Source organism: Rhizobium brockwellii (genome assembly GCF_000769405.2).
Lineage (GTDB): Bacteria > Pseudomonadota > Alphaproteobacteria > Rhizobiales > Rhizobiaceae > Rhizobium > Rhizobium brockwellii.
This window is the reverse complement of record NZ_CP053440.1, coordinates 568,990-681,269: the sequence shown is the minus strand read 5'-3', so window position 1 is coordinate 681,269 and position 112,280 is coordinate 568,990. Positions and strand designations below refer to the sequence as shown.

Here is a 112,280-nt window from a genome sequence, read left to right as displayed (position 1 = left end):
TCCATCGAGGAGCTCGTCATAATGGTGGTCAACGAGAATTGGATCCCATTCGAGAGTATGCAAGAGCAACATCTCCTGGAACGGCTTTCAAGGCTGAAGCGAAAGAGCGTGAAAGGCCTGCGTTTCAATCTCGCGCGCGGGCAACCGGTCGTCTCGGTCACCTTACCGGAACAACGCCCGGCTCCCATCGCCATGTTCATCGTGGCTCCGGGTGCCGGCGAAGATTTCGAGAAGGCGTTGGCTGAGATGATCGAGACGAGACCGGAGATTATACCGTGGATCTGGCGGGTCGCCGAAGGGGAAATGCCGCAGCTTCCATGATCGGACAAGCGAAATGTCTTGCTTCGGCCAAGCCGACGAGCGAATCACGGTGCGACGAATACATTGAGCGTGCTCTGGATCTCTCGCTTCGAGGCGTCGAAAGCCTGGATGAGTTCGTGCGGATCCAACGACGTAGTTTCTTGCGAAAGAGCGACACCTTTGGTCAGGGAGCGCAATCTTGAGATCGTTATGATGCGCCGCTTGTGGCAATGAACGCGCGCAATGCTGCCGCCATAGGTGTGCCGGCGACAGCGAGATCGCGTACCGTGCTCATGTGATTGCCGTCTGCGACCTGCGATGCCCGCACGTCAAGCCCTTGGGCGGCAAGAATGTCCCTGAACGCATTCGCCTGGATTTTGAAAGGATCAGTTTCCTGTTCGCCGGTCATGACAGCGACACGCGTTGCAGGATCGTGCTCGTGACGCATGGGCGTAAACCGTCGCACCTCCTCGTCGCTCAAGGCAATCTCGTCCTGCAGGAAGGACGTCTGCAGGGGTTCGAGATCGTATATCCCGCCAAGCAGGAAAGCGGCGACTACCCCCGAAGGCGCTGGCGAGCGATGGAAGAGAAAGGTTGCAAGATGTGCACCGGCGGAGTGGCCGCTGACGGAGAGCCGCCTTGACGTGGCGCCAAAACGATCGGCATTCGCCAGTAGGAAAGCCTTGGCTTTCAGGACCTGACCAACCAGGGCGTCCATTCTCGCGATGGGCATCAACGAATAATCGACGATGGCTGCGACCGCGCCGGCGCCGGTGATGGTCTCAGCGACGCAGGAATAGTCCGCCTTGGAAAACATCCGCCAATAACCACCATGGATGAACATGTGGATCGGCATGTCCGAGCCGGCACTGTCTGGCAGGAAGATATCGAGCGTCTCGCCAGGCCTATCCCCGTAGGCGATGTTGGCCTCCATGGCGACAGTGCGCCGCGTTGCAAGGCTGCGAGCTCGGATATCGCCAACGATCGCGTCGAAATCTGCGACATGGTCACGAATGCGGAACGGATCGGCGGCCACAGGTTTCTCCCTCAGAAACTTGTCGCAATGTACTTGGCTTCCATGAACTCGGCGATACCGTGATGCTGCCCTCCTTCACGTCCAAGGCCGCTCTGTTTCACACCGCCAAAGGGGGCAGCGGGATCGGAGACCAGTCCACGATTAAGCGCAATCATGCCGGCCTCGACCTTGGAGGCGACGCGCATGCCACGGCCAATGTCGCGGGTATAGATGTAGGCGGCGAGGCCATATTCCGTATCGTTGGCGGCAGCGATGACTTCTGCCTCGCTCTCGAAACGGTAGAGCGGCGCGACGGGACCGAAAATCTCCTCGCACCCCATGTCGGAGGCCGGGGAAACATCGATAAGCACCGTCGGCGGATAAAAAAAGCCGCGTCCTGCCAATGTTCGTCCGCCGCAGAGCGCGCGCGCGCCGCGCGAAATGGCGTCCGTAACAAGGCGCTCGATCTTCTCCACCGCCTTGCGCGTGATCATCGGACCGCATTCCGTATCCAGATCCACACCCGGGCCGACCTTGAGGGCGGACATGCGTCGGGTAAATTTCTCCACGAAGGCATCGTGGATACCGGACTGGACATAAATGCGGTTTGCCGCCGTGCAGGCCTCACCTGCATTGCGCATTTTCGCGACCATCAGACCCTCGATCGCCGCGTCGATGTCCGCATCGTCGAAAACGATGAACGGCGCGTTGCCGCCAAGTTCCATGGAGCAGGAGATGACATTTTTCGCCGCTTCCGCCAGAAGCGTGCGGCCGACGCCCGTCGAGCCTGTGAAGGAGAGTTTTCGCACCCGCGGGTCGGCCAGCATGGCGGTGATGACGGGCCCCGGCGTCGATGTTGTCATCACGTTCACGACGCCCGGCGGCACACCGGCCTCCTCGTAGAGAGCCGCAAGCGCATAGGCCGTCAGCGGCGTCTCGCTCGCCGGCTTCAGGATGACGGTGCAGCCTGCGGCAAGGGCAGGCGCGATCTTGCGGGTCGCCATCGCAGCCGGGAAATTCCACGGTGTGATGAGAACGCAGATGCCGATAGGTTGGTAATCGACGACGATGCGGTTTCCGCCGGCCGGGGCAAGGCCAAACTCACCAGAGATCCGCACCGCCTCCTCGGCGTTCCAACGAAAGAACTCCGCCGCATAGGCCACCTCGCCGCGCGCGTCACGCAACGCCTTCCCGTTCTCGAGCGAAATGAGCCTGGCAAGCGTTTCGGAGCGCTCCACCATAAGTTCAAAGCAGCGGTGCAGGATCTCGGAACGCTTTCTCGGCGCCATCTCGCGCCAGCTTTCCGCGGCGCTTGCCGCAGCCTCCACGGCCGCTGCCGCATCCGCAAGGGTCGCATCCGGCACGGCGGCAATGACCGCCTCGGTCGAGGGGTCGATCACCTCGATCCGACCCTTGCCCACCGCAGGCTGCCAGGCGCCGCCAATATAGAGGCCGCGGGAGAACGCGCTGAGCCCGAAGGGATCGTGGTCTGGATGCGCAGAATGCTGGTTGACGTTCATGATGGTTTCCAAGTCAGAGGGCGGAAGCGGCCAGGTCGCCGTCATAGGCGGCCCGCACCAGGCCGCGCATGGCAGCCGTATCGAAGGAGCGTGGATTGTTCTTGATCAGCCGGCCGATGCCGAGCGCCTGCTCTGCGGCCCAGTCGATCCTGTCTTCCGGCAGGCCGAGCCCGGCAAGCGTCGGCGCGATGCCGATCGCGGCGAAGAGGCGGCTCACCTCGCCGATCGCGGCATCGGCAACAGTCTCGTCGTCCTCCACTCCGGTCGGATCAAGGCCGAGCGCCCTACCGACAATGGCGATGTCCGCGCCCGCGACGCGGCGATTATATGTCATCACATAGGGCAGCATGGTCGCAACCCCGAGGCCGTGCGGCGTATGGGTCAAGGCACCGACCGGATATTGCACGGCATGGGCCGCAGCGGTACCCGCCGTTCCGAAGGCGCAGCCGGCTGCGAGCGCACCCATCATCACATCGGCGCGCGCATCGATGTCGGCGCCGTCGACGAAGGCCTTTTCCAAGCTCCGGCTGAGGAGCCGGATGGCATGCAGCGCGAACTGGTCAGAGAGATCGCTCTTGCCGATGAAGACATGCTGCTGCGCGAGTTCAGGATCGCCGGGGCGGCGCATGGCCGTGAAGGCTTCGATGGCATGCGTCAAAGCATCCGCACCGGCAATCGCGGTGAGCCCAGGTGGGCAGGATAAGGTCAGGTCCGGGTCGCAGATCGCCGCTGCGGCGATGAGATATGGGCTGGAAATGCCAACCTTCAGGATACGGTCAGAATCAGAAACAACCGCGACCGGCGTCACCTCGGAGCCCGTGCCTGCCGTCGTCGGCACGGCGATCACCGGCAGGACGGGCGCCGGCACCTTGAACTCACCGTAATAATCGGCGAGGGCGCCGCCGTGAGCGAGCATAAGCGAAGCGCATTTCGCCATGTCGAGACAGCTGCCGCCGCCGATGCCGATCACCATATCGGGCTCAAAACCGCGTGCGGCCTCAACGCAAACCGCGACCGTATCTTGCGGCACGTCCGGCAGCGTGCGGTCATGCACCAGCACGACAATGCCGGCTGCTTCAAGCGCGGCGATCATTTCCGCGAAGACCGGTGTTGCGGCAAAACGCGCATCCGTGCAGACGAGTGCGCGCCGGCCGGTTCTGCTGGCGACGCTCGCGAGCGCATGGCGCTGGCCGACGCCAAACAGGATTTCCCGCGGCAGCCTCAAGGCGGCAAACAGGCTCATGATCTTTGTCCCTCGAAGGCCAGAATGCGAGGGCGCGAAAGCGCGTTGAGGTCTTCCCAGAGGCGCTGGTCGATCTCGAACCCGTTGCGGCTTGCTGCCGCCCGCCTCCGGCGGGCACGATCGCCCGGGACGAGAACCGGTTCGCCAGCGCTGGCGGGTGGTGAACCGCGCACGGCATCGAGGTAGGTCGACAGTCGCGCCGGCAGTCCCGGCGCCAGACTGGGTTCGATCAAGATGAAGACGTCACCCTTGTTGCACGGCGGCTGGCTGTCGAGCGTGCCGCGCACATCCGGCGCGAGCGCCGAGCCGGCAAGAGCTGCCACCAGCAGCTCCAAAGCGATGCCGAGGCCGTAGCCCTTCGCGTCGCCGAAGGGCGCAATCGCGCCGGCCTTCGCATGCCCCGGATCGGTCGTCGGGTTGCCGGCCGCATCGCGCGCCCATCCCTCGGGAATGGGCCTGCCGGTCGCCGCGTGATGATGGATCCTGCCCATCGGCACGAGGCTGGTGGCAAGGTCGAGCACGAGCGGTTCTTCGGCCGTCGGCACGGCGATGGCGATGGGGTTGGTGCCGAGCATGGCCCGGGTACCGCCGAAAGGATGGACCAGCGCCTCGCTCGACGAGAGCGCGATGCCGACGAAACCGATTGCGGCGATGGCCTCCACATAATGCGCGAGCATGCCGAGATGGTTGGCATTGCGCACGGCGACAAGGCCGATACCAAGATCGGGAATGTGAGGCGCCAGCCGCTCGATCGCGGCCATGGCAACGACGGGGCCAAATCCCGACGAACCCTCCACTTCCAGCACCGCATCCGCGCGCCAGCGCTGCGTGCCCTTCGTCTGTGGGTCAATGACCCCGCGTTCGATCCGTTCGACCAGCCGCGGAAGCCGGTACAGGCCATGCGAGGGGTGCCCCTTCATCTCCGCTGCTACCAGGACGCGAGCCTGCAGGGCCGCATGGTCACGCGGTGCGCCATGCTCTTCCAGCAGGCGGGTGGCAAGCGCGAGGGCTGCTGCTTCGGATAGGCGCATGATTTTTCCTCCCTATATTAAATCGTATAGGATATAGGATTGTCTTGGCCGCAGCATCGTGCTAGCGATTGAACCTGTCAAGAGGCAAGGCAGCAGATGATTTCGACGAGACCGAAGGAACCCTCAACGGGCACAACCCAGATACCGCGCGCCAACAGCCTGGCGGGCGACGTCTACGAGGCAATCTTCAACCAGCTCATGTCGTTGAAGATTGCGCCGGGGACGCGCATCACGGTCGACAACCTGGTCAAGGAGTTCAACGTCTCCCATACGCCGATCCGCGAAGCCCTCGGCCGGCTTGAAGGCGAAGGCCTCGTCGTCAAGCAGCATCTCGTTGGCTATCGTGCCGCGCCGCAGATCACGCGCCACCGCTTCGACGAGCTCTATGAACTGCGTCTGCTGTTGGAACCTGCCGGCGCTGCGAAGGCAGCCGAGGCGATGAACGACGGAAAGCTCGCCATTCTCACCGAGGCCGCGGGCGTGATGACACGCAGCGACGACAGGGACGAACGAGCGAACTATTCGGCTTTCGCGCGCCAGGATGCCATCTTTCACGACCGGATCATGGAATTTGCCGGCAACGAGTTGATCCGCGAGATGCTGACATTCCAGCACACGCATTTCCATATCTTCCGCCTGATGTTCCATCGCCGCGTCACCGAGGAGGCGCTCGCCGAGCATCAGACGCTGCTCGATGCCTTTGCGGCGCGCGACCCGGGCGCGGCTGCGAACGCAATGCGCATTCATATCGAACATTCGCGCGACCGGCTGTTGCCGGCATTCGACGAAATCTGAGCAACCGCGCCGGGCAAGGACGAGCCTGCCCGACCTGACAACGAGGAGGAGAACCCATGCCAGGCAAGAAAATCCTGATGCTCACCGGCGATTTCACCGAGGAGTACGAAATCTTCGTCTATCAGCAGGCGATGGAGGCGGTCGGCCACACTGTGCACGTTGTGTGCCCGGACAAGAAGGCCGGCGACATCCTCAGGACGTCGCTGCACGATTTCGAGGGAGACCAGACCTACACCGAAAAACTCGGGCACAATGTCACCATCAACAAGACGTTTTCCGAGGCCGAGAACCAGCTCGACCAGTATCATGCCGTCTACTGCGCCGGCGGGCGTGGACCGGAATATATCCGCACCGACAAGCGGGTGCAGGCAATGGTGCGTCATTTCCACGAGCAGAAGAAGCCGATCTTCACCATCTGCCACGGGGTCCAGATCCTGATCGCGGTCGACGGTGTCGTTCGCGGCAAGAAGGTGGGTGCACTTGGGGCCTGCGAACCCGAAGTCACCCTGGCGGGCGGAACCTATATCGACCTCTCGCCAACCGAAGCCTATGTCGATGGCACGATGGTTTCGGCCAAGGGCTGGACGGCGCTCGCCGCCTTTATCCGCGAATGCCTGAAGGTGCTGGGAACGGAGATCCACCACACCTGAGACGACGGTACCAAATAGCAGAAGGCCTAGCAGGTGACATCTGCCAGGCCTTCTTTGCGGTTTGGCCTGCAATCACGCTCCACCGCGGTTCCAGCCGCGGCCACGGTCGCCGAACATTTCATAGCCGCCATCGGTGATCGCGAGCGTATCCTCCAACTTGATGAATCCGCGCTTTGGGTGAAGCATCGTCGTCTCGACCGAGATCACGCTCCCGGCTTCCATCGGCTTGTCGGCATCGATGCCATCATATGTGACGGGGTGGTTCGTCATCAGGAATGGCGCTTCGTGGGTGATGAGGCCCATGCCATGGCAGAAAAAGTCGGTGAAGGCCGCCGATGGCGAGGCCTCGAGCTCGGCTTCCGCTGCTACGATTATCTCCCTGCCCGCAACCCCTGCCCTGACCTTGGCGAAGGCCGCTTGCTGGATGCATTCGACTTCGGCCAGAAGGTCCTCCAGCTCCGCATCCGGCTCGCCGAGCACACCCATGCGGCAGAGGTCACCGATATATCCGTGATAGTTGCCGCCGGAATCGATCGACAGGATCTCGCCCTCGACCCAGGCTTGCGGCGAGCCCGCGCGGTTGTGGCTGGAGCCAAGCGTCAGCAGGCAGTATTCGAAGTGCAGGCCGCGGTTCGTTTCCTCCCGGCGCAGCTGCTCGATGATCTCCATCTTCGTCGAGCCGGCGCGGGCCGCCGCGATCGTCGCCAGCATAGAGTCGGTAATCAGTTCGGAGGCGCGTCTCAGCTTTGCCAGTTCGTCCGGCGTCTTGACGGCCCTTAGCCGCTCCAACACATGCGTGGCATCGACAAATCGAGCGCCCTCCAGCCGAGAGGCAAGCAGGTCGCGGGCGTCGGATGGCAGGAAGGCTGGCTCGATGCCGATGCGCCCACCGGTCTTGCCGATTTTCTTTAGGTGCTCGACGGCGAGCCCGGCGGCATCCTGCGTGCCCCAGGTCGCCGTATGCACGGAGGGCGTCCAGAATGGATTGTTCTGGTGCTCTGCGCCCTCCATGCGGTTGCCCACATAGGCGGAGTGATCGGGCGCGCCTTTCTCATAAATCACCATCGGCAGATATCGGCTATGCCCGATCGCATCCATGGCGGCGAAGAAGATGAACTTATAGCCGCCCATGAGGTATTGCGTGTTGTGTTTGGAGGTGGCGACGATGACGTCGATACCGGCTTCCTCCATGAGACGGTCGAGCTTGGCCGTATCGAACGGCGTCACGGCGGCCTGCTTTGTTTGCCCTGTATTGTCGTTCATTGTCTTCCTCCCAGAAAATGGATGCGACGCTTCAGAAGCCCGGCGGCAGCAGGCGGAAGTCCGGCAAATCGCGAAGCGCAAGCTCCGGCCCCGCCGGTGAGTAGACCACGAAGAGGAGCATTGGCCCGCCGCCAGTGTTCTTCGTCGAATGGAAGCGACTTTCGGGAACATAGATCGTGCAGCCGCTGGCGACCTTCCGCGTGATCGGATTACCCGTCTCGTCCTCGACCATCTGCTCGCCCTTGCCGGAAATCACAAAAATGATTTCCTCCGCGCCAGGATGATTGTGGCGGGAATGCCCCTCGCCGCTTGGCAGTTCGACGACACCGCCGGAAAACCGGCTGGCGCCGTTGACCTCGGGCGCCACAGTCAGCGACAGCTTGCCCCAGTCGAAACCGAAGGCGCTCACATCCTTAGGATAAATGAAGTACTTGTCCTTTACCATGAAACGGCTCCTCCACGTCCTTCCTCAGACGACCGCGCCGATGGCGAGCGCCTTGAAATCTTCCGTCTGCTTGCGAATTGCCGCCTCTGCCGGCAGGCGCTCCATCGAGCTTGCGCCATAAAAGCCGTGGCAGCCAGGGCAACGCTCGAGAACGTAGCGCGCATCCTCCGGCATGGAGATCGGGCCGCCGTGGCAGAGCACGATGATGTCGTCGCGCACGGAACGTGCCGCCTTGGAAATTGCAGCGATCTCATCGACGCAGTCATCGAGGGACTTGCCGGAGGTGGCCCCGATCGTGCCGCCGGTCGTCACGCCCATATGCGCCACGACGATGTCGGCCCCGGCCGCCGTCATGGAGATAGCCTCGCTCTCGTTGAAGACATAGGGGGTCGTCAGCAGGTCGAGCCCGTGGGCGGTGGCGATCATCTCGACCTCCAGATTGTAGCTCATGCCTGTCTCCTCGAAACTCTGCCGCATCCGGCCATCGAAGAGGCCGATGGTGGGGAAGTTCTGTACGCCGGAAAAGCCCATTGCCTTGAGGTCGGCGAGGAAGCGCGGCATCAGCACGAAGGGGTCCGTGCCGTTGACGCCGGCGAGAACCGGCGTCTTTTTCACGACCGGCAACACTTCAAGTGCCATGTCCTTGACGATCTCGTTGGCATTGCCATAGGCCAGCAGTCCGGCCGCCGAACCGCGCCCCGCCATCCGGTAGCGCCCGGAATTGTAGATAATGATGAGGTCGATGCCGCCTGCCTCCTCGGCCTTGGCGGAGATGCCCGTGCCGGCGCCGCCGCCGACGATCGGCACGCCGGCTGCGATCATGCCGTGAAATTTTTCGAGGATGGTGTTGCGCGGTATGACTGGCATCGATTTGTCTCTCAGGGGTTGGCGATGTCACGATAGGCTGCGACGGCGGCCTCGGCGAAATCTGGGTCGTTGATATGGAACGGCAGGCGAATAATACGTCGCGACGCCGTCGGCTTCACCGTCGCCTCGAGCGCGGCAAAAAGCGCGGCGTTGGCTTGCGGATCGAAGAACGCACCGCCTTCGATGTCGAGGGCCGAAACGCCCTTTTCGGGAATGAGGAAGCGTAGGGGGCCGTGGCAGAGATTGAGCTTGTCGCCGATCCAGCGGCCAATCTGCGCACATTCGGCCGACGTTGTGCGCATCAAGGTGACGTTCGGGTTGTGCCGGTAAAACAGCCGGCCGGCATAGCGCTCAGGAACGGTCTCCGGCGCCCAGAAATTCACCATGTCGAGCGCACCAACCGAACCGACATAGGGCAAGCCTTTGCGAGCAATGGCGCCGAAACGGTCCGAGGTGGCGGGCAAGACGCCGCCGAAAAGCAGGTCGCAGACCTCGGTCGTCGTGATGTCGAGCACGCCAGAGATGAGCTCGCTGTCGGCAAGCTTCTCCATCGCCCGCCCGCCCGTGCCTGTGGCGTGGAAGACCAGGCAATCATAGTCCGCCCGAAGGCGCTCGGCCATGGCGGATACGGCAGGTGTGGTAACGCCGAACATGGTAAGCCCGAGGGCCGGTTTGGATGCAGTCACCTCAGCCGGGCGGCGGGCCATGGCGGTGATCGCCTGGGCGGCGTTGTGAAGGATGACGCGGCTCAGCCGGTTCAGGCCCGCCATGTCCGTGACCGAGGGCATCATCACGATGTCGGAAACATCGACATAGGGAGCAACGTCGCCGGATGCGAGCGTCGAGACCATGATCTTTGGCAGACCGAGCGGCAATTGGCGCATGCCTGCGGTAATGATCGAAGTGCCCCCGCCTCCACCGATACCGATGACGCCGGCGATATCCTGGCGCTCCACGAGGAAACGCGCGAAGGCAATGCCCATCGCCTCGACCGCCCTTCCGCGGTCCCCGCTGGCAAGAACGGCTTCCGCCCCGTCAGGATGGCACGCCGCCACTGCGTCGGCCTTCACATCGACGGCGGTCGCAGGCTCGCCTATGCCGACGTCGACGCGGACAACACCCCCGCCCGCCGCTTCGATGCAAGCGGCCAGATACTCAAGCTCCTCGCCCTTCGTGTCGGCCGTGCCGACCACGTAGATCTGCTTCATTTCCCCTCCGCGACCGGGTGGATTTCCTCCCGGCATATCTCACGTTCGGGGCAAAGCGACGGGCCCTTGCAAAATTGTGAGACGTGCGTATCATAAAGACATGGATGTCTCACGTCAACAGAACGAAACAACCAGGACCGAGCGAGGCCCGCGTGCCCGAACGCGAAAACTGATGCTCGAAACGGCAACACGGCTCATGCAGTCCGGCATCACTCCGTCGGTAAGTGAAGTCGCCGAAGCGGCCGAAGTCTCGCGCGCGACGGCCTACCGTTACTTTCCGAGCCAGGCCGTGCTCGTGCATGCCGTGGTGGATGAGGCTCTGGGGCCGATACTCAGTTGGTCATCGGACAGCCCGGACGCACGCACCCGCGTTGCCGACCTCTTGGCGACCGCAATGCCGCGCATCGACGAGTTCGAGGCCACCTTCAAGGCGGCGCTGAAACTTTCGCTGGACCAGTGGGCGCAGCGCCAGGCGGGCACGCTCGGCAACGAGCCGCTGTTCAAGCGCGGCCACCGGGTCGACCTGCTGAAGAGCGTCACTGCCCCCCTGCAGGGCACCGTGCCGCCCGAATCCCGGGAACGCCTTGCGCAGGCTCTTTCGCTTGTCTTCGGCGTCGAGGTGCTGATCGTATTGAAGGATATCTGGGGCCTGACCTCGGAAGGCGCGCAGTCTGTTGCCGAGTGGGCCGCCAGGGCTCTTGTCGATACCGCATTACGGCAGGCAGAGAGCGAGGCATAACGTGGCACGCCCCAGACTTGGTGCACAAACTGGTTAGACCAGTGGCAGTAATATGTTCTTGTATTGTGTGGTCTGGATCGGCGATGATGACTGTGAGACGGACCGACAAGACCGCGTCGACAGGCCCGCATTTGCAGGGGATGGACGTCGAAACATCGAAGACGAGCCTTTGACGAGAGCTCTCCCAGGTTGCGCTTGACGATAATGGCATTTGGTAATACCAGATTAAGGTAACGACATTCAGGCTTGAGATCTGAAACGCGCGAAGGGGTCGAGGAGGACCCCCAGCACGAACACCACCCAGGAGGATCGGGAAGCCAGATCGGGAGGCCCGCGATGAAGCGGGAGGCGTGCATAAATGGGAGGAAACGTTATGCGCAAAACTATGACCGGTCTGTTGGCCGGTGTCGGATTGATGTGGGCGTGCGGAACATCCGCACAGGCCCAGGAACTGACCATCTTCTGGGCTGAGTGGGACCCGGCAAACTACCTTCAGGAACTCGCCAACGAATACGAGGCACAAACCGGCGTCAAGGTCACGGTCGAGACCACCCCGTGGGCCGACTTCCAGACCAAGGCCTTCACCGAGTTCAACGCCAAGGGTTCAGCCTATGACATGGTCGTCGGCGACAGTCAGTGGATCGGGGCAGCGTCCGAAGCCGGCCATTACGTCGATCTGACCGACTTCTTCACCAAGCACAATCTGACCCAGGTGATGGCCCCGGCAACGGTGAAATACTACTCCGAATATCCGTCGAACTCGAAAAAGTACTGGTCGGTTCCGGCCGAAGGCGACGCCGTCGGCTGGTCCTACCGCAAGGACTGGTTCGAAGATCCCAAGGAGATGGAGGCGTTCAAGGCCAAATACGGCTACGACCTCGCCCCGCCGAAGACATGGGCCGAGATGCGTGACATCGCCGAGTTCTTCCACCGTCCAGACCAGAAGCGATACGGAATCGCCATCTACACCGACAACTCTTATGACGGTCTCGTCATGGGTGTCGAGAACGCGATCTTCTCGTTTGGAGGCGAACTCGGCGACTACCAGAGCTACAAGGTCGACGGCATCATCAATTCCGAGAAGAACGTCAAGGCGCTCGAGCTTTATCGCGAGCTCTACGGCTTTACGCCTCCGGGCTGGGCCAAGTCCTTCTTCGTCGAGAACAACCAGGCGATCACCGAGAACCTGGCGGCGATGAGCATGAACTACTTCGCCTTCTTCCCTGCCCTGGTGAACGAGGCGTCCAACCCGAACGCCAAGGTTACCGGCTTCTTTGCCAATCCGGCAGGCCCGAACGGCGAGCAATTCGCAGCGCTCGGCGGCCAAGGCATATCGGTGATCTCCTACTCAAAAAACCAGGAAGAGGCGATGAAATTCCTCGAATGGTTCGTTAAGGACGAGACCCAGAAGCGCTGGGCCGAACTCGGCGGCTACACGGCAAGCGCCAAGGTGCTTGAATCGCCGGAATTTCAGAACGCGACACCCTATAATAAGGCCTTCTACGAGACGATGTTCAAGGTGAAGGACTTCTGGGCAACGCCTGAATATGCCGAACTGCTGATCCAGATGAACCAGCGCATTTATCCCTTCGTCACCGCCGGCCAAGGCACGGCGAAGGAAGCGCTCGAATCCCTGGCAGCGGACTGGAACGCGACGTTCGCGAAATACGGACGCCACAAGTAGCAAGCGCGCTCAGTGGAGGGGCCGCGGCCCCTCCCAATTCATTCTGCATCTCCGCGCCGAAGGGCGCGGCTCGAGAGGGCGCGGCGCCCGGCATCAACTTCGCGCATCGTGATGCCGTTCCGGCATCTGGCGCCGAACTCTCGGAGGAGGAGAGGATTGGCCACCGCAGTCATGACATCGCTGGACACGAAATCGCGTGCCGCATCCCGCGGCATGAGCGACATCCGGATTCGCAATCTCTTCATCATTCCGACGATCCTGTTCCTGATCGTCTTTAACATCTTTCCGCTGATCTATTCGCTCGGCTATTCCTTCACCGACTTTCGCGCTTCGTCGAACGCGCCGGCCAACTTCGTCGGCCTGCAGAACTACCGCGAGTTGCTGAACGATCCTTTCATCTGGTCAAATTTCGCCATCACGGCGAAATATGTGATCGTCTCTGTGACGGGGCAGGTGATCGTCGGCTTCGGCACCGCGATGCTGCTCAACCGCGATATCCCGCTGAAGGGTCTTCTGACGACGCTGCTGCTGCTGCCGATGATGCTCTCGATGGCCGTGGTCGGCCTCTTCTGGAAGCTGCTCTACGACCCGTCCTTCGGCATCATCAACTACGCACTCGGCCTCGGCTCCTTCGAGTGGCTGTCGAATCCGGACATGGCGCTCTATGCGGTCGCAATCACGGACATCTGGATGTGGTCGCCCTTCGTGATGCTGCTGTCGCTTGCCGGCCTTTCGGCCGTGCCAAAGCATCTCTACGAGGCAGCGGCGATCGACCGGGCGGGGCCGTTCTATACATTCTTCCGCATCACGCTGCCGCTGGTGGCGCCGATCCTCATGATCGCAATCATCTTCCGTACGATGGAGGCCTTCAAGACCTTCGACCTCGCCTACATCCTGACCAGCCAACCGACGACCGAGGTGATCTCCATCCGGCTCTACAAGATGGCCTTCCAGGAATGGCAGACGGGGCGCTCCTGCGCACTCGCCTACATCGTCCTCATCATGGTTCTTGCCATCACCAACATCTACGTCAAGTACCTCAACAAAGTGAAGGAGCGCTGAGATGGCTGCCGTCCAAACCCGCTCCGAACGCGCGCTGAACCGGGTGGCGATCGCCGCCGTACTGGTCATCACGCTGATCTTCCTTGCGCCGATCTACTGGATCACCTCGACGGCCTTCAAGCCGCGCAACCTCGCCACCACCATTCCGCCGACGGTGCTCTTCGAGCCGGAACTCTCGCCCTTCGTGAAGCTCTTCACCAAGCGCTCGCAACTGCGCGGGGCGCCCACCCCTGAAGAATATGCCGCCGCCCCCTGGTGGGAGCGGATGGTGTTCGACGGCGGCGAGAAGATCGTTCGCTCCGGCCGCGGCGAGGTGCAGCCCTCCGGCTATCCGAACCGCTTCATGAACTCGCTGATCGTCGCCATCACGTCCACGGTGCTGGCTGTCGGCATGGGGACATTTACAGCCTACGGTTTCTCGCGCTTCAAAGTGAAGGGGGAGGCAGACCTTCTCTTCTTCATCTTGTCGACGCGCATGCTGCCGCCCGTCGTCGTGGCGATCCCGATGTTCCTCATGTACCGTGTCGTCGGCCTCAACGACACGCATTGGGGCCTCATCATACTCTACACCGCCTTCAACCTTTCCTTTTCCGTCTGGCTGATGAAGGGCTTCATCGACGAGATCCCGAAGGAATACGAGGAGGCCGCGCTCGTCGACGGCTACACGCGGATGGAGGCCTTTTTCAAGATCGTCATCCCGGAAGCAGCGACCGGAATCGCCGCGACCGCGGTCTTCTGCTTCATCACGGCCTGGAACGAATATGCATTTGCGCTAATTATGACGAACCGACGCGCGCAAACGGCTCCACCCTTCATCCCGAGCCAGGTCGGCTCGGGCCTGCCGGATTGGACGGTCATTGCGGCCGGCACGTTCCTGTTCCTGCTACCGGTCGCCATCTTCACCTTCCTGCTCAGGAACCATCTCCTGCGCGGCATGAGCTTCGGAGCGATCCGCAAATGACCTTCCGCGCCTTGAACCAGAAATATCTCGAACCCGCATCACAGTATCTGATGATCCTCGGCATTATCGCGCTCTGCCAGCCCTGGAACCTGTTTCTGCATCGCTACGGCATGACGATGACGCTCGTCGGACTGATCGCCTTCATGGTGGCGACCAAAATCCCGCGGGACGCGCAACCAGACGAAGGCAGCCATTCATGACGCAGATCGAACTTCGCGGAATTCAGAAATATTTCGGTGCCGTCCAGGTCATCAAAGACCTTAATCTCGCCATCGCCGACAACGAATTCATCGTGCTGCTTGGACAATCGGGCTGCGGAAAGACGACGACATTGCGCGCCGTCGCGGGGCTGGAGACGATCGACGAAGGCGACATTCTGATCGACGGGCAGCCGGTGCAGCATATCAAGGCATCCGGCAGGGACATCGCCATGGTGTTCCAATCCTTCTCGCTCTATCCGCACATGACGGTCTACGAGAACATCGCCTTCCCGCTCCGCGCTACCCGGATGAGCCGTGCCGATGTCGATGCGTCGGTCCGCGAGATCGCCGGTGTGCTGCGCATCACCGGTTTGCTGGCCCGCAAGCCCTCGGCGCTGTCAGGCGGCGACATGCAGCGGGTCGCAATCGGCCGCGCGCTGGTGCGACGCCCAAAGGCCATGCTGATGGACGAGCCGATCGGTGCGCTCGACGCGAAGCTGCGCGAGGAGATGCGGGCGGAAATCAAGCGCCTGCATATCAAGCAGGGTTCAACCACCATCTACGTGACGCATGACCAGGTGGAGGCCATGTCGCTCGCCGACCGCATCGTCATCATGCACGAGGGCATCCTCCAGCAGATCGGCACGCCTGAGGAGGTTTACGCGCAACCCGCCAACACGTTCGTCGCCCAGTTCGTCGGAAGTCCGGTCATGAACATGGCGCCGGCGACTATCAGCGAAACGGGCAGCCATACCAGCGTGCAGGTCGGCGATGGCACGACGGGCTTCGAGTTCCCCGCCGTGCTGGCCAGCCGCCTTTCCGACGCAAGGGCCGAAAACGGCAAGTTGACACTCGGGGTCCGGCCTGAGGGCGTGCTCGTTTCACGGGAGGCCCGCGAAGGCTTCATGCCGGTCGAAGCGCATATCATTGAGCCTCTCGGCTCGCACGACATCGTGGACCTGAAGGTCGGTCACCAGATGATCAGGGCACGCACCAAGAGCGGTTTCGTGCCTGGTCCCGGCGAAGCCGTCTGGGCGCGCATCGACCCCGCCCAGGCACATTTCTTCAACACCGCGACCGGCTCGTCGCTCGGGATCAGACTCTGATGGCGCATATCGAACTCAAGGGCATCACCAAGACCTTCGGCAACCACACGGCGCTGAAAAACCTGAACATCGACATTGCTGACGGCGAGTTCTTCGTGCTGCTCGGGCAGACCGGCGCCGGCAAGACGACGACGCTGCGCCTGATCGCCGGCCTCGAAAAGCCTACCGCAGGCCAGGTCTTCATCGACGGGCAGGACGTTGCCGAATGGGGTGCCGCCGAGCGCGACGTGGCCCTGGTGCTCCAGCAATATTCGCTTTACCCGCGCTATACGGTGCGGGAGAACCTGGAATTTCCGTTGAAATCCCGTATCCGTCGCGTTGAACCCGGAGAAATCAAGGAGCGCGTCGACCGCGTTGCGAAGACCCTGCGCATCGAGCATCTGCTCGACCGCAAGACGGACCGACTGTCGGGAGGCGAGATGCAGCGCGTATCGATCGGCCGGGCCATCGTGCGCAAGCCGCGGGTCTTCTTGATGGACGAACCGCTTTCGGCGCTCGATGCGAAGCTTCGCGAAGCACTTCGCACCGAGCTGAAAAACCTGCAGATGAACCTCGGCGCGACCTTCCTCTTCGTCACTCACGACCAGATAGAGGCCATGTCGATGGGCGACAAGATCGGCGTCCTGAACAATGGCCAACTGGTGCAGACGGGTACGCCGCAGGAGATCTACGGAAACCCGGTCAACACCTTCGTCGCGCGCGCGGTCGGCTCGCCGCCGATGAACCTGATTGCCGGCACGCTTGCCGGCGGTGAGGCAGTGGCGAGCGAGGGCTACCGGCTGCCGCTCGGCAACGGACACGGGATCGCGACAGACGGTCGCCCGCTCACCTTCGGCATCCGTCCCGAGGACATTTTTCTCGACAGTGGCGCGCCCGGCGAAGCACGTGTCCACGACGTGGAAAACCATGGTGTTGAAAAGATCGTGACGCTGCGCACCGGCGAGAAGTTCATCCACGCGACCGTGCCGACACAGACGGCGCTTCGGATCGAGGATGAGGTTCGCTTTTCGTGGAATCCGGAGAAGGTCGTGCTGTTTGACGCCGGAAGCGGTGTAAGCCTGCGGCACGCGGGCTAACCTGATCGGTCCGAAGGATGCCCGCGGTCTCGGCGGCACGGCAGGGGCAGCGAGCGTTTCGAGTTGTCGCGACGAGGCGCTATTCGGGAAAGCGCCGGCGGTAGTGTTCTACCACTTCGGGGTTGCGCAAATTAACGGGCAAGTCGCCCTTGATGACGCGCAGGGCTTCGCTCGCCGCGCCCGTTCCCATGCGCATCATGCTCTCTTCCGTCAGACCAGCCAGATGCGGCGTGACGATGACGTTGTCAAAGCCGAAATAGGGATGGTCGAGCGGCAGCGGCTGCGTTGCAAAGACGTCGAGCGCGGCTCCGCCGATGCGACCATCGCGCAGCGCCTCGATCAATGCCGCATCATCGATCACGGGGCCGCGCGAGACGTTGACCAGAATGGCCGCGGGCTTCATGCGCCCGACGCGACCGGCATTGAGCATGCCAGTCGTCTCCGGCGTCAGCGGGCAGCAGAGCACCACGATGTCGGCCGTCGCAACAAGCTCATCGATCGTCAGGAAACGCACGCCGTCCGGCACGCTTTCCGGCGACCGGCTCGTGGCCACCACCTCCAGGCCGAAACCGAACTTCGCGATCTTGAAGATCGCCTTGCCGACATTGCCCATGCCGACGATGCCCATGGTGCGGCCGGCGAGGTCGACGGCCGCGTCCGATTGGGCGCGGCCCGCCACCCAGCCGTTCTGACGCAGTTCGCGGTCCATCAGGCGGAAGCGCCGAAGCAGGGCCAGTGTCACGAGGAAGACGTGCTCGGCGACAGTCGAGGCATTGGCGCCCGGGACGTTGGCGACAAGCACGCCGGCGCGGGTCGCCGCATCCATCGGCACCATGTCGAGCCCGGCACCATGGCGGATCGCCGCGCGAAGTGCCGGCGCGTCCTCGAAGAAGGCCGGCGGGATCGGCGCTCGTATGACGAGGATGCCCGCGCCGCGGCCTTCTCGCAGCAATGTTTCGGGATCGGGCGCGGAAGCGACGCGCAGATCACCCGCAGCCTCGAGCATGGACCTGGCCGCAGGGTGCAGGGGATGTGTGGAAAAGATGAAGCTCATCGGCCCTCCCCGCCGGTTACGCCTATCAGGCTGCCGTCGCTGGACCGCCGATAAGACCCTTCCAATAGCTTTCCGCACCTTGAAGATGCGCGCTCATCAGCGCCTGGGCGAGATTGCTGTCTCGGGAAAGCAGCGCCTCGTAGATGCGGATATGCTCCTCATGCGAGCGCCGGCTGCGGGCGGCGTCGGCAAAGTAGATCGGCAGGCGGTGCTCGCCCATGACGTAATAGACGCTGCACACCCGATGGAAGACGCTATTTTTGGTGGCCCGGACGATCTCCAAATGAAAATCCCGGTCCTCGCGCGCCAGCCCCTCGCCGGCGGCTAGCTTCGCCTCCGACGCGGCGAGGATATCGCGCAAGTGCTGGTAATTCTCCTCCGTCGCCCGATTGCAGGCGAGTTCCGCGGCCTTGATTTCATGGATCTTGCGAAGCTCCACGGTCTCGTAGATCAGGATAGGATCAAGCGGCACGCCGGCGCGGGCAAAAAGCGCCATTGCCTCCACGCTCGCCTCCGTGGTCGTCAGATAGATGCCCGACTTGGCCCGGCGCTCGACGATGCGCATTGCCTCCAGAATGGCCAATGCCTCGCGAACCTGGCCCCGGCTGACTCCGAAATGCTCCGCAAGCTCTCGCTCCGAAGGCGTGCGGCCGTTGCCGCTCGAGTTCGAGAACAGGTGGGCTGCGAGATCGGAGAGGAGGGAATTTTCTTTCATCGTCACTGTCTTTGCGCGTGAGTCTCCAGGACCCGCTGATTGATCGTGAAACCCAGGCCAGGCCTATCCGGGATCTCTACCATACCGTCTTTCACCGACACAGTGTCCTCGACAAGATCGTGGATCATCGGATTGGCGCCGAGCGAATATTCGATGATGAAGCTTGCCGGGGAGGCCGCACACAAGTGCAGGCCGGAGAAGAAGCAGGGCGCGCCGGCCCAAAGATGCGGCGCGAAACGGAGATTGAAGGCGCTGGCGAGCGAACTGATGCGCATCGCCTCCGTAATGCCGCCGCAGAAGGCGGGATCCGGCTGGAATATGTCGGCGGCCCGAAGCATGGCAAGATCTCGAAAGGCAAAACGCGTCGCCTCGCTTTCGCCCGCAGCGATCGGCACGTTCCCAGCCGCGCGCACCTCCGCCATGCCCGGCTTGTCATCTGCTATTACCGGCTCCTCGAACCAGGCAAGGTCGCAATCGGCGACCATCTGGATGAAGCGCTTTGCCTCCGCAACAGTATAGGTGCCGTGCGCATCGACCATCAGGTCGACGTCGGGGCCGATTGCCTTGCGAGCCGCACGCACGCGCGATGCCGAGACATGCAGCGCACGATCCATCGCACCGACGCGCATCTTGACTGACTTGAAACCACCGGCCGCGATATAGGACCGGAGCTGTTCGCCGATCCGGTCTACGCTCTCCCAACCGCCCGAGGCATAGGCGGGCAACCTGTCCGCCTTGCGCCCACCCAGCAGCTTCCAGACAGGGACGCCGAGCGACTTGCCGAGAATGTCCCAGAGCGCTATGTCGACCGCGCTGATCGCCGCGACGGAAAGACCGCGCCGCGCGATCTCGGGCATGGCGTGACCCGAACTCGCCGCCGTCTCGTGGCGTACACCGTTATAGAGCATCTCCCATATGGTGGAGATGTCGGCAGGATCGCGGCCAATGAGCTTCGGTCCAATCTCGTGATTGATCATGTGTACCAGCGTGCCATAGGTGCCCGAACTGCCGGCGGCGTTCTTGCCCTCTCCCCAGCCGACCATGCCGTCGTCCGTTTCGATCCGCAGGATCGCACTATCGAAGGTCGTCAGTCGGCCGAAGTCGCTGCGGTGCTGACGGCTCGCCTCGATAGGAATTTTGATCCACCAGGCCTCTACGGTCTTAATGCGCATGTCTCGGATCCCCTGCCCCTTACGGCCCGCGAGCCACAGGGCATATGTCTTTCCGTTCGTTACCTGATCAGCGGCAGGATCGTCTCGGCAGTGATCCGCATCTGATCGTCGTAGAACTTCTCAGTGAGAAGGCTTGAGCCGTGGTCCTGGATAAATTTCAGTTGCTCCGGGGGAATATCGACGGGGTTGCGCTCGACCATGTCCGGATATTTTGAGGCCGGCGTGCGGTCGACCGGAGCGACGAATTCGTTGGTGACGGCGCCGTCGTACCCGATCTCCTTCAGCGTGCCGATGATCTTCGGCCAGTCGAGCTGGCCGAGGCCGGCGGCAAAACGATTGTTATCGGCGACGTGGAAATCGAACAGTCGCTTTCCAGCGAGCCGGATCGCTTCATACATGTCTTCCTCCTCGATGTTCAGGTGGAAGGCATCAAGGCAAACCCCGCATTCGGGGCTGACGGCATCGGCGAGCGCCAGCGCTTGGGCGGCACGGTTGAAGAAATAAGTCTCGAAACGGTTGAGCGGCTCGACGGCAATGCGCACGCCCCTCTTCAGGGCATGGGCAAAACACTCCTTGGTAGCGTCCACCACCCATGTCCACTCTTCCTCCTCGGTGCCATCCGGCACCACCTTGCCGACGGTGGCCGGCACGAGGGTGACGATCTCGCCATCGAGTTCGCTGACCATGGTGATGACGCTCTTGACATAGTCCACTGACCTGGCGCGCTGGCCTTCATCCCTGGCGGCAAGATTGCGTTCGCCGAGCGTCAGCGTAACAGCACCCCAGCAGCGGATGCCGTGCTCTTTCAGCAGCGCGCGCGTCTCCTTGACGTCGTACTGCGCCGGCTCGCCAGATATCTCGATGCTTTCGTAGCCATATTTCTTGATGCGCTTCAGCGTGACGGCGAGCGGTTCGGCCCGCATCCAGTTATGTGTCGAAAGATGCATGAGGTCCTCCCAGACAGTTGCAGCACGGTCCACCGCCAATCGGGCGGCAAAAGGTCATGTTATGGTTGGCCACTCTCGCCACCTTCGGCAATCTGGTTCGGCCAATTCTTGTTATTTTAAAGCTCTAGCTCAATTCTTAACCCTCTGCAAGACGGGGCCAAAAGGTCGATATTTCTTTAGGCCGTCGATATTTAATACTGATTTTCTCGCTTAGGCGCGAATCCGGCACCCCAAGCGTGTAATAAACTGGCTTGACCAGATTCCAAGGTTTGGTATGACCAGATCTGAAAAAGTGATAGGGCGTTGAAACCATCTTGGAGTGGCCGCAGGCCAAGTGGAGGGGAGATGAAGATCGGCATGTGCATGTTCCTCTGGACGACAAGTGTCGGCCGGAAACACGAGGCACTGTTACGCGATATCAAGGACACGGGGTTTGACGGTGTCGAGATCCCGATCTTTTCCGGCACACCCGACGACTACCACCGGCTGGCAGACATGCTTGACCGGATCGGCCTGGAACGGACCGCCGTTTCCGCCATGGGCGATCCGCAGATGAACCTGATCGCCGCCGACGCCGCGACCCGCAGGCGCGGCATCGACTACATGAAATGGGCCATCGACTGCAGCGATGCGCTCGGCGCGACGATGCTGAGCGGGCCGTTACATTCGACGCTCGGCAAATTTTCGGGAAGCGGGCCGAGCGCGGCGGAACTCAAGCGCTCGGTTTCCTCGCAACGCGCGATCGGCGATCATGCAGCAAAGCATGGCATCACGATCGGGCTTGAGGCGCTAAACCGCTTCGAATGCTACCTGTTCAACACGATGGACGATCTTGCGGCCCATATCGACGCGGTCGGACATCCGCATATCCGCGCCATGTACGACACGTTCCACAGCAATATCGAAGAGACAGATCCCATCGGCGCGTTCACGCGAAACAGTGACCGCATCGTGCATGTCCACATTTCGGAGAACGACCGCGGCGTACCCGGTCGCGGCAACATTCCCTGGGCGGAGACATTCAGGGCACTACGGGCGAGCGGCTACGACGGATGGCTGACAATCGAAGCCTTCGGCCGGGCGCTCAAGGAGCTCGCCGCCGCGACAAAGGTCTGGCGCGACTTTTCCGAGACACCGGAAGCGGTCTATCGCGAAGGCCACCGTCATATCCGCGATGGATGGCACGCGGCGGCATGAACCCAACCGATCCGTTTGAATTTCGAACCGGTCAAGCAGTTTCTTGCGGGCGTTTCGACGAGCGCGACCTCAGAGCTACGCCGGCAGCGCTTCCCGGAACAGCCGATGTGGAGGGCTCGCAGGCATTGCTATCGTCATAGACTGCTTCTGGAGGCTATCTGCTGCCCGTCGTTCCCTTGGAAAACCCATCGATGGCGTCGAGCACAAGACGTTCACCGGCTCGCAGATCGACGTCCCATGTTCTTTGACCGAAACGGAGCTTCGCGACTGCAGCGCGAACTGCCGACAGCGTGACCATCGTCGGCATGCCGTTGCGCCAGTCAATATCCAGCAGCAGACCACCGCGAACACGCAGACCGCGCAAAGACCCTGCCTGCCACGCGTAGGGCAACGCCGGCAGGAGATGAATTTCCCTCGGAGAAGACTGAACCAGCATTTCCAGTATGCCGGCCGCGCCACCGAAATTCCCATCGATCTGGAACGGAGGATGGGCGTCGAACATGTTGTTATAGGTCCGCTCGGGGGTGAGAAGAAGCTTCAGCACATCAAAAGCATGATTGCCGTTTCGAAGCCGTGCCCACAGATTAATGCGCCAGCCGATCCCCCATCCCGTCGCATCGTCGCCGCGGATTTCGAGGGAGCGGCGGGCGGCGGCGGCGAGCTCCGGCGTATCCTCCATATTGATCTGCCAGCTCGGATAGAGACCGTAGAGATGCGAGACATGGCGGTGATGGATTTCGGGCGCCTGCATATCCCAATCTTCCAGCCATTCTTGCAACTGGCCGGCAGAGCCGATCCTGTCGGGCGGAATGCGAAGCAGCACACGATCGACGTCCGCGACGAGATCGTCTTCGCCGGCCATGGAGGCTGCAAGGGGACGAAGCAGGCCCAGAAAGTCCCGGATGAGCTGGCGGTCCATTGCCGGACCGGCGCAGATCGAAGCGTCGTGCGGATGTACGTTTTCGGGAGACAGAGAAGGGTTCGTCACCAGATAGTCCGTACCTGGAAGCGGGACGAGGACATCGAAGAGGAATTGCGCGGCCCCTTTCGCAACAGGAAATAGCCTACGCCGCATCGCCTCCGGGTCATCGAGGTAGTCGCACAGATCAAGCAGGTGTGCCATCAGCCAGGCGCCGCCTGTGGGCCAGAGGCCCCATTTGGCGCCGTCGATCGGTCCCGCGGCTCGCCAAAGGTCGGTGTTATGGTGCATCACCCAACCGCGGGCGCGATAATGCCTGTGGGCGACCACGCTGCCCGTCTCGGCAAGCTCCTCCACCATTGCGACAAGCGGCTGAATACACTCGGGCAGATTGGCGGGCGCCGGCAGCCAGTAGTTCATTTGGAGATTGATGTTGGCGGTATATTTGCTGCCCCAGGGCGGATCGGTTTCTGCGTTCCAGATGCCCTGGAGATTGGCCGGCTGGGTACCGGGACGCGACGAAGCAATCATCAGATAGCGGCCGAACTGCACATAAAGCGCAGCCAATGCGGGATCCTTGCCGCCGGCGAAGTCAGCGATGCGGCGATCGGTCGGCAGGGATGCCGCCGCGGTCGAGCCGAGATCGATGGCGAAGGCGCGGAATAATCTTTGATGTTCTTTGACATGATCGCGACGCATCGGCGCGAAACCACGGTGATGGGCCTGCCCAAGCCTCGCGGCGATGTCAGCACGGGGATTCCCGGACACGTCGTCGTACCGCTTGAAGCTTGTTGCGGCATCGAGGAGGAGCAGCACTTCGTCGGCTGCTTCGACCGACAGGGCTTCGGCCGACCCGCCGACCACTCCTCCGCTGTTGATAAGCCTAATGCCGAAGGCGAAGTGCAGAGCAGCGGTAATGCCGGACTCCGGTTTTCCTGTCCCGGAAAAAATCAGTGAACCCTCGCTGCCACTCGCCTCCCCGTGCTGCGGGCTGTTCAGCCATATCCGGCAATTGATCGCAGCCTTCCGGTCGGCCGATAGTCGCAGAACCAGCACGCCGTCGACCGGTGATATGAAGGATTCGCGCAAAAAGGCGACTCCGTCCGCAACATAGGAGACGGTCGCCGTTGCGGTTTCGAGATCGAGCGCGCGTCGATAGTGAGAGACGCCTTCGGCGTGAGCAAATTCAATGTGGAGATCGCCGACCGGCTGGTAGGACATCTGCTTGATCGGCTCCGCCATCAGGTGTTTTTCGGCCATCGCCTCCGCTTCCGCATAACCGCCGTCGAAGACCAGCTGCCGCACCGATGCCAGATGTCTGAAAGCATCCGGATTGACCGGCTGATAAGGGCCGCCGGCCCAGAAAGTGGATTCGTTGATCTGCAGCCGCTCGCAAAGCGGGTCGCCGAAAACCATGGCCCCGAGCCGACCATTGCCGAGCGGCAGAGCATCCGTCCACAGCCGGGCCGGAGCATCGTACCAGAGAAGATCGTCTGCCATGGTCACTCCGCCGGAATGCCGTTTGCACGCCGGGCTTGGCGAATGCGCTGGCCGTCTGCGCCGAAGAGCAGCGCTCTGCTTGCAGGAAAACCGGCTGTGACGGTGTCTCCGGGGCGACGGGCCGTGTCGGAGCGATCCTCCACGATCACCGGTTGTCCCGAATTCGCCGTGCCGTAGATGAAGCGTGTTCCGCCGAGGTTCTCAACCACATCGACCTTAAGATCGATCGCACCACCGGCGTCGTCGCGTCCGACGAAATGTTCCGGCCGAATACCGAGTTTGACCGTAATGTCGCCCGCCGCATGTACAGGGCCTGGTCTGAAGACCGCGCCGCATTCGAGCCTGACTAGGCCATCAGCTCCGAGCGTCCCATCCAGGAAATTCATCCGCGGCGAGCCTATGAAACCGGCAACGAAGAGATTGTCCGGATCCGCATAGAGCGTGTCCGGAGTGCCTATCTGCTCGATTTTACCCGCTCGCATCACGACAATCTTGTCGGCAAGCGTCATCGCTTCCGTCTGATCGTGGGTGACATAGATCATCGTTGCGCCGATGCGACGGTGCAGCTTGGCAATCTCCACGCGCATGGAGACCCTGAGCTCTGCGTCGAGGTTCGACAACGGCTCATCGAACAGGAAGACGGCCGGGTTGCGCACGATCGCGCGGCCAATGGCGACACGCTGGCGCTGGCCGCCGGAAAGTTGCGCGGGCTTGCGCTTCATCAGCGGCTCGATCTGCAGCGTCGTTACGGCGGCAGCGACACTGCGCTCGATCTCGACCTTGCCCATGCCAGCCATACGCAGCGAGAAGCCGATATTTTGCTCGACGGTCATGTGCGGATAGAGGGCGTAGTTCTGGAAGACCATGGCAACACCGCGCTCGATCGGGTCAGCGTCGTTCATGCGCCGGCCGTCGATCTGCAGTTCTCCTGCGGTGATCTTTTCGAGACCCGCGATCATCCGCAGCAAGGTGGATTTCCCGCAGCCGGAGGGACCGACGAAGACCGTGAAGGAGCCATCCTCGATGCTCAGATTGAGGTTGGCGATCGCCTGGAAGCTTCCGTAGGACTTGTTTATCTGCTGCAATTCTACGCTGGCCAAAGCTTCCTCCCTTTAATCCCTTGGCGGACAGACGCGTCAGTTGATCCGTCGCGTCGAGCCTCGCAGGATGATGTCGCATTCGAGAATGACGTTGCGCGTCGCGTCGCCTGACGGTTCTGTCAGGCGTTCCACGAGGATGTCTGTGATCGTTTCGGCAATGCTTGCCACCGGCTGGGCAACGGCGGTGATGCCGGCTTCATAGAGGCGGAAGATGGCCACGTCGTCGAAGCTTGCAAGCGAAATATCCTCGGGCACATGCCGGCCGTTTTCCTTGAGCCAGCTGAGCGCCCCGACTGCCATGCCGTAATTGGCGGAAAAGATTGCAGTCGGCGGGGTTTGGAGTGACATCAGCCGCTTGGTGGCCTCGTAACCTCCGTCCATGCGCCAGTTGCCACGCGCAGCAAGGGCCGGATCGATTGTTATACCTCTGTCGCTCAGCGCCTGCTCGTAACCAGCAAGCCGCTCTATACCCGAAGAGTTGCGCGGGTCGCCGGTCAGGATGCCGATGCGGCTATGGCCGAGGTCGATCAGGTGGCTGACGATGCGATGGCTTGCGCGCTGGTTCTCGACCATCACCCGGTCGGCGGCCAGACCGCGGACGTCATTGTTGTAGAAGATGATCGGGATATCGTGCTTGATCAGGTCGTCGACGCGATCATAGACCTCCGCGGTACCATCCATGACCAGCGCATCGACGCGCTGCGCCGCGAAGAAATCCAGCGCCTCGGCAACCACGCGAGGGTCTCCGCCGTGGCAGTAGGTCAAAAGTGCACGTCCGGTCTGGCGCACCGAATGGGCAAGGTGCTCCAGCATGCGCGCGTGGAATTCGTCGAAAGTCGGCACCAGGAAGCCGATCATATGAGTGAGGTCGGTGCGGATGGAGGCGGCAGCGGCATTGCGCCGATAGCCGAGATCCTGGATCGCTCGCTCGATCTGCTCACGATTTGACCGCCGAATGGTCTGGCCGTTGATATATCGGGACACGGTGCCGACTGCGACGTTTGCCACTCTGGCAACATCGATAATCGTGGCTCCCCGCCTCCTTCCGGCCGTTTGGTCCGTCTGTCGCATGTCGAGTGGGCTCCTGCACGCATTTAGGGGGAATGGTGCCTGATCAGGCACTTTTCCGTCGTATAGCCCAGCGCCCCGCTGCCCACCAGTAGCGCCGGCAGCAAGAGCAACGTCCAACGGTCCCATCACTTGCACCTGCATCAGCCGCCTTCGAAGACGACGGCGCAGTGGATACGCAGGCGCGGTAGCGTGATGCTGATGGCTCCGTCGTCGCCGGCATTCCAAGCCACATCCTCGCCCGTCATCGCGTCAAAGACACGCTTCGGCTTTGCGGGAAGCCGGACGGTGGCCTTGACGGGGCCGATCGCCGGAATGTCCTCGATCATCTCCATGATACGGGTCGAGCCGTCATCACCGCGCACGTCCTTGCCCCGGATTTGCGGTGGGCCATAAAGCAGGTGCAGGATATGGCGGTCGTGCTCGATTTGGCGCGTCAGCGTTGCCCGGCCGGAAGAGGGCAGGTCGGTGACCATGGCCGGATTGGGAACGAGACGGTCGAGGAGCCCGCGAACGACATATTTGTAGAGAGGTTGACCCATCGCGCGGTAGAGCCGGAAGATGGGATAGGCGATATAGGCAGCACCCTTGTTCACGGTCACGGCCGCGCCGAGCATGTCGGCATCCGGATCGTCGGGCGCGTGCTGGTGCGAGCAGAAATGCTTGTAGGAGCGGTTGAAGTAGGAGGGGAAAATCCCTGCCAATATCGTTGCACCGACAGAGCGAACCGTTTCGGCCTCCTCATAAAAAACAAAGGCCGTCTCCGGCATGGAGGAATCGAGATCCTTGCCCGCCTTCACATAGCTCGGCCTGAAAGCGACGGGGGCAGGCCCCCTTTCAATACCGAAGTCGATTGCAAATTTGCCGTCTTCGTCGAGGCCCGAATGCCAGGAGGCGATGATCCTGCCGCCGCCGGCGAGGTAAGACTTCAGACGCGCGGCGAGCGCCGCGTCAACGGGGATCTCGTCAGGGAGGATCAGCAACCGATATTGCTCGAAGCGGCCGGATAGATCGAGAACGTCGAACGGACGTTTCAGCTCCTGCAGCACCTGCGCAGCGCCATCATCGCTCGGATGGTTGCGTGCACCTGAAGGGTTCATGTGTTCGGCCGAGAGGATGGCGATTTCGGAGACCTGCCTTGCGCCCTCGAGGAAGGGTTCGAGCTTCTCGACGCGATAATAGGCCGGAGCAATCGAAGCATAGGTATCGGGGTTGATCGCCCCGTTCGGATGAAGCTGATCGCCGACCAGGCATTTAGAACCGAGCGCAATCATCTGGGCGCATTCATATTCCAGCGCATCCGGATGCTTGAAACCGCCGAACTCGCCCCAGGAGGTGTGGAACTTGCCGGTATGGGCAACAAAATCCATGCCGAGGGTTGCCGCATAACGGGCGCTGGATGGGAAGTGATCGTAGCCCCAGCCGCCGGTCGGCAGACTTTCGAGTTCGAGGTGAGAATAGGTCGCGAAACGCTCCGGCCCGTGCTTGTGGATATGACCGCAATTGTAGAACACCCTGAGATTGGGGAATTCTTCGAACAGCGCCTCGCTGGTCTCGCGGCGAAACTGCTCGTTGACGGCTTCGTCGTTTTTCAGGCGGTCTGCCGGATTTTCCGGGTCGAGGCCATTGCACTGCATGCGCTCGATGCAGGCCGGGCAGACGCAATCAGGCGTCAGAATGATGTCGAAGAACAGCCCCTGTGTCGGATAGCTTTCAGCGACTTCCCGTGCCTGATCGAGAATATAGTGCCTCAGGCCCGCATGGTTGAGGCAAAGTGTATGCCAGGCGGGGCTGAGCTGCTTGCCTGCCGATGGATCGGCAGGACGGTCATGATGGTAGCGGTTCGAGGCGCTCATGGCGCGCCATTCCGGGTGCTCTCGCGCGGTCAGTTCGTCCCACTGCACGGAAATATAGATCGGGCTGTCGATATCGGCGGCGGCAAGCGCTTTCACCATGTCCCCGAGCAGATCCGGGCGGGCAAGCTGCGGATGCGGCTTGCCGACCTTGGTTGGATAGTAGGACCAGCCATGATGGCACTTGGCGAAGATGGTGATGGAATCGACGTGCGCCTCCTTCAGCGTCGAGACGAAGGCGTCCGGATCGAAATCTGCGCCAATCCCGGGGATATGTTCGGAGGTATGGAAATCGAGATGGATCTGGCGATAACGCAGCGGCTTATTGGTGATCTTGGGCATGGTCCTATTCCTTTGCGCCGGCGCGTGTCTGCGATCCGGCGGCGAACTGACGTTGGAAGACAAGGAAAACGAGCAGGGGAACGATAGTGGTGATGATGGCCGCCACCGATCTCAGATCCCAGTTGATTTCGTAACTGCCGGAAATACGGGCGAGCAACACGGGAAGAGGTACGTTGTTGCGCAGGAAAAGCATCGGCAGCAGCAAGGCATTCCATGTCCAGAGGAACTGCAGGATGCCAACGGCGAAGATTGGTGACAGGCTGTTCGGCAGCACCACGTGGCGGAAGGTCGCAAGCGGTCCGCAGCCATCGATCTTGGCGGCTTCGATGAGTTCACGCGGAAAATCTTCGAAGAAGTTTTTGACGAGGAAGATCGACCAGGCGAAGGACATCCCGACATAGGGAATGAGCACGGAAAGAATGTTGTCGATCAGCCCGAGATCGCGCCAAAGCGTGAAAAGCGGGATGATGACGACCTGCTGCGGCAGCACGAAGGCATTGATGATGATGATCAGCAGCACGCGGCGCAGGGGGAACGTCAGGAAGTGGAAAGCATATGCCGCAGCCGGCGTCAGCAGCATCGTCAAAGCGGTTGCAATGGCCGCCGTCTTCATCGTCGCCCACATGGACTCTGCAAGGGGATATTTGTCCCAGACGCGGCGCCAGGCACTCAACGTCAAGTCAAAATGATCGAAGCGCCACCAGCCAAGCGAAACGCCTTCCGGTGGACGCAGCGATGTAACGACAATACCGATGATCGGGACGATCCAGATGAAGGCGACGATGCCGACGACGACGATAATCCAGCGGGGAGCCTTGCCGATCATTTTGCACCGGCCGTTCGCTGGACGATCGCGGGAATCGAGACAATAAGCACGGCAAGCAGCAAGATAACGGTTGCGGCCGCACCGTAGCCCAATTTGAACTGGGTCATTGATTCCCGGTACATGAAATAGCCGACGGTTTCAGTGGCGCGCACTGGCCCGCCGCCGGTGAGGATATAGATGATGTCGAAGGCACGCAGCGCACCCAGAAGATTGATGAAGACCGCGACACGCACGCCCGGCATCGACAGCGGCATCATGATGTGGCGCATCGTCGAGAACGGCTTGGCGCCATCCATATAGGCTGCTTCGAGCACGGATTTCGGGATTACCTGGATGGCGGCGAAGATCAGCATCAGCGGCAGGCCGACGCCGCTCCAGGACGCAGCAATGACCAGCGCCCAGAGCGCAGTACTGGCGTCACCGAGCCATGCATGCGCAAAGCCGGAAAACCCGACAAGCTGGATCAGCGAATTGAGCAGACCGCCGGCATCCGGTCTATAAATGCCAATCCACATGTAACCGGAAACGGCTTCCGAAATGCCGAAGGCGGCAAAGATCATCACCCGGAACGGCAGCGTCTGTTGCGGCGCGAATGCGCACAGCATTGCCAAAGCCCAGCCGATTGCCACCGAAATCACCGTCGTGCCGATGGTAAAGATCAGCGTCGTCAGCAGCGTGTTGCGAAAGGCAGCGTCCGAAAACAGCCGCGCATAATTGCCGAAGCCGATAAAGGCCGGCTTTCTGAGCCCCTGGATATCCCAGAAGCTCAGCCTGATCGTCTCGGCCAGCGGATAGACCACGGCGATCGCAAACAGCAGGATGACCGGTGCAATCAGGATAAGCGCAGCGGGCGTGTCCCTGAGCAGACGCCGGCGGCCTTCGATGCCAGCCGCCAGCGCAGAACCCTGCATCACGCCCGCCGCTTCCCGCACCGAGGAGGCGGAAGTACCAGCCATTAGTAGGAACCCTGGGCCTTGGTTTCGATGGCGCCAAGAACCGTGTCGATATTGGCCTCAGACGGATCCTGCAGGAATTTCTGCAACTGAACGCGATATTCGTCGACGAGATCGCCAGGTAACAGGTCGCCCAGCACGAATTGCAACTTCGAACTGGCGACCGCGGCCGTTGCCGTCTTCTGCGCCGCTCCATAAAGAGCGCTGTCGACCTGGCTGCTCGGCGATGCATAGCCGTTCTTGACAAGCAGATTGGCAGCCTCCGCACTTGTCCAGTAGTCGAGGAAAGCGTCGGCCGCCTTCGGATTGGCGCCGTTGCTCGTCACCAGGAACTCTTTGGCATCGACGCTCGATGTGTCGTCGTGGCCCATGCCAAGCGAAGGGAATTGGAAGAGGTCGTAATCGGTACCCTCGACGAGCTTGTAGTCATTCTTGGCGCGGTTGTTCATCCACATGCCGATCAGAAGATAGTTCTTCGCATTGGCCTGGAAAATCTGATCTGCCTCGCCGTCCCAGTCATTGGCGAGCATTGTGTTAGTCGCGCCGCAGCAGCCTGCCGACAGCATCTCGGCATATTTGCTGAGCGCCGTCTTCACCGCCGGATCCGTCCACGGAATTTCGTGAGCCGCGAGCTTCGCAGCCGTCTCGACGCCTGCGGTTCTCAGAAGCAGGTTTTCAAACCATTCGGCATGCGCCCAGTATTTGCCGGGAATTGCAACCGGCGCCGAGTAACCTGCCTTGGTCAGCTTGCTAAACGTCGACAGGAACTCATCCCACGTCTTCGGCGGCGCCGTGATCCCCGCCTTGGCCAGATGCTCCTTCTTGTACCAGATGCCGGAACGGTCGCCGAATGTGTAGGTCAGCCCGTAGGCCGCACCATCGATCGAACCCAGATCCTTCCACGACTTACTGATGAGCTTGTCCCAGCCGAAGCTCTTCCACTGATCGTCGATCGGCCGCAGCATGCCGGCATCCGACAGTTCCTTGCGGAAGGCGGGCCAGGTGTTGATCAGAACGTCGACCACTTCACCTCCCAGCAGCGCGGTACGGATGCCGCCACGCATATCGCCCTGCCCGGTGATGTTGACCTCGCGGATCCTCACGTTGGGATATTTCTTCAGAAACCCCGCCTGAATCGTCTTCATCATCTCAGCCTCGGAACCACCGATCCAGTTGAGAACGACAAGCTCGCCACTCACGGCATCCTGCGCCCGGGCGCGGCCGGCCAACGCCGCCAATGCGGCACTTCCTGCCCCGGCGAGCAGAGTGCGGCGATGGATTTGAGGCATAAATCTGCTGCTGCTGGTCATCTCACGTCCTCCCAAACGATGACTGCTGCCCTCCGGCATGCAATTTAATTGAAACGTTATCATCTAATTTGTATGAGGCAAGTGCTTTCTGCCTTGCGTCGACATGGGGGTCGGCACCTCCGCCCCCATGAGGACTTCGCCGCGATATCATCCCTGACAGGAATCCCATATCCGCGTGGGAATGCGCCCCGTTGCCGCACCGGTCCTGGGGAACTCATAAATCGTCAAGAAGTGGTGCCAACATCGTAGCCCTGCGGTCGGCACTTCGCTGGCAGCGGACGCCAAGTCGCGCTGCCCGCGATGCGACCCATGCCGATTAGCGTCAGGCGCTCATTAGGCAAACGCCAAAGATTCGATTGCGCCGCGGCGAGCGGCGGCCTTACAGAGCCAAAAACCCACTTGGTTTTCAACCTGCCATCTTTCGCAAACGGCGAGTGACTGTTGCCGCGAGGTATCGAACCTACGGCCCTCAAATTCACAAGGGTTGACGGTTAGCCCTCGTTTCTATTCGATTCTGAGTTTCGGCATCGAACAGGTTGATACTCTGCGCATCGACGCTAAAGCGAACCTTATCGCTTCTCCTACCCTGGAAACGCGCTTCGGCTCTTGCCACGATCGCGTGGCCGCCAACCATAGCGGTGACCATCGTGTCCGGACCAGTTGGCTCCACCACGTCTATCACTCCGTGGATCGCGGCATCATCGTTCTCGACGACCTTAAGCTCTTCCGGTCTTACCCCAAGGACGCAGTCCCGGGGCTTGACTGCGTCATCTGGGATACTGACAGGAACGATCACGCCACCGCTCTCAAATCGGAAACCGCCGTCATCCGACATCAATTTGCCCCTGATGAAGTTCATCGCGGGAGATCCGATAAAGCCGGCGACGAACATGTTCGCAGGCCGTTCGTAGATGGTTCTGGGATCGGCAAGCTGCTGGACATAGCCACCTTTCATCACGGCAACTTTGGTCGCTAGCGTCATCGCCTCGATCTGATCGTGGGTCACGTAGACGATGGTCGTGCCGAGGCGTTCGTGCAGCCTTTTTATCTCGGTCCTCATCTCTACGCGCAATTTCGCATCCAGGTTTGAGAGCGGTTCGTCGAAGAGAAACAGATCGGGACTCCGGACAATTGCGCGCCCCATGGCAACGCGCTGCCTTTGGCCTCCCGAGAGATTTGCTGGAAGCCGATCCAGAAGATGTCCGATCTGCAACATCTCCGCGGCCTTTTGAATCTCCGCCCTGCGTTGTTGCTCCGGGACACCCCGCATCTCAAGGCCAAAACCGATGTTGCGAGCGACCGACATTGTCGGATAGAGCGCGTAAGACTGGAAAACCATTGCAATATTCCGGTCCTTCGGCGGAAGCGTCGTGACCGATCGATCGCCGATCGCAATATCACCAGATGACGGCTCATCAAGTCCTGCAATGATATTGAGCAAGGTGGACTTGCCGCATCCTGACGGTCCAAGGAGCACGAGAAAGCCACCATCCTCCAGGTCGACGTCTATTCCGTGCAGCACCTTCAGTGCGCCATATGACTTTTGAATATCCCTGATGGACAAGCTCGACATGATCGTCTCCTAACCCTTGACCGCGCCTGCGGTGAGGCCCTGAACCATCGCGCGTTGGACGATCGCAAAGAGAATGACGACTGGCAGAATGCTCAGTATGCCGCCCGCAGCAAGAACGCCCCATGGCAATTGAAACTCGCCGACCATCAGTTGCAGACCGACCGGCCAGGTCCTCGACCCCTGTCCGGTCGTCAGCATCAGCGCGAAAATGAACTCGTTCCAGGCGGCGATTGCGATGAACACCGAGCTTGCAACGAGACCGTTGCGCGCCAGGGGCAAGATGATGCGCACCATGGCGCCCAATCTGGTGGACCCATCGATACGGGCGGCGCTTTCCAGCTCTTTCGGGGCTGCGTCGAAGAAGCCTTTAAGCATCCAGACGAACAGCGGCAGCAGGAAGCTGGTATAGGCAAGCGCCAAGCCGAAGCGGCTGTCGACGAGGCCAACGGTCCGCATCATCACAAAGAGCGGAATGATCACCATGACGGCCGGGAACATCCGTACCAGGAGGTAGCTGAGCATCAGTCGGTCGCGGCCCCTGAACGACAGCCGCGAGAATGCATAGGCTGCAAGCGTTCCAGTCAGGACGCAGATAGCCACCGTAATCGTCGTCACCACCAGGCTGTTTGTGATCAGCACCGGAAAATTCGACTGCGTCCAGATTGCGCGGTAGTTCTGAAAGGTGATTGTGCGAGGGATGTACTGCATCTGTGACGTCACGATGTCGGCTTCGACTTTCAAGGACGTCAAAAACATCCAGACGATCGGTCCGAGGCAGAAAATCGTCATCGTGACGAGTACAGCATAGGTCAGGATGTCGGCAATGAGCCGGCGACCGCGACTGGTTTTGAATATTGTCATTCTTTCGAGACCCGCGTGAACCTGATGTAGAGGGTTGCGAACACCATGAGGATGACGAACATGACGACAGAGAGTGCCCCGGCATACCCGAAGTTGAATTCGCGATAGGCGGTTTGGAACGCGTAGAGCGACAGGACCTGTGTGGCGTTGCCTGGCCCCCCGCCTGTAAGAACGAGCAGCAGATCGGGTGAGTTCACCAGGCTGATCACGCGCAGGATAACGGCCGCGGTGATGACCGTTCTCAGCATCGGCACGGTGATCAGTTGGAACTGCCGAACCGGCCCTGCGCCGTCGACTGCAGCGGCCTTGTAAAGATCCTCGGGGATGCCTTTGAGACCGGCCAGAAACAGCAGCGCGAAGAATGGAAACCCATGCCATGCCTCGACCAGGATGGTCGCGGCCAAGGCGGTGGCCGGATCGGCGAACCATGCCTTGTAGGTGCTCAACACGCCGCCCCGCACCAGCAGGTCGTTGATGACACCCAGACGGGGGTCGAGCAAAAGCGCCCACATATGCCCTGCGACAACGTTCGGCAAGAAATAGGGAAGCAGGATCAACACACCAAATAGCTTCGTGCCTGGAACATTGCGGTTCAGCGCGATCGCAGCGATGAAGCCAAGCGTCACCTCGATCGCGATGGCTGCGGCCACCCAGATCGCTGTGTTCTTCAATGATATCCAAAACACGCGATCCGACATCATGGCGACGTAGTGCTTTGCCCCGACCCAGCCGTTGAGACCTGGTCGGGTGAGACGCATTTCACGCACACTGATGACGAAGCCATAAAGGGTCGGATAGGCGACCACCAGCAAAAGCAGGATCAGGCTCGGAAACAGCAGGAAGTAGACCCAGTAGCGTGTTTCGGACAGATCGCCGAGGCGGGTAAGTGGACCACGGTGCAAGGCTGGCTTCATGTTTTCACGGCGGTTTGCCGTCCTCTCGGACGCGACGACGTCTTGTCGCGTCGGCTTCACTACCGGAGCGCCGTCTCCAGACCCTCGATCATACGGTCGACGGCCTGCTCAGGGGTGAGTTGACCTGTCAGAACGGATTGGAACGTTGGATTGACGACATTTTCGGACCAGCCTGCAGCGCCGACGAAACTGTTCGGCAGACGACCGAAGTCGAGCGTCTGCGAAGCGGCCTGGTAGATTGGATTGGACTTGATCCGCTCATCTTCCAGTGCTGCCGTTGATGCCGGGAAATAACCTGTCGCTTCCAACAAGGCTATCGCCGCGTCCTTTTCTCCCCAGAAGCTGATCCAGTCCCAGGCAGCATCGACATTGTCGTCCTTCATGATGCCGTTGCCGGCATAGGCGACACGCGCGATATGTGCCTTCGGCCCCGCAGGCATTGGAGCCGTGGCGAACTGCTCTCCCGGTTTCAAGGCGGCCGAGATTTCGATCAGCGATCCGGTATGGTGCCAGACCATGGCAGTCTGGCCAGTTCGGAAACCTTCCATGATCTGCCGATAGCTGTCGTTCGGCGCACTTGGAGGAGCGACTTTTTCTTTCAGGAACAGACTTGAGTAGAAAGTGATCGCCTCTACCGCAGCAGCCTTGTCGATGGCCGCCTGACCGTCCTTTACAATTGGCGAACCGAAGGCCTCCATGACGTCGATGACGTATTTGTACGCCCCCGCACCCCCGCGCATTCCGAACGCGTAGCGCCCCTTTGCCGGATCGGTGAGCTTCCTGCAAGCGGCGACAAACTCATCGAAAGTCTTTGGTGGGCCTGACAGGCCTGCTTCTTCGAAATAGTCTTTCCTGTAGTACATCCAGTCGACAAAAGCATATGCCGGAACCGCGTAAATCGCGCCGTCCTGAGACATGCCAGTCCACCGGTTGTCCGGCAGATTGGCTTTTCCCTTCCATCCTTTCACCCGCTCGGTGATGTCGGTCAGCGCGCCCATCGCGGTCAGATCGGCAAAGCGTTCCGCGATAACCATTCCAGTGTCGGGCCGCCCGCCGGCCACGACCGCCGACGAAACCTTGGCCATATATTCCGAATTCGGAATGCTCTCTTGCGTGACGGTGATGCCTGGATGGGATTTTCCAAACAGCTCGATAATTTTCACCAGGCCGGCCATTTCCGACTGGCTGGCAAAGTGATGCCAATAGTTGATCGCGATGGCAGCACTTGCGGAGCGGATACCGCTGGCAAGCGCTAGCGCTGCTGTCGCAACAAGGAATTCGCGTTTGGTGATCTGCATCTCTTCATCCTCCCAGATATCAGAATGGCGACCTGATCGATCAGATGGAGATAGCAGCCTTTTGCATGCACGGCAACACCGGAGTTGACCGAAGGATAGGCTGGGATCAAGCCAAGCCGAGATTACGATTTATCGCCGCTTGGAAATGGGCTTGAAGCGCCTTCTCGGCCGCGTCGGGGTTTCTCGAAGAGCATGCCTCAAGGATTTCCAGATGCTCCTTCAGCGTTCGAATAAGCATAGGGGGCGTCACCTTTCGCTCCAATCGCAGCAAACGTAGATAGTTGTGCATGCGACGGTATGCGGTATCGATGAGTGGATTGCGCAAAGCCGCGATGATCTGACCGTGAAGATCGAGCTCGAGAAGATCCATTTCCGCGAGATGGTCAGGCGTCAGTCCATCCTTCTCCAGCTTCCGCAAAAGCCTGGAATGCCGGACTTCCAGGCTATTCATCAAGTCCTCGCCGGCTTCTTCGGCGAACACGCGAACGGCCGAGCGTTCAACGATCGCACGGAACTGGTACGTCGAGCGCGTCAGCTCAAGGCCGGGCCGCACGAACTGGATGCCGGAGCGAGGATGGATTGTCAGAATGCCTTCGGCTTCGAGCATGCGCAACGCATCGCGAAGCGGCGCAACCGGCACGCTGACAATCTCGGACAGTTCGCTCTGGGAGATAAATGCGCCGACAGGGACTGTTCGTTCAAACAGGCTTTCGAGGATGCGATCATAGGCGAGATCGCTGAGCCGGGGGGCAGCTACCTCTGGTACCGTTGCTTTCGCTTTGCGCACTTGCGATTTTTTCATCCGTCCGGTAATACCTCTGATAGATCAGTTATCAATATAAAACGATCAGAGAGCACGCTCCATGCCCCTATCCGGATTTCGTATAACCCGATTTCAATTCGCCCGCGACAGAGTAATCGGTGACAGTCAGGTCCGTGCAGATGACGTCAACGTGGCCGCTCTCGAACTGATCGGCGAAACGGGAAACGTTGGGCTCGGCTTTATTCAAACGCTCTTTCATCCCCTGCCGGATCAGGCCGAGATCGAAGCCGTGTTCAAACATGAAGCATGGCCCGCAATCGTGGGGCAAGAAGCGATCGGGTTGGTCCATCGCGTCAGTCGCCCGCGAGGCGGCAATCAGCGGGCTTTCTCGCTGCCGTTTCACGAAGCTCTTCAGGTCGCATTGTGGGACCTTGCGGCCAAGGACGTGGGACTGCCTTTGCATAAGCTGCTAGGAAGCCGCCGCGACCGGGTCCGCGCCTATGCCAGCGGTCTGGACTTTCATCTGAGCGACGAGGCATTCTGCGCGCTGTTCTCGCACGCCGCCGCCCTTGGCTACCAGGCATTCAAGATTAAGGTCGGTCATCCCGACTTCAGGCGGGACATGCGCCGGCTCGACCTGCTCAAAGAGGTCGTCCCCGCCGGGTCGCAGATTATGATCGACCCAAACGAAGCCTGGAATTCCAAGGAGGCGCTCGTCAAATTGACGGCGATCCGCAACGCGGGCCACGACCTGCTGTGGGTAGAGGATCCGATTCTTCGCCACGACTTTGAGGGTCTCCGTACGCTCCGTCACGCCGTGAACTGGACGCAGATCAATAGCGGCGAGTATCTCGATGCAAATGGAAAGCGTCTCCTGATGGAGAATTTCGGAACCGATCTGCTCAATGTTCATGGTCAAGTAACGGATGTCATGCGGATCGGCTGGCTCGCGGCCGAACTCGGGATCCCGGTCAGCCTCGGCAACACCTTCCTGGAAGTCGGCGTGCACATGGCTGCCGCCCTTCCGGAGGTCGAGTGGCTCGAGTATTCATTCCAGAATTTCGATCATCTCGTAGAGCAGCCAATAGAAATCCGCGATGGCTTCGCCTATGCGCCGGCCCGCCCGGGACATGGCCTCGCCTTGAGCGATGCAGCCAGGCAAGACTGGTCACGTCCAAAGCGGCTGGATCGATCAGAACTTGGACCAGCGCCTGTCAATCCGAGACTTCCAGCCCTCCCTTGAGGCTGGTGCGCGCAGCGATGTCGCCTGCTGCTGCACAAGCGGAACAGGTTTGACGGATGTCAGGCTTTGCAGCTAGTTCAGACGTCGCCCCGTCAATTTGTCGAAGAGATGGATTGATCCGGCATGCCCCTTCAGATGGATCTTATCTCCGACGGCGATGTCCGTTTCGCGGGGCAGTTCCGCCGTCAGCATGCGGGTGCCCCCGATCTCGACATACGCGTATGTCTGACTTCCGAGGCGTTCTGCAACGGACACCTCTCCCGAAAACCATGCCTCCTCGGGTGAACAACGGGTGAGATCTTCCGGGCGAATGCCAAATACGATCGGGGCCGCATGACGTTCACCGGCATGTTCCGCGACCTCGATCCGGCGTCCGAGAACGGTGATCGAATTGCCTTCTGCAGGCGCGGCGTCGATGGTGTTCATCGTCGGGCTGCCGATGAAGCGCGCCACGAAAAGACTTGCCGGTTTGCGATAGAGATCGAGGGGCTTGCCGATCTGCTCGACCACGCCAGCGTTCATCACTGCGATCCGGTCAGCCAAGGTCATGGCCTCGACCTGGTCATGGGTGACGTAGACAGTGGTTGCTTTCATGCGATTGTGAAGTTTGGCGATCTCCAGACGCATTTCAACGCGCAGGGAAGCATCGAGATTGGAGAGCGGTTCGTCGAAAAGAAACGCCGCCGGCTCTCGAACGATCGCGCGGCCCATGGCGACACGCTGGCGTTGACCGCCGGACAGTTGGGCAGGACGGCGCTTGAGGAAATCCTTGATCTTGAGGACGTTGGCAGCGTTTTCGACCCGTCTGCCGATTTCGTCCGACGTCGCACCACGCATCTTGAGGCCAAACGACATGTTGTCTTCGACAGTCATGTGCGGATAGAGCGCATAGTCCTGAAATACCATGGCGATGTTTCGCTCGGCGGGCGATAACGTGTTGACCGTGGCGCCGCCGATAGCAAGTTCGCCTCCCGTTATATCTTCGAGCCCCGCGATCATGCGCAGCAGAGTGGACTTGCCGCAGCCGGAAGGCCCGACCAGTACGAGAAATTCGCCGCTGGCAATATCGATGTCGATATCGTGGATAACCTGCAGTTCCCCGTAGGATTTGCGGATTTTGTTGAGCGTGATGCCGGCCACGAGGTTCCTCCCTGTCTTTTGGCCTTGACGGCCATTATCGATATCATTATCGATAACGATAAGACAATCGAGATGCAATCGGCACAGGTTCGATCAATGGCATATTTTTCCCCCAGGCCCACTGTCACCAAGCCGCCCAAGGCTTCGGTCGCCTTCAATGCGCTGAAGCGCGACATCATGCTGGGGAACCTCGCAGCCGGAACCGGTCTGACGGAGCTTGAACTCGCCGCGTACTTTCAATGCAGCCAGGGGACCGTGCGCGAAGCGCTTCTGCAGCTTCAGGAGGAGGGCCTCGTTCGGCGCCAAGGTCATCGCGGGACCCAGGTTTCCGAATGCACAGCGGATGAGGCGGTGGAGATGTTCCGCTTGCGCACCCACATCGAGTGCAGCGGTCTTCCTCGGACCATGCGGTCGCCCGGCAAGGCGTTGATCGCAGATTTGAACGCTATGCTCGACGATATGGTGGCCGCGGCCGAGAGCGACGATGAACTTCATCTCGCGGCAATCGACCGGGATTTCCATCGGCGCATTCTCGAAGCCGCCGATCTTCCGGCCCTCGATCCGATCTTGCACCGGTGCCTCGTTCACAACCACCGCTTCAAGATTTCGAGGAGCCGCTCGGCACGCGACCTTCGCGCGACGGCGTTGCGCCACCGCAGCATCATAGACGCCATAGAAAGCGGTGACATTGCCAATGCCACCGCTGTCATGCGCCATCATATCGCGACGATCGTCGACCTAGGTCCCGATGTTTTTCCGGATGCGAACCAGTGAGTGCGGTCGCGGCAGATCCCGGAGTACTGTCGGCTGAGATGCAGGCCCTGTGGGCAAGGGTTGCTGCCGACACGGGTCCGCAGACCGATCCGACACTCCTGCCTGCTGCCGATGGCCGTGCGCAGTCGGCACGCAACAACACGCGCTGGAACGTCAACCTGCCGCCGATGGAGGTAGACAGGCAGGTGTGGGTCGCCGCCGAGAGCGGCCTTGGTTCTCACCCGTGCCGCATGCGTATCCTTTCGCCGGCGAATGCCGAAGGCGGCGTCATATTTTTCGTGCATGGCGGCGGTTTTGCCTTCTGCAGTCCAGAAACACATGAACGTTTCGCGCGCGTCCTGGCCGAGGAAGCGCGCATGAGCATCGTCATGCCGGATTATCGGTTGGCGCCGGAAAACCCCTTCCCGGCCGGGCTGCTTGATACGGTCGCATGTCTTCGGGCCGTGCTGGATGGCAAAATCGAGGGTGTCGATTGCCGACCTCTTCTTATCGCGGGCGATTCCGCTGGCGCCAATCTGGCGCTTGCCGCAATCCTGCATGAATTGCGCGACGACCGCGCCCTTCCTGACGGCGGCCTGCTGTTTTACGGCTGTTATCGGTGCGATCTCTCCGGCGAGTCCTATCGCCGCTTCGAAAACGGACCCGGCCTGACGACGGAGCGGATGCGACGCTATTGGAATTGGTACGCAGGCGATCAGGCAATCGCGTCCGATGAACTTGCCTGTCCGCTGGTGGCAACGGACGACGCGCTGTCGAGGTTGCCGCCCCTCTATTTGATGGCTGCGGGGGTCGATCCGCTCTTTTCAGATACGATGGCGCTTCATGCGCGCCTCGTGGCGCTGCATCGCAATGATCACATCGACATCGTTGCTGGGGTCACGCACGGCTTTCTGCAAAACACCAATGAGCTTGAGGCAGCGCGGGAGGCGTTGCGCTCGGCCGGTGCAGCGGCGAGGGCTTTGAAGAACAGCACGTGAGAATTGCTGAAACTGGAGGAGATGAAGGCAATGAAACTTTTGAGGAAACTGGCCTTGGGCGCGGCGATGGCTGCCTCCCTTGCGCTCAATTCGGCACAGGCGGCAGAGACAGTCCGCTTCTGGTACCATTTCGACAACCCCGCAAACCCGATGTCCGATCTGGTGGCCAAATTCGAAAAAGCCAATCCCGACATCAAGATCGAGGCCGAAAACGTTCCGTGGAACAGCTATTACGACAATCTTTACACGGCCCTTGTCGGCGGCAGCGCACCGGATGCGGCCATGGTCAAACTTTTCGCGCAGCCGCGCCTTCTTGAAATGGGCGCGCTGGAGCCGATCGGCGACCGCATAGACGCGTGGCAGGGCAAGGCAGATCTTCTCGACAATCTGCTCGAACTGAACAAGGGCGCCGATGGCCAGCAATATTACCTGCCGATCCAGTATGTGGTGCTCTACCTCTATTACCGCGCCGATCTGTTTGAAGCAGCCGGTCTCAAGCCGCCGACGACTTGCGAAGATTTCCGCGAGGCGGCGATCAAGCTGACCAAGGCGCCCGACACCTACGGCTTCGGCCTGCGTGGGGGCAAGGGTGGCTGGGATCAGTGGGGGGCTTTCGTATTTTCGAAAGGCGCCGAACTGAAGCCCGGCGGCCTGACGACGCCTGAAGCCGTGGCCGCCAATCAATGGCTGATCGACCTGTTCCAGAAAGACAAGGTCATTCCGCCATCCGCACCGAATGACGGTTTCCAGGAAATCATCGCCGCCTTCAAAACCGGCAAGACGGCGATGACGATCCATCATATCGGCTCGTCCAAGGATCTGGTTGCCGCTCTGGGCGACAAGGTTTCGGCGGTACCGGTGCCGAAATGCGGCGGCAAGCAGTGGACGTCCTATGGCGACGAGTCGCTTGCCGTCTTCTCGTCGTCCTCGGTCAAGGATGCATCCTGGAAATGGATCTCGTTCCTGGCGGAAGGCGAAAACAATGTCGCCTTCAACACCGCGACCGGCCAGATGACCGTGACGAAAAGCGGAGCAGCCAATTGGAAGCTTCACGAACGCCGCTTCGTCGACGCTACTGTGCAGTCCCTGCCCTTTGCCCACGTCCTGCCCCAGAGTTCCGGCACGTCCGAATTCGTGAACACTGCCTGGCAGACGGCGATGCAGCAGTCCCTGACCGGTCAGACCACGTCGCAGCAGATGATGGAGCAGCTCAACACGCTCTTTGCGGAGTAAACGCCCGTGGCTCCGGTGGACCATCCACCGGAGCCACCCCATCGCGTAAATTTGAAAGTCAGGATTTTCGCATGTCGACGATCGTTTCCACGCCCAGGGAACAGAAGGTAAAACCGTTCTGGCAACGCCAGCATTTTATGCCCTATTGGCTGCTGGCACCGGCTGTTTGCGTCACCGCTGTGATCGTCTTCCTGCCGATGATCCAGGCCGTTTTCACAAGCTTCTACGATCTCGTCCTGTTCAAGCCGAATGCAAGCCGCTTTGTCGGATTCGGCAATTACGTCAAACTGTTCAACGACCCTGTCTTCTGGAGCGCCCTGTGGAACACGGTGATCTGGATCGGCCTGACGGTGCCGCTGCAAATGGGCCTTGGCCTCCTCACAGCGCTGCTTCTCAACCGCGAATTTCCCTGGCGCGGACTGGCGCGCGCTCTTGTCATCATTCCCTGGGCGCTGCCGAGCGTCGTCATCGCGCTGATGTGGCGTTGGATCTACGATCCGAACACCGGCGTCCTCAACGATATCCTGCTCTACCTGCACGTGGTCCAGACGGCAGTGCCGTGGCTTGCCGATCCGGGCGTCGCGCTTTACGCCATCATCGCTACCCTCACTTGGCAGGGTTTCCCTTTCTTCGCGGTGATGATCCTCGCCGGGCTTCAGGGCATTCCGAAAAGCCAGTATGAAGCCGCCTCGATCGATGGCGCGTCCGCCTGGCGGCAATTCGTGCACATCACCTTGCCGGGTATCGGCCCGGTTCTGGCGACGGCCGGCCTGCTGCGGGTAATCTGGGTCGCCAATTCGATGGACGTGATTTTCGTCATGACCGGCGGCGGGCCAGGCTATGCCACCCATACGCTGCCGCTCTACGCCTTCATCAAGGCGCGTCAGAATCTGGACTTCGGCTACGGCACCACCATCGCCGTCACCTTCACCCTTTTGCTCGGCGCTTTCGTCGCGGTCTATCTTGCCCGCACCATGCGCGAGGTTGAACGATGAGCAAACCCAGCACCTTACGCCGCATCCTGACGACCGATCTGCCCGTTCTCCTGATCGTGATCTTCGCCATGGCGCCCTTTGCCTGGATGATCTTGACATCGCTGACTCCAACGGCAGTTCTCAGTGCCACAGGCGTTTCCATTTCGCCCTCGGGCTGGAGCTTTGACAATTACGTCCGCCTGATCGAACAGACGTCATTTCTGAAGAACATGCTGGACAGCCTGATCATCGCTGTGGGCACCGTCGTTGTCGGACTGCTGGTTTCGGTTACAGCAGCTTATGCCTTCTCGCGCTTTAGGTTTGCAGGACGCAAAGCGTTCATGCTGCAGTTTCTGTTGATCAACATGTTCCCAATCGTGCTTCTGATCCTGCCGCTCTTCGTGCTGTTTCGAAAGCTCAACATCCTCGACACGCATTTCGCGCTGATCCTCGCCAATGCGACGGCGGCCATTCCCTTTGCCGTCTGGATGCTGACGAGCTATGTCGGCGCAATCCCCAGGAGCCTCGACGAAGCGGCGATGACGGACGGGTGCACGCGGTTGACGGCATTGCGCCGCGTCGTGCTGCCGCTGATGATGCCCGGCATCATCTCCACCGGCATTTACATCTTCATCACCGCCTGGAACGAATATCTCTATGCTCTGACGCTCGGCGGCAAGAACGTTCGCCCCGTGACCGTCGCCATCCAGACGCTGATCGGCGAATACCAGATCGAATGGGGCCTGCTTGCCGCCGGCGCCGTCGTGGGGGCCCTGCCGGCGACGCTTCTTTTCCTTCTCGTTCAACGCCGCCTGATCGGCGGGTTGACCCAGGGTGCCGTAAAAGGATGACCACCATTCCGCTCCGGCGATGATGCCGGGCCGGTCGATGAAAGAGGACCGACACATGAACCCGATCGGGTTGATCTCCATGCAATATGCAAGGCCTTTCACGGCCGAGCATTTCCCGCTCTTTGCGCGCATGCGCCAACACGGCTACGATTTCGTCGAGCTGCTGGTTCCCGAAGTCGGCGAGATCGACATGAAGGAGGCGCGCAAGGCTCTGGACGACGTGGGGCTTGGCGTCGTGCTGGCGGCACGCGTCAACCTGCAGCGCAATCTGTCTTCGGTTGAGGGAGACGCCCATCGCGCCGGCATCGACTACCTGAAATATACGGTCGATTGTGCCAAGGCGCTTGGCGCGCAAATCGTCGGAGGCCCGCTGACGGGCAATCCCCTGGTCTTTGCCGGCCGCCCGCCCCAGCCCGTGGCGGAAGAAGAACGCCTTGCCCGCAAGCGGCGCTGCGTGGCAGGCCTGCGCGAGGCCGGCGATTATGCCAAGGCCGCCGGCATTCTGCTGGCCGTCGAGCCCCTCAACCGGTTCGAGAGCGACGTGCTGTGCACGACGCAGCAGGCCATCGAACTGCTCGATGCCGTGGACCACCCCGCGATCCAACTGATGCTCGATACCTTCCATATGCACATGGAGGAAAGCTCGATAGCCGAGGCCATTCTTCTTGGCGGCAGCAGGATCGTGCATTTCCAGGCGAACGAGAACCATCGCGGCTTTCCGGGAACCGGCGCAACGGACTGGGTCTCGGTCTGCCGCGCCCTGCATGCGGTTGGCTACAAGGGGCCGATATCCCTTGAGCCCTTCCGCCGCGCAGACGATCGGTTCGGTGTTCCCTTCGCGCAATGGCGCCCGCCGCATGAGGATGAAAGCGATCGTCTCAGCGCTTCCAGTGCCTTCATCAAGTCTCATCTCACACTGACGGAATATCGCCGATGACATTGAAAATTGGTTGGATCGGGTGCGGCGTCCACGCTACCCAGATGCTGCTTCCCCAACTCGTTCGCCATGACGTCCAGATTGCGGCGCTCTGCGATATCGACGGTAAACGGCTTGCCGATGCGGGACGGCAGTTCGGCGTCCAGGCATTGGCCGGCGATGTCGAAACGCTGCTTCGCACCCCCGGCCTCGATGCCGTCGGCATGGCTGTCGGACCCGATCAACATCTCGCCTTCGGCAAGGCAGCGCTCGAACGCGGCCTTGGCGTCTTCATGGAAAAGCCGCCGTCGGGCACGGCAGCGGGCGCGCGCGAACTTCGCGCCGCATCCGAAAGAGCTAATAAGCCGCTCCTTGTCGGCTTTATGAAGCGCTATTCGGTCGGCAACAAAATCGCCGCCAATATCGTCAAATCAGGCCGTTTCGGCGACGTTCTGGGCCTGACCGGCTATTACATGACGGCGCCCGGCTACTTCGCAGGCAATGTCGATTATACCGGGTTCTTCCTGCATCATTGCGTGCACTATATGGACCTCGTCTCCTTCCTCGTCTCGCCCGTGCGCTCTATCTCGGCGCGCAAGGTGGAAAAGACACCGGGCCGCGTTCTCTTCCATGTCGCCTTCGAATTCGAGTGCGGCGCCATTGGCAACATCGCGATGGGTACCATCCAGTCTCGGGGTACGCCGGTCGAGCGCATCGAACTGATGGGCGACCATCAGCGTATCGAGGTCGAGGATGTCATCGAGGTCCGTTGGCATCGCAGCCCGCCCTTCAAGATCGACGATCCGGCCGCGACGCTTGCGGACGACGTCGATACCCTGACCTGGAAGCCGAACTTCACGGCTGCCGCGAATGAAGATCCGAAGGGTTATTATTCGCTGCTCGCCGATGTCGTCCCGGCACTTGGCGGGGCTCAGACCGCAGCACCGACCATTGCCGACGGCGTCATCGCCATGGAGCGGCTGGAGACCATGCGGCGCGAGCTAAGCCTGTGACTGGACTACCTGATCAAGATTTCAACACACTCCCCAGCACTAGTCCCGGCCCATGCACCGCTGGACTAACCGTCGGCAGGAAGCGGGAAAAATCAATACTGCATGCAGTCCCTGTTCTAGCTGTTCTGGTATTCGTGAGCGCAGTTCCGGCGTTGGTGGCGTGTTCAGCTGGCACAACGTCTAAAGTTACAAGTGGCCGATGCGATGCCGCGGCCGCCCAAACACTCATTGGAAAGTCCAAGCCGACCGACGAGGAAGCCAGGCGGATAACCGGAGCAACAATTGCGCGTCAGATCGCACCCGGGCAGCCCGTTACACATGATTACAGAGCCGCCCGAGTCACCCTCGAGACCGATTCTGCCTCTGGCCGGGTGGTGAGAGCCACCTGCGGATGACATTGACCCAGAATGCTGTGAGTGCATTGTACCTGGTCGAAACAGGTAGGCGACTAGTCGTGAGCCTCGGGACCAATGGCCGCGCAATGTCAATCAGGACCAACGCTGGCATCAATAGCGTTCTGCTGGCTCAGTCCGACATCACCATGTGCTGCCAAACCCGCACGGAATCCCCTGCTGTGGCCAAGTGTCCCAAGCGGTGAATGAATCTCCGGTTCTCGGACCCTCAGCACTACCTGTCACCGTGGAAAGGTCTTTTCTCGATCTTCGGACACATGCTCGAGAGCTACCCGATGACCATGTTTCTACCCGAGGCTTTAGCCTGATAAAGGTTTTCGTCCGCGGCTTTCAAGCAAGAGTGGGGATGAAACCCCGGCTGGCAAAGAAACACACCGATACTCGCCGATATCCGCACTTTCGAACCTGACGGAGACCGCAGATCAATACGCGCGATCTCTTCCCGAATTTCCTCGCAGCGCATAAGCATCTCGGCAGCAGTCAAATTGCTTTGAAACAGACCGAACTCTTCGCCCCCGAGGCGTCCTGCGAAATCTGACTGTCCTTGGTAACGGGCGAGGATACGACCGGTGCAGCGAAGAGCTTCATCGCCGGTTGCATGACCATATCGGTCATTGATCGACTTGAAATAGTCCAGGTCCAGAAACAGCAAGGCGCCGGATATACCGCGTTGACTGGTCGCGTCTAGGTCTTCCATGAAGGCGCTGCGAGTGAGAATGCCCGTCAGGCCATCGGCGCGAGATTGGACGCGAAGGGCATCATAAGCGTCCGCGAGCTTGTTCAAAGCCTCTTTTGTCGCAGCTTCTGCGCGTCGGACTTTCTCCGACTGAGCAAAATGCAGCGCCGAAGCCGGGATCGATATCGCCAGTGGGCAAAAGATGGTCATGAACAGGCCAGCGCCTGCCACCTGCCCGCCCAACAGTGGAACAATGATGAACGAAAGAGCCAGTGAGGCGAACACTGAGAGCAGTCCAGTTAAAATAGACTTTTCGACAATACGACGCATCAATACCACCGTGACGAAGTGAAACTGCTATGGCCTCATGAATTTAAAATGGGTTGAAACAGATCGATAAAACTTGATTCATGCGTCTCTCTTACCGACGATTCGCCTGGAATGGCCAAAACTCTCACTTGGCTACCAGAGCGTCGCGGCTATCCTTGTTCTGTTTTTAACTAAGCGGGGAAGCGCAGGCGCAGATAATCGTCGATGCCCGGGACGCGTGGCTCGATGCGGTAATCGCCGGGTTGAGTCAATGTGATGCCTTTCAATGCACGTCTCCTCAAAAAATCTCTCGCCGCCGTTGATGATAGTTGGCTGCATCGTGCCCCATTCATCACCTGGCAATCCAGCCTTGTGTCGAGTTTTCCGCCGGATTTGCAGACGTCGTAGAAGGAAGCCTTCGGCACGGCTGCGCCCATCCGCGTTTTTCTGGATACCTGTGGCGGCATAACCATCCGCATGGATCATTCGCAAACGCAGTTCAGCCGAGTCATGGATTTGAGGCGCGGATGACAAAAACCGGGAGACTGCTGTCGGATAATATTACGCAGCGCATTGCCGAAGCGCTTTCGAAACGCCGACCCCCGTAGCTGCACATTTCGACATCAGCCCGGGTGAGGCACCATTTGCGCGACCGTGATGGCGGCACGAAGTTGGTCTGCTCCACCTGGATGATCGGCTCCGGCCGGTGATTTTCTCGGCACCCGTTAGCTTGAGAATGAATTGGTGGGCGATCGTACTGCCTGGCGGGCGGACCTCGGCTACCAGCAGCAATCCGCGTGTCCGTTCGAACGCGACGGAGCTCAACTCCTTTCGGACATCGGTTTTTTAGACTGCGCCACCATCTTGAGTCATGTCTCAGATCCCGTAGCGCGGCATAATCGTCGCCGACGGCGTATGGCCGCGCGCTTGGAATGTGGGGCGCTCCGCCCTAATTTAATATCGACGTTAAGAAGGGAAACAGCATGACGATTATCGTGTACCATGTCGGCGAGCACGACGGCGGCTTCGGCTACCGTCTGGGAGACGTCTGGTCAGAGACGTATCCGGACCACGGCAGCGCTCTCGCTGCCGCCAAGTCGGCGGCCCAGCGTCAGCACATTGAAGGCCGCGATGCCGAAATTGCATATCAGCTCGCCGATGGTCGGTGGCAGACGGAACATGCCGATGGCGGCGACCGGCCCGATACCGAAGTAGTCGACGACGAATAGGCAACGTTGATGGGCTCTCCAGGGTTCATACTGGGTCGACCCGATCGAACGCCGGCGTGCCTATAACGAACAGGGATGCACCCGGTTCGACGATACGCTCGATCCATCACCCACGAGCAGATCGCGCAGGAGCGTGACCGCTATCGGCCAACCGCCATCTAACCGGCCTTGAAGATCAGCCCTCCTCACACCTTGCAAGGAGGGCTGGCACGCTGAACTGGCCCCTTCGACAATGACGCACGCATTCAGCGAAAAAAGAGCCGGCCGCGCCGCCAGGCCTATCGACCTCGACGCGCATGTCGAACGGGAGCGCGGCGATTTCGGGCACCGAATCTTGGACGGCCGATGACCGTGCGAATCTCGAAGCATCAAACGTGTCGCGTGCACTTTGGGGCCGCGACCCACGGGAACGAGCGTGATGTCGTTGAAATGACAATCATCCATCGGCAAGATCGGCCGATCGAGCATTGAGTTCGGCATCCGTCGATGGGACCCTGCAGACTGGTCCGAACGGCAACACCGCAGCTTACGGGCCATTCCCGGTGACACATTCGACGCTAAGCTCCGTTCCCAAGCCGGCCGGACAGTTCGATGTCCTGCTTCATCGGGCCTCAATCTATACTCTCGTCCATCATCTCAGGACCACCGAAACCACTTTTGATTGGCTGTTAAGAAAGTTGATCGTGCCTTTGGCTTCCAGGGGTAGAAACGAATACGTGGCGCTGCGGCGGGCGGGCCGACACAGGATACGCCTTTACTTTTTGCATTCAGCTTGATGAGAAGCAGGCACAAGACTTTCGCCCCTCAGCTTCGCGGCGCTTATTCTTCCCCCGGGAATTGGATGAGGGCGCGAAACGCACTGCCCGTCGCGGAAGTATCAAAGCAATAAAGATTATCCTTCGTGCTTGGCAACATGGACATCTGCACCCGCCTTTTGATTAGAAGGTGCCGATCGTATCGGCCTTGCTTGATCATCAGTCGCCGAAACCTCCAGGGGATCGTCGCAAGCTCGTGAGCTTCATGCTTGTGCTCTGACATCAGGCGAATGCCTCGGCCATGCAGCCCGCATTCAAAGGCTGTGCACTCTCAGTCAAAACATACTGCAGAAGTGGACACGACGGCTCCGCCGCTTTGGGCCATGATATTCCCCAAGGTGAGAGGAGACATCATGCGCTTCAAGAACAAGACGGCCTTGATTACGGGCGGGGGAACGGGAATTGGTGCGGCGGTCGCCCGCCGGATTCGATTTGAAGGTGGGAATGTCACGCTCGTGGGGCGACGTCCCGATCCACTCCACGCAGTTGCCGAAGAGATCGGAGCCACGGTCGTTGTCGCCGATGCAGCCGACGGCGCCAGCATGAAGGCCGCCGCCCTTGCCGTCGCCGAGCAGTTCGGCAGCCTGGATATTCTCGTGGCCAATGCCGGCGGCCATGGTGTCGGCCCTACTGTCAGCATGTCAGACGAGACTTGGGATCTGGCGACCAGGCTCAACCTCAACACGGCCTTCGTCAGTGCGCGCGAAACGCTGCCGCATTTGATCGAGAGCAAAGGTAATATCGTCGTGCTTGCCTCGATCGCGGGGCTTTTTGCCGGTCCGGATGCCGCAGGCTACGTCACCATGAAACATGCTTGTATCGGCCTGGCGAAGTCGCTGGCTCGGGATTACGGCCGCCTCGGCGTGAGGACCAACACCGTTTGCCCCGGCTGGGTGACGACGGCGATGGCCGACGAGCAGATGGAATTCATCATGGAAAAATTCAAGCTGAAGAGCATCGAGGACGCTTATGCCCTTGTGACGAAGGACGTGCCGCTTGGCTGTCCCGCAACGCCGGAAGATGTCGCCAATGCAGTCTGCTTCCTGGCCTCGGCGGAAGCCGCAATGGTCAACGGCGCCATCCTGACGGTCGACGGCGGAGCCGGGACTGTCGATCTGCCCACGCTCGCATTCACCTGAGGAGGAGACAATAATGAACCAGAATCCGAAAGACTGGAAAACCTACGATCAGTTCGCGTACGGGATCGACGCGAACCGCCTGCCGGCGACGAATGCCCTTTCCGGCTCATCCCACGCGATCGCCTTTGACGACGGACGCAAGCTTCAACTCACCTTCCACGATGACAATGTGCAATGGTCGGACGGCGATGACAGCGCAACCGACAAGGTCGAAGTCATCGAGGTTGCGCCCGACACCTTCTTCGTCGAAGTCATTTTCGCGGGTCGACCCAAAGAAGCCGAGACCTTGATCCTGAACGTTTCCAGCCGCCGCGTTCTCTCGATCTATTCGATTGTTCGCGAAAAGGAGCAATCCGTCGGAGAGCCGCAGGTGGCGCAGATTTTCCGACCCGGTATTCTCGAAGGCGGCGCAGTCAGCGGACCGGTGCCCGCCGAAAGCCGGGATCTGATCGGGCTAAGGGCGCATTTCACCTATAGCCCGAACCACGTCTACGAACATACCTATCTCTCGTCGCAACGCTATGCATGGCAATGCCTTGTCGGCGTGCAACGCGGGCACGGTGACGTCGACCTGACGACCACCTACAAGTTCGACGATGATCAGTACATCTTCACCTTCCGCGAATTCAAGATCGCTGTCGCCTCGACATTCTTCTACAATTTCAAGGATATGCGTTCGACAGGCAAATTCCTTGGTATCACTGGTGATGGCCATATCCAGAACAGCCCGGCCGGCGCCTTCATCCGCAAGGCGTCGGTGACCTACTATCTCCCCGGGCAGGAACCAGTTTGAGGCAGAACGATGCGCACAGCCTATGAAGTCGTGAAGGCACACTACGACGCCAACGCGCGCCGGGATATGGACGGCATGCTTGCCGACATCGCCGCCGATTGCCGATGGACGGAAATGGATGGCTTTCCCTGTGCCGGCACCTATGTCGGTCCGCAAGAGGTTTTCAAAAACGTTTTCTTCGCACTCGGAGAAGCCTTCGACGGCTATACGTTCGCGCTGGAACGCCTGCTGGATGCAGGCAGCGACGTGATCGGAATCGGTAATTATGCCGGGACTTACAGACAGACCGGCAAGTCCTTCAAGGCGCGTGTCGTTCACGTCTGGAGCGTCGCAGACGGCAAGATCCGGCGCTTCGAACAATTCACCGACACGCTGCGTGTAGCGGACGCGATGCGATAAACGCGTGGCGGCCTCGCGGATTCACGCCGGGCCGCCCTTTCTCCAATCGGAGGGCGAAAGCGCATAGCGGCCACGAAACGCCCGGGAGAAATGCGCGCTCGAAGAAAACCCAAGCGCAAAGGCAATCTCCGATATTTCGCCCGGGCGACATGCAGCGTCCCGTAGTCGGGACGCGGCTCGTTCCAGCCGCAGGCTCCAGATATAGTCGGCCGGCGTCGCGCCCTCGGCCTCAAATGCACGATAGACGTAGCGAATGGAACAACCCATACGGCGCGCGATCATGCCGACATCGAGATCTGGCCGCGAGATGTGGTCCGAGACAAAGTCCTTCACACGCCGTCGCAGCAGGTCAAGGGAATGGGCGCTTGATCGATCCCGCTGCGGATCGACGCCGATCATGGTGCGAACGAGCTCGATCATCGTCTGGCCGAGGCTGGCACGCGCCATGTCGTCCAACCTGCCGATCTCCCGGATTGTCGAATCCATCAGCGAAAGCAGGATGCGCTGCATCCCCGCATGTTCAGGCATGGCGACAAATGGCTCCATCAGCCGGTTGACCGCTTGAACTGGAAGCGCGCGACGCGGCAATTGCAGGAGAAGCAGGCGGACAGCCGTTCTGTTGGTCAGCACATAGGGACGGCTTGGATCATACATGATGCTCGCGCCGGCGCCGACTGGAACGCTACGGCCATTTTGGTTGAGGGACGAATAGCCATGTGTCTGGAAAACCAACTTGATGGAATCGGGAGAGTCCGAGCCGAGGGTCACGCGCTCGCCAAAAACCGTGTGCGTATCGGCTTCCAGCAGCGTCAGGCGGCAGGTGCCGAGCATTGCCGACAACAGCCGGCTTTGATCTTCGTCACCCGATTGAAAATCGAGCCGCACATTGCCGAACAAGCTGCGGGCAACGCTCGGAAAATCCCTTCCCCCTGCAACTTTAACGGATGAGAAAACCTGTTCCATGCTGTCTTCCTCATGAGGTCAGGTAGCCGCCGTCGACCGGCAGGCAGACGCCGGTTATGTAGCGTGCTGCCTCGGACGACAGGAAGACGATCGCGTCGGCGACTTCCGCCGCCTCGCCCCATCGTCCCGCCGGTATGCGGTTTCTGATCGGCGCCGAAACGACGTCATCGGCAAACAATGCCCGGCTCAGCGGTGTTACGATCCAGCCCGGCGCGACAGCATTCACGCGGATATTCTCCGCCCCAAATTCCTGCGCCAGCGACTTTGTCAGTTGTACGATCGCTCCCTTGCTGGCCGAATAACCTGGCCGATCGGCCGCGCCGAACGTCGAATACATGGACGCAATGTTGATGATGGACGAACCGGATTTCATCCGGCTGCGGCCCAAGCGACAACAATCCATGACGGACGTCAGGTTGATTGCTATGACCTCATCGAACTTCTCTTTCTTCCATTCGTCGCGATCGCGGCTGACACCGGTGCAATTCACGAGCACATCAATCTGATTGAGGCTCGCGAAGAAATCGTCGAGAGCGCCGGGCTGAAGGACGTTGATGTCCCGGCTCTCGATCCGCTCGCTGCGTGGTCCACCGGCGGCGCCAAGGCCGCAGCAGACGACCCGGGCACCGAGCGCGGCAAAACGCTCAGCCGTCGCAGCCCCAATGCCAGATGTTCCGCCGGGGATAACGACCGTGCGGCCGGTAAAAAGATCGTTGCCAAAGGTCATCGTCTCTCCTTGAGATCAGCTGGCGAGATAGGCGCCATGCAGGATTTCGGGATTGGCCCTCAACGTCGCGGAAGCACCGTCATAGACCAGCCGGCCGCGCTCCATGACCATAGCGTGATCGGCAAGATCGAGAGCAAGGTTGGCGAACTGTTCGATCAGGAGCACGCCGATGCCGTTTTGGGCCGCTATCTTTAGTGCTTCCGCCAGCCGCTTGACCACAGCCGGCGCCAGCCCAAGCGAAAGCTCATCGACCACCATGAAGCCTGGCTTGGCGATAAACGCCTGCGCCATCGCGACCATCTGCTTCTGCCCCCCCGAGAGATCGGAAGCCAGCTGGCGTTTGCGCTGGGCAAGTTCGGGAAATATTTCATAGGCTCTCTCGAGTCCCTCGCGGCGGACGGAAGGCGATCCATCGAAGGCAGCAACGAGAATGTTGTCTTCCACCGACAGCTGGCCCAGCACCCGATGACCCTCCGGCACCAGCGCCAGGCCGGCCCGGCGGATGCGATCGGGAGAAAGCCCGGTGAGCAACGTCGCGTCGAGCCGCATTCTGCCGCCAGCGATAGGCAGGACGCCAGCAAGCGCCATAACGGTGCTCGACTTACCGGCGCCGTTGGCACCCAGCAACGCGGTGATTTCTCCGCTTTTGATGGCAAAGGAGACATCGTGGATGACCCGTTTGCCACCGCGCTCGACCGCGAGATTTTCAACGACCACGGATGAGATCGCTGCCATCAGAATTCCCCCAGATAGGCGCGACGCACGTTCGGGTCGGCAAGCACCGCTTCCGTCGGCCCCAGCGCCAGCAGCTTTCCATAATCGAGCACCATCGTCTCGCTGCACATCGCTCGAATGAGCTCGACGTCGTGATCGATCACCAATACTTGCGCTCCGACTTCGGCGGGGATGCGCAAAACGAGTTCGCGAAACATACCGCCCTCCTCTTCCGTCAGACCGGCGGCAGGTTCATCGAGCAGGATGAGCCTGGGATTGCCGATCACGCATTTGCCGAGCTCGACCAGACGCCGCTGGAACAGATTGAGCGACTGGCCGAGCTTATCGGTCACCGGTCGGAGGCCGACAAAAGCAAGAGCGGCATCGATGGCCGCGGCGCGATTTAGCGGCGCCACTACATGATCCGCGATCGCGGCGAGATTGCCCGACACCGTCAGATCCTCGACGACCTGCTCTGTCTGGAAAGACCGGCGGAGGCCGGCGCGCACACGCTGCAGCGGTGCAAGGTCGAGCAGTTGATCGCCATTCAGTGCGACGCTGCCACGAGCCGGCCTGACGAAACCTGAGAGAACATTGAGCAAGGTTGTTTTACCCGCACCGTTCGGGCCAATCAGACCGGCGATTGGCGCAGCAAGCGTCGCAGTCAATTCATTGATCGGCTTGACGCCGCCGAACTGGACGACAAGGTTGTCGATGGCGATCATCGCGCCCTCTCCTTTGCCGAACCGAACCGCAGCCGGGCGATCAGCGGGGCTATCTGTCCGGCGATGCCGGATGGTGCCGTCGCCAATGCCTGGAACAGAGCGACGCCGAAAATACCGATGGTCACATATCCGTCGATCCCTAGATCGGTCAGCAGCGCCGGCACTGCCCGCAGCAGCAGCCCGGCAATCAGCGCTCCGTACCAGTTGTAGACGCCTCCGACGATCGCCAGGGCGAAGAGGTTCAGGCTTTCGAAGGCGCCAAACGCACGACCATCGAGCTGACCGACATTTCCGGCAAGCAGTGCACCAGAAACGCCCGCGAGGAAGCCGCTGAGCGCGAATGCCCATGCCTTGTAGGTCAGCACATTGACGCCGCTTGCAATGGCGACCGTCTCGCCCTTGCGGATCAGAGCCCAGGCGCGGCCCGGTCGTCCCAGTTTGTGCCATTGGGCGATCAGCAGAGCGATTGTCGCGGCAAGGCAAACATAGAGGAAATAGCCGACGGCTCCTTCGGCGATTTCAGGCCGGGGGAGCATGGCCCGGCCGGAACCGTCGGCGCGGCCGAGAAAACCGTTGCCGCCGTCGGGAAAGCCCCAGGCGCTGATGATGATCTGAAACGCGCCCGCGAGCATCAGCGTGACAAGGGCAAGATAAAGCCCCCTCAAGCGTAGCGCCGGCAAGCCGAAGGCAAGGCCGACCACGGAAGCGACGAAGCCTCCGGCCAGAAGGCTGATTTCGAACGGCGGGTGAAAGGCGTGGCCGACACGAAGCGTTACCCAGCCGCCAACCCCAACGAGCGCAAATTGGCAGAGCGAGACGAGGCCGAGCTGCCCATAGAGGATCGCCAGCCCCGCCACCGAGAGCGACAGCGCCACCGCCGACGTTGCGGCCGACAGCCAGTAGGAATTGGCAAGACACGTGACCACGGCAGCAAACAGAGCCATCGTCGCAGGAACTTGAAGAAGCTGTTTGGGAAACCGGGCCACCGGAACGCGCTCCGGTAATGCCTGTATGGTCTGCTGCGAAGTCATCATCGGTCCTTCAACACGGCCTTTGCCGTACTCCCCAAGATCGTGACCGCGACGAGCGCGATAATGAAAGGTGCGGCCGCGCGATAGGGTGAGATCCAGCCGACCGGGGTGAGCGCAGCTTCGGCAATGCCGATCAGAAGCCCAGCGACAGCCGTTTGCCAAAGCGAGCGCAACTGGCCGAGAATTGCCGCCGCGATCGCTGGGATCACCAGCAAAGTCAGGAACGTGCCCTGGAGGCGGACGAGGTCGGCAAGCAGCAGGCCGGCGAGACCGGAAAAAATGCCGGTAATGACCCATGCCGCCGTTTCTGTGTAGAGAATGCGAACACCGAGAATCGCGCTCAGGTCGCGGTCGTTGGCCAAGGCTCGCATGTCAAGGCCCAGGCGCGTTCGATTGAGCAGCAGGGTGATCGCGCCAACCATCACCACAGCAAGCAGGATGGCGATGATGCGCGTATAGGTCAGGCGAACACCGAAGAGGGAAACGAACATCTGGTCGGTCGGGAACTGCAGGCGACGCGGCAGCTCACCCCAGATAATTCCCATCAGGGCGATCAGCACCAAGGCCGGCGCCAAGGTCCCGACGGCACGCACGACCGTATCGCGATGCGATAGCATAGGTGCAAAGATCCGCCCGTAAAGAAAGCTGATGGCCGTGGACACGACGACGGCCGCGAGGATGGCCACAGAAAGCGGCATTTTCCATTCGAGAAGCTGCCAGGCGCAATGCGCGCCGATAGCACCAAACGCGCCGAAGGCGAAGTTAAGGACCCCGGTTGCCCGAAAGAGGATGACAAGGCCGACGCCTGAGAGGGCATAGACGGCCCCAATTCCGAGACCCGATATCAGAAATGGTAAAAAGGTCATGAGCGGATTCCGATGTGCGGCCGAAGAGACGGCGGGCAGCGTATCCCGTGCTCGGACCACGGGATGATGCGTGATGCTTCAATTTACGGAGCGATTCCGGCGTTCTTTTCAAAGGCGCGGATGTCGGCCAACTCCGGATCGGGCGATGGCGCGCAATCGGAAATCACCTTCCACTTGCCGCCTTCGCTGACTGCCATGCGCGTCGTTGAATTTGCATTGTGGCGCGGCTGACCATCGCCGAAATACCAAGGCGCGCAGAAAATATCGCTGGCAAAGCCCTTGACCTGGCGGATGGCGGCGCTGGTGCTTTCGCGCGTGATGTCCTTGGGATCAAGTGACATCAGTGCCTTCTCGGCAATCCGGGCGGCAAGATATCCGGCCTGGGCAAACGTGTCGCGCGGATCGGAAGGCTGACCATATTTGTCCATGACGGCAAGCCAGTTCTGATTGTCGGGCGTCGCGGCCTCGAGATCGTTGAACTCCATGTTGACATAGAAGTTTCCATCCCAGCCTGCGCCAATTGTACCGGGCACCGAAAGGTCATAAGCCGATGCGGCACTGAGGAACTTGATGGTCTGGTTGAGTCCCTGTTCTTCGGCCGCTGTTAGAAGCGGGATTGTGACGCCCTTGGGAAGGCCGAGGATAATGACATCAGGCTTGGAAGCCGCCGCCTGCAGGATGATCGAGGTCGAGTCAGCCGTACCGGGATCCATCAGGATCGTTTCGGCCGTAAAGCCTTTTTCCTTGGCCAGAGACTTAATGCCGTCGCAGGACCATGTACCGACATTCGGGATGTTCGGACCGATGCAAACGACCGACTTTGCCTTGAGCTGATCCAATGCGTAGCCCATGGCGCCCAGCGTGGAGACGCGCGGCCCGGCATTCGTCGCGGCGTAGTTTTCGGCAAAGAAGCATTCGCGAGGAACGCCGACGCCAGCGACGACGACAATGCCGGATTTCTTGTAGAAATCAGCATTTGCGCCACATTCGACAAAGCTCGAATTACCGACCATCAGCACCGCCTTCTCGTCGTTGACGAGCTTGGCGGCCAGCTGAGCGGCCGTCTCGGGATTCCACTGGTCGTCTTCGACCAGATATTTGACCGGCCGCCCTTTGATCCCGCCATTGGCGTTCAAGCAGTCGAAATAGGCCTTTGCGGCCCTGGTCGAATTCGAAAAGTCGTCCGGACCGGTTTTGCCGGTGATCGCACCGATGACGATCGGCTCGCCGGTCGCCGGTTTGCCGGTGTTGTCGCCGCAGGACGCAGCCGCATGGGCACTGAACGCCGAAAGCAGCGTCAGGCCGAGGCCGACCACCAGCCCCCTCATATCTATTCTCATCGTTTCCTCCTCCAGTTTCCGTTATTGTCCGCACTCCCCGCGGACGTCTTCCATCGTGGAACCTCTGCTTCAGCCGGCGATCGCCTTGCCTGTCATGAAGGCGGCCGCGCGGGCTGCAATCATCATCACCGGCGCGTTGGTGTTGCCCGATACCAGCGTCGGCATCACCGACGCGTCGCATACCCTCAGGCCCTCGACGCCGCGCACCTTCAGATCGGCCCCGACGACCGCCATCGGATCGTCTGCTCGGCCCATACGCGCAGTACCCGCCGGATGGAAAACGGTCTTGGCGGTCTGGCGGATGTAGTCGCGCAATGCCGCGGGATCACTTTCGACCCCCGGTTTCGGCAGGACGCGTCGCTTGACCAGCTTGGCAAGTGCTGGCGCATCCAGAATGCGGATCGCTGTCTCGACACCGCGCACCAGCGTATCGAGGTCGGCCGGGTCCGAGAGGAGATTGGCGTTGAACTCCGCGCGGTCATTTGGGTCGGCGCTTCTGAGACGAATGGTGCCGCGCGAGCGCGGCCTGAGGTAGCAGGGGCCGATGCTGAGACCATGACCGGGTTCGGGGTCGCGGTCGACGAAGCCTACAAGAACCGGCAGGACATGGAACTGAACATCCGGCTGGCCGGTGCCGGCCGTATCGACGAAACCACCGCATTCGACGACGTTCGACGAAAGCAGGCCACGATGCGACAGCAGGTAGCGCGCCATGTGTCCGGCGGCGCGAATCCCACTGTCATGCCCGAGGATGGAGATCGGCTCGTGGGTCTCGCCTTGAACCGGCGCTTCGAGATGATCCTGATAGTTTGCGCCGACGCCCGGCAGGTCGGCCACCACATTAATGCCGTGAGAGCGGAGATGCTCGGCCTCGCCAATGCCCGAAAGCTGCAGGATCTTGGGTGTCGCGATCGCACCCGCCGTCAGGGCGATTTCCTTGGAAGCGGTGAATATGGTGCCGTCCTGCAACGCGACACCCGTCGCCCGGCGACCTTCGAACAGGATGCGGGCGACCTTGCGTTCAGTCAGGATCGTGACGTTCGGCCTTATCTCCGCGTCGCGCAGGAACGCCTGCGCGGAACTCCAGCGGCGCCCACGGTAAGTCGTACTCTGATAGAACCCGACGCCTTCCTGGTCCGCACCGTTGAAGTCCGGATTATACGGAATGCCGACTTCCGTGGCTGCCTGAATGAAGGCTTCGCTCAGTGGATGGCGGTGACGAGGGTTCGAGACGTGCAGGCCGCCGCTGCGGCCATGAAATTCGCCACTGAGGCTCTCGTTATTCTCAAGCGATCGGAAAGCCGGCAGCACATCGTCGTAGGACCAGCCGTGACACCCCATTTGCGACCAGGTATCGTAGTCGTTCCTGTGGCCACGGATGTAGATCATCGCATTGACGGAACTGCCGCCGCCGAGCACGTTTCCCTGCGGGGTAATGCAAGCGCGGCCGTTGAGGCCCTTCTCCGGCTCGGAGGCATAGGGGTGAATGTCGACACCCTTGCCGAGAACCTTAAAGAAGGTCGCTGGAACATGGATCCAGCGGTCCGTGTCACGCCGACCGGATTCGATCAGCAGGACCTTATTTTCCGGGTTCTCGGAGAGCCGGTTTGCCAACACACAGCCGGACGATCCGCCACCGACGATGATATAGTCGAAGTTCGCCATGGCTCAGCTCAACACCGTCTGGATTGTGGTGAATTCCTTCAGCCCTTCGGCGCCGAACTCGACACCGATGCCCGATTGTTTGACGCCGCCGAAGGGGGCGTTCGGCTGGATCGTTCCGTGCTTGTTGATCCATACCGAGCCGCATTCGAGCTGCATTGCATAGCGCTTGGCCTTTTCGGCGTCCGCCGACCAGACAGAGCCGCCAAGCCCGGCAGGATTGGTGTTGGCGCGGGCGATGACCTCATCGATATCGGTGTAACGAATGATCGGCAGTGCCGGCCCGAACTGCTCTTCGTCGACGAGACGAACACCATGATCGACGTCGGCAACAAGCGTGATCGGATAGAAGTAACCCGGCCGATCGATCGGCGTGCCGCCGGCGAGAATTCGGCCGCCATTGGCGCGCGCATCATCGACAAGTTCGCGAACTTTGTTGAACTGCATTTCGTTCTGGACCGGGCCAAGAATGCTGGTTTCGTCGAGGCCGTCGCCGATCACGATCCTGCCGGCGTAGTCGGCAAGCCGTGCGCAGACGTCTTCATAAATGCTGTCGTGGACATAAAGGCGCTTCAGCGCTGCGCAGGTCTGGCCGTTGTTGATGAAGGCTCCCCAGAACAGGCCCTCGGCGATCTGCGCAGGGTCGGCATCGGGAAGAACGATACCAGCATCATTGCCGCCAAGCTCGAGCGTCAGGCGTTTCAACGTCGCGACAGCCGAAGCCATGACCTTCTTGCCGGTCTCGGTCGAGCCTGTGAAGGTCATCTTGGCGATGCCGTCATGGGCGGAAAGTGCTGCACCAATGCTGTTTTCGCCGGTGATGACATTGACGACGCCGGGCGGCAGCACTTCATTCATGATCTCGACAAGACGGATCGTCGAAAGTGGCGTCAGCGGCGACGGCTTGATGATGACCGTATTGCCGGCTCGCACCGCTGGCACGATATGCCAGCAAGCGATCATCACCGGCCAGTTCCAGGGTGTGATCGAACCGACGACGCCAATCGGCTTGCGATGCAATTCGACACGCCCTTCATTGTCGTCCTGCAGGATTTCGATGGGCAGATTCAGCTCTGCCGTATGGCGTGTCCACGCAAGTGCACCGCCTATTTCAAACCGGGAACCGAGACCATTGAGAGGCTTGCCCTGCTCCAACGTCAAAAGGCGTGCAAGTTCCTCGCCATTGGCTGCGATCTTTTCGGCAATAGCGCGACAGGCGGCCTGGCGCTCTTCTTCCGACCCCTGGCCCCAAGTGCGAAAGGCGACTGAGGCGGCGGCAACGGCATGGTCGAGATCCGCCGCCGTCGCCAGCGGCATCTGACCGACGATTTCGCCGGTCGATGGGCTGCGAACTTCGGCATAGGTTGCGGTCTCGATGCGTGCTCCGCCGATGAACAGACTGTACTGCTTCACGATTGGCTCCTCCCTGAGCTTTGGAAGGAGTATGACGGGGCAAAAGAAAGCCGTCTTGGGCAGGAGCGCGCCGCGACTTGGTCTGAAACGCAACAGGCCGTCGGCTCATCAACTATTCAAACCGCACTATTGTGCGGTTGATGTCACCGGCCTGAGCAGATCGGTCGGCGCGCAGTCGAACAGATCCTTGAAGCTGCGATTGAAATAGGAAATATCATTGAAGCCGGCCGAATAGGCGACTTCCGCGATCGTCCTTGGGCTTCTTTGATCTTTGATCTGCGCAATCTTTTCACGCACGAGGCGCAAACGCTTGTCGCGGATGACCGTGGTGCAGGTCATGCCGATACCTTGAAAATCCTGCTGCAACGTGCGGATGGATACCCCGATCCGTGTCGCCAGCCACTTGGCGCTGAGATCGCTCTCGGTCAGGTGTCGGTCGATCAGTATGTCGACCATTTCCAGCCGCCGCGAAGCGCTGTCGTTGAGAGCGGACATGGCGTCGCCGTTTGAGACGAAGGCCTGTCGCGTCGCATTGAACATCAGGTACCGCAGATTGGCGGACGCGGCATCCGATGCCGAATTGGACATGATCTTCGCCACCAGCGCACGCAGCATCATTGCCATCGGGTCAAGGGCCTCGAGTTTGCGGGCAATGTCGAAATCAATCGGGCTTTCGGCATACATGATCTGGCGTGGCAAATGCAGCGACAGATGATTGCTGAACTGCCCGCCGAAATGGAATGTCGTCGGCCGGGTCGAGTCGACGAGAATGCAATCACCGACATCCAGGACTGCCTGGAGGCCGACGTGCTCGAGACCACAGGACCCTTCGAGTTGCATGATGAGAAAAAGGTGTTCGTTGGCGTCTCGGCGAATGTCATCCCAATCTCGATGGACGCGATCGAGATCATTGGAAACATGGGCGAACTCCATACCGCAGACATCGATACGCCGGGCTGCCCCCGTTACGGCCTTGCCGCTCTCCATTGCTTTCGGATTGAAGTTGCCGCAGATCGATTGGAGATCACTGGTCCATTGATCATAGGGAACGGTTGCCCATGCGTGTTGCATCAGGGCCTGATTGTTCAAGAGCTCCAACTCTGCCTCCCAACAGTGTCAGTCAACGACATGTCCGTCTCGCGCGACTCTCCCACAAGCGCAAAAAGGCGGCAACACCTGAGACCGGTAAACTGAAAGAGTGGCGAAGATCGATCGCCCTGTCAATATATTTCACATGTTAACTAGAAGCCGTTATCCCGACTCCTCTCACCAGCTATGTTTTGCCGCCGCCATTCACTGGGCGGCATACCGGTCTGCGCGCGGAAAAAGCGCGAAAAATAAGCGGCATCCTTCAAGCCCACCTCGTAAGCTATGTCCTCGAGCGATCGGATGGTGAAAAGCAACAGCCGTTTGGCCTCGAGCAGGCGGCGCTCGGCGATCATGTCCTTGACGCCCTGGCCGAAAGCCATGTGCCCGGCCTTGGCAAGAAGATGCGGCGTGGTGCCGAGGCTCGAAACGTAGCGCGCAACGGGCCAGTTCTCACGAAAATGCCGGTCGATCAGCCGTCGAAGGTCACCAGCAAGCAGGCGTTGTGGCGATTGTGCCAGCATCGGCGCGTCGGACGCCAGGCGTCCGATCTGGGTCAGCATGGCGGCAACCAATGGTGAAAGGATCGTATCGGCCTGGCCTCTCCCCTCGGAGTACTCCTCCAGAATTAGTTGCATGGTCCGCCGAAGCCTCTCCCAGAACGCTTCCGCGCCCTGCCCCGTCACCATCACCGGGCGATCCAGCGGCAGCGTTGTCTGACCGGCGATCGACGGCAGCAGACTGTCTGCGATCGACACGACGACCGCGTCTGAAACAAGCGGATCGACGTTGAAGCCGTGGATGACGCCGCTCGGCACAAAGCTGACGGCAGGTGCCAAAAAGTCCAAACGTTGATCTTCTATGAAATAGGATCCGTTGCCGCTGGTCCAGAAAGTGACCTGCATCATCCGATCATGCTTATGGGCTCGAACCTGGCCGAAATGGAGATTTGCGCGCGCCATCACCGTTTCGACATGAAGAAACCCGATCTCCAAAGGGCGATCCGGTTCGCCGTAGACAAAGAAACTTGGGACGATGTCGTTCATGCTGGCCGCCGTAAAAAGTACAAGTGATTTCCCTATTCTGTCCATGGTGGGAGGCGAACGCAAGGACTAGCATTTGTCTCACATCAAGGGAGGACGACATGCGATCAGAAGATTTCCGGGCCGATACCAAGCGGCCCTTCACCGGTGAGGAATATCTGGCATCCCTGCGTGACGGGCGGGAGGTGTACATCAATGGTGAGCGTGTCAAGGACGTGACCGTGCATCCCTCGATGCGCAATTCCGCCCGCTCGCTCGCCAGGCTTTACGATGCGCTACATGCGGAAAAGACCAAGGAACGGTTGACATCGCCCACCGACACCGGCTCTGGGGGCTACACCCACAAATATTTCCGTGTTGCAAAGTCCTCCGCCGATCTCGTCGCTCAACAGGGTGCGATCGCCGACTGGGCCCGCATGTCCTATGGATGGATGGGCCGAACCGCCGACTACAAAGCAGCATTGATGAATACGCTGGGCGCCAATGCCGACTGGTACGGTCCCTTCAAGGACAACGCACTCGCCTGGCACAAGCGTGCCCAGGAAGCGGCTCTCTTCATGAACCACGCGATCGTGAACCCACCGATCGACCGCCACAAGCCGGCGGATGCCGTAAAAGACGTATTCGTTCATATCACCAAGGAAACCGACGCCGGCATCTACGTCTCGGGCGCCAAGGTGGTGGCGACGTCCTCTGCTCTGACGCACTACAATTTCCTGGCACAGAGCTCGGCGACGGTCACGGAAGACCCGTCGCTGTCGGTGATGTTCATCGTCCCGATGAATGCGCCCGGCATCAAGATGTTCTGCCGCGTCTCCTATGAGGAAACGGCAAATCGTGTCGGCACGCCGTTCGACTACCCGCTCTCTTCCCGCTTCGATGAGAACGATGCCATCCTGGTTCTGGACAACGTCTTCATCCCCTGGGAGGACGTGCTGGTCCTGCGCGATGCGCCGAAGATCCTGTCCTTCCATCCCGCTTCCGGCTTCATGCACGGCTACTGCTTCCAGGGTTGCACGCGTTTCGCCGTCAAACTCGACTTCCTGGCGGGTCTGCTCGCCAAGGCTTTGCGGGCGACCGGCGGCGATGCCTTTCGCGGCAATCAGGCCGCACTTGGTGAAGCCATCGCGTTGCGCCATATGTTCTGGAGCTTCTCCAACGCCATGGCCTACAATCCGATCCCCTGGGCGAACGGCGCAGTGCTGCCCAACCTGGAAGCGGCTCTCGCCTATCGCACTTTCATGTCGGAAGCCTATCCTCGCGTCATCGAGACAGTCCGCAAGGTCGTCGCCTCGGGATTGATCTATTTGCCGTCCTCGGCCAAGGATTTCGGCAATCCGGAGATCGACCGCTATCTCGGCCAGTATGTGCGCGGCTCCAACGACATGGGCCATATCGAACGCATCAAGATCATGAAGCTGTTGTGGGACGCAACCGGAACCGAGTTCGGCGGACGGCATGCGCTCTACGAATTGAACTATGCCGGAGCGCCGGAAGAAGTCCGGCTTCAGGTGCTGAAGGGGGCCGAGCGTGGCGGACGGTTGCGCGAAATGGAGGCCTTGGTCGATACCTGCATGAGCGACTACGACGAGAACGGCTGGACCGGCGATACCTGGTTGCCGCCGATCGGCAATGCAGACCAGTTCAAGTCCGCTGCTGAATAGGAGGCGACCATGGAGGAGGCCTTTTCCAAAACCGAGTTCCGCAACGCCATGGCGCGCGTTTGCGCGCCGGTCAACGTCATCACCACCAATGGTCCCGCCGGTCGCGGCGGGTTCACCGCCACGGCCATGTGCAGCGTCACGGATGAGCCGCCGACGCTGCTCGTCTGCATGAATAGCCGATCCGCCCAAACTGCACTGTTTCTGGAAAACCACCGGTTTTGCGTGAACGTATTAAGTCACGACCACAGAGAGCTAGCCGGGAAATTCGCCGGAGCAACCGCCGATATGGAGGCGCGTTACGCCTCTGCGGATTGGGTCGCAATGCCTTCAGGTACGGATGCTCTCGCGGATGCGATCGTCTCATTTGATTGCGAGCTGTCTGAGGCAAGACTTGTCGGCAGCCATCACATTTTCATCGGGCGGATCGCCGGCATCCGATCCCGCCCCGATGGCAATGCGTTACTGTATTTTGACCGGAATTACGTTCATGTCCCGACGCAAATTGGCAGCTTCGGAGGTTGAAGGTATTCGCTGTCAGCCGCGTTGCTGCTGACAGCGAATGGGCTGCGCGCGGAAGCTTTAACTTCAGATGCGTCCCAAATTTCAACTGCGACCCCTGCTCTCAGCAAAGTGTTCGACTAAGCTAGAGCTGGATCCACGCCGTCTTCAGATTGTGATACTTATCCATGGCGTGTAGCGACTTGTCGTGGCCGTTGCCCGACTGGCGGATGCCGCCGAGCGGCACGGTGTTGTCGGCGCCGCCATAGGTATTGACGTGGACGACGCCGGCCTTGACCCCCTGCACCATGCGATGGGCGCGAGACAGGTTGCTGGTCCACACGGCTGAAGCGAGGCCATAGGGTGTGGCATTGGCAATGTTAAGCGCATCCGTCTCGTCATCGAAGGGAATGATGGAGAGGATCGGCCCGAAAACCTCCTCTTTGGCCAGCGTCATCTGCGGCGTCACCTCGAACACGGTTGGCTGCATGTAGAACCCGCCGGTGTCTTGAAGAATGCGCCCGCCGCCGGTTCTCAGTCTTGCACCTTCGGACAACGCCTGATCAGCGAAACCGAGGTCCTTCTCGAGCTGTATCTCGCTGGAGATGGCGCCGGAGTCCGTCGAGAGCAACAGCGGATCACCAACCTTTATCCTCCCGGCAATAGCTGAAATCCGTTCTGCGAAGGCTTCGTGGATCGACCGCTCGACCAGGAGTCTCGACCCGGCAACGCAGACCTGTCCCGAGTTTCTGAAGATGCCGAATGCCGAGACCTTGGCGGCCTGTTCGAGGTCCGGCGCATCGGCGAAGACGATGTTGGGCGATTTGCCGCCCAGTTCGAGATAGACCCGCTTCAGGTTGGAGCGCGCCGAATATTCGAGCAGCCGGCGGCCGACGCTGCCGGAGCCGGTGAAAACGAGAACATCGATATCGCCATGCAGGCCGATCGCCTCGCCGGCGACCGTGCCGCGGCCGGTGACAACATTGAGCACTCCCTCCGGCAAGCCGGCTTCAGCACACAGCGCCGCCAGTTTCAGAAGGCTGAGCGATGCGCCTTCGGCGGGCTTCAGCACCACCGAGTTGCCGGCTGCCAGCGCCGGCGCGATCTTCCAGGCGCCGATCATCATCGGGAAATTCCACGGCACGATAGCGGCGACGACGCCGACGGGCTCGCGGTGAATGAGGCCGAGAACGCTTTCGGAGGTGGGTGCAATTTCGCCGTAGACCTTGTCGAGGGCTTCGGCGTAATAGCGGAAGGTGGCGGCGGCGCTGCCGGGCTCGGCTTTCAGGGCCATACTGATTTCCGTACCGTTGTCGCGCACGCCGAGAACCGCCATTTCCAGCGCGTCACGCTCGATCAGTTCGGCGATCCGGAACAGGATTTTCTTGCGCTCGCCGGGAGCTGCCTTCGACCACGCTCCCTTCTCGAAAGCGGCGCGCGCAGCCCTAACGGCGAGATCGACATCCGCCGCCCCGGCATCGCCGATAGTCGTCAATTTCGATCCGTCGATCGGCGAGATGACATCCATTGTCGCGCCGCTTAAAGGTGTACGCCACTCGCCGCCAATGAACAGCGATTGCGGCGAGACGACGCTCGAGCGGAGGCGGTCGATCTTGTCCTGCATCTCAATCTCCTCACGAAAGAGATGGCGGACCGGCGTCCGCCATCATGATCCATTTATGTCAGGCTTCCTGTCCGGCGCCGAGCCGGGCAAAACCGGCAGCATCTTCCGACTTCAGACGGGCAGCTGCCATCAAGCCGACAATGGCGGCAATCACCACCAGCCCCGGCAGAAGCACGGCGAGCACACCGCTTGCGCCGGCGATCGCGCCGAAATTCACCGTGATATAGTAGACTAGTCCCAGCAGGATGATGCCGGTGATCACCGGCAAGATCTTGGTCACCAGAACGTTGCCCTCAAGGCCAGGATTGCGGCTGAAGAAGGCGACGATGGCGAATGCGGTGAAGGCCATCAGCAGAATGATGGCAAGCGTGCCGACATTGGTGAGCCACGAAAAGAGGGCAAGCACGGGATCCTGCCCCGTAAAGGCGAAGAGCGCGATGACGAGAGCGGCGACAATCGTCTGGATCACCGAACCGACATGCGGGCTCTGGAAGACAGGGTGGGTGACACCAACAGACTTCGGCAGCAGACCTTCGCGGCCGGCGACATACATGTAGCGGGCAACGCCATTGTGGAAGGCGAGCACGCCGGCAAACAGGCTGGTGATGAAGAGTACGTTCATGACCGGGACGATCCAGTGACCGACATAGCGTTCGGCAAGCCCGAAGAGGAAGGTCGTAGGATCGGCCAGGCCCTGCAGTTCGGGAACGAGCTTGTCGGCGCCGGCGCCGTTGACCATCAGCCATGAGGTGAGCATGTAGAAGAGGCCGATAATAAGGACAGAGATATAGGTCGCGCGCGGCACGGTCTTGTGCGGCTCGCGGGCTTCCTCGCTGTATATCGTGGTGGCTTCGAAGCCGATGAACGCTGCAAAGCAGAAGAGAATGCCGATTGCCGGCGTTCCGCTCATGAAGGCGGCGGGCGTGAAGGGTACGGCCGAGATGCCGCTGTCACCGCCCTTGAGCAAGATAGCGGCGTCGATGACCAGCACGACGACATATTCAAGAATGACGAGGACCGTCAATATCTTGGCCGACAGATCAACGCGCCGATAGCCGAAGACCGCGACGACGGCGATGCCGATATAGGTCCAGACCCACCATGGCAATTCAAGGCCGATGCCCGCGAAGAACCCTGCGGTTGCCGCACCGAAGAGACCGAAAACGCCAATCTGCATGGCATTGTAGGCAAGGATGGCGATGAGGGCGGCTGCACCGCCCATCATGCCGCCGAGACCCTGCGCGGTATACGCATAAAAGGCACCGGCATTGCGGATGTGGCGCGCCATGGCGACGTAGCCGACCGCAAACAGTACGAGGATCGCCGTAACCAGCAGAAAGGTCAGCGGGATGCCCGGCCCATTGCCGAGCATCATCGACAGAGGCACACCGCCGGCGACCGCCGTCAGCGGCGCTGCGGCCGAAACCACCAGAAATGTCACGGCGCCGACGCCGAGACTGTTCTTGCGCAGCTGGTTTTCATCTGCGCCTGTTGAGAATTGATTGTCCATTTTGCTCAAGTTCCCCTTGTTGCAACTATCCGATTGCGCTCCGGGAAAACGCATCCTCCCAAACCGCCGTCATTTCGAACCGGACTAATCTGCCGCGTTTTTTCTTTTGCTCTTGGCCGCGCGCAGGTCAGCGCATATGGTTCATATATTGAACCACTGCTTCAAATATAGACTTGCAAATAACGGCTACACCTGTCAAGTTATTTCGCATGTTAAGTAGTTTGGCCGGCATGGAGGGCCGGACATCGACGGTGATGACCCAGACAGGTGCCCGTAACACCGACCGGTATCGAACGGCGACCGGACAAAAAGAGGAGACCGCATGAGCACCGTCGGAAAAGCACTGTCCTTGCTGGACAGCCTGTCGCAACTCAACCACGAAGCGGGATTGACCGATATCGCCCGTCTCTGCGACCTCGACAAGGCGACGGCCCGCCGCCTGCTTGTCGAATTGGAAAAGCATGGCTTCGTTGAGCAGGATCCGGAGACGCGCAGATACAGGATCGGTTCAGCGCCGGTTCGCCTGGCGCGGATTCGTGAGGCGCGCTTTCCGTTCCTGCGGGTCGCCATCCCCTTCGTAAGGGAGCTCGCTGAAAAGTCTGAGGAAACTGTTCATCTCGCCGAATTCAGCGGCAGCACACTTTCAACGATCCACGTCGAGGACTCACCGCGCGCGCACCGGGTCATCGTCGAGATCGGCACGCGCCTGCCTTTCCACGCTACGGCGTCGGGCCTCGCCTATCTGGCCTTCTCCGAAAAAAATTACATCGAGTCGGCCCTGTTGCAGCCACTGGACGCTTTTACCGAGCACACCGTGACCGATCCGGCCGCCGTCCGCAAAATGATAGACGAAACGGTCGCGCGCGGATTTTCGATCAGCAGCCAGGGTCTCGAGGTCGGCGTCGTCAGCACCGGAGCTCCCATTCTTTCGCCGGCCGGTCAACCGATCGGCTCAGTCACCATCGCGGCGCCGCTGGCGCGCGCGCGCACAGCCACTCTGGCAAACTTCGGCGCAGCCGTCGTCGACACAGCCAAACGCATCTCAGAAAAATACTACGGGCCGGAGCGGCCTTCGGGAACAAAAACGCAAACATGAGGATCGGTTGAATGAGCCCAGCAGAGCCTTCGCCAGAACAATCACGTCCACCCAGCATCCTTGTGATTGGAACCGGCGACACCAAGTCCGACGAGCTTCAGTTCATGGCGGGCATCATCCGCGATGCTGGCGCAAAACCGATTATGGTCGACGTCAGTATCCTGTCAGATCCGCCTTATACGCCTGATTATTCCCGGCACGACATCGCCAAATCGGCGGGAACATCGATCGAAGCGATCATCGGCAGCGGCGACGAAAATTCAGCGATGAGGCTGATGTCAACCGGCGCTGCGGCTCTCGTCGGAACTTTGCATGCGACCGGAAAGGCCGATGGCATCATTGTTCTCGGCGGCTCGATGGGCACGGACCTCGCGCTTGACGTGGCAGCTGCCCTGCCGCTCGGCGTTCCCAAATTCGTGGTCTCGACGATTGCCTATTCGCATCTCGTGCCGCCGGAGCGCATCGCCCCGGACTTGATGATGATACTTTGGGCCGGCGGACTTTACGGATTGAACGACATCTGCCGCGCCGTGCTTTCCCAGGCCTGCGGTGCCGTCGTCGGGGCCGCCCGTTCCTGCGTGAAGCCCAAGGCGGAGCGGCCGTTGATCGGAATGACCTCCCTCGGTTCCACCTGCCTCAAATACATGAAACACTTGAAGCCGGAACTCGAAAAACGCGGCTATGAGGTCGCAGTATTCCACTCGACCGGCATGGGCGGACGGGCCTTCGAGGCGATCGCCTCGCAGAAAGGCTTTGCCGCGGTGTTCGACTTCTGCATGCAGGAAGTCGTCAACCACCAGAATGGCACCGTGGTCACCTCCGGTCCGGACCGCATGGAAAATGCGGGCCGCGCAGGCATACCGCAGATCGTTGCGCCCGGCGCCGTCGATATGGTTGACCTGCCCGCGTGGCAGCCGCTGCCGGCGGCACTTGCCGACCGACCTTATCACGCACACAACCGGCTGATCGGCTCGGTCACCACCTCGCCGGAAGGACGCCGGGCGACGGCTGCGCTGATCGGAGAAAAACTTGGCGGCGCGCAGGCGCCGGTCGCCCTGATCCTGCCGCTTGCAGGCATTCAGGAGTGGGACCAGCTGGGCGAACCACTGCATGATCCGGAAGGCCTTTCAGCCTTTATCGACGCGATGCGCCGGGCCCTCCCCCAATCCGTCGACTTGCATGAGGTCGATGGCCACATCAACTCCTCCCAATTCTCCACAAAAGCCCTTGCCGTATTCGATGCGTGGGTTGCACAGGGCATCATCCCGGAAGGCAGGCCATGACAGGTGATCGCGCACTCATTCTCGATTTCGGCGGCGTCGTCACCCGCACGCTGTTCGAAACGCACGACGTCACCGAGCGGGCGCTTGGCCTTGCCGCTGGCACACTCACCTGGCGCGGTCCGTTCGACACGACGACCGATCCACTTTGGGTAGCGATGCAGAACCGTGAGATCACCGAACGCGACTACTGGATGACACGGACCGCGGAAGTCGGCCGGCTGGTCGGTGAGGATTGGACCGACATGAAGACCTTCGTCCAGCGGGCGCGCGGCGCCGATGCCGATCTCGTGCTGCGTCCGGAGGCGGCAGACGCCATCACCCGCGCCAAGGCCGCCGGCCTGCGGCTCGCCATCCTTTCGAATGAACTTGATCTTTTCTACGGTGTCGAATTTCGCAAGCGTTTCCCGCTGATCGATCTCTTCGACGTTATCGTCGATGCCACCTACACCAAGATCCTGAAACCGGATGCGCGCGCCTATGAACAGGTGATCGCCGAGGTCGGGCTTCCGCGCGAAGCCTGCGTCTTCGTCGACGATCAGTTGAAGAACATTGAGGGCGCCGACGTCGTCAAGCTTCCCAACGTCCATTTCGACGTTACCCGGCCCGCGGACGGCTATGCCCGCGCCCTTTCCATGCTTGGACTTTGAACGAAGAGGACTGCGATATGCGCGAAACCAATTTTCTGACCGAAAACAACGCCCGTCATGTCTGGCACCCGATGGCGCACCCCGCCGACATGTTGGCCAATCCGCCGCGCATCATCAGGGCGGCTTCCGGTGTCGAAATCACCGATATCGACGGCAAGACGGTGCTCGATGGCGTCGGGGGGCTCTGGAACGTCAACCTCGGCTATTCCTGCGATCCGATCAAACAGGCCATCCGTGACCAGCTCGAGGAACTCCCTTATTATTCCGCCTTTCGCGGCACCACCAATCCGCCGCTGATCGAACTGTCTTACGAACTGGCTGAGTGGTTCAAGGAAGACGGCCTCAGCCGATCCTTCTTCACTTCCGGCGGTTCGGATTCGGTGGAGACCTGCCTGCGGCTTGCCCGCCAATACCACAAGGTCAACGGCCAGCCGGAGCGCACCAAATTCGTGGCGCTGAAGAAAGGCTATCATGGGACCCATTTCGGCGGCGCCTCCGTCAACGGCAATGCCAACAACCGTCGCAACTACGAGCCGCTGCTCCCGGGCGTTTCGCACCTGGCGGCTCCCTATGGCTACCGCAATCCCTTCGGCACCGACGATCCGGCGGAAATCGCCGCGGCCATCGGTCGTCAGTTCGAAGACGAGATCGCCTTCCAGGGCGCCGATACGATCGCCGCCTTCATCATGGAGCCAGTTCTGGGTGCCGGCGGCATCATGGTGCCGCACGAAACCTTCATGCCGCTAATGCGTGCCATCTGCGACAAGAACGGCATTCTTCTGATCGCCGACGAGGTTATCACGGCCTTTGGTCGCACCGGCGCCTGGACGGGATCACGCCTGTGGGGCACCAGGCCCGACCTGATGTCGACCGCCAAGGCGATTACCAACGGCTATTATCCCTTCGGTGCCGTAATGATTTCCGACAAGATCGCGGAAGCCTTCGAGGCCAACAAGAACACCGTCGGCACCATCGGCCATGGCTACACCTATTCCGGCCACCCTGTGGGTGCAGCGGCGGCGCTGGCGACACTCAAGGAAACCAAGCGCCTCAACGTGGCCGCCAATGCAGGCGCGCGCGGCAACGAACTGCTGGCCGGTCTGAACAGACTGAAGGAAAAACACGAACTGATCGGCGACGTGCGCGGCAAAGGGCTGATGTGCGCGCTGGAACTGGTGACGGATCGCGCGGCAAAGACTGGCGCGCCGAAGGATGTGGTCCAGCGCCTGCAAGACGCGGCCTACGACGCCGGCGTGATGGTGCGTACCTCCGGCTCCAACGTGATCATCTCGCCGCCGCTTATCATCACCACGGCCGGTGTAGATCGGATCCTCGCCGCACTCGAGGCAGGCCTGACAGCTGCCGCGGGAGGCAAATGACATGGCGGAAAACGCAGCACTTCTCGCCCGTCGCGAGCGCCTTCTTGGCCGAAACATGTCCACCTTTTATGACGAACCCGTGCAACTGGTGCGTGGAGAAGGTGTCTGGCTGTGGGATGCCGACGGCCGGAAATATCTCGATTGCTACAACAATGTGCCGCACGTCGGCCACTGCCACCCACGCGTGGTCGACGCGATCACCCGGCAAGCGTCGACGTTGAATACCCACACGCGCTATCTGCATGAAGGCATCCTCGACTATGTCGAGCGGCTGACGATGACATTCGACAAGAGCCTCGATACTGCGATCATGACCTGCACCGGCAGTGAAGCTAACGACATCGCGTTGCGTATGGCGCAGGCGGTTACGGGAAAGACCGGTGTTATCGCGACCAACCATACCTACCACGGCAATACCGCGGCCGTGTCGCAGCTCTCTACCCGCATGCCCCCGGTCGGCGGCTTCGGCGGCCATGTCCGCCACGTGCCGGCGCCCGACAGCTATCGGCCGCTGGGTGGTATGCCCGGCGAAGCCTTTGCGGAGGCTTTCGCCGCTGAAGTGGAAAAGGCGATCGCCTCGCTGCAGAGCAGCCCGCACGGCTTTTCGGCGCTCATCATCTGCCCGTTCTTTGCCAATGAGGGATTTCCCGACCTGCCGACGGGCTTTCTCGACAAGGCAATCACTGCCGTGCACAAGGCGGGAGGGCTTGTCATATCCGACGAGGTGCAGCCGGGTTTCGGGCGCACTGGCGGCCATATGTGGGGCCACCAGCGCGCAGGCTTCGTGCCCGACGTGGTGACGCTCGGCAAGCCGATGGCCAACGGCCATCCGGTCGGCGGCGTCGTCGCCAATGCCGACACGCTGAACGCCTTCCGCAAGGCCTTTCGCTATTTCAATACCTTTGGCGGCAATCCGGTTTCCTGTGCTGCGGCCCTGGCGGTCCTCGACGTGATCGAAGATGAAGGGCTGATGGAAAACGCCCGTGCCGTCGGCGCCTATGCGCAAGACGGCCTCAAACGCCTATCCAAAAAACATGACGTCATCGGCAACGTGCGTGGCAGCGGCCTGTTCTTCGGGGCGGAGCTGGTTCTCGACCGTGAGAAAAAGACCCCAGCGCCGGACATCGCCACGAAGGTCATCAATGACATGCGGGCGCGCGGCGTCCTAATGGGCAAGATCGGGGTGCATCAATGCGCGACCAAGATCCGACCACCCATGCCATTTTCGAAGGAGAATGCCGATTTGATGCTTTCCACGCTCGACGACGTTTTGTCCGGATTGTGACGGTGGCCATGTCGGAACATGAATCCATCCCTTTCATGAAGGCGCTGAGTGCGCGCGCATGCGAAGCCCTTGGCAGCTGGGAGTTGGGCGCCCAGACACCCCAGCTCCTGAAATACCGGGAGAATGCGGTGTTCCGGGTGACGCTCAGGAACGGCGAGCCTGCAGCCCTGCGGCTGCACCGGCCCGGCTATCGCAACGAAATTGCTTTGGTTTCGGAACTCTCCTGGATGGCAGCCTTGCGCGAGGCCGGCTTGCGCGTTCCGGCACCAGTTTCCACGCCGGATGGACGCCAAATCGTTGCGCTTGACGCAAATCCTGAGTTCGGTGACCAATACGCCGACATCGTCAGCTGGATGACCGGCAGCCCACTCGGCCAATCGGGCGTCCTTCTCGTGCATTCCAGTGAGCGCCTCGTCGTGATTTTCCGCTTGCTGGGCGAAGCCATGGCCCGGCTGCACACCGCCACCGATGCCTGGAGACCACCGGCCAACTTCCGCCGCCCGGCATGGGACGGCAACGGTTTGCTTGGCAGGCAGCCGCTTTGGGGCCGATTCTGGGATTGTGCGGGACTGTCGCCGAATCAGGCGATGCAATTATCGAATCTCAGGCTTTTGCTGCGGGAGAAAACCGATGCACTCCGCCATCTCGACTATGGTCTCATCCATGCCGATCTCGTTCGGGAAAACGTGCTCATAGACGGCGATCATGTCGAATTGATCGACTTTGACGATGCCGGCTACGGCTGGCGAATGTTCGACCTCGCCACAGCCTTGTTCAAGAATCGCGACGAGCCGCACTACGAACTCATCAAAGCAGCGTTGATCGAGGGATATCGCGGCGTGCGGTCGCTGCCGGACAGCGCCATTGAAACCCTGCCACTCTTCATGGTTCTGCGCAGCATCACGTATATCGGCTGGATCGGTCAGCGAATTGACGCGCCGGATGCGGCAGAGCGGCTTCAGCGCTATGTAGCCGACGCTCTGGCGCTGGCAGATGGCCTCGGCGCCAGCAGATAGGAGCGGAGGCCGTGCTATTTGTTCAGCGTCGCCAGTTCGTCGAGCATGTCGAGCAAGGTATCGATGCGCTCGCGGCCGAACCGCTGCTCAAGCGCAGTATAAATCGTCCGGCTGTCGGGACTGACCTCGTTGATGATTTTCAGCCCTGCGGCTGTGATCTGCAACAGTATCCGGCGGCCGTCTTCAGCATCCTTGCTCTTGGTGATGACGCCGCGCTCCTCGAGAGAGCGAATGATCCGCGTCAAGCTCGGAGCAAGAATAAAGGCCCGTTCCGCCATCTCCGATGCATCCAGTGTTCCGGCCTCTGCCAGAATGCGAATGACGCGCCATTGCTGTTCCGTCACATCATGCAGCGCCAGCATGGGCCGGAAGTGCCCCATCACCGCTTCACGCGCCCGAAGCAACGCAATCGGCAGCGAGCGGCGCGTATCGCGGGGCAGCAGGGCATCCTGCATGATGCCGTTATCGTCAGGGGATTGTTTGGTCATAAGGGTTCTATGGATCAATTTCTTGAACCGCGCAACGTGGCCGGCACGATGCCCTTGACAGAGCCGACAAAATATTTAACATGTTAAATATACTGAGGTCGTGGCGCGGGGAGGAACGATGCCGCATTTCACCATGGATTATTCGGCTAATCTCGACGGAAAAGTGGACTTCGACGCGCTGTGCCGTGTTGTCCACGCCGAGATTCTCGGCACGGGTCTGTTCGAGACCGGTGCCGTGCGGGTGCGCGCCATCCGGTGCGAAGCCTATGCGATTGCCGATCTGCTCGATGAAAACGCCTTCATCGATATGTCCTTTCGTATTGGCGAAGGTCGTAGCCAGGAGGACAAGCGTAGGACCGGCGAAGCGATCTTCACCGCCGTCACGGAACACCTCCGCAAGCTGTTCGAGACGCCGCACTTCGCCCTCACCCTCGAAATCCGCGAAATCGACCCGGCGCTAAGCTGGAAGAAAAACGCCATCCACCCGCGCCTGCGCAAGACAGACGGTTAGCGCCGCAGTGATTGACCGCAAGCAGGACACATCGGAGAAAAGCATGTCGACACTGGAAGAAAACATCGCAAAGGCCGAAGCCTATTTGGCTCGCTTTCGTAAAGACGGCGTCCTGAACCATATCGCTGGCGAAGCAATCCCTGCAGCCGATGGCACCACGTTCGACATCATCTCTCCGGTCGATCTGAAGGTCTTGGCAAAGGTGGCACACGGCAAGGCAGCGGATGTGGACCGGGCGGCACAAGCCGCAAAAGCTGCCTTTCCTGCCTGGGCCGCGATGTCGGGCGACGCGCGCAAGAAACTTCTTCATAAGATTGCCGACGCGATCGTAGCGCGTTCCGAAGAGATCGCGTTCGTCGAATGCATGGATACCGGTCAATCGCTGAAATTCATGGCGAAGGCAGCCCTTCGCGGAGCCGAGAACTTCCGCTTCTTCGCTGACCGCGCCGTGGAAGCCCGTGACGGCAAAACGCTGCGTGCGGATGGTCAAGTCAACTTCACCAGCCGTGCACCGATCGGACCAGTGGGCGTCATTACGCCATGGAATACACCCTTCATGCTGTCGACCTGGAAGATAGCACCGGCGCTCGCTGCCGGCTGCACGATCGTCCACAAGCCGGCGGAGTTTTCACCGCTGACGGCACGGCTGTTGGTCGAGATCGCCGAAGAGGCGGGCTTGCCGAAGGGTGTCTGGAATCTCGTCAACGGCCTCGGCGAGGACGCCGGCAAGGCGCTGACCGAGCATCCCGCCATCAGAGCGATCGGCTTCGTCGGCGAAAGCCGCACCGGCTCGATGATCATGAAACAAGGCGCCGACACGCTGAAGCGGGTACATTTCGAACTCGGCGGCAAGAATCCCGTGATCGTTTTTGCCGATGCAGACCTTGAACGTGCCGCCGATGCTGCCGTCTTCATGATCTATTCGCTGAATGGCGAGCGCTGCACCTCGTCTTCCCGCTTGCTGGTGGAGGAAAACATCTACGACCGCTTCACGGCGATGGTCGCCGAGAAGGCCAAGCGCATCAAGGTCGGCCACCCCCTTGATCCAGAAACTGTGGTCGGTCCGCTGATCCACCCCGTGCACGAAAAGAAGGTCCTGGAGTATATCCAGATCGGCAAAGCCGGCGGCGCGACGGTTGCCGCTGGCGGCACGAAATTCGAAGGACCGGGTGGCGGATGTTACGTATCCCCCACTCTCTTCACCGGCGCCAACAACCAAATGCGTATCGCGCAGGAAGAAATCTTCGGACCGGTTCTGACCGCGATCGCCTTCAAGGACGAGGACGATGCGCTGGCGCTTGCCAACGACGTGCAATATGGCCTCACCGGCTACCTCTGGACTTCGGACGTCACCCGCGCCTTCCGCTTCACCGATGCCCTGGAAGCCGGGATGATCTGGGTGAACTCGGAAAACGTTCGCCATCTGCCGACCCCTTTCGGCGGCGTCAAGAACTCCGGCATCGGCCGTGACGGCGGCGATTGGTCCTTCGATTTCTACATGGAGACCAAGAACGTTGCTTTCGCCACCAAGGCGCATGCGATCCAGAAACTCGGCGGCTGAGTGCACCGTACATCCTATTGAATTTGGAGGAGAACCCCATGCCCCTGCCCACACCCAATCTTTGTCCGCCTTTTAACATCGTGCGCCTCAGCCATGTCGAACTTGCCGTGACCGATCTTGCGAAATCGCGAGCCTTCTACGTCGACACGCTCGGCTTGCAGGTGACCGACGAGACGGCCGACACGATCTATCTGCGTGCGCTCGAGGAACGAGGGCATCACTGCATCGTCCTGAAGAAAGAAGCCGCTGCCGAAGCACGCGATCTCGGCTTCAAGGTGTTCTCCGACGAGGACCTCAATAAGGCGGAGCATTTCTTCAAGGGCAAGGGCCTTCCGGTCGAATGGGTCGAGCGGCCCTACCAGTCGCGCACGTTCCGCACGCGCGATCCGCACGGCATTCCGCTGGAATTCTATTCCAAGATGGATCGCCTGCCGCCGATCCACCAGAAATATGCCCTCTACAGAGGCGTGAAACCGCTTCGAATCGATCACTTCAACTGCTTCTCACCGAATGTCGACGAAAGCGTCGCCTTCTACAATGAGATCGGCTTCCGGGTGACGGAATACACCGCCGACGAGGAGACCGGCAAGCTCTGGGCTGCATGGACGCACCGCAAGGGTGGCGTCCACGACATTGCGTTTACCAATGGTCGCGGTCCACGTTTGCATCACACCGCGTTCTGGGTTCCGACGCCGCTCAATATCATCGACCTGCTCGATTTGATGGCGACCACCGGTTGGCTGCCCAATATCGAGCGCGGACCCGGCCGGCACGGCATATCCAATGCCTTCTTCCTCTACATCCGCGATCCCGATGGCCACCGCATCGAGATCTATTGCTCGGATTATCAGACGGTCGATCCCGACCTGGAACCGATCAAATGGGATCTCAAGGATCCGCAGCGCCAGACGCTATGGGGTGCTCCCGCGCCGAAATCCTGGTTCGAGGAAGGAAGCCTGTTTGCTGGCGCCCGTGTGGTAGATTCGATCCTCAAGGCCCAGCCGATCGTCGCGCCCTGACCGGCAGGCAGAATACTCATTTGTTCTGATCGCGGCCGAAACCGCGGTCAGACGTGTAAATTGATCCTAGCGGAGCGATCAATGAACGGGACAGATTTTGCCGAATGGTCGCGCAAGGCCGCGGACTGGGGCGTCGCCTATAGGGCATCTCTTCGTGACAGGCCTGTGCGTGCGCAGACCGCGCCCGGTGAGATCGCCGCGCGGTTGCCGATGCAGCCACCGCAAACCGGCGAAGACATGGACGCCATCTTTGCCGATTTCGAAAATATCATCCTGCCAGGGATGACGCATTGGCAACATCCGCGCTTTTTTGCTTATTTTCCTGCCAACGCGGCGCCCGTGTCGGTCGTTGCGGAATATCTTGTGACGGCAATGGCGGCGCAATGCATGCTCTGGCAAACCTCTCCGGCTGCTACCGAGCTTGAGACAAGAGTTCTCGATTGGCTGCGACAGGCGATCGGACTGCCAGAGGGTTTTGCCGGCGTCATTCAGGACTCTGCCTCCTCTGCCACGCTTTCGGCGGTGCTCGTCATGCGCGAACGCGCCCTCGACTGGAATGGAAACAAGGCGGGCCTTAGCGGAAATCCGCAACTACGCATTTATTCTTCTGATCAGGTGCACACGTCCATAGACCGGGCGATCTGGGTATCCGGCATCGGCGAGAATAATCTCGTGCGTATTCCCGCTCGCGGCGCATTGCGGGGCATGGACTGCGACGCCTTGGAAGCGGCAATCGTAAAAGACATGGAGGCCGGGTATGTGCCGGCCGGCATCATCGCCTGCACGGGCGGCACGAGCACCGGTGCCTGCGACGACATTGCCGATGTGGTGCGGATCGCTCGTCGACACGGCCTCTATGTCCATGTCGATGCGGCTTGGGCAGGATCGGCGATGATCTGCGAAGAATTCCGCCATTTGTGGGCGGGTGTCCAAGAGGCAGATTCCGTGGTCTTCAACCCGCACAAATGGCTGGGCGCGCAGTTCGATTGTTCGGCCCATTTCATTCGAAATCCAGCCGACCTCGTGCGCACGCTTGCCATTCAGCCGGAATATCTGAAAACCCATGGTCGCGACGGCATCATCAACTATTCGGAATGGACGGTTCCGCTCGGCCGCCGCTTCCGGGCTCTGAAGTTATGGTTTTTATTGCGGTTTCACGGACTGGACGGCCTGAGAACAATGATCCGCAACCACGTGGACTGGTCTGCAAAACTCTGCGAACGCCTACGTGCTGGCGACAATTTCGAGATCGTCACCGAGCCAGCCTTTTCGCTGTTTTCATTCCGTCACCTTGGCGCAAAAGATCTCGACGCCCATAACCTTGCTTTGGTGAACGCGATCAATGACGACGGTCGCATCTATCTGACCCAAACCCGGGTGGACGGTCAGGTAGCGATCCGCTTTCAGGCGGGTCAGTTCGAGATGACGGAAAGTGACGTCGACACCGCCTTTGACGTCATTTCCGAAGTCGCGGCGAGAATGCCGAACGCTGGCTAGACTCTAAAGACAGGACCAACACAATGCTTCTGAAAGACCCTTCGCTATTCCGCCAAGCAGCACTTGTCGGCGAGATGTGGATCGAGGCGGATCCGAAAAACGCGATCGAGGTGAACAACCCGGCGACCGGTGAGATCATCGGTCTCGTGCCAAAGCTTGGTGCCGCCGAGACCAGGACGGCCATCGAGGCCGCCCGCCTGGCGCAGAAGGGTTGGGCTGCCCGCACCGCGAAGGACCGCTGCGCCGTCCTTCGTAAATGGTTCGATCTGATGATCGAGAACAAGGAAGACCTCGGCCGCATCCTGACGCTCGAACAGGGCAAGCCGCTGGCCGAGGCGACTGGCGAAATCGTCTATGGCGCAAGCTTCATCGAATGGTTCGCCGAGGAGGGTCGTCGCATCTATGGCGACTTGATCCCCGGCCACCAGCCCGACAAGCGCATCATGGTGATGAAGCAGCCCATCGGTGTTGTTGCGGCGATCACGCCGTGGAATTTCCCAAACGCGATGATCACCCGCAAGGCGGGCCCGGCCTTCGCCGCCGGCTGCGCCCTGGTCTTGAAGCCCGCCTCTCAGACACCGTTTTCGGCGATCGCGATTGCGATTCTCGCCGAACGCGCCGGCCTGCCAAAGGGCCTTTTCAGCGTCATCACCGGCTCGGCCGCGGCCATCGGCGCCGAAATGAGCTCGAATCCAGTCGTGCGCAAGCTGACATTCACCGGCTCCACCGAAATCGGCACCGAGCTCTACAAGCAGAGCGCCCCGACCATCAAGAAACTCGGTCTGGAACTCGGCGGCAATGCACCGTTTATTGTCTTCGACGATGCCGATCTCGATGCTGCGGTCGAAGGCGCACTGATTGCCAAATACCGCAACAACGGCCAGACCTGTGTTTGCGCCAACCGGGTCTACGTACAGGACGGCGTCTATGACGCCTTTGCAGAAAAGCTGGTGGCGGCCGTCGGCAAGCTGAAAACCGGCAACGGCTTTGACGAAGGCGTCATCCTCGGACCGCTGATCGACAAGGCAGCCCTTGCCAAGGTCGAGGAGCATATCGCCGATGCCTTGGGCAAGGGTGCGCGCATCCTGCAGGGTGGCAAGCCACATGCGCTTGGTGGCACATTCTTCGAAGCGACCATCCTGGGCGACGTCACCAAGGACATGGCGGTGGCGCGCGAAGAAACCTTCGGGCCGCTGGCGCCGCTGTTCCGTTTCAAGGACGAGGCCGACGTCATCGAGCAGGCGAACGACACCGAGTTCGGCCTCGCCTCCTACTTCTACGCCAAGGATCTGGCTCGGGTGTTTCGTGTCGCCGAGGCACTGGAGTACGGCATGGTCGGGGTCAACACCGGGCTGATTTCGACGGCGGAAGCGCCGTTTGGCGGCGTCAAACTGTCGGGTCTTGGCCGCGAGGGCTCGAAATACGGCATCGAGGAATTCACCGAAATCAAATATGTCTGCCTCGGCGGCATCGGCTGAACTGAACAGGAAGAAAAACGATGTCGCACCCGAAGTTTGTCAGCTTTACCCGCAACGGCCACAGTGGATACGGCCTTCTTGCGGGAGATGGAATTATTGACCTTTCCGCCCGCCATGGCACGAAGTGGCCAACGCTACGCGAGGTGATAGCCGACGGCGTGCTATTGAAGCTCGCTGAGGAAGCGGCGAGCTTGGAGCCCGATTTTCCGGCGTCGGACATCCGTTATGAAATCCCTGTTCCCGGCCCGGAGAAGATCATCTGCGTCGGCGTAAACTTCCCCGACCGAAACGAGGAATACAAGGATGGGCAGGCCGCGCCTTCCAATCCCTCCCTGTTCATCCGCTTCCCGCGCTCGTTTACCGGCCACGATCAGCCGCTGATCCGACCGCCGGAAAGCCCGCAGCTCGACTATGAAGGCGAAATCGTCATCGTCATCGGCAAGGGCGGCCGGCGCATTCCCGAGGCTGAAGCATTGTCCCACATCGCGGCGCTGTCGCTCTGCAATGAAGGCACGATCCGCGACTGGGTCCGCCATGCCAAGTTCAACGTCACCCAGGGCAAGAATTTCGACCGCACCGGCTCGATCGGCCCCTGGCTGATCCCGTTCACGCACGAGGCGCAGATCGCCGACATCAAGCTCGAAACCCGCGTCAACGGAGAAGTCCGCCAGAGCGACCGCACCAGCCGGATGATCTTTTCCTTCCGCAAGATCATCAACTACATCTCGACCTTCACTACGCTGGTTCCCGGCGATGTGATCGTCACCGGCACGCCAACCGGTGCCGGTGCCCGCTTCGATCCGCCGATCTGGCTGAAGCCCGACGATGTCGTCGAGGTCGAGGCCGATGGTATCGGCATCTTGCGCAACGCGATCGCTGACGAGGTGTGAGATGCTGACTTCAGATGAGATCAGGCAGGCGGCAGAGCGTCTCGACATCGCCGAGCGGACGCGCGAACAGACGGGGCTTCTGTCGCTCAAATATCCGCATATGACGATGGACGACGCCTATGCCGTGCAGTCGGCCTGGGTCACGAAGAAGATCGCTGCCGGGCGCAAGGTGATCGGGTGGAAAATCGGGCTGACCTCAAAGGCGATGCAATATGCCCTGAACATCGACACGCCGGATTCCGGCGTGCTGTTCGATGACATGCTGTTCGAGGACGGCGCGACGGTCCCTGCCGACCGCTTCATCCAGCCGCGGATCGAGGCTGAGATCGCCTTCATCATGAAGGCTCCGCTGAAAGGCCCCGGCGTCACCGTGTTCGACGTGCTGAACGCCACGGACTATATCACCCCGGCCCTGGAAATCCTCGATACGCGCATCCTCAGGGTCGATCCCGGAACAAAGAAGGCTCGCACCATCGTCGACACGATTTCCGACAATGCGGCCAATGCCGGTATCGTGCTCGGCGGGCGCATGGCGCGACCCGACACTGTCGACATGCGCTGGATGGGCGCAATTGTCAGTCGCAACGCCGAGGTCGAGGAAACCGGGCTTGGTGCCGGAGTGCTCAACCAGCCGGCGCGCGGCGTTGCCTGGCTTGCCAATCGATTGGCTGAATATGGTGATGGCATCGAGGCGGGCCAGATCGTCCTTGCCGGCTCCTTCATTCGCCCGATCGAAGCACGTCACAACGATACGATCGTTGCCGATTTCGGATCCTACGGCACCGTCAGCAGCTATTTCGCATAGGAAAGATCCCCATGCCGGCCCCAAAAAACACCTTCAAAGCGGCTTTGATGGAGAAGCGTTCGCAGATGGGACTCTGGCTCGCGCTCGCCAATCCCTATGCGGCCGAAATACTGGGTGATGCCGGCTATGATTGGCTGTTGATCGATGGCGAGCATGCGCCGAACGATATCCCTCTGATGATGGCGCAATTGCAGGCGCTCAAGGGTTCGCCGAGCCATCCGATCATACGGGCGCCGATCGGCGAGGCCTGGCTCTTGAAACAAATCCTCGATATCGGCGCGCAAACCGTGTTGGTGCCAATGGTCGAGAGCGGCGATCAGGCGAAGGCGATGGTGCGCGCCGTGCGTTATCCGCCGCATGGTATGCGTGGGGTGGGCGCCGCCCTCGCCCGCGCCTCGGCATTCAACCGCATTCCCGATTATCTGCAGACGGCCAATGAGGAGATTTGCCTGCTGCTGCAGATCGAAAGTCGCGCCGGACTGGCCGCACTCGATGACATCGCCACCACCGACGGCGTCGACGGCGTTTTTATCGGACCAGCCGATCTTGCCGCCGACATGGGCCATCTCGGCAGGCCCGGCGATGTCGAGGTGCAACAGGCGGTGGAAGCGGCGCTGATCCGTATCCAGGCGCACGGCAAGGCCGCGGGTATCCTGACCGCCGACCAGGCGCTGGCCAGGCGCTATGTGGAACTTGGAGCCACCTTCGTCGCCATTGGAAACGATGTCAGCCTGCTGGCGAACGGCGCTTCACGCCAGCTCTCCGATTTTCGAAAAGGTGGCGCGACCATCACCGGAAGTTCCGACACGGCAAAGGTCTACTAAAGCGCCTCGCAGTCTTTCAGATTGGCTGACGGCGCTATAGGTCTTTGGTTTTCCGCATGTCGTGATCGCAACCGCGCAGTAATGCGGGACATGCTTGAGACGCCGCTATCCTCTGGATCGGCCCCTGAAGCGCGGCGAGCTGTTCTGCAGTCAGCCGCCGTGTCGGGTTGCACACCGCGTTTGATAAAACGGCGCCAGGGGCGTCGACGCTTTCGACCAGTTTCAACTCGGTACGGCGTGTTGGAAAGGAATGTCTCGGACACAAGAAGTCCTATCCTCGACGGACAGAACATCCGTCATTCGATCCCCTTTAGCGACCAGAAGCTCTTGCTTTCTTGGGGGCCGAAATACCGCTTTCCCGCTCAAGCTTTTTCCGAGCGAGTTTACGGACACGCCTGATTCCCTCGGCCTTCTCACGAGCACGTTTTTCGGAGGGCTTTTCAAAACGCTCCCGAAGTCGGGCCTCCCGGAATACGCCCTCGCGCTGCAACTTCTTTTTCAAAAAACGGAGCGCTTGCTCAACGTTGTTGTCACGTACCAGAACCTGCATTCTAAAACTCCCAGGATCGCTAACGCGCCTCATTAGATCCACACGCGTTGATGATCAAGCCTTGGAATGCCGATTGCCTAAAGTCTCTGTCGTCACTGTTTCATGGGCACGATCGCGAATGGGGCTAGAGGTAAGCTCTGCCAGCGATTTAAGGGTCGGAGGTTTCGCAGCTAAAGGATGACTGAAAACCTCTCAATTGGACTGAGTTGCCCGCGTCAAATCGAACGAGATGATGTACCAGTTTCCTATTTGCGCCCTGCTGCGAGGCGGCCTGATGATCACCACGATTGCTCGAAGGGCAGCCGCAGCATTGTCCAATTTGACCGGATTAGGAGATTATAGCCGGGCCGACCGACCGCGTGGCAGCTTGCCGGTTCGATGAAAACCGCCATATAACGCGCGATGACGTTTGATTCGAAAATTTTTGTCGGCCTGAGGCCAACGAGCAAAAAATCAGCTCCTCCCCCCGAGCCTTACCAGTCGAAATGCCAGTGGGACGGTTGCGAAAGCGGCGGCACCAATCGTGCGCCCGTTGGGCGAGATGCGGAGGGTTTGTACCTGGTGTTCTGCCCGCAACATGCGAGAGAATACAATAAGGGATATAATTTCGCGAGCAATCTGTCTGATCCGGTGACCGCCCGCTATCAGAGGGAAGCAGCAAGCGGCAGCCGTAAGACGTGGGGGACCCGCGTTGATCATGCGACAGAGATGCCGCTTCCTTCGACCGTCCGCTCTGGGACGGCAAAAGCCCTTAATGCACGCAAAAGTGCTGCCCAACATCAGGCAACGAAAACTGATCTCCAGCGACGTAAGCTCAAGGTATTGGAAGCGAAAGCCTTCGAAACGCTCGGCCTTTCGCAGGACGCGACGCCCGAGGAGATCAGGCGCCGCTATAAGCAGATGCTCAAGCTACATCATCCAGACGCCAACCGAGGAGATCGAAACTCGGAAGCTGAGCTCCAGGCGGCAATCGACGCCCATAAAATCCTCAAGTTGAACGGGTTCTGCTAAATCGGAGACACAGTCTCTGCGGGTCAACAGAAAGACGCTGCCGTGAAAAAGCTGTGTAGTGCGCGACGCGCCTTTCAAATCTTGTCTAAAACCCCTAGAGCGGCCGCGGTCCTTCGTATCCTTGACGCGTCGAAATCCGTGTCGTTTTCCAGAGCTGTCACTTCGGCCACAGTCAGACCAGTGGTTTCTGCAACGTCATCCAGCGAATAGCCGCGAGCCGCGCGAGCTTCCGCAAGCAAGCCGCCGACGGACCGGGCAACAGGGGATTTCACAATCTTCGAGGCCATGTTCATGTCGCTAAAGCTCCTTTTGGCGGGCCGAAAAACGTACCAAACAGTTTCATAGTTCCAACGCACTGCCCGGGTCCGGGCGATTTCCACCGGTTCGCACCGTTCGACGTAGGAGCTGTTACCTACGTGTGAGACGTAGCAGCTAATAGCCGGTCATTTCAAGATATCCGACACCTGACGTGGAGCCTGTGAAGTTGATCGGCCCCTCCCAATAAGGCGTAGAGGTCGCCATCCAAGACTGCTCGTTCAGCGGTTTCGTCGTAATATCAAGTGACTTACTCGGCACGCGTATGCGCCACTCAACCGGCATCCGGCGCCCATCGACTGTTGCCTTCCGCGTCGGCTCCAGTTGGACGTCGTCTTTCGACAAAGGTGTCGTTCGTCCATCCGCCGATATCCAGTTCGCGGAGATAAACCCGTCCTTGTCATCACGAAGGCGAAAAGCCATCAGCTTGTCGCCGGAATTCAGATGCAGTGAGAACCAATCCCACCCCGTCTGATTGGACGCAAGCGGCTGCGACGACCACTCCCGATCCAGCCAGGCTTTGCCCGTGACCTTAACCGGCGCTCCGGATGTCGTGATCGTTCCCGCCACCTCATAGAAAGGCTGCGAGTAATAGTAGCTCGCCTGTCCGTTCGCCGACTTCACGGAAAAGCCGTTTTCCCCCTGAAGAACGAGCGGGCCGTCGGCCTTGAGGTCTAAGGTGTAGCTGAAGTCCGGCCCGCCCGCAGAGACTGAAAGGTTGCCAAAGGCGTCCGAGCCGGTTTGCTCGCTACCCTCCATCCGCCAGTCGTCTATCCAAGCCCGAAATGGTCTTGCGGCAACGCCTGCCTGCCCGACGCCTCCCCGCCCCAAGCGCTCAGCGACGTACTGATGACCTTGAGTGGTGATCGCCGCGTGCCCGGCCCAGATCTGCGGATCCGCGAAACCTGCCTTGTCTCCCGGAGCCAGCGCAGAGCGAAACAGCGTCCACTGCGCTCCATATTGTCTGCCATCCTCGTCTTTGAGATTGGCGGTCACATACCACCACTCAATGCGATAATCAGGATGAGCGCCATGATCGGCGGGGAAAGAAAGAACAGAACCCCGCTCCGGGATCGCAAAACCTTGCGCATCCGATCCCAACCCGGCGAAGCCTTGCGCAAATGCCTGACCGCTCGCGCAGATCATAGCCGCCGCTATCACGACAGATGCCGACTTCCTAACGTTCATTGGCGAAAATCCTCAGCAGGTCCGCAGGATTGATCGAGGCCAGACGCCGAACCGGCACCAGCACCGACAGCAATGCAGCAGCAAGAGCAATTGCTCCCAGCCAAAACCAGTCCATTGGAAACACCATCATTGGCAATCGCCAACCAAAAGCCTCCACGTTCACGATCGCAAGCAGGACCCACGCCAGGGTAAGACCGACCGGTATGGCAGCCATAAATGTCGCCAGCCAGAGTGCAAGTGTCCGGGCAACTTCGTAGAGCGCCAGATCCCGTCGCCGTACACCCATTGCCCATACAGGCGCGAGTTGCGGAAGCCGAATACCAGACAGCGTCAGGAGACTTGAGAACATGGCAAACCCTGCCACAGCAAGGGTGAGGACGTTCAACGCGCCGGTCACCTTGAACGTCTGATCGAAGATGGCTCTCGATTGCCGCTTAAGTGACGCCTGGTCAACGATGGCGGTATCCGGAAGGCCAAACTCCTCGACCAGCCGACGCTTGAGATCGTGGGCTTGCTCGGGAGCAACTCGGACACCGTAGCGAAGTTTCGGGACCTCGCGGTAATGATCGACGAGCGTTTTGACCCCGACTATCACTTGCCCATTCGGATTTCCATAGTCCGAGTACACGCCGACCACAGTTGCGCTCCAGCCTCCTGGCATGACCAACGGCTGGCCGATCTTGGCTTTGCCGCGACGCCACATCTGTTCGTTGATCAGAGCACCCTGCCCGGCGGCGATCCTTGCCCAAACGTCGTTGTCGGAAGCGATCAACGGCCAGTGCTCCCGGTAGGTCGAATCGTCCGCAACGCCAAAGATCTGGGTCTGTTCACCAAGCACCTCGGCGTCGACGCTCCAGATGGGCAAGACCGCCGTTGAGCGTGGTGGAAGCCAGACTCGGAGACGCGCAGCTTCCTTCTCATCCTTGGCAGTCACGTAAAGCTCGGCGGCCAGGCGTTGATCCAGCCATCCGATGAAAGTCAGCCGGAAGCTCGATACCATCGTGCCGACGCCGATGTTTGCCGACAATGCCAGCAGCAGAGCCATCAAAGCCAGCGACAAGCCGGGAAGCTGTATGCGGGTGTCGGCCCAGAACCATTCCATGAGGGCGCTTCGTGCCAAATGCTGCGCTTTGGTCAGGATGACCGCAAGAAGTCCAGGTAGCACCAGAGCTGTTCCAAGAAGCAGGCAGCCAAGTGTCGCAAAACCCGCCACCAGCCCGGACGCGGCTATCGCCAGGATAGCAGCCAAAATCAGCAGAACTCCGCCCGTTCCCGCTTGAAAGGCAAGCGATCTGGCCGACTCTCTTGCCCACGCTCGCGGCTGGGCGGCAGCTAAAATCGGCAGCTTCCAAACCCGCCACAGGCTCTGGGCAGACGAGACAGCGGTTCCTCCGAGAGCAATCGCCAGTCCAGCCAACCACCACTCCGGCCGAATGGATAGCGAGCCTGACACATTCGCACCGTAGAGGCCCCTGAGGGTCGCGGCGACACCCGGCATCAGGAGCCATGCTATGACGTAGCCGAGCATGACGCCGATCAAGCCCGATATCAGCGCCAGCATCGAAAGCTCGATCAAGAGCACCGTGATCAATGCTCGAAGCGAGACACCAAGAGATCTGAGTGTACGAAAAGTGCCTCGACGCTGTTCGAAGGTCAGGCCCGTGGCCGAATACACGATGAAGAGCCCGACGATGAACGAAAGGAAGCCGAAAGCCGTAAGGTTGAGGTGGAAGCTGTCTGTGAGGCGAGCGACGTCTGGTTGTTCACCCGGTTCGCGGATCGTCAATCCCGCCGGATCGATTGCGTCGGCGGTGATCCTTTGATCGGTCGCGACCACCAGGCGGTCGATCTTCCCGTGCTTGTCGAGCAACCTGTCGGCGACCGATATGTCGACGAAGGCAGCACCGTCAGGAACTTTACCATCGATTTTGACGCTCATGTCGGTACTGCCACGGAGCCGCTCTGCAGTCGCGCTCGACACAAGCAACTGTCCACTGGCTGAAAATAAGCCGGATAGGTCTAGACTTCTGGCGACGGTCTGGTTCCGGGTGTCCCTTGGCATCGTCAGAGGTTCGATACCAACCAATCTGATCCTTATGCTTCCGAAGCGGTAGTTGCCCTCGATCACGGGCGAAACTTTCAGACCCGCTCGACGCAGGCTGCCATAGACCTCGCTCGCTATGCCGTCACCGTCCTTGGCGACGATCTGCCGGAGGTTGCCTTGCTCCAGAACCGAAGCCGCCCGGGCATAGCTCGCCCTCGCCTCGGCGTTGATAGCCTGAACGCCGGACCAGAGAGCTGTCGCCAGCGCAATCCCCATGACCAGCGTCAGAAGCTGGAGAGGTCTCCGACGCCAGTGTGACAGCAGGGCTGCGAATGCGACGAAGTTCATTCGGCAATCTTCCCACCGCGAAGGACCACCGTTCGGTCCAGACGCCCTGCAAGCCTCGTGGAGTGGGTGACGAGAAGCAGAGCCGATCCCACCGTCCGGGCCAGGCTGAGCATCAGATCGAGGACTACATCGCCTGTTTGCTCATCCAGGTTGCCCGTTGGCTCGTCCGCAAGGACGAGAGGAGGTCGAGCAGCCAAGGTTCGCCCGATTGCAACGCGCTGCTGTTGGCCTCCGGAAAGTTGCTCGGGATATCGGGCGGTGTATTCTTCCAACCCCAATTTCTCGATCAACTGCCTTTCCCAAGCGTGATCGTACCGGTTTGCAAGCTTGGCGTGGAACGAGATGTTGGCTGCGACGCTCAGTGATGGGATGAGGTTAAACTGTTGAAAAACCAAGCCGACCTTCGTTCTCCGGTATCGGGCCCGTTCGCTTTCTGCAAATAGCCCCAGATCGCTGCCATCCATTACGACCGAGCCGCTGTCTGCACGGTCGAGCCCGCCTGCCAGATGCAGCAATGTGCTTTTGCCACTGCCGGACTCTCCGGTTAGAGCAACACTTTCGCCCGCAGCGACTTCCAGATCGACGCCCTTCAGGATTTCAATCGGGCTCTCCGCAGTGGAATAGGATTTTCTAACGCCTGCGAGGGTGAGGATCATCTCGGTCTTCTCGAACACGGAGTTTGCAGAATGCAAAACCTCCGGTGACCTAAGAACTTTCGAGATGGATCGCAAGATCCGTGCGGCAGCACAAAAATAGGAGATTGCGTCATTGCTTGATCACTGGCCAGTGCAAGCGGTCAATTTCAGCCTGAAACGTGGACCTTGCGAGAACCAAGCTACCCGTTCAATGCAGGCTGCCTCATAGTGCGCTGGCGTCCATACCGCTGCACCGGCGCTGCGGTTGATCGGCGGAAATAGCGCCATATTCGAGCGGCCGTCTTTTGCCCTCCGCACACACAACAATCCGGCGCAACTCGCAGCCATCCGAGCCGGCTTCGATATGGGATCTGCCAAGTGACCCTTGCAAGCCGCGACCCTTCCCTGGTCCGCATGCTGTGCGCTGGATCTTGATCTCTGGATCGTCATGCCATGCGGTCCACCGAGAAGGCGGCGCCGGATGAAACCTGCCTTGGGTCCCGGTTGCCTGGATTGGCGCCTTCGAAGAACGCCGTTCGGTCCGGCAGGAGTTTGCGGCAACTCAGTCCATAGCGGTCATGAACGCAGGGACCTGCTGCTCGAAGAACTTAGAGAACGACGCGATGCGCGGCGGCAGCGACTGGTATGGCGGATAATAGAGCGTCAGCCACAGATCCGGCGGCGACCAGTTTTTCAGAATATGAACCAGCCGCCCGGTGCGCAGATACTCGGCGACATGGAACTTCGGCAGCATGGCGACACCGACCCCGTCGGCCGCCATGCTCGCCAGGACTTCGCCGCTGTTGGCGCTGAACGCCCGCCCCGCTGAGATGTTGGCACTGCCGCTACCGTCCGACAATACCCAGTTTTCCCGCCTGCTCTCGCCGCTATATGCAAGACAGTCGTCAGGGGTCAACTCGCTTGGATGCTTCATCTCCGTAAATCGGCTACCTGGCGCAGCCACCAGGATACGCCGGACCATGCTGATTTTCCTCCAGATCGTGAACTTATCGGACGGCGCCGCGGAGATCCGGATCGCGAGGTCGTAGTCGTCGTCGATAATGTTGACCAGCCCGTCAGCGAGTGAAATCTCAAAACTTATCTTCGGATATAACTCTTTGAAACCGGCCAGGATCGGGGGCAGAGCCTGCTGCCCGAACCAGGTCGGCGCACTGATCCGCAGGCGACCATGGTCGGCCTTGTGCGTGTTCATGAGGTCAGTGCGTGCATTCTCCAATGCTTCCATCGCCGGCTTGATCTGGGCTGCATAGATCGCGCCGTCGGTCGTCAATGAAACCTGCCGTGTCGTCCGCACGAAAAGCTGCACGCCCAACTCGTTCTCGAGTGCGGCAATCGCTCTGGTGACCGCCGCTGGTGTCATATCGAGCTCCCGCGCGACTTGCGCGAAGTTGCGCTTTTCCGCAGCCATCAAGAACGTCCTAAGCGCCCTGTAGTCGTTCATTTATTATTTCATCCTGAGCAATTCACTCGAAATATTTATTGCAATTCCGGACAGCAGGCAAGCGAACTAGATTTCAAGCACGCACAACGAACGACATCGGCGATGAAAGGAAAACATCATGATCAAGGATATCAAAGGGCTGCACCACGTCACCTCGATGGCTTCGGACGCCCGTCAGAACAATGCGTTCTTCACCGACGCACTCGGGCTTCGCCGTGTGAAGAAGACCGTGAACTTCGACGACCCGGCGGTCTACCACCTCTACTACGGTGACGAGAACGGCACTCCCGGCACAGTCATGACCTACTTCCCTTTTCCCGATGTGATGCGCGGCCGCGCAGGCGTTGGCGAAGTCAGCGAAACGCAGTTCGCAGTCCCCAGGGGCTCGCTCTCGTTCTGGCAGGATCGCCTGTCTGCAAAGGGAGCCGGCAACCTTCATACCGACACTGCCTTCGGCGCTGCCCGCCTCCTGTTCAAGGGGCCTGACGGCGAAGGGTTTGCCCTTGTCGAAGCGGAAAACGACGGTCGCAAGGCCTGGGACGGCGCCGGCATCGACGAAAGCGTCGGAATCCGCGGCTTCACCGGTGCAAAGTTCCGCCTGCATGACGCCGCTGCCACGTCCGAACTGCTCGGTTTCATGGGCTACCAGCGCGCCGAAACGGATGGTGAGGTGACCCGCTTCATCATGCCCGGCGGCAATGGTGCGGACACGATCGACCTCGAGGTCCTTCCGAAAACGCCTTTTGCAAGGCAGGGCGCGGGCTCGGTGCATCACATCGCTTTCGCCGTCGAGAACCGCGCAAAGCAACTCGAAGTCCGCAAGGCCCTGATGGACACGGGCTACCAGGTCACGCCGGTAATCGACCGAGATTATTTCTGGGCCATCTACTTCCGCACTCCGGGCGGCGTGCTCTTCGAAATCGCCACCAACGAACCCGGTTTCGACAGGGACGAAGACACGGCACATCTTGGCGAGGTCTTGAAACTGCCGGCACGCTACGAGCCCTATCGTGACCAGATCGAAGCCGGCCTGACCCCGCTCGCCGCCTGAGGTCGCTTTCCAACAATACGGCGGCATAACTTTCAAGACGTGCCGCCTTCCCTGCCCCATTACCTACCATCAACCTAGTCAAAGGAAGACACGAGATGTCCAGCAAGCTTCAGGTCCTCACCCCGCAGAACAGTCAGATCATCTTCATCGACCAGCAGCCGCAGATGGCCTTCGGTGTTCAGTCGATCGACCGCCAGGTCTTGAAGAACAACGTTGTCGGTCTTGCCAAGGCGGCGAGGATATTCAACATCCCGACCACTATCACCACCGTCGAGACCGACAGCTTTTCGGGCAACACTTTCCCGGAACTGCTCACTGTCGTCCCGGACAATGATATCCTTGAGCGCACGTCGATGAATTCCTGGGACGACCAGAACGTCCGCGACGCGCTGGCCAAGCACGCTGCCGATGGCCGCAAGAAGATTGTCGTCGCTGGCCTCTGGACGGAGGTTTGCAACACCACCTTCGCGCTCTCCTGCATGTACGATACCGACTACGAAATCTACATGGTGGCGGATGCATCCGGCGGCACGTCCGTCGATGCCCACAAATATGCGATGGACCGAATGGTACAGGCCGGCGTCGTTCCGGTCACCTGGCAGCAGGTCCTGCTCGAATGGCAGCGCGACTGGGCCCGCAAGGAAACCTACGACGCGGTCACGTCGCTGGTGAAGGAGCATTCCGGCGCTTACGGCATGGGTATCGACTATGCCGTCACCCACGTCCACGGCGGCGCCGAGCGGGTCAGCCATGGCAAGCGGATCGGCCCGAACCCTGCCAAGTAGATGCGAGCATTGCTCCGGTCGTGCGCCAACTGCCGGAGCAAATTGCTTCTCAAGCGAAGGTCTTCTCCATGAAAGTCTATCTCCTGTCACTCGGTGCCGGCCTGCTGGTTGGCGTGATCTACAGCCTCCTCAATGTCCGCTCGCCTGCCCCGCCTGTCGTCGCGCTCATCGGGCTGCTTGGAATTCTTGTCGGCGAGCAGCTCGTGCCATTGGCAAAAAGCATCTGGGCTCGTGAGCCTGCCGCCGTCTCCTGGCTTCACCAGGTAAAGCCGCACATGTTCGGGCACCTCCCGAAGGGCGGGCAAAACGTGGTGGCGGTGAACCCGCCCCATGACGATCCGATGCCGGGGAAAAGCTGATGACGACGCGCCGCACATTCCTGGGCGCTGCATCGAGCCTCGCCTTTTCAAACCTGTTTTCGCCGGCCAATGCCGCCGATCCCTCCACGACCGGAGCCGCTGCCATGCACGCCGATATCGTCCTTCACAACGGGTTGATCACGACGCTTGATCGTACAAATCCGAACGCCACGGCGCTCGCCGTCAAGGACGGTCTGTTCCTGGAGGTCGGCAGCGACAGCGAGATCATGGCGCTGGCCGGGCGCGATACAAAGATCGTCGACCTCAAGGGCAAGCGCGTGCTTCCCGGCCTGATCGACAACCATACCCATGTCGTGCGCGGCGGCCTCAACTTTAACATGGAGCTGCGCTGGGACGGCGTCCGTTCGCTTGCCGACGCCATGGACATGCTGAGGCGGCAGGTGGCCATCACACCCGCTCCGCAATGGGTGCGCGTCGTCGGCGGCTTCACCGAGCACCAGTTCGCCGAAAAGCGCCTGCCGACCATCGAGGAGATCAATGCCGTCGCGCCCGACACGCCGGTCTTCCTGCTGCACCTCTACGACCGGGCCTTGCTGAACGGCGCGGCACTCAGGGCCGTGGGCTACACGAAGGACACGCCCAACCCGCCTGGCGGCGAGATCACGCACGACGCCAACGGCAACCCGACCGGCCTGCTGCTGGCCAAGCCGAACGCCGGCATCCTCTATTCGACACTCGCCAAGGGACCGAAACTGCCTTTCGACTATCAGGTGAATTCGACCCGCCACTTCATGCGGGAACTGAACCGCCTGGGCATCACCGGCGTCATCGATGCCGGCGGCGGTTTCCAGAACTACCCGGACGACTACGCGGTCATCCAGAAACTGTCTGACGGGGACCAGCTTACGGTCCGCCTCGCCTACAACCTCTTCACCCAGAAGCCGAAGCAGGAGAAAGAGGATTTCCTCAACTGGACGGCCTCGGTCAAATACAAGCAAGGCAACGATTATTTCCGTCACAACGGCGCCGGCGAGATGCTGGTGTTTTCCGCCGCGGACTTCGAGGATTTTCGCCAGCCCCGCCCGGACATGCCGCCGGAAATGGAAGGGGAATTGGAAGACGTCGTTCGGGTGCTAGCCGAAAACCGCTGGCCGTGGCGTCTTCACGCCACCTATGACGAAACGATCAGCCGCTCACTCGACGTCTTCGAGAAGGTCAACAAGGATATCCCGCTCGAAGGCCTGAACTGGTTCTTCGATCATGCCGAGACGATTTCGGAACGCTCGATCGATCGCATCGCAGCACTCGGCGGTGGCATCGCCACCCAGCATCGTATGGCCTATCAGGGCGAATATTTCGTCGAGCGCTACGGCCACGGTGTCGCCGAAGCCACTCCGCCGATCCGGCGCATGCTGGACAAAGGTGTCAACGTCTCGGCCGGCACGGATGCGACCCGCGTTGCCTCCTATAACCCCTGGGTCTCGCTGTCCTGGATGGTCACCGGCAAGACTGTCGGCGGCATGCAGCTCTACCCGCGTGCCAATTGTCTCGACCGTGAGACAGCGCTGCGGATGTGGACCGAAAAGGTCACCTGGTTCTCCAACGAGGAGGGTAAGAAGGGACGCATCGAAAAGGGCCAGTTTGCCGATCTCGTCGTCCCGGACAAGGACTTCTTCGCCTGCGCCGAGGACGAGATTTCGTTCCTGACGTCGGAACTCACCATGGTGGGCGGCAAGATCGTCTACGGTGCCGGCACTTTTGCCGCCCTGGATCAGAGCGATATCCCGCCCGCCATGCCGGACTGGTCACCAGTTCGCAAGTTCGGCGGTTATGCGGCCTGGGGCGAGCCCGATGGTGCAGGCAGACACTCGCTGCGCCGTACGGCGATCGCCTCCTGCGGCTGCGCCAGCGATTGCGGTGTCCATGGCCACGATCATGCCGGTGCCTGGACATCGAAGCTGCCGATCGCCGACCTGAAGGGCTTCTTTGGCGCCCTTGGCTGCTCCTGCTGGGCCGTGTGAGAACGCGGTCTACCGATACAAGCTCCCTTTGCGGCACGATCTGTAGAGGGGCTTCCCGACGAACCTCGAGGCCAGGCGAAATGGCCTCAGCCCGGAGAAATCATGTCCGCTATTCCACTCCTTGAACCGGCTCAGCCAGCCGTTCAGATGATCGATCAACACGACGGTCTCGCCTTTTGGCGTCGGATCGACGGATCGTCAGTTCCTTCTCAGCGCCATGGTCGCACTGGCAAGGGCAGCGAAGGCATTCAAGCTCCCGATGATCGCTTCGACGTCGGCCCGATCACAGGTGTTTTGAGGATACTCCTATGACGACCATACATGCTCAAGAAACCGGCAGCTTCGCCGGCAAGGCTTCCGTCGCCGAATTCCTGGCATTGCTCGCGCTCTGCTCCGCCTACATCCAGGGTCCGCTGACGAAGGTTTTCGACTTCCAGGGGGCAGTCGCCGAGATGAACCATTTCGGGCTGGCTCCGGCGCCACTTTTTGCAGTCGGCGTGCCGATCTTCGAACTCGCCATGTCCGCCCTCATCCTTTCGGGGCGTTTGCGCTGGCTGGGGGCTCTTGCCTTGGCGATATTCACCTTGATGGCGACAATCCTTGCCCTGCGGTTCTGGGAGATCCCGGCCGGATTCGAGCATTCGGCAGCCATGAACGGCTTCTTCGAGCACGTCGGTCTTAGCGGTGCCTTCGTCTTCGTTGCTCTTGTCGACCTGCGCAGACGCGCGAGAGGAAAATAGAGCGCATCGTCCGATGCCTGCCATGATGACGTCAAATCCCTCCATTTCTCAGCCGTCCTTGCGGCCAACAAAGCCGGTCGGGCTGAGATCTTGAGGACGCACCGAGCTGGCGAGATCCACGAGGCCGTCATGCGACAGCTCAAGCATGAACTCGACCTCCAGGAAATGGCGCGCAAAATCGCCGATAACCAGCCATCAAAACTATCTGTCCGACCAGACTTCCGTGTCCCCATTATTGCAAAATCGGCAATTCAATCGGCAGAATTATTGTAATTGTTCAATTCTAACGCCTGAGCCACTATCCCTTCACTGACAGATGCCCGCCGGAACCGACCTAACCATGAGGATGTATCCATGACCTTTCCATCAGCTGGATTGAAATTCGCCGTTGCCGTTGCCGTCGCTACGATCATGGCCTCTTTTGCTACAGCCGCAGGGGCTGCCGGCAAGAACGTGGCGGTTGGCGCGCAATACGACACCACTCATGTCTATGTTCCGGTAACCGACGTCGATGCCTTCGCGGCGAGTTTCGTCGCCACGTTCGGCGGTGCATCGACCAAGCAGATCGTCGCCACGGTGACGCCGACACCGAGCAGCACGACTTCTCAACTGATCCAAACGCCCGCAGGCACAGTCTCGCTGTTCGGCTTCAAGACGCCGATCCCCCATCCCTTCGGCAAGGAACGGACAGGATATCTTGTGACGGACTTGGACCAGGCGATCCGGGATGCTCGAAATGCCGGGGCCTCGGTCATTGTCGAAGCCTTCCCTGATCCGATCGGCCGCGATGCCGTCATCCAATGGCCGGGCGGCGTCAACATGCAGCTCTACTGGCACACCAAGGCGCCGGACTATCCCAAGTTCGATACGGTCCCCGAAAACAGGATATATGTTTCAAAGGATTCCGTCGGCGCCTTCATTAATGATTTCCTGACCTTCTCGAAGGGCAAGATCGTCTCCGACGACAGAAGGGCACCTGGCGTCGAGATCGGTCGCCAGAGTGACACCTACCGGCGCGTCCGGATCACATCGGACTTCGGCAACATGTCGGTCCTCGTGACCGATGGCCATCTTCCCTACCCTTTTGGCTATGAGACCACCGGTTACGCGGTGAAGGATCTCGATGCAACCCTCGCGAAGGCCACCGCTTCCGGCGCGACCGTGCTCGTCCAGCCTTATGAGTCGGACAAGCGTCAGGCAGCCATCGTTCAGTTCCCCGGCGGATACATCGCCGAGATCCACGCACCGCTTGTCTCGGAATGACCGGCCGCTCGGCCTGGTGTGACGGCGGACGACCAAGGATGCCGTCGACGTCCAACCGAGCATCGCCGTTTCAGGCAACGTGGCGCGCGGCGGCACATCGAGGGGCGCTATTATCCAGGTGTGCGTGGACAACGCCTTCAATGCCAGCCTGACGGGTGCCATCGAGACCATTTGTTACGACGTCGGCGAAACGATCCGCCAGGCCGGCGGCCAGAATAAAAGCTATCTCGGCGCCAAGCCGAGATTCTCCCGCGGCGAGACGGCAAAGGAAAAGCACGTATGAAAAAAATCTCTCTTGCAACGGTCTTGAGCTTCGACGCCGGATACGTCGACACAGCAGGCTTTCTGGCGCTTCAGGGGCTGTTCACGGCGCATGTCACAGGGAATTTCGTGACATTCGGCGCGGCCGTTGTGCTCGGCACGTCCGGGATTATCGCCAAGCTTCTTGCTCTGCCGGTCTTCTGCGCTGTCATTCTTGTAACCAGACTGGCGAGCTTTTGGCTCGCCAGGCGCAAATACCCGGTTTTAAGCACGATGATGAGGGTGAAGCTGCTCTTGCTTATCGTTGCAGCGGCCCTTGCGGTTTCATTTGGTCCTTTCCCGAAGGGGGACGGATGGCCGGCGATCCTGACGGGAATGGTGCTCGTGGCAGCGATGGCGATCCAGAACGCCGCGCATAAAATCCATCTGGCGAAGGCACCACCGACGACGATGATGACCGGCAACACCACCCAGATCATGATCGATTTGGCTGATGTCATTCGCGGGGAAAGCCTGGAAGCGAAAAGTGCCGCCAAGAAGCGGATGATCAAGATGCTGACGAGCGTCTGCGCATTCGCCAGCGGCTGCGGTGTCGCGGCCGCGGCCTTCATGTGGCTTGGCATCTGGTGCCTTGCGATCCCGCCGCTGCTCGGTCTCCTGGCGCTGATCGCGGAGATCGAGACGCCGGAAGGCGACGCAAAATAGCTGCTCACCCGCGATCGGCGGCCAACGTTTTCCACCCCACCTCAATCAAGGAGACAAGCGAATGGGCTACATCACCACCACGGACGGCGTCGAGATCTTTTATAAGGATTGGGGGCGGAAGGATGCCCAGCCGATCGTCTTCCACCATGGCTGGCCGCTTTCGTCGGACGACTGGGACGCGCAGATGCTGTTCTTCCTGTCGAAGGGTTACCGCGTCGTCGCACATGACCGTCGGGGTCACGGCCGTTCGGCACAGGTTTCCGACGGACACGACATGGACCACTATGCCGCCGACGCCTTCGCTGTCGTCGAGGCGCTCGATCTGAAGAATGCCGTTCATATCGGCCATTCGACCGGCGGGGGAGAAGTCGCCCGCTACGTCGCAAAATACGGCCAGCCGGCCGGGCGCGTCGTCAAGGCGGTTCTGGTTTCCGCCGTACCGCCGCTGATGCTGAAGACCGAGACAAATCCAGGTGGCGTTCCACTGGAAGTGTTCGACGGCATTCGCAAGGGCGTCACCGAAAACCGCGCGCAGCTGTTCATCGACTTCCCCACCGGTCCGTTCTATGGCTTCAACCGGGCCGACGCGAAGGTCTACCCGGGCGTCATCCAGAATTGGTGGCGGCAGGGCATGATGGGCAGCGCCAAGGCCCATTACGATGGAATCAAGGCCTTCTCCGAAACCGACCAGACGGAAGACCTGAAGGCGATCACCGTTCCGACCCTCGTCATGCATGGCGACGACGATCAAGTCGTGCCGATCGACAATGCCGGCCGGCTATCTGCAAAACTGGTGCAGAACGGCACCTTGAAAGTCTACACGGGCTATCCGCACGGCATGCTGACCACCCATGCCGACGTCCTGAACGCCGATCTGCTGGCGTTCATCGAAGCCTGATGTCAGTCCGGGTGCGGCTTCAGTGCCGCATCCGGACCGCGCACATCGCGTCTAAAGCTGTCTTCACCATGACGTTATCGGCGCTTTTCCTTGAAACCGGGGTCGAGGGAAAAAATCGCGGTGCAGCGCCGCGCCAGCTTCAACTCGCCTAGTGGCGGTTGCGTGAGCGCCACTCCGCCGGAGCCATTCCCACAGTCGGGGAGAAGGTGTCGATGAATGCGTCCTCATCAGCAAAACCGCACGTCGCGGCCACCTGGGCGATGGTATCACCGGTCCTGCTCAGCTGTGATTTAGCCCTGGTCATCCGGTACGCCGACATCCATTCGACAACGGACTGCCCGGTTGTATTCAAGAAGCCTGAACGGAGCTCATCCACTGAAAAACCGGTCGCTTCGGCGATCTGATCGACGGTGATGTTGGCCGACAGATTTGCGACCACGTACGTCTTGATGCGCTTCTCCTGCATGGGAGACAGCCGACCGCTGGCCGACAGTCGCTGTGCCGGTGAGCGTCCGTAACGATGGGCGAGATGCGCGTTTAACGCCAGCCCTATATGGGGAAGCAGTTGATCCCTGACTTCGTCCGGCATGTCGAACATCGGCATCAGTGCCCCACCAATATTGCGGATCACTTGATCGTCTATCCCTCGGCAGGTGGCGAGGTCATCGACGCGCGGTTCGCCTGCCTCCTCGGCGAGCTCGGCAAAGTGCGAGCTCGGGATATGAAAGGCAAGCGCCTCGAAATGACCGCCAATCGAGATCGCGGCGCCATACCTCAGACTGATGAGACAGACAGAACCTTTGGGATAGGTCTTCAAAGCTGCGACGGTCTGGTCCGGACAAATGTCGCGATGATCGACATCGACGAGATAAAGCATCACCAGGAAGGCATCATCGGCCGGAAGGAAGACAGGATGCGCATCTCCATAAACGTGGTCAAGATGAACGACAGAAAGCTTCGCCTCGCGAAGAGGCCTGATGACCAAGGCCCTCGCCGCATCGATGCCAAAACATGCTGCAATCCTGTCGCCGACCGCCAACGCTTCACTCAAATGTGTCTCGATCCTCCGGGCTGGGAACGGTATAGCCCAACCGTCGTGATGCCACGATTTGAGAGTTCCTATACATCTTCGAAGCATCTATCTTGAACAAAAGCATTCTCGTCGACGAGATTCTGCGATTTTGCAGAAGGCTGCGCTGAAGGGCTGAGCCGCGAGATTGGTCTTCAAAAAACGAAAGCTTAGCGTCTTGGTTCCTATTTCCGGCAGTCACGTGAAATCACTCGGCGCAACGGCAACCGACACTTTCGGATGTGCTCTAAAACAGTTGTCGATCGACCAGGCGCTGGCAGGTTCCGATATTGCGGTCTTTCGCAAGGGAACGAGCGTCGTGCGGCTCGATCAGGTCATGACATCGGCAAGCGACCGCGGGTTCGTTGTCGGTGTCTCTTCGATCGGCGGTCACACGCGGCAAATCCAACACCAACATCATGTGACGACCCACGACTTTGCGGAGAACTCGATCTACATTCGCGATCTGGCCGAGGCCTACAAAGCGGATCTCAGCGGTTCTTTCGATTTTCTCCTGTTCGAAATCTCGCCTGCGGCTCTCATCAGGATCGCAGATGGTGCTGAACTGTCCGGCATCACCTCGCTCGCGGCCGAAACCGCCTCGAAAGACATCGTGCTTGCCAACCTCGCTCGGGCGCTGATCCCGGCACTCGAAAAACCGGAGGAAGCCAGCGCGCTGTTCATCGACCAGATGACTACTGCCATCGGGACCTATCTGGTTCAACGCTATGGCGGCCGGTCCGTTGCAACCCCCAACAGATCACGAAGCCTGTCGCGCATGCACGAGCATTTGGCGAAAAGTCTGCTTCTCGAAAACCTTGAAGGGGACATCTCGATCGAGCAAGTGGCGCAGGCCTGCAATCTGTCTCGCGGCTATTTCATTCGCGCCTTTCGCGAGACGACGGGCATGACACCGTATCAATGGCTTGTCAGCCAACGAATAGATCGCGCCCGCACCCTGCTGCGCACTTCAAATGCTCCGCTCGCCGAAGTCGCCATCGCCTGCGGCTTCGCCGATCAAAGTCATTTCACAAGGGTTTTCTCCAGTGTCGTTGGCGCAACGCCTGGCAATTGGCGGCGAAACGTATAGTCCAGCCGAGCAGAGAGCTCCGTTTCGAATAGACTGAATTCGGCATCCCCAATCGCCGCTTTGAGGCACCATCCTCGTCCGCCGGCGACGCTATCCTCGAACGGCCGCTTCAATCACCCCGACGTCGATCTTCTGCATCTTCATCATCGCGTCGAAAGCTCTCTTTGCTTCAATACCGCCAGCTCGCATCGCATCCATCAAAACGCGCGGCGTGATCTGCCACGAAATTCCCCAACGGTCCTTGCACCACCCGCACTCGCTTTCCTGTCCGCCATTTCCAACGATGGCGTTCCAGTATCGGTCGGTTTCCTCCTGGTTTTCGGTCGAAATCTGGAATGAGAAAGCTTCATTGTGTTTGAAGGTTGGACCGCCGTTCAATCCCACGCACGAAACACCGGCAACAGTAAATTCGACAACCAAGACGTTGCCGACTTTTCCATCCGGATAATCGCCGGGTGCACGGATAATCGCTCCGACGGCGCTGTCAGGGAAGGTCTGGGCATAAAATTTTGCGGCTTCCTCGGCATCTTTGTCAAACCAAAGGCAGATCGTGTTCTTGGCCATTTCAGTCCCTTTCGTAATTCGGTGTGAGGATTTAGCGTCGTCATGATTGAAAGACGGATGAGCCATCCAGCAGCCGACATCATTCCAAAAAAAATTCCATGGCCCGCGCAACGGCAGCTATCGCGACCGCATTCAAGAAGATCGATTCATGCAGTTAACAAGCCCGAGAGCGATTTGCGGGCTAAAGCGTGTCCATTTATTCAACCTCATAGCCGGCAGCTTTGAAGACGTATGGCCTGGGAAGGCCCGGGAGGCGGCCTGATCATGCGAGCATTTCATCAGTTGAGGAAGAGGCGGCTCACGCCGCCTCCTCCTCGTCGAGCTCCGGCTGCAAGGAATGCAGGTAGTCGACGGCGCGCTGCGCATGTGCCGCAGCCGAGAAGATGGCGCGCTTGTCGTGGCGGAGAACCTTCAGCCAGCCATCGAGATAGCTTGCGTGGTCGGGGCGCGGTTCGAGCTCGGGGACGATGCCAAGATCGGCGCAGAGAAATGAGCTGCCGAGTTCGGCAATGAGCTCTTCGCGGGCGCGTTCGCTCCGGTCTTTCGCGTAGCGGCTGAGATCGCGATCCAGCCGTCGCGGTGCGGCGGTCCAGTGCGTGATCTCGTGGCTGAGGACGGCGACATAGGCGGCATCGTCCCGGAAGGCATCCAGGCATGGCATCTGGATGTAATCACGGTGAGTGGCATAATAGGCAGCCGATCCTCCGTGGCGGATCAGCGCCCCGGTATTGGCAAAGAAGCGGCCGGCATTGCCGATGCGGCTCATCGGATCCTGGTGAGGTGCGATGTCGTCAAAGCGCCCGTTAAGACCGGCGATCTGATCGGTGTTGAACACCGTGTAGGCTTTGAGGAATGGAATATCCTGTTCGATCTCGGTGCCCGTCTCGGTCGTCTCGGTGCGGACGAACGAACTGGCGAAGACGACGGTTGTGCCGGTTTCGCCCTTGCGAACGGCGCCGCCGAGTTCGATTGCCTGGCGAAACGTCATCCACCTCGATGAGGCAAAGCCGCGGGCGATGGCTTGCGACCAGAGGAGCAGGACGTTGATCCCGGTGTAGGGATGGCCGTTGTGGCGCAGTGGCCGGCTGACCTCACTTCCCGCATGTCCCGTCGTCCAGGGTTTGGTCCATGGCCGCACACCCTGTTCGAGATCGGCGATGATCTTGGTGGTGATGCGGCTGTAGATATCGGATCGTTGATTGGTTTGTTGCCTGCTCATGTTTGAACCTCCGTTTCGAGGTCGCGGCCATCGCGACCTGCTACGGCGGTCCGAAAGCCGGGCTGCAAGCGCTGCCTGCACCCGCAGGGCCGAAACGCAGTGGAGGACGGCAAGGCCGTTGCGGGCGGCGCGAGCCTGGCAGGACCAAAAGCCGGGGCAGGACGCGATGGCCGCAATTCAAGTGGAAGGTTAAGCGGAGGCGGACAGGGCAAATCCGTGAGCCGGTATTCCGTCGCACACATCGCAATGGAACCGAGTGCGATACAACATCACGCGCCAATCAAGATCGTCATCCTGAGCGATGAACATCGAGGCATGGCGCGAGAATGGGCTTAACAGCCGGCTGGCAACGATCGATCGCGCTCTTGTTTGGCGAGGCAAGCAAAGCCGGAAGTATGTCGCTTCAAACTCTCTCATCGATGTCCGTCGAAGAGCGCGAGGTGGCCTTTGCAATTGTCGCCAGATGGCGGAATGTTCGTGGGACTGTGGTCGGGCAACCTCACCGGGGGGTGACTTCACGTCACTGCCAACCGGTCAGCCGGGCTGATGGTGGAGACGAAGGGACCGCAGAGTTATTTCGGCAAAGGCAGGCGGAATCGGAATTGAGCACAGCCGTATGAAAGCCCCGCTGCTTGCTCTCTCTCATTCGGGCGGCAGGCCAACCAGACCTTATCCAGTTCGCGAGCAACGCAGCTCATACCCGCTCCTAGCCAAGGCACAATGGCCGCGATTGGGTACGAACGAAATGGCAATTTCAGCGCTGGAACCGATCCAGCATCCTCTTCAGTTGTGCGTTTTGCAGCCTAAGCTTCGTCGCCAGCTGATCCCGGAGCAGCCTGATTTCTCCATCCAGGCTGACTGCGTCGTCAGAAACGGCGGTAGCGCCTGGAGAAGGTGGAAGAACGACAGCAATCGTTTTCGCTTTGTTGCTCCGCCTGCTGCGCTTTCGCGTTCGACCTTCGCCTACTGGCAATGCTTTTGGTGAGGGCTGCCCGGCTACGTCGGCCTCATTGGACAAGGCCGGATCAACCGCTTTCTCACGCGTCGCGCTTTCGACATCTGCCGTGTCATCAACACTGCTTACCGCTTCTTCGGCATGATGCGACACCGCCTTGTGTTGTTCGTGAGTGACCGGCTTTTCGTTGGCCGCGCGGTCTGCGGCTTTCGACCGGTTGTCGGTTGCCGTTTCAGTCGGCTCGACGATGGCTGATACGTCCGGCTTCACATCATCGGTCGAGTCCTGCTCTTGCTTCTGCGGGCGTCGCCGTGACACCAGCCCAGCAAGAAGTTTCCATGGAGACGCCATTTTATTCGACCTCGAATTCTACTGCGTATGCAAACTGCGAGCAAAAACGTTGGCGGCAGAACGAACCGCCGCCAAAATCTAAACTTCAATAAGCATGAGAATGCGGCCAGCGCTTGACCGTCTGCTGCCGATCAACCGAGGTTGAGTCGCTTTCGCAGATCGGCATTTTCAGCGCGGAGCTTCTCCGCCAGCAGCTTGCGCAGTCTCTGGTTTTCCTCTTCGAGCTGCAGAAGATCCGCGATCTCATCAACTGCCGCCACCGACGGTGCAGCCGCTATCGACACAGCCTTCGGAGCACGTTTGACAGGTACACGCTTGGCACTCGTCGTCCCTTCGTCAGGCTTTGCTTTGCGTCCTCTCGTCTGCTTTCCAGCTTTGGCACCCGAAGCCGCTGCCGGTTGCAAAGAAGCGGCGGCTGAGGCGGTTTCAGGCACCACCTTCTTGGCGCGAGGTTTGCGCACCTTCTTCGGAACATCGGGCGCGGCTGCGGCCGGCGTGTCAGCATGGGTTGTCGTATCTTTTTCGTCGGCCATTATGGTCTCCTGTAAAGCCGATGCATTTGTCTCTTGCTCGATCGGCAGTGTCAATAATGGCCCGGCCTGTTCTTCTTCGGATACAAGCATTGCGGTGCTTCGTGCCTGAGGAGACAATGACATAAATGGCATTGCCTCGTCCTGCATATCTTGCGCAACGGACTTGAGATCCGTGTCTGCCCAGATCGAGCTCGGTTTGGAGTTGAGTTTTCGCCGACCTGATTTGTACTCGACGGCAAAGCTGCGCTGCACTTTTTTCACTTTAAAAGAGCCTTGGGTATCTGCGGTGATGTTTCAGCGACGTTTTCAGCATCGCAACATGGCGTGGAAATAACGACTATTGCGCCGTTGGTCCATACCCCGGCGACACCGGAGCCACGGGAGCTGAGACGACAAGAGGCTCCAGTGGGCTCATATGGAGCGAACGTTGCCGCTTCCAAACGCCCTCCCTTGGCTGATACTGATTCCGAGAGAGGACACACTTCCAACATGCCACAGCTCACCGATGTCCCATATCGGTTATAACATCGCCGACTATCGGGAAATTGCGCCGGAGTTCGGTTCGCGTACCAATTTTCGACCGCCTGGTCGAAGAGATCACGAACGGGGCAGTTGGTCTTGATACGCATAAGGGACCTCGGCCCAAATGGACCAAGATCCGTAGTGAACCTTTATTTGCCGTGTCCCATCGCCAAGGCAAACAATCTTGCCTGCCGCTCCGCAAATGCCCGTGGGTTCGCCGGCTTATCGCCATCAAGAATGCGGGCCTCATCGAGGAGGAGCCACGCAGCATCCTCACGAAAGGCATGATCGTCCATCGATGCGATGCTTCTGACGAGCTGGCTCTGTGCGTTGATTTCTAAAACGGGCTTCGAAGCCGTCTGCAGCCGCCCTGCCCCTTGGAGGATTTTCTCAAGTTGTCGATCAGGCCCGTGCTCGGAAGCAACCAGGCAGACCGCACTTTCCGTCAATCGACCGGAGACACGCACATCGGCGACCTCCTGGCCGAGAGCACCGCGCGCGAAATCGATGAAAGCGGCAACCTCGGAAGAGGCTTCCTGTTTTTGCTCGTCGGTGCCTGCCTCGCCGGCGATGTCATTCAAATCGGCAAGGCCCTGGGTGACCGATTTGAATACCTTGCCCTCGAAATCAGGGACATTGGTGGGCCAGAAGCTGTCTACGGAATCGGTCAAAAGCAGCACTTCGATCCCCTTGGCCCGGAAGCCCTCGAGCTGTGGTGAACCATTCAACTGCTCCAGGTTCGAGCCGCTGATGTAATAGATAGACGACTGCCCCTCCTTCATGGCTGCCACGTATTCCGTCAGGCTCCGTGTCGCGCCTTCGACAGCCGTTGTGTGGAAACGCGCCAGCTTGAGCAATTGCGGGCGGCGCTCGAAGTCTTCGTAGATACCTTCCTTGACGATTGCCCCGAAGAGGCCCCAGAATATGCCGAACGTCTCGGTTTCGCTGTCGGCCATTTTCTCCAATGCGGTAAGAATTCGGCTGGTTACGCCTTTACGGATCGCGGTGAGAACCGGGCTCTCCTGGATCATCTCGCGGGAAATGTTGAGCGGCAGATCGGACGTATCGACGATACCGCGCACGAACCGCAGGTAACGCGGCAGTAACTCGGCGTCATCGGTGATGAAGACGCGCTTCACGTAGAGCTTCATCCGACCCTTGCGATCCGGATCAAACAGATCGAAAGGCTGGGAACCGGGTACGAAGGCCAGCGTCGTATATTCGTGCCGGCCCTCGGCGCGGAAATGCACGTTGGTCAGCGGCTCATCGTATTGACCCGAAACGCCACGGTAGAAATCGTCGTAATCCTGTTTGGAAATTTCGCTCTTCTGCTTGGTCCAGAGCGCGGCTCCATCGGAGATCTGCGACGGCTCGGCCGCGTCCTTATCGACGAGGCGAATGGGAACAGGTACGTGGCCGGACTGATCGCGAATGATCTTTTCGACAGTCCACTTGTTGGTGTATCTTTTTGCATCTTCCATGAGATGCAGAACGACGCGGGTACCCCTCGTCGGCGCCTCGACGGAATCGGCCGCGACGATGTCGTAGCTTCCCTTGCCGTCGGACGACCACTTCCAGGCTTCCTCCTGACCCGCACGCCGTGAGATCACATCGACCTTGTCTGCCACCATGAATGAGGAATAGAATCCGACGCCGAATTGACCGATCAGTTCAGCCTTCTCGCCGGCCTTAGCAGCCTCAAGCCGCTCCATGAACGCCTTTGTCCCCGAGCGCGCGATCGTGCCAAGCGCGTCGATCATCTCGCTCCGGCTCATGCCGATGCCGTTGTCCTCGACGACAAGCGTCAGCGCCTCTTCATTGAGGGTCACCAGAATTCCCGGCTGTATACCGTCGGCCGAGAGTTGCGGCTGGGAAATCGAGTCGTAACGCAGCTTTTCGCAGGCATCCGCCGCGTTCGAGATCAATTCCCGGAGGAAGACATCTTTGTCGGAATAAACCGAATGCACCATCATGTGCAGCAGCCGACTGACATCGGCTTCGAATGCATGTTGCTCAGGCTGCCGCTCTTCTACTGTCGTCATCGAAAATCCCCATTTTGCAGAAGTCGCGCGTCAGATGGTTTTTCCGCTGATGAATTTCAAGCGCTCCACCGTTGCGGTCGATTGATTGGCGCGAATTGCCGGGGATTGCAAATGGTTTCAAAAGCGCAAGAGGTTCACCAGAACCCTGCTCTTGAGCAGGTTTCGAACTAACGACCACGTCTTTCCATCTTGCGGGCGACCTGAGCGCCGACGACATCGGGAGCGATCTTGCGGTACGCAAGCGGGATTGGCTGCACAAGGCCTCGACTGTGGAATTCGTGATGAAAATCTCGAAGGGAGGAGTGCTTCCAGCAATCTGAGCCCACCTAGGCTGGCGATCTCGTTCAACAGCTATGAAAAATTCCGCGTGTCGGATTACTGGCGCCCGATCGGGCTAAGACCGCATGACGGACGACCACGGTGACGTGGAACTCTTCACCGTAGGCGCTCAGAAGCCGTGAGAATCCGCTGGGTCGAGCGGCGGCATCGCTTAGCAGTCCTCAACAGGAATGCCACCGGCAGCGACAATCGCCTCGGCGGTATCGACATCGGTTAGCGCCGCGGTTCCTATCTCGACCTCAATGACCTGCAGCCCCGATGTTCTGATCAGGTCGCGGGCACCGATATCGCCCCTCAAGCGGAGAACGCTGTCGTTAAGGGACCGTGGCAAGATTACCGGATTGCCTGGCATACCCTCAGAAGCGGCGCAAACGATTGGCGCGCCGTCCGCGACTTGGAACGCGTCAATCAGCTGATTCAGATTGTCTGTAGAAATGCCTGGCATATCGGCAAGCAAGATCAGAACACCATCGGCGCCGTCGGCTACAGCAGCGGCAAATCCGGCCGCCAGTGAACTCGACATGCCCGCTCGGTAGTCTGGATTGACGATAATATGCACGGGCAGGCCGGTGAGAACCTCGCGGATATCGTCTTGCCGATGGCCGACGACGACGATGATGGAAAGGGCGGTACTGGCGTTGGCGACCAAAGCCGAGCGACGCACGAGCGGCATTCCGTCAAACATGGCCAACAGCTTGTGCCCGCCATTCGAGCCCATGCGCGTTGCCAAGCCAGCCGCCAGCACGACGATTGATACATTCGGCTTTGCTCGCATCTCTTTCCCGATCCACCAACGCCGCAGCGTCCTCCGCTCCAGGTTGCGAGGTACCGAACGTGCAGCGGCTTTTACCTCGGCAGCAATGCGTTTTCGAAACAACCCCTTGCAGCAGCTTAGCGTTCAGGCAAGCTATTTTCCATCTTCGTCATCGTCGGAGGGCGAGCCTCTCCATAGGCGCTACGCAGGCATCGTCTGGCGGCTGCTCGTGCGAAGCGCTTTGATGACCTGAGCAAGGATCGCTACGGCGATCTCAGCTGGATTGGATGCGCCGATGTCGAGCCCGATCGGCGCATGGATCGTCGAAAGCGCATCGGCACCGAAGCCGTATGCGGCAAGGCGGCCTATCCGCGCTGCGTGGGTCTTTCGGCTGCCGAGCGCGCCGATATAGAAGCAGCCGGTGTGCAATGCCTCGGCCAGGGGAAAATCATCGATCTTGGGATCATGGGTGAGTGCGACTAAGGCGGTATAGCAGTCGAGTGGATCCGCCATCAATGCATCAACGGGCCAATCGGTGCACATCTGCACATCGGGAAAGCGATCACGCGTCGCAAAGGCTGTGCGCGGATCGATGATGCGCACATCGAAGCCGGCCAACCTTGCCATCGGCGTCAGATACTGGCTGATATGGACGGCGCCGATGACGGCGATGCGCGGGGCAGGTATGTAGACATTGAGGAAGCCGCTGGCATCTATCGTGTTGAAAGCCATCGAGCGGCCAGACCGAAAGGCGCCTTCGACGAGCGCGGCAAATGGCGGCTCGACCGGATCCCCTTCCAGGAAGATATGCTCTTCTCCCCGAAAATCTGTCAGCAGCACGACGGCGAGACGCTTCCGGCGCGCGGCGTTCAAACGCTGCAGGCTGTCGCGGAGCATCAACCCAGCCTCTCGACGAAGACACGGATGCGCCCGCCGCACGACAGCCCGGCGCGCCAGGCGGTCTCGTCCGCAACGCCGAATTCGAGCATCTGCGCCTTGCCGGCGGCAATCACCTCGGCAGCGGCGGTAACCACCGAACCCTCGACGCAGCCACCGGAAACCGAACCCTCGAAGTTGCCATCACCATCGACCACCAGATGACTGCCAACCGGACGCGGCGCCGAACCCCACGTCTCGATCACCGTCGCAATCGCAACAGCTCGGCCCGCTTCCATCCAGTGCTCGGCCGTCAGCAGCGGGTCAGTCAGGTTCGTCTGGATCGTCATTCCTGCGGGCCTCAATCTAGTGTTGGTTTAGTTCTGAAAAGACTCCGGCAATATCCGCCTCTTTGACGCTGTCTCCGACATACCAGCTCAAAGTGTCGTAGAAGCCGAGAAAGGAGCCCTTTGTCTTGGCAAGAAGGGCCATGGCTTCGGCAGCGGAGATCGAAAGCCTGCTGACGAAGAAACGAACGAGAGCGGCCTCGGCGTTCGGGTGGGCAAAGACAAGCGCTGTCGGAGAATTGGCCGAAATCGTCGGCAGGGCCGGAGCCTCAGACCTGCATGGCAAGGTGATCGACAAGCGGATGTCTCTGGAGGATGCAGCTGCTTCGATTACAAAAGCCTCAGCGTCAAGAACCCAAGCCGAACGCGACGTGTCGAAATACTGGAAATCGCGCTGCGCCAGCCCAAGCGTTACCCTCTTCGCTTCTCCTGGCGCCAGATGAAGCTTGGTGAAAGACTTAAGCTCACGGACGGGTCGTTTGAGACCCGGCTTAATCGGCCGGACATAGAGTTGCACGATTTCCTTGCCGGCAACCGTACCTGTGTTGCGGACGGTAAGGGAGGCGGTGCAGCCGGCGCCGGGCGTGATCTCCTGCGTATCGAGCCTGAGATCCTCATAGGCGAACTTGGTGTAGCTGAGCCCATGTCCGAACGGAAAGGCTGGCGTTATCGCCTTCAGATCGTAGAACCGGTAACCGACGAAAATGCCCTCGCTATAAACATGCCGGCCATGCTCGCCCGGATAGGTGTGCCAGCCCGGAATATCCTGCATGCGAACCGGCATGCTGGCGGAGAGCTTGCCGCACGGGTTCTGCTCGCCAAACAGGATGCGGGCCAGTGCTTCGCCACCGCCCTGCCCGGCATAGAAACTGGCCAGGACGGCGTCGACATCCCCAATCCATGGCATCTCGACCGTGTCTGGCATCGAGAGCACGACGACGAGCTTGCGACCT

The 112,280-nt window shown here is 60.2% G+C and carries 109 protein-coding genes and 1 pseudogene (2 of these 110 only partly in view); 52 read left to right on the top strand and 58 right to left on the bottom strand.

Annotated elements, in window-relative coordinates:
* A pseudogene (locus RLCC275e_RS26815) lies at positions 1 to 321 on the top strand (DUF1173 family protein); its annotated part reaches 309 nt to the left of the window's first position; the annotation flags it as partial.
* Positions 322 to 508: 187 nt separating this feature from the next.
* On the opposite strand, the gene RLCC275e_RS26810 reads toward RLCC275e_RS26815, so the two are convergent.
* The 4 genes from RLCC275e_RS26810 to RLCC275e_RS26795 are packed head-to-tail and all read right to left on the bottom strand — an operon-like array spanning position 509 to position 5,109.
* Positions 509 to 1,336: an alpha/beta hydrolase gene (locus tag RLCC275e_RS26810; RefSeq protein WP_033184500.1), complete on the bottom strand. Its 828-nt coding sequence runs from the start codon at positions 1,334 to 1,336 to the stop codon at positions 509 to 511.
* 11 nt (positions 1,337 to 1,347) lie between these two features.
* Positions 1,348 to 2,835 carry an NAD-dependent succinate-semialdehyde dehydrogenase gene (locus tag RLCC275e_RS26805; RefSeq protein ID WP_033184545.1) on the bottom strand — a complete coding sequence of 496 codons (1,488 nt, stop codon included), beginning with the start codon at positions 2,833 to 2,835 and terminating at the stop codon, positions 1,348 to 1,350.
* 13 nt (positions 2,836 to 2,848) lie between these two features.
* Positions 2,849 to 4,078 carry an iron-containing alcohol dehydrogenase gene (locus RLCC275e_RS26800; RefSeq protein WP_033184501.1) on the bottom strand — a complete coding sequence of 410 codons (1,230 nt, stop codon included), beginning with the start codon at positions 4,076 to 4,078 and terminating at the stop codon, positions 2,849 to 2,851.
* Entirely contained in the window at positions 4,075 to 5,109 is a 1,035-nt protein-coding gene (locus tag RLCC275e_RS26795) for an Ldh family oxidoreductase (RefSeq protein ID WP_033184502.1), read from the bottom strand. Before RLCC275e_RS26795 ends, RLCC275e_RS26800 begins: the two co-directional genes overlap by 4 nt.
* A gap of 96 nt (positions 5,110 to 5,205) precedes the next feature.
* Here RLCC275e_RS26795 and RLCC275e_RS26790 point away from each other — a divergent pair, with 96 nt between their 5' ends.
* Together RLCC275e_RS26790 and RLCC275e_RS26785 are read left to right on the top strand one after the other, a co-directional pair.
* The gene (locus RLCC275e_RS26790; protein WP_033184503.1) at positions 5,206 to 5,904 is read left to right on the top strand and encodes a GntR family transcriptional regulator; all 699 of its coding nucleotides are present in this window, start codon (positions 5,206 to 5,208) and stop codon (positions 5,902 to 5,904) included.
* Between the two features lie 56 nt (positions 5,905 to 5,960).
* Positions 5,961 to 6,554, top strand: coding sequence for a DJ-1/PfpI family protein (locus RLCC275e_RS26785; RefSeq protein WP_003562944.1), 594 nt, complete (start codon positions 5,961 to 5,963; stop codon positions 6,552 to 6,554).
* 72 nt (positions 6,555 to 6,626) lie between these two features.
* On the opposite strand, the gene RLCC275e_RS26780 is transcribed toward RLCC275e_RS26785, so the two are convergent.
* Genes RLCC275e_RS26780 through RLCC275e_RS26765 form a run of 4 tightly spaced genes read right to left on the bottom strand, consistent with a single transcriptional unit; the run spans position 6,627 to position 10,337 of the window.
* On the bottom strand, positions 6,627 to 7,817 hold the full coding sequence (locus tag RLCC275e_RS26780; protein WP_033184504.1) for a M24 family metallopeptidase: 1,191 nt from the start codon (positions 7,815 to 7,817) through the stop codon (positions 6,627 to 6,629).
* Positions 7,818 to 7,848: 31 nt separating this feature from the next.
* Positions 7,849 to 8,262: a cupin domain-containing protein gene (locus RLCC275e_RS26775; protein ID WP_033184505.1), complete on the bottom strand. Its 414-nt coding sequence runs from the start codon at positions 8,260 to 8,262 to the stop codon at positions 7,849 to 7,851.
* A gap of 24 nt (positions 8,263 to 8,286) precedes the next feature.
* A complete protein-coding gene (locus RLCC275e_RS26770; RefSeq protein ID WP_033184506.1) occupies positions 8,287 to 9,129 on the bottom strand; it encodes a phosphoenolpyruvate hydrolase family protein in 843 nt (280 codons plus the stop codon).
* An 11-nt stretch (positions 9,130 to 9,140) separates the two neighbouring features.
* The gene (locus RLCC275e_RS26765) at positions 9,141 to 10,337 is read right to left on the bottom strand and encodes a Tm-1-like ATP-binding domain-containing protein (protein ID WP_033184507.1); all 1,197 of its coding nucleotides are present in this window, start codon (positions 10,335 to 10,337) and stop codon (positions 9,141 to 9,143) included.
* A gap of 100 nt (positions 10,338 to 10,437) precedes the next feature.
* On the opposite strand from RLCC275e_RS26765, the gene RLCC275e_RS26760 reads away from it, so the two are divergent.
* From RLCC275e_RS26760 to RLCC275e_RS26730, 7 genes are all read left to right on the top strand, one after another.
* On the top strand, positions 10,438 to 11,076 hold the full coding sequence (locus RLCC275e_RS26760; protein WP_033184508.1) for a TetR/AcrR family transcriptional regulator: 639 nt from the start codon (positions 10,438 to 10,440) through the stop codon (positions 11,074 to 11,076).
* A gap of 373 nt (positions 11,077 to 11,449) precedes the next feature.
* A complete protein-coding gene (locus RLCC275e_RS26755) occupies positions 11,450 to 12,760 on the top strand; it encodes an ABC transporter substrate-binding protein (RefSeq protein ID WP_033184509.1) in 1,311 nt (436 codons plus the stop codon).
* Between the two features lie 156 nt (positions 12,761 to 12,916).
* A complete protein-coding gene (locus RLCC275e_RS26750) occupies positions 12,917 to 13,822 on the top strand; it encodes a carbohydrate ABC transporter permease (protein WP_003562956.1) in 906 nt (301 codons plus the stop codon).
* A 1-nt stretch (position 13,823) separates the two neighbouring features.
* Positions 13,824 to 14,783: a carbohydrate ABC transporter permease gene (locus RLCC275e_RS26745; protein ID WP_003549729.1), complete on the top strand. Its 960-nt coding sequence runs from the start codon at positions 13,824 to 13,826 to the stop codon at positions 14,781 to 14,783.
* Positions 14,780 to 14,983 (top strand): hypothetical protein, encoded by a 204-nt coding sequence (locus tag RLCC275e_RS26740; protein ID WP_033184510.1) that lies wholly within the window; start codon positions 14,780 to 14,782, stop codon positions 14,981 to 14,983. Before RLCC275e_RS26745 ends, RLCC275e_RS26740 begins: the two co-directional genes overlap by 4 nt.
* The gene (locus RLCC275e_RS26735) at positions 14,980 to 16,089 is read left to right on the top strand and encodes an ABC transporter ATP-binding protein (protein WP_033184511.1); all 1,110 of its coding nucleotides are present in this window, start codon (positions 14,980 to 14,982) and stop codon (positions 16,087 to 16,089) included. The genes RLCC275e_RS26740 and RLCC275e_RS26735 overlap by 4 nt, the downstream gene beginning before the upstream one ends.
* Positions 16,089 to 17,165, top strand: coding sequence for an ABC transporter ATP-binding protein (locus RLCC275e_RS26730; protein WP_033184512.1), 1,077 nt, complete (start codon positions 16,089 to 16,091; stop codon positions 17,163 to 17,165). Before RLCC275e_RS26735 ends, RLCC275e_RS26730 begins: the two co-directional genes overlap by 1 nt.
* Before the next feature lie 79 nt (positions 17,166 to 17,244).
* On the opposite strand, the gene RLCC275e_RS26725 is transcribed toward RLCC275e_RS26730, so the two are convergent.
* Genes RLCC275e_RS26725 through RLCC275e_RS26710 form a run of 4 tightly spaced genes read right to left on the bottom strand, consistent with a single transcriptional unit; the run spans position 17,245 to position 21,053 of the window.
* Positions 17,245 to 18,219, bottom strand: coding sequence for a hydroxyacid dehydrogenase (locus RLCC275e_RS26725; protein ID WP_033184513.1), 975 nt, complete (start codon positions 18,217 to 18,219; stop codon positions 17,245 to 17,247).
* Positions 18,220 to 18,244: 25 nt separating this feature from the next.
* Positions 18,245 to 18,934, bottom strand: a complete 690-nt coding sequence (locus tag RLCC275e_RS26720) for a FadR/GntR family transcriptional regulator (RefSeq protein WP_130708023.1) — start codon at positions 18,932 to 18,934, stop codon at positions 18,245 to 18,247.
* Positions 18,935 to 18,936: 2 nt separating this feature from the next.
* Positions 18,937 to 20,106, bottom strand: coding sequence for a mandelate racemase/muconate lactonizing enzyme family protein (locus RLCC275e_RS26715; RefSeq protein ID WP_033184515.1), 1,170 nt, complete (start codon positions 20,104 to 20,106; stop codon positions 18,937 to 18,939).
* A gap of 59 nt (positions 20,107 to 20,165) precedes the next feature.
* Entirely contained in the window at positions 20,166 to 21,053 is an 888-nt protein-coding gene (locus RLCC275e_RS26710) for a sugar phosphate isomerase/epimerase family protein (RefSeq protein WP_033184516.1), read from the bottom strand.
* A gap of 345 nt (positions 21,054 to 21,398) precedes the next feature.
* On the opposite strand from RLCC275e_RS26710, the gene RLCC275e_RS26705 reads away from it, so the two are divergent.
* Positions 21,399 to 22,250: a sugar phosphate isomerase/epimerase family protein gene (locus RLCC275e_RS26705; RefSeq protein ID WP_033184517.1), complete on the top strand. Its 852-nt coding sequence runs from the start codon at positions 21,399 to 21,401 to the stop codon at positions 22,248 to 22,250.
* 154 nt (positions 22,251 to 22,404) lie between these two features.
* Here RLCC275e_RS26705 and RLCC275e_RS26700 read toward each other — a convergent pair whose 3' ends face one another.
* From RLCC275e_RS26700 to RLCC275e_RS26645, 12 genes are all read right to left on the bottom strand, one after another.
* Positions 22,405 to 24,669 carry a glycoside hydrolase family 95 protein gene (locus tag RLCC275e_RS26700; protein WP_033184518.1) on the bottom strand — a complete coding sequence of 755 codons (2,265 nt, stop codon included), beginning with the start codon at positions 24,667 to 24,669 and terminating at the stop codon, positions 22,405 to 22,407.
* Positions 24,670 to 24,671: 2 nt separating this feature from the next.
* Positions 24,672 to 25,769 (bottom strand): ABC transporter ATP-binding protein, encoded by a 1,098-nt coding sequence (locus RLCC275e_RS26695; RefSeq protein ID WP_033184519.1) that lies wholly within the window; start codon positions 25,767 to 25,769, stop codon positions 24,672 to 24,674.
* A gap of 36 nt (positions 25,770 to 25,805) precedes the next feature.
* Positions 25,806 to 26,840, bottom strand: coding sequence for a LacI family DNA-binding transcriptional regulator (locus RLCC275e_RS26690; protein ID WP_033184520.1), 1,035 nt, complete (start codon positions 26,838 to 26,840; stop codon positions 25,806 to 25,808).
* A gap of 140 nt (positions 26,841 to 26,980) precedes the next feature.
* Positions 26,981 to 29,032 carry an alpha-amylase family protein gene (locus RLCC275e_RS26685; RefSeq protein WP_033184521.1) on the bottom strand — a complete coding sequence of 684 codons (2,052 nt, stop codon included), beginning with the start codon at positions 29,030 to 29,032 and terminating at the stop codon, positions 26,981 to 26,983.
* Positions 29,033 to 29,036: 4 nt separating this feature from the next.
* Positions 29,037 to 29,858, bottom strand: a complete 822-nt coding sequence (locus RLCC275e_RS26680) for a carbohydrate ABC transporter permease (RefSeq protein WP_033184522.1) — start codon at positions 29,856 to 29,858, stop codon at positions 29,037 to 29,039.
* The gene (locus tag RLCC275e_RS26675; RefSeq protein WP_033184523.1) at positions 29,855 to 30,814 is read right to left on the bottom strand and encodes a carbohydrate ABC transporter permease; all 960 of its coding nucleotides are present in this window, start codon (positions 30,812 to 30,814) and stop codon (positions 29,855 to 29,857) included. Before RLCC275e_RS26675 ends, RLCC275e_RS26680 begins: the two co-directional genes overlap by 4 nt.
* A complete protein-coding gene (locus RLCC275e_RS26670) occupies positions 30,814 to 32,121 on the bottom strand; it encodes an ABC transporter substrate-binding protein (protein WP_033184524.1) in 1,308 nt (435 codons plus the stop codon). The genes RLCC275e_RS26675 and RLCC275e_RS26670 overlap by 1 nt, the downstream gene beginning before the upstream one ends.
* Positions 32,122 to 32,596: 475 nt before the next feature.
* Positions 32,597 to 33,694: an ABC transporter ATP-binding protein gene (locus RLCC275e_RS26665; RefSeq protein WP_033184525.1), complete on the bottom strand. Its 1,098-nt coding sequence runs from the start codon at positions 33,692 to 33,694 to the stop codon at positions 32,597 to 32,599.
* A gap of 9 nt (positions 33,695 to 33,703) precedes the next feature.
* Positions 33,704 to 34,555, bottom strand: coding sequence for a carbohydrate ABC transporter permease (locus RLCC275e_RS26660; RefSeq protein WP_171817000.1), 852 nt, complete (start codon positions 34,553 to 34,555; stop codon positions 33,704 to 33,706).
* Complete coding sequence (locus tag RLCC275e_RS26655) at positions 34,552 to 35,469, bottom strand: carbohydrate ABC transporter permease (RefSeq protein WP_033184547.1); 918 nt, start codon at positions 35,467 to 35,469, stop codon at positions 34,552 to 34,554. The genes RLCC275e_RS26660 and RLCC275e_RS26655 overlap by 4 nt, the downstream gene beginning before the upstream one ends.
* 59 nt (positions 35,470 to 35,528) lie before the next feature.
* The gene (locus tag RLCC275e_RS26650; RefSeq protein WP_033184526.1) at positions 35,529 to 36,767 is read right to left on the bottom strand and encodes an ABC transporter substrate-binding protein; all 1,239 of its coding nucleotides are present in this window, start codon (positions 36,765 to 36,767) and stop codon (positions 35,529 to 35,531) included.
* A 106-nt stretch (positions 36,768 to 36,873) separates the two neighbouring features.
* Complete coding sequence (locus RLCC275e_RS26645; protein ID WP_033184527.1) at positions 36,874 to 37,569, bottom strand: GntR family transcriptional regulator; 696 nt, start codon at positions 37,567 to 37,569, stop codon at positions 36,874 to 36,876.
* A 61-nt stretch (positions 37,570 to 37,630) separates the two neighbouring features.
* On the opposite strand from RLCC275e_RS26645, the gene RLCC275e_RS26640 reads away from it, so the two are divergent.
* Complete coding sequence (locus RLCC275e_RS26640) at positions 37,631 to 38,773, top strand: mandelate racemase/muconate lactonizing enzyme family protein (RefSeq protein ID WP_003554817.1); 1,143 nt, start codon at positions 37,631 to 37,633, stop codon at positions 38,771 to 38,773.
* A 72-nt stretch (positions 38,774 to 38,845) separates the two neighbouring features.
* On the opposite strand, the gene RLCC275e_RS26635 is transcribed toward RLCC275e_RS26640, so the two are convergent.
* Positions 38,846 to 39,913, bottom strand: coding sequence for an ABC transporter ATP-binding protein (locus tag RLCC275e_RS26635; protein ID WP_033184529.1), 1,068 nt, complete (start codon positions 39,911 to 39,913; stop codon positions 38,846 to 38,848).
* A gap of 96 nt (positions 39,914 to 40,009) precedes the next feature.
* Here RLCC275e_RS26635 and RLCC275e_RS26630 point away from each other — a divergent pair, with 96 nt between their 5' ends.
* The 8 genes from RLCC275e_RS26630 (at position 40,010) to RLCC275e_RS34715 (ending at position 47,046) form a co-directional block, all read left to right on the top strand.
* On the top strand, positions 40,010 to 40,687 hold the full coding sequence (locus RLCC275e_RS26630; protein ID WP_003554820.1) for a GntR family transcriptional regulator: 678 nt from the start codon (positions 40,010 to 40,012) through the stop codon (positions 40,685 to 40,687).
* A complete protein-coding gene (locus tag RLCC275e_RS26625) occupies positions 40,684 to 41,664 on the top strand; it encodes an alpha/beta hydrolase (protein WP_245483523.1) in 981 nt (326 codons plus the stop codon). Before RLCC275e_RS26630 ends, RLCC275e_RS26625 begins: the two co-directional genes overlap by 4 nt.
* Positions 41,665 to 41,694: 30 nt before the next feature.
* Complete coding sequence (locus RLCC275e_RS26620) at positions 41,695 to 42,897, top strand: ABC transporter substrate-binding protein (RefSeq protein ID WP_003554823.1); 1,203 nt, start codon at positions 41,695 to 41,697, stop codon at positions 42,895 to 42,897.
* Positions 42,898 to 43,034: 137 nt separating this feature from the next.
* Positions 43,035 to 43,892 carry a carbohydrate ABC transporter permease gene (locus RLCC275e_RS26615; RefSeq protein ID WP_245483531.1) on the top strand — a complete coding sequence of 286 codons (858 nt, stop codon included), beginning with the start codon at positions 43,035 to 43,037 and terminating at the stop codon, positions 43,890 to 43,892.
* Complete coding sequence (locus RLCC275e_RS26610; RefSeq protein ID WP_003554825.1) at positions 43,889 to 44,722, top strand: carbohydrate ABC transporter permease; 834 nt, start codon at positions 43,889 to 43,891, stop codon at positions 44,720 to 44,722. The genes RLCC275e_RS26615 and RLCC275e_RS26610 overlap by 4 nt, the downstream gene beginning before the upstream one ends.
* 55 nt (positions 44,723 to 44,777) lie before the next feature.
* On the top strand, positions 44,778 to 45,659 hold the full coding sequence (locus tag RLCC275e_RS26605) for a sugar phosphate isomerase/epimerase family protein (protein ID WP_003554826.1): 882 nt from the start codon (positions 44,778 to 44,780) through the stop codon (positions 45,657 to 45,659).
* Positions 45,656 to 46,651 carry a Gfo/Idh/MocA family protein gene (locus RLCC275e_RS26600; RefSeq protein WP_003554827.1) on the top strand — a complete coding sequence of 332 codons (996 nt, stop codon included), beginning with the start codon at positions 45,656 to 45,658 and terminating at the stop codon, positions 46,649 to 46,651. The genes RLCC275e_RS26605 and RLCC275e_RS26600 overlap by 4 nt, the downstream gene beginning before the upstream one ends.
* The gene (locus tag RLCC275e_RS34715; RefSeq protein ID WP_317276803.1) at positions 46,648 to 47,046 is read left to right on the top strand and encodes an I78 family peptidase inhibitor; all 399 of its coding nucleotides are present in this window, start codon (positions 46,648 to 46,650) and stop codon (positions 47,044 to 47,046) included. The genes RLCC275e_RS26600 and RLCC275e_RS34715 overlap by 4 nt, the downstream gene beginning before the upstream one ends.
* A 286-nt stretch (positions 47,047 to 47,332) precedes the next feature.
* On the opposite strand, the gene RLCC275e_RS26590 is transcribed toward RLCC275e_RS34715, so the two are convergent.
* Together RLCC275e_RS26590 and RLCC275e_RS34390 are read right to left on the bottom strand one after the other, a co-directional pair.
* Positions 47,333 to 48,070 (bottom strand): GGDEF domain-containing protein, encoded by a 738-nt coding sequence (locus RLCC275e_RS26590; protein WP_033184531.1) that lies wholly within the window; start codon positions 48,068 to 48,070, stop codon positions 47,333 to 47,335.
* A gap of 170 nt (positions 48,071 to 48,240) precedes the next feature.
* On the bottom strand, positions 48,241 to 48,486 hold the full coding sequence (locus RLCC275e_RS34390; protein ID WP_003554830.1) for a hypothetical protein: 246 nt from the start codon (positions 48,484 to 48,486) through the stop codon (positions 48,241 to 48,243).
* A gap of 546 nt (positions 48,487 to 49,032) precedes the next feature.
* Here RLCC275e_RS34390 and RLCC275e_RS26580 point away from each other — a divergent pair.
* The 4 genes from RLCC275e_RS26580 (at position 49,033) to RLCC275e_RS26565 (ending at position 52,424) form a co-directional block, all read left to right on the top strand.
* A complete protein-coding gene (locus tag RLCC275e_RS26580; protein WP_003554831.1) occupies positions 49,033 to 49,278 on the top strand; it encodes a hypothetical protein in 246 nt (81 codons plus the stop codon).
* A 1,168-nt stretch (positions 49,279 to 50,446) separates the two neighbouring features.
* On the top strand, positions 50,447 to 51,232 hold the full coding sequence (locus RLCC275e_RS26575) for an SDR family NAD(P)-dependent oxidoreductase (RefSeq protein ID WP_033184533.1): 786 nt from the start codon (positions 50,447 to 50,449) through the stop codon (positions 51,230 to 51,232).
* A 13-nt stretch (positions 51,233 to 51,245) separates the two neighbouring features.
* A complete protein-coding gene (locus RLCC275e_RS26570) occupies positions 51,246 to 52,025 on the top strand; it encodes a MoaF C-terminal domain-containing protein (RefSeq protein ID WP_003554834.1) in 780 nt (259 codons plus the stop codon).
* Between the two features lie 9 nt (positions 52,026 to 52,034).
* On the top strand, positions 52,035 to 52,424 hold the full coding sequence (locus RLCC275e_RS26565) for a nuclear transport factor 2 family protein (protein WP_033184534.1): 390 nt from the start codon (positions 52,035 to 52,037) through the stop codon (positions 52,422 to 52,424).
* A 21-nt stretch (positions 52,425 to 52,445) separates the two neighbouring features.
* Here the strand turns inward: RLCC275e_RS26565 and RLCC275e_RS26560 are convergent, their stop codons facing one another.
* The 11 genes from RLCC275e_RS26560 to RLCC275e_RS26510 form a co-directional block, all read right to left on the bottom strand.
* Entirely contained in the window at positions 52,446 to 53,387 is a 942-nt protein-coding gene (locus RLCC275e_RS26560; RefSeq protein ID WP_003554837.1) for a helix-turn-helix domain-containing protein, read from the bottom strand.
* Positions 53,388 to 53,397: 10 nt separating this feature from the next.
* Positions 53,398 to 54,114 (bottom strand): SDR family NAD(P)-dependent oxidoreductase, encoded by a 717-nt coding sequence (locus tag RLCC275e_RS26555; RefSeq protein WP_003554839.1) that lies wholly within the window; start codon positions 54,112 to 54,114, stop codon positions 53,398 to 53,400.
* 15 nt (positions 54,115 to 54,129) lie between these two features.
* Positions 54,130 to 54,849 carry an ABC transporter ATP-binding protein gene (locus tag RLCC275e_RS26550; protein ID WP_003554841.1) on the bottom strand — a complete coding sequence of 240 codons (720 nt, stop codon included), beginning with the start codon at positions 54,847 to 54,849 and terminating at the stop codon, positions 54,130 to 54,132.
* Positions 54,849 to 55,553 (bottom strand): ABC transporter ATP-binding protein, encoded by a 705-nt coding sequence (locus RLCC275e_RS26545; protein WP_003554844.1) that lies wholly within the window; start codon positions 55,551 to 55,553, stop codon positions 54,849 to 54,851. The genes RLCC275e_RS26550 and RLCC275e_RS26545 overlap by 1 nt, the downstream gene beginning before the upstream one ends.
* Positions 55,550 to 56,587: a branched-chain amino acid ABC transporter permease gene (locus tag RLCC275e_RS26540; protein WP_171817001.1), complete on the bottom strand. Its 1,038-nt coding sequence runs from the start codon at positions 56,585 to 56,587 to the stop codon at positions 55,550 to 55,552. Before RLCC275e_RS26540 ends, RLCC275e_RS26545 begins: the two co-directional genes overlap by 4 nt.
* Positions 56,584 to 57,450: a branched-chain amino acid ABC transporter permease gene (locus RLCC275e_RS26535; protein WP_003554847.1), complete on the bottom strand. Its 867-nt coding sequence runs from the start codon at positions 57,448 to 57,450 to the stop codon at positions 56,584 to 56,586. The genes RLCC275e_RS26540 and RLCC275e_RS26535 overlap by 4 nt, the downstream gene beginning before the upstream one ends.
* 83 nt (positions 57,451 to 57,533) lie before the next feature.
* Positions 57,534 to 58,790 (bottom strand): ABC transporter substrate-binding protein, encoded by a 1,257-nt coding sequence (locus RLCC275e_RS26530; RefSeq protein WP_003554848.1) that lies wholly within the window; start codon positions 58,788 to 58,790, stop codon positions 57,534 to 57,536.
* A 69-nt stretch (positions 58,791 to 58,859) separates the two neighbouring features.
* Complete coding sequence (locus tag RLCC275e_RS26525) at positions 58,860 to 60,455, bottom strand: GMC family oxidoreductase (RefSeq protein ID WP_003554849.1); 1,596 nt, start codon at positions 60,453 to 60,455, stop codon at positions 58,860 to 58,862.
* A 3-nt stretch (positions 60,456 to 60,458) separates the two neighbouring features.
* The gene (locus RLCC275e_RS26520; protein WP_003554850.1) at positions 60,459 to 61,865 is read right to left on the bottom strand and encodes an aldehyde dehydrogenase family protein; all 1,407 of its coding nucleotides are present in this window, start codon (positions 61,863 to 61,865) and stop codon (positions 60,459 to 60,461) included.
* Positions 61,866 to 61,991: 126 nt separating this feature from the next.
* Positions 61,992 to 62,936 (bottom strand): helix-turn-helix domain-containing protein, encoded by a 945-nt coding sequence (locus RLCC275e_RS26515; protein WP_406658344.1) that lies wholly within the window; start codon positions 62,934 to 62,936, stop codon positions 61,992 to 61,994.
* A 170-nt stretch (positions 62,937 to 63,106) separates the two neighbouring features.
* Positions 63,107 to 64,042, bottom strand: a complete 936-nt coding sequence (locus tag RLCC275e_RS26510) for a helix-turn-helix domain-containing protein (protein WP_050516893.1) — start codon at positions 64,040 to 64,042, stop codon at positions 63,107 to 63,109.
* A gap of 53 nt (positions 64,043 to 64,095) precedes the next feature.
* Between RLCC275e_RS26510 and RLCC275e_RS26505 the strand changes: the two genes are divergently transcribed.
* Both RLCC275e_RS26505 and RLCC275e_RS26500 read left to right on the top strand, forming a co-directional pair.
* Positions 64,096 to 65,658, top strand: a complete 1,563-nt coding sequence (locus RLCC275e_RS26505; protein ID WP_003554853.1) for a 4-hydroxyphenylacetate 3-hydroxylase N-terminal domain-containing protein — start codon at positions 64,096 to 64,098, stop codon at positions 65,656 to 65,658.
* A 9-nt stretch (positions 65,659 to 65,667) separates the two neighbouring features.
* Complete coding sequence (locus RLCC275e_RS26500; protein WP_003550320.1) at positions 65,668 to 66,180, top strand: flavin reductase; 513 nt, start codon at positions 65,668 to 65,670, stop codon at positions 66,178 to 66,180.
* 121 nt (positions 66,181 to 66,301) lie between these two features.
* Here the strand turns inward: RLCC275e_RS26500 and RLCC275e_RS26495 are convergent, their stop codons facing one another.
* Together RLCC275e_RS26495 and RLCC275e_RS26490 are read right to left on the bottom strand one after the other, a co-directional pair.
* Positions 66,302 to 67,780: an aldehyde dehydrogenase gene (locus RLCC275e_RS26495; protein ID WP_033184536.1), complete on the bottom strand. Its 1,479-nt coding sequence runs from the start codon at positions 67,778 to 67,780 to the stop codon at positions 66,302 to 66,304.
* 58 nt (positions 67,781 to 67,838) lie between these two features.
* Positions 67,839 to 69,290, bottom strand: a complete 1,452-nt coding sequence (locus tag RLCC275e_RS26490; protein ID WP_033184537.1) for an APC family permease — start codon at positions 69,288 to 69,290, stop codon at positions 67,839 to 67,841.
* A gap of 322 nt (positions 69,291 to 69,612) precedes the next feature.
* Here RLCC275e_RS26490 and RLCC275e_RS26485 point away from each other — a divergent pair, with 322 nt between their 5' ends.
* Genes RLCC275e_RS26485 through RLCC275e_RS26460 form a run of 6 tightly spaced genes read left to right on the top strand, consistent with a single transcriptional unit; the run spans position 69,613 to position 75,996 of the window.
* Positions 69,613 to 70,386, top strand: a complete 774-nt coding sequence (locus RLCC275e_RS26485; protein WP_033184538.1) for an IclR family transcriptional regulator — start codon at positions 69,613 to 69,615, stop codon at positions 70,384 to 70,386.
* 11 nt (positions 70,387 to 70,397) lie between these two features.
* Positions 70,398 to 71,669, top strand: a complete 1,272-nt coding sequence (locus tag RLCC275e_RS26480; protein WP_033184539.1) for a Tm-1-like ATP-binding domain-containing protein — start codon at positions 70,398 to 70,400, stop codon at positions 71,667 to 71,669.
* Positions 71,666 to 72,316, top strand: a complete 651-nt coding sequence (locus tag RLCC275e_RS26475) for an HAD family hydrolase (protein WP_003554859.1) — start codon at positions 71,666 to 71,668, stop codon at positions 72,314 to 72,316. Before RLCC275e_RS26480 ends, RLCC275e_RS26475 begins: the two co-directional genes overlap by 4 nt.
* A 17-nt stretch (positions 72,317 to 72,333) precedes the next feature.
* A complete protein-coding gene (locus tag RLCC275e_RS26470) occupies positions 72,334 to 73,695 on the top strand; it encodes an aspartate aminotransferase family protein (protein WP_003554861.1) in 1,362 nt (453 codons plus the stop codon).
* 1 nt (position 73,696) lies between these two features.
* On the top strand, positions 73,697 to 74,980 hold the full coding sequence (locus RLCC275e_RS26465; RefSeq protein WP_003554863.1) for an aspartate aminotransferase family protein: 1,284 nt from the start codon (positions 73,697 to 73,699) through the stop codon (positions 74,978 to 74,980).
* 8 nt (positions 74,981 to 74,988) lie between these two features.
* Positions 74,989 to 75,996 carry a phosphotransferase enzyme family protein gene (locus RLCC275e_RS26460; protein WP_033184549.1) on the top strand — a complete coding sequence of 336 codons (1,008 nt, stop codon included), beginning with the start codon at positions 74,989 to 74,991 and terminating at the stop codon, positions 75,994 to 75,996.
* Positions 75,997 to 76,010: 14 nt separating this feature from the next.
* On the opposite strand, the gene hpaR is transcribed toward RLCC275e_RS26460, so the two are convergent.
* Positions 76,011 to 76,484, bottom strand: coding sequence for a homoprotocatechuate degradation operon regulator HpaR (hpaR, locus tag RLCC275e_RS26455; protein WP_003554866.1), 474 nt, complete (start codon positions 76,482 to 76,484; stop codon positions 76,011 to 76,013).
* Between the two features lie 118 nt (positions 76,485 to 76,602).
* Here hpaR and RLCC275e_RS26450 point away from each other — a divergent pair, with 118 nt between their 5' ends.
* From RLCC275e_RS26450 to hpaI, 8 genes are all read left to right on the top strand, one after another.
* The gene (locus RLCC275e_RS26450; protein ID WP_003554869.1) at positions 76,603 to 76,995 is read left to right on the top strand and encodes a 5-carboxymethyl-2-hydroxymuconate Delta-isomerase; all 393 of its coding nucleotides are present in this window, start codon (positions 76,603 to 76,605) and stop codon (positions 76,993 to 76,995) included.
* A gap of 43 nt (positions 76,996 to 77,038) precedes the next feature.
* Positions 77,039 to 78,556 (top strand): 5-carboxymethyl-2-hydroxymuconate semialdehyde dehydrogenase, encoded by a 1,518-nt coding sequence (hpaE, locus tag RLCC275e_RS26445; RefSeq protein WP_003554870.1) that lies wholly within the window; start codon positions 77,039 to 77,041, stop codon positions 78,554 to 78,556.
* 38 nt (positions 78,557 to 78,594) lie between these two features.
* Positions 78,595 to 79,575: a 3,4-dihydroxyphenylacetate 2,3-dioxygenase gene (gene hpaD / locus RLCC275e_RS26440; protein WP_033184541.1), complete on the top strand. Its 981-nt coding sequence runs from the start codon at positions 78,595 to 78,597 to the stop codon at positions 79,573 to 79,575.
* Positions 79,576 to 79,656: 81 nt separating this feature from the next.
* Positions 79,657 to 81,072, top strand: a complete 1,416-nt coding sequence (locus RLCC275e_RS26435; RefSeq protein ID WP_003554874.1) for a pyridoxal phosphate-dependent decarboxylase family protein — start codon at positions 79,657 to 79,659, stop codon at positions 81,070 to 81,072.
* A gap of 23 nt (positions 81,073 to 81,095) precedes the next feature.
* On the top strand, positions 81,096 to 82,550 hold the full coding sequence (gene gabD, locus RLCC275e_RS26430) for an NADP-dependent succinate-semialdehyde dehydrogenase (RefSeq protein WP_003554876.1): 1,455 nt from the start codon (positions 81,096 to 81,098) through the stop codon (positions 82,548 to 82,550).
* Between the two features lie 20 nt (positions 82,551 to 82,570).
* On the top strand, positions 82,571 to 83,440 hold the full coding sequence (locus tag RLCC275e_RS26425; protein WP_003554878.1) for a fumarylacetoacetate hydrolase family protein: 870 nt from the start codon (positions 82,571 to 82,573) through the stop codon (positions 83,438 to 83,440).
* Between the two features lies 1 nt (position 83,441).
* Positions 83,442 to 84,245 (top strand): 2-oxo-hept-4-ene-1,7-dioate hydratase, encoded by an 804-nt coding sequence (hpaH, locus tag RLCC275e_RS26420; RefSeq protein ID WP_003554880.1) that lies wholly within the window; start codon positions 83,442 to 83,444, stop codon positions 84,243 to 84,245.
* An 11-nt stretch (positions 84,246 to 84,256) separates the two neighbouring features.
* Complete coding sequence (hpaI, locus tag RLCC275e_RS26415) at positions 84,257 to 85,069, top strand: 4-hydroxy-2-oxoheptanedioate aldolase (protein WP_033184542.1); 813 nt, start codon at positions 84,257 to 84,259, stop codon at positions 85,067 to 85,069.
* Positions 85,070 to 85,379: 310 nt separating this feature from the next.
* On the opposite strand, the gene rpsU is transcribed toward hpaI, so the two are convergent.
* Complete coding sequence (gene rpsU, locus RLCC275e_RS26410; protein ID WP_003554884.1) at positions 85,380 to 85,619, bottom strand: 30S ribosomal protein S21; 240 nt, start codon at positions 85,617 to 85,619, stop codon at positions 85,380 to 85,382.
* 402 nt (positions 85,620 to 86,021) lie between these two features.
* On the opposite strand from rpsU, the gene RLCC275e_RS26405 reads away from it, so the two are divergent.
* A complete protein-coding gene (locus RLCC275e_RS26405) occupies positions 86,022 to 86,630 on the top strand; it encodes a J domain-containing protein (RefSeq protein ID WP_003554886.1) in 609 nt (202 codons plus the stop codon).
* 74 nt (positions 86,631 to 86,704) lie between these two features.
* Here the strand turns inward: RLCC275e_RS26405 and RLCC275e_RS26400 are convergent, their stop codons facing one another.
* The 5 genes from RLCC275e_RS26400 to RLCC275e_RS26380 all read right to left on the bottom strand — a co-directional run bounded on the left by RLCC275e_RS26400 (position 86,705) and on the right by RLCC275e_RS26380 (position 92,622).
* Positions 86,705 to 86,923, bottom strand: a complete 219-nt coding sequence (locus RLCC275e_RS26400; RefSeq protein WP_003554888.1) for a helix-turn-helix domain-containing protein — start codon at positions 86,921 to 86,923, stop codon at positions 86,705 to 86,707.
* Between the two features lie 139 nt (positions 86,924 to 87,062).
* Entirely contained in the window at positions 87,063 to 88,133 is a 1,071-nt protein-coding gene (locus RLCC275e_RS26395; protein ID WP_033184088.1) for a lipocalin-like domain-containing protein, read from the bottom strand.
* Positions 88,123 to 90,525 (bottom strand): ABC transporter permease, encoded by a 2,403-nt coding sequence (locus tag RLCC275e_RS26390; protein WP_033184089.1) that lies wholly within the window; start codon positions 90,523 to 90,525, stop codon positions 88,123 to 88,125. The genes RLCC275e_RS26395 and RLCC275e_RS26390 overlap by 11 nt, the downstream gene beginning before the upstream one ends.
* The gene (locus RLCC275e_RS26385; protein WP_003554893.1) at positions 90,522 to 91,181 is read right to left on the bottom strand and encodes an ABC transporter ATP-binding protein; all 660 of its coding nucleotides are present in this window, start codon (positions 91,179 to 91,181) and stop codon (positions 90,522 to 90,524) included. The genes RLCC275e_RS26390 and RLCC275e_RS26385 overlap by 4 nt, the downstream gene beginning before the upstream one ends.
* A gap of 541 nt (positions 91,182 to 91,722) precedes the next feature.
* On the bottom strand, positions 91,723 to 92,622 hold the full coding sequence (locus RLCC275e_RS26380) for a LysR family transcriptional regulator (RefSeq protein WP_003554895.1): 900 nt from the start codon (positions 92,620 to 92,622) through the stop codon (positions 91,723 to 91,725).
* 118 nt (positions 92,623 to 92,740) lie between these two features.
* Here RLCC275e_RS26380 and RLCC275e_RS26375 point away from each other — a divergent pair, with 118 nt between their 5' ends.
* From RLCC275e_RS26375 to RLCC275e_RS26330, 10 genes are all read left to right on the top strand, one after another.
* A complete protein-coding gene (locus tag RLCC275e_RS26375; RefSeq protein WP_003554897.1) occupies positions 92,741 to 93,673 on the top strand; it encodes a VOC family protein in 933 nt (310 codons plus the stop codon).
* Between the two features lie 95 nt (positions 93,674 to 93,768).
* A complete protein-coding gene (locus RLCC275e_RS26370) occupies positions 93,769 to 94,458 on the top strand; it encodes a hydrolase (protein ID WP_003554898.1) in 690 nt (229 codons plus the stop codon).
* Between the two features lie 68 nt (positions 94,459 to 94,526).
* A complete protein-coding gene (locus tag RLCC275e_RS26365; protein ID WP_003554900.1) occupies positions 94,527 to 94,817 on the top strand; it encodes a XapX domain-containing protein in 291 nt (96 codons plus the stop codon).
* Complete coding sequence (locus tag RLCC275e_RS26360) at positions 94,817 to 96,799, top strand: amidohydrolase (protein ID WP_033184090.1); 1,983 nt, start codon at positions 94,817 to 94,819, stop codon at positions 96,797 to 96,799. Before RLCC275e_RS26365 ends, RLCC275e_RS26360 begins: the two co-directional genes overlap by 1 nt.
* A gap of 102 nt (positions 96,800 to 96,901) precedes the next feature.
* Positions 96,902 to 97,111 carry a hypothetical protein gene (locus tag RLCC275e_RS26355; RefSeq protein WP_033184091.1) on the top strand — a complete coding sequence of 70 codons (210 nt, stop codon included), beginning with the start codon at positions 96,902 to 96,904 and terminating at the stop codon, positions 97,109 to 97,111.
* The gene (locus tag RLCC275e_RS26350; RefSeq protein WP_003554904.1) at positions 97,108 to 97,539 is read left to right on the top strand and encodes a DoxX family protein; all 432 of its coding nucleotides are present in this window, start codon (positions 97,108 to 97,110) and stop codon (positions 97,537 to 97,539) included. The genes RLCC275e_RS26355 and RLCC275e_RS26350 overlap by 4 nt, the downstream gene beginning before the upstream one ends.
* Before the next feature lie 354 nt (positions 97,540 to 97,893).
* Complete coding sequence (locus RLCC275e_RS26345) at positions 97,894 to 98,802, top strand: hypothetical protein (protein WP_033184092.1); 909 nt, start codon at positions 97,894 to 97,896, stop codon at positions 98,800 to 98,802.
* A 79-nt stretch (positions 98,803 to 98,881) separates the two neighbouring features.
* Positions 98,882 to 99,085 carry a hypothetical protein gene (locus RLCC275e_RS26340; protein ID WP_368389624.1) on the top strand — a complete coding sequence of 68 codons (204 nt, stop codon included), beginning with the start codon at positions 98,882 to 98,884 and terminating at the stop codon, positions 99,083 to 99,085.
* Positions 99,082 to 99,768 carry a YoaK family protein gene (locus RLCC275e_RS26335; protein WP_003554908.1) on the top strand — a complete coding sequence of 229 codons (687 nt, stop codon included), beginning with the start codon at positions 99,082 to 99,084 and terminating at the stop codon, positions 99,766 to 99,768. The genes RLCC275e_RS26340 and RLCC275e_RS26335 overlap by 4 nt, the downstream gene beginning before the upstream one ends.
* Positions 99,769 to 99,829: 61 nt before the next feature.
* Positions 99,830 to 100,666: an alpha/beta fold hydrolase gene (locus tag RLCC275e_RS26330; RefSeq protein WP_003554910.1), complete on the top strand. Its 837-nt coding sequence runs from the start codon at positions 99,830 to 99,832 to the stop codon at positions 100,664 to 100,666.
* Between the two features lie 148 nt (positions 100,667 to 100,814).
* Here RLCC275e_RS26330 and RLCC275e_RS26325 read toward each other — a convergent pair whose 3' ends face one another.
* Positions 100,815 to 101,705 (bottom strand): helix-turn-helix transcriptional regulator, encoded by an 891-nt coding sequence (locus tag RLCC275e_RS26325; protein WP_033184093.1) that lies wholly within the window; start codon positions 101,703 to 101,705, stop codon positions 100,815 to 100,817.
* A gap of 286 nt (positions 101,706 to 101,991) precedes the next feature.
* Here RLCC275e_RS26325 and RLCC275e_RS26320 point away from each other — a divergent pair, with 286 nt between their 5' ends.
* Entirely contained in the window at positions 101,992 to 102,825 is an 834-nt protein-coding gene (locus RLCC275e_RS26320) for a helix-turn-helix domain-containing protein (protein WP_033184094.1), read from the top strand.
* A 90-nt stretch (positions 102,826 to 102,915) separates the two neighbouring features.
* Here RLCC275e_RS26320 and RLCC275e_RS26315 read toward each other — a convergent pair whose 3' ends face one another.
* The 10 genes from RLCC275e_RS26315 to RLCC275e_RS26270 all read right to left on the bottom strand — a co-directional run.
* The gene (locus tag RLCC275e_RS26315) at positions 102,916 to 103,389 is read right to left on the bottom strand and encodes a VOC family protein (protein WP_003554913.1); all 474 of its coding nucleotides are present in this window, start codon (positions 103,387 to 103,389) and stop codon (positions 102,916 to 102,918) included.
* A 298-nt stretch (positions 103,390 to 103,687) separates the two neighbouring features.
* Entirely contained in the window at positions 103,688 to 104,608 is a 921-nt protein-coding gene (locus tag RLCC275e_RS26310; protein ID WP_033184095.1) for an ArdC family protein, read from the bottom strand.
* 754 nt (positions 104,609 to 105,362) lie between these two features.
* Entirely contained in the window at positions 105,363 to 105,914 is a 552-nt protein-coding gene (locus tag RLCC275e_RS26305) for a hypothetical protein (protein ID WP_033184096.1), read from the bottom strand.
* A 131-nt stretch (positions 105,915 to 106,045) separates the two neighbouring features.
* A complete protein-coding gene (locus RLCC275e_RS26300; protein ID WP_033184097.1) occupies positions 106,046 to 106,708 on the bottom strand; it encodes a transcriptional regulator in 663 nt (220 codons plus the stop codon).
* 410 nt (positions 106,709 to 107,118) lie between these two features.
* On the bottom strand, positions 107,119 to 109,011 hold the full coding sequence (gene htpG / locus RLCC275e_RS26295) for a molecular chaperone HtpG (RefSeq protein WP_033184098.1): 1,893 nt from the start codon (positions 109,009 to 109,011) through the stop codon (positions 107,119 to 107,121).
* Positions 108,983 to 109,228, bottom strand: coding sequence for a hypothetical protein (locus RLCC275e_RS26290; protein WP_165418940.1), 246 nt, complete (start codon positions 109,226 to 109,228; stop codon positions 108,983 to 108,985). The genes htpG and RLCC275e_RS26290 overlap by 29 nt, the downstream gene beginning before the upstream one ends.
* A gap of 273 nt (positions 109,229 to 109,501) precedes the next feature.
* Entirely contained in the window at positions 109,502 to 110,125 is a 624-nt protein-coding gene (locus RLCC275e_RS26285) for a nucleotidyltransferase family protein (RefSeq protein WP_033184099.1), read from the bottom strand.
* Positions 110,126 to 110,305: 180 nt separating this feature from the next.
* Positions 110,306 to 111,001, bottom strand: coding sequence for an XdhC family protein (locus RLCC275e_RS26280; RefSeq protein WP_033184100.1), 696 nt, complete (start codon positions 110,999 to 111,001; stop codon positions 110,306 to 110,308).
* Positions 111,001 to 111,330: an XdhC family protein gene (locus RLCC275e_RS26275; RefSeq protein WP_033184101.1), complete on the bottom strand. Its 330-nt coding sequence runs from the start codon at positions 111,328 to 111,330 to the stop codon at positions 111,001 to 111,003. The genes RLCC275e_RS26280 and RLCC275e_RS26275 overlap by 1 nt, the downstream gene beginning before the upstream one ends.
* Before the next feature lie 16 nt (positions 111,331 to 111,346).
* Positions 111,347 to 112,280: the 3' portion of a beta-glucosidase family protein gene (locus RLCC275e_RS26270; RefSeq protein ID WP_033184102.1), read on the bottom strand. The gene runs 1,409 nt beyond the window's last position; the window shows 934 of its 2,343 coding nt (coding positions 1,410-2,343); the start codon falls outside the window, past its right edge; the stop codon is at positions 111,347 to 111,349.

What these genes read in the sequence shown, in the direction of transcription:
- RLCC275e_RS26805 (WP_033184545.1), bottom strand. Translation starts at nt 2,835, where the DNA reads ATGAACGTCAACCAGCATTCTGCGCATCCAGACCACGATCCCTTCGGG.
- RLCC275e_RS26800 (WP_033184501.1), bottom strand. Translation starts at nt 4,078, where the DNA reads ATGAGCCTGTTTGCCGCCTTGAGGCTGCCGCGGGAAATCCTGTTTGGC.
- RLCC275e_RS26795 (WP_033184502.1), bottom strand. Translation starts at nt 5,109, where the DNA reads ATGCGCCTATCCGAAGCAGCAGCCCTCGCGCTTGCCACCCGCCTGCTG.
- RLCC275e_RS26790 (WP_033184503.1), top strand. Translation starts at nt 5,206, where the DNA reads ATGATTTCGACGAGACCGAAGGAACCCTCAACGGGCACAACCCAGATA.
- RLCC275e_RS26785 (WP_003562944.1), top strand. Translation starts at nt 5,961, where the DNA reads ATGCCAGGCAAGAAAATCCTGATGCTCACCGGCGATTTCACCGAGGAG.
- RLCC275e_RS26780 (WP_033184504.1), bottom strand. Translation starts at nt 7,817, where the DNA reads ATGAACGACAATACAGGGCAAACAAAGCAGGCCGCCGTGACGCCGTTC.
- RLCC275e_RS26775 (WP_033184505.1), bottom strand. Translation starts at nt 8,262, where the DNA reads ATGGTAAAGGACAAGTACTTCATTTATCCTAAGGATGTGAGCGCCTTC.
- RLCC275e_RS26770 (WP_033184506.1), bottom strand. Translation starts at nt 9,129, where the DNA reads ATGCCAGTCATACCGCGCAACACCATCCTCGAAAAATTTCACGGCATG.
- RLCC275e_RS26765 (WP_033184507.1), bottom strand. Translation starts at nt 10,337, where the DNA reads ATGAAGCAGATCTACGTGGTCGGCACGGCCGACACGAAGGGCGAGGAG.
- RLCC275e_RS26760 (WP_033184508.1), top strand. Translation starts at nt 10,438, where the DNA reads ATGGATGTCTCACGTCAACAGAACGAAACAACCAGGACCGAGCGAGGC.
- RLCC275e_RS26755 (WP_033184509.1), top strand. Translation starts at nt 11,450, where the DNA reads ATGCGCAAAACTATGACCGGTCTGTTGGCCGGTGTCGGATTGATGTGG.
- RLCC275e_RS26745 (WP_003549729.1), top strand. Translation starts at nt 13,824, where the DNA reads ATGGCTGCCGTCCAAACCCGCTCCGAACGCGCGCTGAACCGGGTGGCG.
- RLCC275e_RS26740 (WP_033184510.1), top strand. Translation starts at nt 14,780, where the DNA reads ATGACCTTCCGCGCCTTGAACCAGAAATATCTCGAACCCGCATCACAG.
- RLCC275e_RS26735 (WP_033184511.1), top strand. Translation starts at nt 14,980, where the DNA reads ATGACGCAGATCGAACTTCGCGGAATTCAGAAATATTTCGGTGCCGTC.
- RLCC275e_RS26730 (WP_033184512.1), top strand. Translation starts at nt 16,089, where the DNA reads ATGGCGCATATCGAACTCAAGGGCATCACCAAGACCTTCGGCAACCAC.
- RLCC275e_RS26725 (WP_033184513.1), bottom strand. Translation starts at nt 18,219, where the DNA reads ATGAGCTTCATCTTTTCCACACATCCCCTGCACCCTGCGGCCAGGTCC.
- RLCC275e_RS26720 (WP_130708023.1), bottom strand. Translation starts at nt 18,934, where the DNA reads ATGAAAGAAAATTCCCTCCTCTCCGATCTCGCAGCCCACCTGTTCTCG.
- RLCC275e_RS26715 (WP_033184515.1), bottom strand. Translation starts at nt 20,106, where the DNA reads ATGCGCATTAAGACCGTAGAGGCCTGGTGGATCAAAATTCCTATCGAG.
- RLCC275e_RS26710 (WP_033184516.1), bottom strand. Translation starts at nt 21,053, where the DNA reads ATGCATCTTTCGACACATAACTGGATGCGGGCCGAACCGCTCGCCGTC.
- RLCC275e_RS26705 (WP_033184517.1), top strand. Translation starts at nt 21,399, where the DNA reads ATGAAGATCGGCATGTGCATGTTCCTCTGGACGACAAGTGTCGGCCGG.
- RLCC275e_RS26700 (WP_033184518.1), bottom strand. Translation starts at nt 24,669, where the DNA reads ATGGCAGACGATCTTCTCTGGTACGATGCTCCGGCCCGGCTGTGGACG.
- RLCC275e_RS26690 (WP_033184520.1), bottom strand. Translation starts at nt 26,840, where the DNA reads ATGCGACAGACGGACCAAACGGCCGGAAGGAGGCGGGGAGCCACGATT.
- RLCC275e_RS26685 (WP_033184521.1), bottom strand. Translation starts at nt 29,032, where the DNA reads ATGCCCAAGATCACCAATAAGCCGCTGCGTTATCGCCAGATCCATCTC.
- RLCC275e_RS26680 (WP_033184522.1), bottom strand. Translation starts at nt 29,858, where the DNA reads ATGATCGGCAAGGCTCCCCGCTGGATTATCGTCGTCGTCGGCATCGTC.
- RLCC275e_RS26675 (WP_033184523.1), bottom strand. Translation starts at nt 30,814, where the DNA reads ATGGCTGGTACTTCCGCCTCCTCGGTGCGGGAAGCGGCGGGCGTGATG.
- RLCC275e_RS26670 (WP_033184524.1), bottom strand. Translation starts at nt 32,121, where the DNA reads ATGACCAGCAGCAGCAGATTTATGCCTCAAATCCATCGCCGCACTCTG.
- RLCC275e_RS26665 (WP_033184525.1), bottom strand. Translation starts at nt 33,694, where the DNA reads ATGTCGAGCTTGTCCATCAGGGATATTCAAAAGTCATATGGCGCACTG.
- RLCC275e_RS26660 (WP_171817000.1), bottom strand. Translation starts at nt 34,555, where the DNA reads ATGACAATATTCAAAACCAGTCGCGGTCGCCGGCTCATTGCCGACATC.
- RLCC275e_RS26655 (WP_033184547.1), bottom strand. Translation starts at nt 35,469, where the DNA reads ATGAAGCCAGCCTTGCACCGTGGTCCACTTACCCGCCTCGGCGATCTG.
- RLCC275e_RS26650 (WP_033184526.1), bottom strand. Translation starts at nt 36,767, where the DNA reads ATGCAGATCACCAAACGCGAATTCCTTGTTGCGACAGCAGCGCTAGCG.
- RLCC275e_RS26645 (WP_033184527.1), bottom strand. Translation starts at nt 37,569, where the DNA reads ATGAAAAAATCGCAAGTGCGCAAAGCGAAAGCAACGGTACCAGAGGTA.
- RLCC275e_RS26640 (WP_003554817.1), top strand. Translation starts at nt 37,631, where the DNA reads ATGCCCCTATCCGGATTTCGTATAACCCGATTTCAATTCGCCCGCGAC.
- RLCC275e_RS26630 (WP_003554820.1), top strand. Translation starts at nt 40,010, where the DNA reads ATGGCATATTTTTCCCCCAGGCCCACTGTCACCAAGCCGCCCAAGGCT.
- RLCC275e_RS26620 (WP_003554823.1), top strand. Translation starts at nt 41,695, where the DNA reads ATGAAACTTTTGAGGAAACTGGCCTTGGGCGCGGCGATGGCTGCCTCC.
- RLCC275e_RS26615 (WP_245483531.1), top strand. Translation starts at nt 43,035, where the DNA reads ATGCCCTATTGGCTGCTGGCACCGGCTGTTTGCGTCACCGCTGTGATC.
- RLCC275e_RS26610 (WP_003554825.1), top strand. Translation starts at nt 43,889, where the DNA reads ATGAGCAAACCCAGCACCTTACGCCGCATCCTGACGACCGATCTGCCC.
- RLCC275e_RS26605 (WP_003554826.1), top strand. Translation starts at nt 44,778, where the DNA reads ATGAACCCGATCGGGTTGATCTCCATGCAATATGCAAGGCCTTTCACG.
- RLCC275e_RS26600 (WP_003554827.1), top strand. Translation starts at nt 45,656, where the DNA reads ATGACATTGAAAATTGGTTGGATCGGGTGCGGCGTCCACGCTACCCAG.
- RLCC275e_RS26590 (WP_033184531.1), bottom strand. Translation starts at nt 48,070, where the DNA reads ATGCGTCGTATTGTCGAAAAGTCTATTTTAACTGGACTGCTCTCAGTG.
- RLCC275e_RS34390 (WP_003554830.1), bottom strand. Translation starts at nt 48,486, where the DNA reads ATGGGCGCAGCCGTGCCGAAGGCTTCCTTCTACGACGTCTGCAAATCC.
- RLCC275e_RS26580 (WP_003554831.1), top strand. Translation starts at nt 49,033, where the DNA reads ATGACGATTATCGTGTACCATGTCGGCGAGCACGACGGCGGCTTCGGC.
- RLCC275e_RS26575 (WP_033184533.1), top strand. Translation starts at nt 50,447, where the DNA reads ATGCGCTTCAAGAACAAGACGGCCTTGATTACGGGCGGGGGAACGGGA.
- RLCC275e_RS26570 (WP_003554834.1), top strand. Translation starts at nt 51,246, where the DNA reads ATGAACCAGAATCCGAAAGACTGGAAAACCTACGATCAGTTCGCGTAC.
- RLCC275e_RS26565 (WP_033184534.1), top strand. Translation starts at nt 52,035, where the DNA reads ATGCGCACAGCCTATGAAGTCGTGAAGGCACACTACGACGCCAACGCG.
- RLCC275e_RS26560 (WP_003554837.1), bottom strand. Translation starts at nt 53,387, where the DNA reads ATGGAACAGGTTTTCTCATCCGTTAAAGTTGCAGGGGGAAGGGATTTT.
- RLCC275e_RS26555 (WP_003554839.1), bottom strand. Translation starts at nt 54,114, where the DNA reads ATGACCTTTGGCAACGATCTTTTTACCGGCCGCACGGTCGTTATCCCC.
- RLCC275e_RS26550 (WP_003554841.1), bottom strand. Translation starts at nt 54,849, where the DNA reads ATGGCAGCGATCTCATCCGTGGTCGTTGAAAATCTCGCGGTCGAGCGC.
- RLCC275e_RS26545 (WP_003554844.1), bottom strand. Translation starts at nt 55,553, where the DNA reads ATGATCGCCATCGACAACCTTGTCGTCCAGTTCGGCGGCGTCAAGCCG.
- RLCC275e_RS26540 (WP_171817001.1), bottom strand. Translation starts at nt 56,587, where the DNA reads ATGATGACTTCGCAGCAGACCATACAGGCATTACCGGAGCGCGTTCCG.
- RLCC275e_RS26535 (WP_003554847.1), bottom strand. Translation starts at nt 57,450, where the DNA reads ATGACCTTTTTACCATTTCTGATATCGGGTCTCGGAATTGGGGCCGTC.
- RLCC275e_RS26530 (WP_003554848.1), bottom strand. Translation starts at nt 58,790, where the DNA reads ATGAGAATAGATATGAGGGGGCTGGTGGTCGGCCTCGGCCTGACGCTG.
- RLCC275e_RS26525 (WP_003554849.1), bottom strand. Translation starts at nt 60,455, where the DNA reads ATGGCGAACTTCGACTATATCATCGTCGGTGGCGGATCGTCCGGCTGT.
- RLCC275e_RS26515 (WP_406658344.1), bottom strand. Translation starts at nt 62,936, where the DNA reads ATGCAACACGCATGGGCAACCGTTCCCTATGATCAATGGACCAGTGAT.
- RLCC275e_RS26510 (WP_050516893.1), bottom strand. Translation starts at nt 64,042, where the DNA reads ATGGACAGAATAGGGAAATCACTTGTACTTTTTACGGCGGCCAGCATG.
- RLCC275e_RS26505 (WP_003554853.1), top strand. Translation starts at nt 64,096, where the DNA reads ATGCGATCAGAAGATTTCCGGGCCGATACCAAGCGGCCCTTCACCGGT.
- RLCC275e_RS26500 (WP_003550320.1), top strand. Translation starts at nt 65,668, where the DNA reads ATGGAGGAGGCCTTTTCCAAAACCGAGTTCCGCAACGCCATGGCGCGC.
- RLCC275e_RS26495 (WP_033184536.1), bottom strand. Translation starts at nt 67,780, where the DNA reads ATGCAGGACAAGATCGACCGCCTCCGCTCGAGCGTCGTCTCGCCGCAA.
- RLCC275e_RS26490 (WP_033184537.1), bottom strand. Translation starts at nt 69,290, where the DNA reads ATGGACAATCAATTCTCAACAGGCGCAGATGAAAACCAGCTGCGCAAG.
- RLCC275e_RS26485 (WP_033184538.1), top strand. Translation starts at nt 69,613, where the DNA reads ATGAGCACCGTCGGAAAAGCACTGTCCTTGCTGGACAGCCTGTCGCAA.
- RLCC275e_RS26480 (WP_033184539.1), top strand. Translation starts at nt 70,398, where the DNA reads ATGAGCCCAGCAGAGCCTTCGCCAGAACAATCACGTCCACCCAGCATC.
- RLCC275e_RS26475 (WP_003554859.1), top strand. Translation starts at nt 71,666, where the DNA reads ATGACAGGTGATCGCGCACTCATTCTCGATTTCGGCGGCGTCGTCACC.
- RLCC275e_RS26470 (WP_003554861.1), top strand. Translation starts at nt 72,334, where the DNA reads ATGCGCGAAACCAATTTTCTGACCGAAAACAACGCCCGTCATGTCTGG.
- RLCC275e_RS26465 (WP_003554863.1), top strand. Translation starts at nt 73,697, where the DNA reads ATGGCGGAAAACGCAGCACTTCTCGCCCGTCGCGAGCGCCTTCTTGGC.
- RLCC275e_RS26460 (WP_033184549.1), top strand. Translation starts at nt 74,989, where the DNA reads ATGTCGGAACATGAATCCATCCCTTTCATGAAGGCGCTGAGTGCGCGC.
- hpaR (WP_003554866.1), bottom strand. Translation starts at nt 76,484, where the DNA reads ATGACCAAACAATCCCCTGACGATAACGGCATCATGCAGGATGCCCTG.
- RLCC275e_RS26450 (WP_003554869.1), top strand. Translation starts at nt 76,603, where the DNA reads ATGCCGCATTTCACCATGGATTATTCGGCTAATCTCGACGGAAAAGTG.
- hpaE (WP_003554870.1), top strand. Translation starts at nt 77,039, where the DNA reads ATGTCGACACTGGAAGAAAACATCGCAAAGGCCGAAGCCTATTTGGCT.
- hpaD (WP_033184541.1), top strand. Translation starts at nt 78,595, where the DNA reads ATGCCCCTGCCCACACCCAATCTTTGTCCGCCTTTTAACATCGTGCGC.
- RLCC275e_RS26435 (WP_003554874.1), top strand. Translation starts at nt 79,657, where the DNA reads ATGAACGGGACAGATTTTGCCGAATGGTCGCGCAAGGCCGCGGACTGG.
- gabD (WP_003554876.1), top strand. Translation starts at nt 81,096, where the DNA reads ATGCTTCTGAAAGACCCTTCGCTATTCCGCCAAGCAGCACTTGTCGGC.
- RLCC275e_RS26425 (WP_003554878.1), top strand. Translation starts at nt 82,571, where the DNA reads ATGTCGCACCCGAAGTTTGTCAGCTTTACCCGCAACGGCCACAGTGGA.
- hpaH (WP_003554880.1), top strand. Translation starts at nt 83,442, where the DNA reads ATGCTGACTTCAGATGAGATCAGGCAGGCGGCAGAGCGTCTCGACATC.
- hpaI (WP_033184542.1), top strand. Translation starts at nt 84,257, where the DNA reads ATGCCGGCCCCAAAAAACACCTTCAAAGCGGCTTTGATGGAGAAGCGT.
- rpsU (WP_003554884.1), bottom strand. Translation starts at nt 85,619, where the DNA reads ATGCAGGTTCTGGTACGTGACAACAACGTTGAGCAAGCGCTCCGTTTT.
- RLCC275e_RS26405 (WP_003554886.1), top strand. Translation starts at nt 86,022, where the DNA reads ATGACGTTTGATTCGAAAATTTTTGTCGGCCTGAGGCCAACGAGCAAA.
- RLCC275e_RS26400 (WP_003554888.1), bottom strand. Translation starts at nt 86,923, where the DNA reads ATGAACATGGCCTCGAAGATTGTGAAATCCCCTGTTGCCCGGTCCGTC.
- RLCC275e_RS26395 (WP_033184088.1), bottom strand. Translation starts at nt 88,133, where the DNA reads ATGAACGTTAGGAAGTCGGCATCTGTCGTGATAGCGGCGGCTATGATC.
- RLCC275e_RS26390 (WP_033184089.1), bottom strand. Translation starts at nt 90,525, where the DNA reads ATGAACTTCGTCGCATTCGCAGCCCTGCTGTCACACTGGCGTCGGAGA.
- RLCC275e_RS26385 (WP_003554893.1), bottom strand. Translation starts at nt 91,181, where the DNA reads ATGATCCTCACCCTCGCAGGCGTTAGAAAATCCTATTCCACTGCGGAG.
- RLCC275e_RS26380 (WP_003554895.1), bottom strand. Translation starts at nt 92,622, where the DNA reads ATGAACGACTACAGGGCGCTTAGGACGTTCTTGATGGCTGCGGAAAAG.
- RLCC275e_RS26375 (WP_003554897.1), top strand. Translation starts at nt 92,741, where the DNA reads ATGATCAAGGATATCAAAGGGCTGCACCACGTCACCTCGATGGCTTCG.
- RLCC275e_RS26370 (WP_003554898.1), top strand. Translation starts at nt 93,769, where the DNA reads ATGTCCAGCAAGCTTCAGGTCCTCACCCCGCAGAACAGTCAGATCATC.
- RLCC275e_RS26365 (WP_003554900.1), top strand. Translation starts at nt 94,527, where the DNA reads ATGAAAGTCTATCTCCTGTCACTCGGTGCCGGCCTGCTGGTTGGCGTG.
- RLCC275e_RS26360 (WP_033184090.1), top strand. Translation starts at nt 94,817, where the DNA reads ATGACGACGCGCCGCACATTCCTGGGCGCTGCATCGAGCCTCGCCTTT.
- RLCC275e_RS26355 (WP_033184091.1), top strand. Translation starts at nt 96,902, where the DNA reads ATGTCCGCTATTCCACTCCTTGAACCGGCTCAGCCAGCCGTTCAGATG.
- RLCC275e_RS26350 (WP_003554904.1), top strand. Translation starts at nt 97,108, where the DNA reads ATGACGACCATACATGCTCAAGAAACCGGCAGCTTCGCCGGCAAGGCT.
- RLCC275e_RS26345 (WP_033184092.1), top strand. Translation starts at nt 97,894, where the DNA reads ATGACCTTTCCATCAGCTGGATTGAAATTCGCCGTTGCCGTTGCCGTC.
- RLCC275e_RS26335 (WP_003554908.1), top strand. Translation starts at nt 99,082, where the DNA reads ATGAAAAAAATCTCTCTTGCAACGGTCTTGAGCTTCGACGCCGGATAC.
- RLCC275e_RS26330 (WP_003554910.1), top strand. Translation starts at nt 99,830, where the DNA reads ATGGGCTACATCACCACCACGGACGGCGTCGAGATCTTTTATAAGGAT.
- RLCC275e_RS26315 (WP_003554913.1), bottom strand. Translation starts at nt 103,389, where the DNA reads ATGGCCAAGAACACGATCTGCCTTTGGTTTGACAAAGATGCCGAGGAA.
- RLCC275e_RS26310 (WP_033184095.1), bottom strand. Translation starts at nt 104,608, where the DNA reads ATGAGCAGGCAACAAACCAATCAACGATCCGATATCTACAGCCGCATC.
- RLCC275e_RS26305 (WP_033184096.1), bottom strand. Translation starts at nt 105,914, where the DNA reads ATGGCGTCTCCATGGAAACTTCTTGCTGGGCTGGTGTCACGGCGACGC.
- htpG (WP_033184098.1), bottom strand. Translation starts at nt 109,011, where the DNA reads ATGACGACAGTAGAAGAGCGGCAGCCTGAGCAACATGCATTCGAAGCC.
- RLCC275e_RS26290 (WP_165418940.1), bottom strand. Translation starts at nt 109,228, where the DNA reads ATGTCGTCGGCGCTCAGGTCGCCCGCAAGATGGAAAGACGTGGTCGTT.
- RLCC275e_RS26285 (WP_033184099.1), bottom strand. Translation starts at nt 110,125, where the DNA reads ATGCGAGCAAAGCCGAATGTATCAATCGTCGTGCTGGCGGCTGGCTTG.
- RLCC275e_RS26280 (WP_033184100.1), bottom strand. Translation starts at nt 111,001, where the DNA reads ATGCTCCGCGACAGCCTGCAGCGTTTGAACGCCGCGCGCCGGAAGCGT.
- RLCC275e_RS26275 (WP_033184101.1), bottom strand. Translation starts at nt 111,330, where the DNA reads ATGACGATCCAGACGAACCTGACTGACCCGCTGCTGACGGCCGAGCAC.